Source organism: Mesorhizobium sp. PUT5 (assembly GCF_052216645.1).
Classification (GTDB): Bacteria; Pseudomonadota; Alphaproteobacteria; order Rhizobiales; family Rhizobiaceae; genus Mesorhizobium.
In genome coordinates this window covers 3,400,012-3,512,154 of the sequence record NZ_JBQOSO010000003.1, presented here as the reverse complement: position 1 = coordinate 3,512,154, position 112,143 = coordinate 3,400,012, and the positions used below count along the sequence as shown (strand labels likewise).

General features: G+C 65.6%; 105 protein-coding genes and 3 pseudogenes (1 of these 108 only partly in view). 55 read left to right on the top strand and 53 right to left on the bottom strand.

Translation table 11 applies throughout. From position 1 onward, the window contains the following. Nucleotides 1-3 precede the first annotated feature (3 nt). The 5 genes from ACTDI4_RS18725 (at nt 4) to ACTDI4_RS18705 (ending at nt 5,752) form a co-directional block, all read left to right on the top strand. On the top strand, nt 4-1,200 hold the full coding sequence (locus ACTDI4_RS18725) for an acyl-CoA dehydrogenase (RefSeq protein WP_442842578.1): 1,197 nt from the start codon (nt 4-6) through the stop codon (nt 1,198-1,200). A 173-nt stretch (nt 1,201-1,373) separates the two neighbouring features. Next, complete coding sequence (locus ACTDI4_RS18720; protein ID WP_442842577.1) at nt 1,374-1,748, top strand: YciI family protein; 375 nt, start codon at nt 1,374-1,376, stop codon at nt 1,746-1,748. Beyond that, the gene (locus ACTDI4_RS18715; RefSeq protein ID WP_442842576.1) at nt 1,745-3,019 is read left to right on the top strand and encodes an RNA polymerase sigma factor; all 1,275 of its coding nucleotides are present in this window, start codon (nt 1,745-1,747) and stop codon (nt 3,017-3,019) included. Before ACTDI4_RS18720 ends, ACTDI4_RS18715 begins: the two co-directional genes overlap by 4 nt. Before the next feature lie 187 nt (nt 3,020-3,206). Further along, on the top strand, nt 3,207-4,721 hold the full coding sequence (gene amaB / locus ACTDI4_RS18710; RefSeq protein WP_442842575.1) for an L-piperidine-6-carboxylate dehydrogenase: 1,515 nt from the start codon (nt 3,207-3,209) through the stop codon (nt 4,719-4,721). A gap of 116 nt (nt 4,722-4,837) precedes the next feature. Next, entirely contained in the window at nt 4,838-5,752 is a 915-nt protein-coding gene (locus ACTDI4_RS18705; protein WP_442842574.1) for an SMP-30/gluconolactonase/LRE family protein, read from the top strand. A gap of 2 nt (nt 5,753-5,754) precedes the next feature. Here the strand turns inward: ACTDI4_RS18705 and ACTDI4_RS18700 are convergent, their stop codons facing one another. The 4 genes from ACTDI4_RS18700 to ACTDI4_RS18685 form a co-directional block, all read right to left on the bottom strand. Then, nucleotides 5,755-6,387, bottom strand: a complete 633-nt coding sequence (locus ACTDI4_RS18700; RefSeq protein ID WP_442842573.1) for a helix-turn-helix domain-containing protein — start codon at nt 6,385-6,387, stop codon at nt 5,755-5,757. Between the two features lie 93 nt (nt 6,388-6,480). Next, nucleotides 6,481-6,837 (bottom strand): hypothetical protein, encoded by a 357-nt coding sequence (locus ACTDI4_RS18695; RefSeq protein ID WP_442842572.1) that lies wholly within the window; start codon nt 6,835-6,837, stop codon nt 6,481-6,483. Between the two features lie 104 nt (nt 6,838-6,941). Continuing rightward, nucleotides 6,942-7,565: a response regulator FixJ gene (gene fixJ, locus ACTDI4_RS18690; protein WP_442842571.1), complete on the bottom strand. Its 624-nt coding sequence runs from the start codon at nt 7,563-7,565 to the stop codon at nt 6,942-6,944. After that, complete coding sequence (locus ACTDI4_RS18685; RefSeq protein ID WP_442842570.1) at nt 7,552-9,084, bottom strand: PAS domain-containing sensor histidine kinase; 1,533 nt, start codon at nt 9,082-9,084, stop codon at nt 7,552-7,554. The genes fixJ and ACTDI4_RS18685 overlap by 14 nt, the downstream gene beginning before the upstream one ends. Before the next feature lie 308 nt (nt 9,085-9,392). Here ACTDI4_RS18685 and ACTDI4_RS18680 point away from each other — a divergent pair, with 308 nt between their 5' ends. From ACTDI4_RS18680 to ACTDI4_RS18670, 3 genes are all read left to right on the top strand, one after another. Then, complete coding sequence (locus tag ACTDI4_RS18680; protein WP_442842569.1) at nt 9,393-10,760, top strand: hypothetical protein; 1,368 nt, start codon at nt 9,393-9,395, stop codon at nt 10,758-10,760. Between the two features lie 24 nt (nt 10,761-10,784). Continuing rightward, complete coding sequence (locus ACTDI4_RS18675; RefSeq protein WP_442842568.1) at nt 10,785-11,303, top strand: DUF2249 domain-containing protein; 519 nt, start codon at nt 10,785-10,787, stop codon at nt 11,301-11,303. 105 nt (nt 11,304-11,408) lie between these two features. Continuing rightward, nucleotides 11,409-11,675: a DUF1858 domain-containing protein gene (locus ACTDI4_RS18670; RefSeq protein WP_442842567.1), complete on the top strand. Its 267-nt coding sequence runs from the start codon at nt 11,409-11,411 to the stop codon at nt 11,673-11,675. Here the strand turns inward: ACTDI4_RS18670 and ACTDI4_RS18665 are convergent. The 5 genes from ACTDI4_RS18665 to ACTDI4_RS18645 form a co-directional block, all read right to left on the bottom strand. Further along, a complete protein-coding gene (locus ACTDI4_RS18665; RefSeq protein WP_442842566.1) occupies nt 11,641-12,345 on the bottom strand; it encodes a Crp/Fnr family transcriptional regulator in 705 nt (234 codons plus the stop codon). The two genes, ACTDI4_RS18670 and ACTDI4_RS18665, sit on opposite strands and share 35 nt — an antisense overlap. A 134-nt stretch (nt 12,346-12,479) precedes the next feature. Then, entirely contained in the window at nt 12,480-14,207 is a 1,728-nt protein-coding gene (locus ACTDI4_RS18660) for a SulP family inorganic anion transporter (RefSeq protein WP_442842565.1), read from the bottom strand. A 63-nt stretch (nt 14,208-14,270) separates the two neighbouring features. Next, complete coding sequence (locus ACTDI4_RS18655; RefSeq protein ID WP_442842564.1) at nt 14,271-14,540, bottom strand: helix-turn-helix domain-containing protein; 270 nt, start codon at nt 14,538-14,540, stop codon at nt 14,271-14,273. Between the two features lie 112 nt (nt 14,541-14,652). Next, nucleotides 14,653-16,005 (bottom strand): oxygen-independent coproporphyrinogen III oxidase, encoded by a 1,353-nt coding sequence (gene hemN / locus ACTDI4_RS18650; RefSeq protein WP_442842563.1) that lies wholly within the window; start codon nt 16,003-16,005, stop codon nt 14,653-14,655. Between the two features lie 78 nt (nt 16,006-16,083). Beyond that, nucleotides 16,084-17,094: a GlxA family transcriptional regulator gene (locus ACTDI4_RS18645; RefSeq protein ID WP_442842562.1), complete on the bottom strand. Its 1,011-nt coding sequence runs from the start codon at nt 17,092-17,094 to the stop codon at nt 16,084-16,086. 117 nt (nt 17,095-17,211) lie between these two features. Here ACTDI4_RS18645 and ACTDI4_RS18640 point away from each other — a divergent pair, with 117 nt between their 5' ends. The 4 genes from ACTDI4_RS18640 (at nt 17,212) to ACTDI4_RS18625 (ending at nt 22,405) form a co-directional block, all read left to right on the top strand. Then, on the top strand, nt 17,212-18,465 hold the full coding sequence (locus tag ACTDI4_RS18640) for a sarcosine oxidase subunit beta family protein (protein WP_442842561.1): 1,254 nt from the start codon (nt 17,212-17,214) through the stop codon (nt 18,463-18,465). Between the two features lie 71 nt (nt 18,466-18,536). After that, nucleotides 18,537-18,839 carry a sarcosine oxidase subunit delta gene (locus ACTDI4_RS18635; protein WP_442842560.1) on the top strand — a complete coding sequence of 101 codons (303 nt, stop codon included), beginning with the start codon at nt 18,537-18,539 and terminating at the stop codon, nt 18,837-18,839. Continuing rightward, nucleotides 18,836-21,835 carry a sarcosine oxidase subunit alpha gene (locus ACTDI4_RS18630; protein ID WP_442842559.1) on the top strand — a complete coding sequence of 1,000 codons (3,000 nt, stop codon included), beginning with the start codon at nt 18,836-18,838 and terminating at the stop codon, nt 21,833-21,835. The genes ACTDI4_RS18635 and ACTDI4_RS18630 overlap by 4 nt, the downstream gene beginning before the upstream one ends. A gap of 9 nt (nt 21,836-21,844) precedes the next feature. Further along, a complete protein-coding gene (locus ACTDI4_RS18625; RefSeq protein WP_442842558.1) occupies nt 21,845-22,405 on the top strand; it encodes a sarcosine oxidase subunit gamma in 561 nt (186 codons plus the stop codon). Nucleotides 22,406-22,424: 19 nt separating this feature from the next. Here ACTDI4_RS18625 and ACTDI4_RS18620 read toward each other — a convergent pair whose 3' ends face one another. Further along, nucleotides 22,425-23,324, bottom strand: coding sequence for a LysR family transcriptional regulator (locus ACTDI4_RS18620; protein ID WP_442842557.1), 900 nt, complete (start codon nt 23,322-23,324; stop codon nt 22,425-22,427). A gap of 176 nt (nt 23,325-23,500) precedes the next feature. Here ACTDI4_RS18620 and ACTDI4_RS18615 point away from each other — a divergent pair, with 176 nt between their 5' ends. Genes ACTDI4_RS18615 through ACTDI4_RS18605 form a run of 3 tightly spaced genes read left to right on the top strand, consistent with a single transcriptional unit; the run spans nt 23,501 to nt 28,167 of the window. Continuing rightward, on the top strand, nt 23,501-24,223 hold the full coding sequence (locus ACTDI4_RS18615) for an isochorismatase family protein (RefSeq protein ID WP_442842556.1): 723 nt from the start codon (nt 23,501-23,503) through the stop codon (nt 24,221-24,223). A gap of 52 nt (nt 24,224-24,275) precedes the next feature. After that, nucleotides 24,276-26,357 carry a hydantoinase/oxoprolinase family protein gene (locus ACTDI4_RS18610; protein WP_442842555.1) on the top strand — a complete coding sequence of 694 codons (2,082 nt, stop codon included), beginning with the start codon at nt 24,276-24,278 and terminating at the stop codon, nt 26,355-26,357. 16 nt (nt 26,358-26,373) lie between these two features. Further along, entirely contained in the window at nt 26,374-28,167 is a 1,794-nt protein-coding gene (locus ACTDI4_RS18605; RefSeq protein WP_442842554.1) for a hydantoinase B/oxoprolinase family protein, read from the top strand. 30 nt (nt 28,168-28,197) lie between these two features. Here ACTDI4_RS18605 and ACTDI4_RS18600 read toward each other — a convergent pair whose 3' ends face one another. After that, complete coding sequence (locus tag ACTDI4_RS18600; RefSeq protein WP_442842553.1) at nt 28,198-29,259, bottom strand: ornithine cyclodeaminase; 1,062 nt, start codon at nt 29,257-29,259, stop codon at nt 28,198-28,200. 1 nt (nt 29,260) lies between these two features. Next, nucleotides 29,261-30,181 (bottom strand): arginase, encoded by a 921-nt coding sequence (gene rocF / locus ACTDI4_RS18595; RefSeq protein ID WP_442842552.1) that lies wholly within the window; start codon nt 30,179-30,181, stop codon nt 29,261-29,263. Nucleotides 30,182-30,308: 127 nt separating this feature from the next. On the opposite strand from rocF, the gene ACTDI4_RS18590 reads away from it, so the two are divergent. After that, a complete protein-coding gene (locus tag ACTDI4_RS18590; protein WP_442842551.1) occupies nt 30,309-30,746 on the top strand; it encodes an Lrp/AsnC family transcriptional regulator in 438 nt (145 codons plus the stop codon). On the opposite strand, the gene mnhG is transcribed toward ACTDI4_RS18590, so the two are convergent. The 6 genes from mnhG to ACTDI4_RS18560 are packed head-to-tail and all read right to left on the bottom strand — an operon-like array spanning nt 30,743 to nt 36,770. Beyond that, nucleotides 30,743-31,114 carry a monovalent cation/H(+) antiporter subunit G gene (gene mnhG, locus ACTDI4_RS18585; RefSeq protein ID WP_442842550.1) on the bottom strand — a complete coding sequence of 124 codons (372 nt, stop codon included), beginning with the start codon at nt 31,112-31,114 and terminating at the stop codon, nt 30,743-30,745. The two genes, ACTDI4_RS18590 and mnhG, sit on opposite strands and share 4 nt — an antisense overlap. Next, nucleotides 31,111-31,392 (bottom strand): K+/H+ antiporter subunit F, encoded by a 282-nt coding sequence (locus ACTDI4_RS18580; protein WP_442842549.1) that lies wholly within the window; start codon nt 31,390-31,392, stop codon nt 31,111-31,113. Before ACTDI4_RS18580 ends, mnhG begins: the two co-directional genes overlap by 4 nt. After that, nucleotides 31,389-31,871 carry a Na+/H+ antiporter subunit E gene (locus ACTDI4_RS18575; protein ID WP_442843400.1) on the bottom strand — a complete coding sequence of 161 codons (483 nt, stop codon included), beginning with the start codon at nt 31,869-31,871 and terminating at the stop codon, nt 31,389-31,391. Before ACTDI4_RS18575 ends, ACTDI4_RS18580 begins: the two co-directional genes overlap by 4 nt. Continuing rightward, entirely contained in the window at nt 31,871-33,514 is a 1,644-nt protein-coding gene (locus ACTDI4_RS18570) for a monovalent cation/H+ antiporter subunit D (RefSeq protein WP_442842548.1), read from the bottom strand. The genes ACTDI4_RS18575 and ACTDI4_RS18570 overlap by 1 nt, the downstream gene beginning before the upstream one ends. Beyond that, nucleotides 33,514-33,852 (bottom strand): Na+/H+ antiporter subunit C, encoded by a 339-nt coding sequence (locus tag ACTDI4_RS18565; protein WP_442842547.1) that lies wholly within the window; start codon nt 33,850-33,852, stop codon nt 33,514-33,516. The genes ACTDI4_RS18570 and ACTDI4_RS18565 overlap by 1 nt, the downstream gene beginning before the upstream one ends. Beyond that, complete coding sequence (locus ACTDI4_RS18560; RefSeq protein ID WP_442842546.1) at nt 33,852-36,770, bottom strand: monovalent cation/H+ antiporter subunit A; 2,919 nt, start codon at nt 36,768-36,770, stop codon at nt 33,852-33,854. Before ACTDI4_RS18560 ends, ACTDI4_RS18565 begins: the two co-directional genes overlap by 1 nt. 93 nt (nt 36,771-36,863) lie before the next feature. On the opposite strand from ACTDI4_RS18560, the gene ACTDI4_RS18555 reads away from it, so the two are divergent. Continuing rightward, nucleotides 36,864-37,115 carry a helix-turn-helix domain-containing protein gene (locus tag ACTDI4_RS18555; RefSeq protein WP_442842545.1) on the top strand — a complete coding sequence of 84 codons (252 nt, stop codon included), beginning with the start codon at nt 36,864-36,866 and terminating at the stop codon, nt 37,113-37,115. A gap of 23 nt (nt 37,116-37,138) precedes the next feature. Here the strand turns inward: ACTDI4_RS18555 and ACTDI4_RS18550 are convergent, their stop codons facing one another. The 3 genes from ACTDI4_RS18550 to ACTDI4_RS18540 are packed head-to-tail and all read right to left on the bottom strand — an operon-like array spanning nt 37,139 to nt 41,981. Beyond that, a complete protein-coding gene (locus tag ACTDI4_RS18550) occupies nt 37,139-38,695 on the bottom strand; it encodes a SpoVR family protein (RefSeq protein WP_442842544.1) in 1,557 nt (518 codons plus the stop codon). Between the two features lie 3 nt (nt 38,696-38,698). Continuing rightward, entirely contained in the window at nt 38,699-40,012 is a 1,314-nt protein-coding gene (locus tag ACTDI4_RS18545) for a YeaH/YhbH family protein (RefSeq protein WP_442842543.1), read from the bottom strand. A 19-nt stretch (nt 40,013-40,031) separates the two neighbouring features. Then, nucleotides 40,032-41,981, bottom strand: a complete 1,950-nt coding sequence (locus ACTDI4_RS18540) for a PrkA family serine protein kinase (RefSeq protein ID WP_442842542.1) — start codon at nt 41,979-41,981, stop codon at nt 40,032-40,034. Nucleotides 41,982-42,264: 283 nt separating this feature from the next. On the opposite strand from ACTDI4_RS18540, the gene ACTDI4_RS18535 reads away from it, so the two are divergent. From ACTDI4_RS18535 to ACTDI4_RS18505, 7 genes are all read left to right on the top strand, one after another. After that, nucleotides 42,265-43,290, top strand: a complete 1,026-nt coding sequence (locus ACTDI4_RS18535; RefSeq protein WP_442842541.1) for a LacI family DNA-binding transcriptional regulator — start codon at nt 42,265-42,267, stop codon at nt 43,288-43,290. Nucleotides 43,291-43,384: 94 nt separating this feature from the next. Continuing rightward, nucleotides 43,385-44,695 carry a xylose isomerase gene (gene xylA, locus ACTDI4_RS18530; RefSeq protein ID WP_442842540.1) on the top strand — a complete coding sequence of 437 codons (1,311 nt, stop codon included), beginning with the start codon at nt 43,385-43,387 and terminating at the stop codon, nt 44,693-44,695. Nucleotides 44,696-44,754: 59 nt separating this feature from the next. Further along, nucleotides 44,755-45,816, top strand: coding sequence for a sugar phosphate isomerase/epimerase family protein (locus ACTDI4_RS18525; protein WP_442842539.1), 1,062 nt, complete (start codon nt 44,755-44,757; stop codon nt 45,814-45,816). A 3-nt stretch (nt 45,817-45,819) separates the two neighbouring features. After that, nucleotides 45,820-46,995, top strand: coding sequence for a Gfo/Idh/MocA family protein (locus ACTDI4_RS18520; RefSeq protein WP_442842538.1), 1,176 nt, complete (start codon nt 45,820-45,822; stop codon nt 46,993-46,995). Continuing rightward, nucleotides 46,992-48,527, top strand: a complete 1,536-nt coding sequence (locus ACTDI4_RS18515; protein WP_442842537.1) for a sugar ABC transporter ATP-binding protein — start codon at nt 46,992-46,994, stop codon at nt 48,525-48,527. The genes ACTDI4_RS18520 and ACTDI4_RS18515 overlap by 4 nt, the downstream gene beginning before the upstream one ends. Nucleotides 48,528-48,536: 9 nt before the next feature. After that, complete coding sequence (locus tag ACTDI4_RS18510) at nt 48,537-49,538, top strand: ABC transporter permease (protein WP_442842536.1); 1,002 nt, start codon at nt 48,537-48,539, stop codon at nt 49,536-49,538. Between the two features lie 66 nt (nt 49,539-49,604). Then, the gene (locus ACTDI4_RS18505) at nt 49,605-50,552 is read left to right on the top strand and encodes a substrate-binding domain-containing protein (RefSeq protein ID WP_442842535.1); all 948 of its coding nucleotides are present in this window, start codon (nt 49,605-49,607) and stop codon (nt 50,550-50,552) included. A gap of 114 nt (nt 50,553-50,666) precedes the next feature. Here the strand turns inward: ACTDI4_RS18505 and ACTDI4_RS18500 are convergent, their stop codons facing one another. Next, nucleotides 50,667-51,911: an NAD(P)/FAD-dependent oxidoreductase gene (locus tag ACTDI4_RS18500; RefSeq protein ID WP_442842534.1), complete on the bottom strand. Its 1,245-nt coding sequence runs from the start codon at nt 51,909-51,911 to the stop codon at nt 50,667-50,669. A gap of 158 nt (nt 51,912-52,069) precedes the next feature. Then, nucleotides 52,070-52,306 carry a hypothetical protein gene (locus tag ACTDI4_RS18495; protein WP_442842533.1) on the bottom strand — a complete coding sequence of 79 codons (237 nt, stop codon included), beginning with the start codon at nt 52,304-52,306 and terminating at the stop codon, nt 52,070-52,072. Nucleotides 52,307-53,042: 736 nt separating this feature from the next. Here ACTDI4_RS18495 and ACTDI4_RS18490 point away from each other — a divergent pair. Both ACTDI4_RS18490 and ACTDI4_RS18485 read left to right on the top strand, forming a co-directional pair. Continuing rightward, complete coding sequence (locus ACTDI4_RS18490) at nt 53,043-54,554, top strand: UxaA family hydrolase (protein ID WP_442842532.1); 1,512 nt, start codon at nt 53,043-53,045, stop codon at nt 54,552-54,554. Nucleotides 54,555-54,752: 198 nt separating this feature from the next. Then, nucleotides 54,753-55,871: a transporter substrate-binding domain-containing protein gene (locus ACTDI4_RS18485; RefSeq protein WP_442842531.1), complete on the top strand. Its 1,119-nt coding sequence runs from the start codon at nt 54,753-54,755 to the stop codon at nt 55,869-55,871. Between the two features lie 96 nt (nt 55,872-55,967). On the opposite strand, the gene ACTDI4_RS18480 is transcribed toward ACTDI4_RS18485, so the two are convergent. The 10 genes from ACTDI4_RS18480 to hutI all read right to left on the bottom strand — a co-directional run bounded on the left by ACTDI4_RS18480 (nt 55,968) and on the right by hutI (nt 66,563). Next, nucleotides 55,968-56,744, bottom strand: a complete 777-nt coding sequence (locus ACTDI4_RS18480; protein ID WP_442842530.1) for an amino acid ABC transporter ATP-binding protein — start codon at nt 56,742-56,744, stop codon at nt 55,968-55,970. 1 nt (nt 56,745) lies between these two features. Continuing rightward, a complete protein-coding gene (locus ACTDI4_RS18475; RefSeq protein WP_442842529.1) occupies nt 56,746-57,408 on the bottom strand; it encodes an amino acid ABC transporter permease in 663 nt (220 codons plus the stop codon). Beyond that, complete coding sequence (locus ACTDI4_RS18470; RefSeq protein WP_442842528.1) at nt 57,408-58,055, bottom strand: amino acid ABC transporter permease; 648 nt, start codon at nt 58,053-58,055, stop codon at nt 57,408-57,410. Before ACTDI4_RS18470 ends, ACTDI4_RS18475 begins: the two co-directional genes overlap by 1 nt. A gap of 59 nt (nt 58,056-58,114) precedes the next feature. Further along, nucleotides 58,115-58,933, bottom strand: a complete 819-nt coding sequence (locus tag ACTDI4_RS18465) for a transporter substrate-binding domain-containing protein (protein WP_442842527.1) — start codon at nt 58,931-58,933, stop codon at nt 58,115-58,117. Nucleotides 58,934-59,031: 98 nt separating this feature from the next. After that, on the bottom strand, nt 59,032-60,699 hold the full coding sequence (hutU, locus tag ACTDI4_RS18460) for a urocanate hydratase (protein WP_442842526.1): 1,668 nt from the start codon (nt 60,697-60,699) through the stop codon (nt 59,032-59,034). Between the two features lie 13 nt (nt 60,700-60,712). Beyond that, nucleotides 60,713-61,876: an acyl-CoA dehydrogenase family protein gene (locus ACTDI4_RS18455; protein WP_442842525.1), complete on the bottom strand. Its 1,164-nt coding sequence runs from the start codon at nt 61,874-61,876 to the stop codon at nt 60,713-60,715. Continuing rightward, nucleotides 61,873-63,024, bottom strand: coding sequence for a CaiB/BaiF CoA transferase family protein (locus ACTDI4_RS18450; RefSeq protein ID WP_442842524.1), 1,152 nt, complete (start codon nt 63,022-63,024; stop codon nt 61,873-61,875). Before ACTDI4_RS18450 ends, ACTDI4_RS18455 begins: the two co-directional genes overlap by 4 nt. Then, nucleotides 63,021-63,830, bottom strand: coding sequence for an N-formylglutamate deformylase (hutG, locus tag ACTDI4_RS18445; protein ID WP_442842523.1), 810 nt, complete (start codon nt 63,828-63,830; stop codon nt 63,021-63,023). Before hutG ends, ACTDI4_RS18450 begins: the two co-directional genes overlap by 4 nt. Beyond that, nucleotides 63,827-65,368, bottom strand: a complete 1,542-nt coding sequence (gene hutH, locus ACTDI4_RS18440) for a histidine ammonia-lyase (RefSeq protein WP_442842522.1) — start codon at nt 65,366-65,368, stop codon at nt 63,827-63,829. The genes hutG and hutH overlap by 4 nt, the downstream gene beginning before the upstream one ends. Then, complete coding sequence (hutI, locus tag ACTDI4_RS18435; protein WP_442842521.1) at nt 65,361-66,563, bottom strand: imidazolonepropionase; 1,203 nt, start codon at nt 66,561-66,563, stop codon at nt 65,361-65,363. Before hutI ends, hutH begins: the two co-directional genes overlap by 8 nt. A 138-nt stretch (nt 66,564-66,701) precedes the next feature. On the opposite strand from hutI, the gene ACTDI4_RS18430 reads away from it, so the two are divergent. The 4 genes from ACTDI4_RS18430 (at nt 66,702) to ACTDI4_RS18415 (ending at nt 70,618) form a co-directional block, all read left to right on the top strand. Next, a complete protein-coding gene (locus tag ACTDI4_RS18430; RefSeq protein WP_442842520.1) occupies nt 66,702-68,072 on the top strand; it encodes a formimidoylglutamate deiminase in 1,371 nt (456 codons plus the stop codon). Further along, complete coding sequence (locus ACTDI4_RS18425) at nt 68,069-68,827, top strand: GntR family transcriptional regulator (RefSeq protein WP_442842519.1); 759 nt, start codon at nt 68,069-68,071, stop codon at nt 68,825-68,827. The genes ACTDI4_RS18430 and ACTDI4_RS18425 overlap by 4 nt, the downstream gene beginning before the upstream one ends. Nucleotides 68,828-68,939: 112 nt before the next feature. Next, entirely contained in the window at nt 68,940-70,043 is a 1,104-nt protein-coding gene (gene hisC / locus ACTDI4_RS18420; RefSeq protein ID WP_442842518.1) for a histidinol-phosphate transaminase, read from the top strand. 29 nt (nt 70,044-70,072) lie between these two features. Then, entirely contained in the window at nt 70,073-70,618 is a 546-nt protein-coding gene (locus ACTDI4_RS18415; protein ID WP_442842517.1) for a HutD/Ves family protein, read from the top strand. Between the two features lie 11 nt (nt 70,619-70,629). Here ACTDI4_RS18415 and ACTDI4_RS18410 read toward each other — a convergent pair whose 3' ends face one another. The 3 genes from ACTDI4_RS18410 to ACTDI4_RS18400 all read right to left on the bottom strand — a co-directional run bounded on the left by ACTDI4_RS18410 (nt 70,630) and on the right by ACTDI4_RS18400 (nt 73,606). After that, nucleotides 70,630-71,367, bottom strand: a complete 738-nt coding sequence (locus ACTDI4_RS18410) for a UTRA domain-containing protein (RefSeq protein WP_442842516.1) — start codon at nt 71,365-71,367, stop codon at nt 70,630-70,632. A gap of 172 nt (nt 71,368-71,539) precedes the next feature. After that, nucleotides 71,540-73,153 carry a GMC family oxidoreductase gene (locus ACTDI4_RS18405; RefSeq protein ID WP_442842515.1) on the bottom strand — a complete coding sequence of 538 codons (1,614 nt, stop codon included), beginning with the start codon at nt 73,151-73,153 and terminating at the stop codon, nt 71,540-71,542. Nucleotides 73,154-73,156: 3 nt separating this feature from the next. After that, a complete protein-coding gene (locus ACTDI4_RS18400) occupies nt 73,157-73,606 on the bottom strand; it encodes a sugar dehydrogenase complex small subunit (protein WP_442842514.1) in 450 nt (149 codons plus the stop codon). 220 nt (nt 73,607-73,826) lie between these two features. On the opposite strand from ACTDI4_RS18400, the gene ACTDI4_RS18395 reads away from it, so the two are divergent. The 5 genes from ACTDI4_RS18395 to ACTDI4_RS18375 all read left to right on the top strand — a co-directional run bounded on the left by ACTDI4_RS18395 (nt 73,827) and on the right by ACTDI4_RS18375 (nt 78,403). After that, nucleotides 73,827-74,738, top strand: a complete 912-nt coding sequence (locus ACTDI4_RS18395) for a DMT family transporter (RefSeq protein WP_442842513.1) — start codon at nt 73,827-73,829, stop codon at nt 74,736-74,738. 215 nt (nt 74,739-74,953) lie between these two features. Next, the gene (locus tag ACTDI4_RS18390) at nt 74,954-75,886 is read left to right on the top strand and encodes a metal ABC transporter substrate-binding protein (RefSeq protein ID WP_442842512.1); all 933 of its coding nucleotides are present in this window, start codon (nt 74,954-74,956) and stop codon (nt 75,884-75,886) included. Beyond that, nucleotides 75,883-76,701: a manganese/iron ABC transporter ATP-binding protein gene (locus ACTDI4_RS18385; protein ID WP_442842511.1), complete on the top strand. Its 819-nt coding sequence runs from the start codon at nt 75,883-75,885 to the stop codon at nt 76,699-76,701. Before ACTDI4_RS18390 ends, ACTDI4_RS18385 begins: the two co-directional genes overlap by 4 nt. Then, nucleotides 76,698-77,558, top strand: coding sequence for an iron/manganese ABC transporter permease subunit SitC (gene sitC / locus ACTDI4_RS18380; protein WP_442842510.1), 861 nt, complete (start codon nt 76,698-76,700; stop codon nt 77,556-77,558). The genes ACTDI4_RS18385 and sitC overlap by 4 nt, the downstream gene beginning before the upstream one ends. Beyond that, on the top strand, nt 77,555-78,403 hold the full coding sequence (locus ACTDI4_RS18375) for a metal ABC transporter permease (protein ID WP_442842509.1): 849 nt from the start codon (nt 77,555-77,557) through the stop codon (nt 78,401-78,403). The genes sitC and ACTDI4_RS18375 overlap by 4 nt, the downstream gene beginning before the upstream one ends. A gap of 12 nt (nt 78,404-78,415) precedes the next feature. Here the strand turns inward: ACTDI4_RS18375 and ACTDI4_RS18370 are convergent, their stop codons facing one another. Continuing rightward, entirely contained in the window at nt 78,416-78,922 is a 507-nt protein-coding gene (locus ACTDI4_RS18370) for a Fur family transcriptional regulator (protein WP_442842508.1), read from the bottom strand. 253 nt (nt 78,923-79,175) lie between these two features. Here ACTDI4_RS18370 and ACTDI4_RS18365 point away from each other — a divergent pair, with 253 nt between their 5' ends. Further along, on the top strand, nt 79,176-79,640 hold the full coding sequence (locus ACTDI4_RS18365; protein ID WP_442843399.1) for a MucR family transcriptional regulator: 465 nt from the start codon (nt 79,176-79,178) through the stop codon (nt 79,638-79,640). A gap of 84 nt (nt 79,641-79,724) precedes the next feature. Here ACTDI4_RS18365 and ACTDI4_RS18360 read toward each other — a convergent pair whose 3' ends face one another. Continuing rightward, the gene (locus ACTDI4_RS18360; protein ID WP_442842507.1) at nt 79,725-80,168 is read right to left on the bottom strand and encodes an SRPBCC family protein; all 444 of its coding nucleotides are present in this window, start codon (nt 80,166-80,168) and stop codon (nt 79,725-79,727) included. A 94-nt stretch (nt 80,169-80,262) separates the two neighbouring features. Between ACTDI4_RS18360 and ACTDI4_RS18355 the strand changes: the two genes are divergently transcribed. Beyond that, nucleotides 80,263-80,625 carry a hypothetical protein gene (locus ACTDI4_RS18355; protein ID WP_442842506.1) on the top strand — a complete coding sequence of 121 codons (363 nt, stop codon included), beginning with the start codon at nt 80,263-80,265 and terminating at the stop codon, nt 80,623-80,625. 146 nt (nt 80,626-80,771) lie between these two features. On the opposite strand, the gene ACTDI4_RS18350 is transcribed toward ACTDI4_RS18355, so the two are convergent. Then, nucleotides 80,772-82,091 (bottom strand): aspartate aminotransferase family protein, encoded by a 1,320-nt coding sequence (locus ACTDI4_RS18350; RefSeq protein ID WP_442842505.1) that lies wholly within the window; start codon nt 82,089-82,091, stop codon nt 80,772-80,774. Nucleotides 82,092-82,159: 68 nt separating this feature from the next. Continuing rightward, complete coding sequence (locus ACTDI4_RS18345; RefSeq protein ID WP_442842504.1) at nt 82,160-82,933, bottom strand: GntR family transcriptional regulator; 774 nt, start codon at nt 82,931-82,933, stop codon at nt 82,160-82,162. Between the two features lie 389 nt (nt 82,934-83,322). On the opposite strand from ACTDI4_RS18345, the gene ACTDI4_RS18340 reads away from it, so the two are divergent. The 5 genes from ACTDI4_RS18340 to ACTDI4_RS18320 all read left to right on the top strand — a co-directional run bounded on the left by ACTDI4_RS18340 (nt 83,323) and on the right by ACTDI4_RS18320 (nt 88,393). After that, nucleotides 83,323-84,291, top strand: coding sequence for an amino acid ABC transporter substrate-binding protein (locus ACTDI4_RS18340; RefSeq protein ID WP_442843398.1), 969 nt, complete (start codon nt 83,323-83,325; stop codon nt 84,289-84,291). A gap of 136 nt (nt 84,292-84,427) precedes the next feature. Further along, nucleotides 84,428-85,519: an amino acid ABC transporter permease gene (locus ACTDI4_RS18335; protein WP_442842503.1), complete on the top strand. Its 1,092-nt coding sequence runs from the start codon at nt 84,428-84,430 to the stop codon at nt 85,517-85,519. Further along, entirely contained in the window at nt 85,519-86,613 is a 1,095-nt protein-coding gene (locus tag ACTDI4_RS18330; RefSeq protein ID WP_442842502.1) for an amino acid ABC transporter permease, read from the top strand. Before ACTDI4_RS18335 ends, ACTDI4_RS18330 begins: the two co-directional genes overlap by 1 nt. Further along, a complete protein-coding gene (locus tag ACTDI4_RS18325) occupies nt 86,610-87,383 on the top strand; it encodes an amino acid ABC transporter ATP-binding protein (protein WP_442842501.1) in 774 nt (257 codons plus the stop codon). Before ACTDI4_RS18330 ends, ACTDI4_RS18325 begins: the two co-directional genes overlap by 4 nt. A 77-nt stretch (nt 87,384-87,460) precedes the next feature. Next, nucleotides 87,461-88,393, top strand: a complete 933-nt coding sequence (locus tag ACTDI4_RS18320; protein ID WP_442842500.1) for a 3-keto-5-aminohexanoate cleavage protein — start codon at nt 87,461-87,463, stop codon at nt 88,391-88,393. Between the two features lie 432 nt (nt 88,394-88,825). On the opposite strand, the gene ACTDI4_RS18315 is transcribed toward ACTDI4_RS18320, so the two are convergent. From ACTDI4_RS18315 to ACTDI4_RS18300, 4 genes are all read right to left on the bottom strand, one after another. Further along, on the bottom strand, nt 88,826-89,773 hold the full coding sequence (locus ACTDI4_RS18315; protein WP_442842499.1) for an ABC transporter permease: 948 nt from the start codon (nt 89,771-89,773) through the stop codon (nt 88,826-88,828). A gap of 99 nt (nt 89,774-89,872) precedes the next feature. Beyond that, nucleotides 89,873-90,871, bottom strand: a complete 999-nt coding sequence (locus ACTDI4_RS18310; RefSeq protein WP_442842498.1) for an ABC transporter substrate-binding protein — start codon at nt 90,869-90,871, stop codon at nt 89,873-89,875. Between the two features lie 36 nt (nt 90,872-90,907). Next, nucleotides 90,908-91,633 carry an ATP-binding cassette domain-containing protein gene (locus tag ACTDI4_RS18305; RefSeq protein ID WP_442843397.1) on the bottom strand — a complete coding sequence of 242 codons (726 nt, stop codon included), beginning with the start codon at nt 91,631-91,633 and terminating at the stop codon, nt 90,908-90,910. A 424-nt stretch (nt 91,634-92,057) separates the two neighbouring features. Further along, nucleotides 92,058-93,101: a linear amide C-N hydrolase gene (locus tag ACTDI4_RS18300; RefSeq protein ID WP_442843396.1), complete on the bottom strand. Its 1,044-nt coding sequence runs from the start codon at nt 93,099-93,101 to the stop codon at nt 92,058-92,060. 119 nt (nt 93,102-93,220) lie between these two features. On the opposite strand from ACTDI4_RS18300, the gene ACTDI4_RS18295 reads away from it, so the two are divergent. The 3 genes from ACTDI4_RS18295 to ACTDI4_RS18285 all read left to right on the top strand — a co-directional run bounded on the left by ACTDI4_RS18295 (nt 93,221) and on the right by ACTDI4_RS18285 (nt 99,169). Further along, a complete protein-coding gene (locus ACTDI4_RS18295) occupies nt 93,221-94,708 on the top strand; it encodes an amidohydrolase family protein (RefSeq protein ID WP_442842497.1) in 1,488 nt (495 codons plus the stop codon). A gap of 11 nt (nt 94,709-94,719) precedes the next feature. After that, on the top strand, nt 94,720-95,568 hold the full coding sequence (locus tag ACTDI4_RS18290) for a hypothetical protein (protein WP_442842496.1): 849 nt from the start codon (nt 94,720-94,722) through the stop codon (nt 95,566-95,568). A 760-nt stretch (nt 95,569-96,328) separates the two neighbouring features. Continuing rightward, nucleotides 96,329-99,169, top strand: a complete 2,841-nt coding sequence (locus ACTDI4_RS18285) for a hypothetical protein (protein ID WP_442842495.1) — start codon at nt 96,329-96,331, stop codon at nt 99,167-99,169. On the opposite strand, the gene ACTDI4_RS18280 is transcribed toward ACTDI4_RS18285, so the two are convergent. Beyond that, nucleotides 99,144-99,515, bottom strand: coding sequence for a hypothetical protein (locus ACTDI4_RS18280; protein WP_442842494.1), 372 nt, complete (start codon nt 99,513-99,515; stop codon nt 99,144-99,146). The two genes, ACTDI4_RS18285 and ACTDI4_RS18280, sit on opposite strands and share 26 nt — an antisense overlap. Nucleotides 99,516-99,711: 196 nt before the next feature. Between ACTDI4_RS18280 and ACTDI4_RS18275 the strand changes: the two genes are divergently transcribed. Next, the gene (locus ACTDI4_RS18275; protein ID WP_442843395.1) at nt 99,712-100,797 is read left to right on the top strand and encodes a branched-chain amino acid aminotransferase; all 1,086 of its coding nucleotides are present in this window, start codon (nt 99,712-99,714) and stop codon (nt 100,795-100,797) included. Here the strand turns inward: ACTDI4_RS18275 and ACTDI4_RS18270 are convergent. Then, nucleotides 100,682-101,383 (bottom strand): NUDIX hydrolase, encoded by a 702-nt coding sequence (locus ACTDI4_RS18270; RefSeq protein ID WP_442842493.1) that lies wholly within the window; start codon nt 101,381-101,383, stop codon nt 100,682-100,684. The two genes, ACTDI4_RS18275 and ACTDI4_RS18270, sit on opposite strands and share 116 nt — an antisense overlap. On the opposite strand from ACTDI4_RS18270, the pseudogene istA reads away from it, so the two are divergent. Further along, a pseudogene (gene istA, locus ACTDI4_RS18265) lies at nt 101,330-102,091 on the top strand (IS21 family transposase); the annotation flags it as partial. The gene ACTDI4_RS18270 and the pseudogene istA overlap by 54 nt on opposite strands. A 99-nt stretch (nt 102,092-102,190) precedes the next feature. Here istA and ACTDI4_RS18260 read toward each other — a convergent pair. Next, a complete protein-coding gene (locus tag ACTDI4_RS18260; protein WP_442841068.1) occupies nt 102,191-103,420 on the bottom strand; it encodes an IS110 family transposase in 1,230 nt (409 codons plus the stop codon). Nucleotides 103,421-103,631: 211 nt separating this feature from the next. Here ACTDI4_RS18260 and ACTDI4_RS18255 point away from each other — a divergent pair. Further along, a pseudogene (locus ACTDI4_RS18255) lies at nt 103,632-104,456 on the top strand (Mu transposase domain-containing protein); the annotation flags it as partial. Between the two features lie 11 nt (nt 104,457-104,467). After that, nucleotides 104,468-105,205: an IS21-like element helper ATPase IstB gene (istB, locus tag ACTDI4_RS18250; RefSeq protein ID WP_442841067.1), complete on the top strand. Its 738-nt coding sequence runs from the start codon at nt 104,468-104,470 to the stop codon at nt 105,203-105,205. Nucleotides 105,206-105,255: 50 nt separating this feature from the next. Here the strand turns inward: istB and ACTDI4_RS18245 are convergent, their stop codons facing one another. The 3 genes and pseudogenes from ACTDI4_RS18245 to ACTDI4_RS18235 form a co-directional block, all read right to left on the bottom strand. Further along, nucleotides 105,256-105,780, bottom strand: coding sequence for an IS5 family transposase (locus ACTDI4_RS18245; protein WP_442843266.1), 525 nt, complete (start codon nt 105,778-105,780; stop codon nt 105,256-105,258). A 38-nt stretch (nt 105,781-105,818) separates the two neighbouring features. Beyond that, nucleotides 105,819-106,025: pseudogene (locus ACTDI4_RS18240) on the bottom strand (transposase); the annotation flags it as partial. Between the two features lie 210 nt (nt 106,026-106,235). Next, entirely contained in the window at nt 106,236-106,775 is a 540-nt protein-coding gene (locus ACTDI4_RS18235; protein ID WP_442842492.1) for a hypothetical protein, read from the bottom strand. A gap of 282 nt (nt 106,776-107,057) precedes the next feature. Here ACTDI4_RS18235 and ACTDI4_RS18230 point away from each other — a divergent pair, with 282 nt between their 5' ends. Then, entirely contained in the window at nt 107,058-107,258 is a 201-nt protein-coding gene (locus tag ACTDI4_RS18230) for a tyrosine-type recombinase/integrase (protein ID WP_442842491.1), read from the top strand. Between the two features lie 504 nt (nt 107,259-107,762). On the opposite strand, the gene ACTDI4_RS18225 is transcribed toward ACTDI4_RS18230, so the two are convergent. Then, nucleotides 107,763-108,242 carry a DUF2127 domain-containing protein gene (locus ACTDI4_RS18225; RefSeq protein WP_442842490.1) on the bottom strand — a complete coding sequence of 160 codons (480 nt, stop codon included), beginning with the start codon at nt 108,240-108,242 and terminating at the stop codon, nt 107,763-107,765. Nucleotides 108,243-108,286: 44 nt separating this feature from the next. On the opposite strand from ACTDI4_RS18225, the gene ACTDI4_RS18220 reads away from it, so the two are divergent. Further along, nucleotides 108,287-108,829: a phosphatase PAP2 family protein gene (locus tag ACTDI4_RS18220; protein ID WP_442842489.1), complete on the top strand. Its 543-nt coding sequence runs from the start codon at nt 108,287-108,289 to the stop codon at nt 108,827-108,829. Between the two features lie 25 nt (nt 108,830-108,854). Here the strand turns inward: ACTDI4_RS18220 and ACTDI4_RS18215 are convergent, their stop codons facing one another. Continuing rightward, the gene (locus ACTDI4_RS18215) at nt 108,855-109,070 is read right to left on the bottom strand and encodes a hypothetical protein (protein WP_442842488.1); all 216 of its coding nucleotides are present in this window, start codon (nt 109,068-109,070) and stop codon (nt 108,855-108,857) included. After that, on the bottom strand, nt 109,067-109,816 hold the full coding sequence (locus tag ACTDI4_RS18210; RefSeq protein WP_442843394.1) for a COG4280 domain-containing protein: 750 nt from the start codon (nt 109,814-109,816) through the stop codon (nt 109,067-109,069). Before ACTDI4_RS18210 ends, ACTDI4_RS18215 begins: the two co-directional genes overlap by 4 nt. A 234-nt stretch (nt 109,817-110,050) precedes the next feature. On the opposite strand from ACTDI4_RS18210, the gene ACTDI4_RS18205 reads away from it, so the two are divergent. From ACTDI4_RS18205 to ACTDI4_RS18190, 4 genes are all read left to right on the top strand, one after another. Continuing rightward, nucleotides 110,051-110,308, top strand: a complete 258-nt coding sequence (locus tag ACTDI4_RS18205) for a hypothetical protein (RefSeq protein ID WP_442842487.1) — start codon at nt 110,051-110,053, stop codon at nt 110,306-110,308. Nucleotides 110,309-110,370: 62 nt separating this feature from the next. Beyond that, the gene (locus tag ACTDI4_RS18200) at nt 110,371-111,141 is read left to right on the top strand and encodes a COG4705 family protein (RefSeq protein WP_442842486.1); all 771 of its coding nucleotides are present in this window, start codon (nt 110,371-110,373) and stop codon (nt 111,139-111,141) included. Nucleotides 111,142-111,218: 77 nt separating this feature from the next. Next, entirely contained in the window at nt 111,219-111,896 is a 678-nt protein-coding gene (locus ACTDI4_RS18195) for a winged helix-turn-helix domain-containing protein (RefSeq protein WP_442842485.1), read from the top strand. Then, nucleotides 111,883-112,143: the beginning of a sensor histidine kinase gene (locus tag ACTDI4_RS18190; RefSeq protein WP_442842484.1), read on the top strand. It continues 1,119 nt past the right edge of the window; 261 of the gene's 1,380 nt are visible here — the first part of the coding sequence; it begins with the start codon at nt 111,883-111,885; its stop codon lies off the right edge, out of view. The genes ACTDI4_RS18195 and ACTDI4_RS18190 overlap by 14 nt, the downstream gene beginning before the upstream one ends.

Sequence of the window (112,143 nt, the reverse complement as noted above, 5' to 3'; positions counted from 1 at the left end):
CCAATGGCCAGCGACAAGAACGCCTTTGTGTGGGACGATCCCTTCCTGCTAGAAGACCAGCTTTCGGAAGACGAGCGCATGGTGCGCGACGGGGCGGCGGCGTTCGCCGCCGACAAGCTCGCCCCTCGCATCGAGGCGGCCTATGCGCACGAGACGACCGATCCTGCCATCTTCCGCGAGATGGGCGAGGCCGGCCTGCTGGGCGTCACCGTGCCGGAGGAATATGGCGGGCTCGGCGCCAACTACGTCACCTACGGGCTGGTGGCGCGCGAGGTGGAGCGCATCGATTCCGGCTATCGCTCCATGATGAGCGTGCAGTCTTCGCTGGTCATGTATCCGATCCACGCCTACGGCTCGGAAGAGCAGCGCAGGAAATACCTGCCGAAGCTGGCCTCCGGCGAGTGGATCGGCTGCTTCGGCCTGACCGAGCCGGATGCGGGTTCCGACCCGGGCGGCATGAAGACGCGCGCCGAGAAGACCGCCGGCGGCTACCGTATTTCCGGCTCCAAGATGTGGATCTCCAACGCGCCGATCGCCGACGTGTTCGTGGTGTGGGCGAAGGTGAAGGGCGAGGATGGCAAGGACGTCATCCGCGGCTTCGTCCTCGACAAGGGCATGAAGGGGCTTTCGGCCCCCAAGATCGAAGGCAAGCTCAGCCTGCGTGCCTCCATCACCGGCGAGATCGTCATGGACGGCGTCGAGGTGGGCGAAGAGGCGCTGCTGCCGAACGCCCGGGGCCTGGGAGGTCCGTTCGGCTGCCTCAACCGCGCCCGCTATGGCATTTCCTGGGGCGCGATGGGCGCGGCCGAGGATTGCTGGCACCGGGCGCGGCAATACGGGCTCGACCGCAAGCAGTTCGACAAGCCGCTCGCCGGCACGCAACTCTACCAGAAGAAGCTCGCCGACATGCAGACGGAGATCGCGTTGGGCCTGCAGGGCTCCTTGCGCGTCGGCCGGCTGATGGACGAGGGCAAGATGGCGCCGGAGATGATCTCCATCGTCAAGCGCAACAATTGCGGCAAGGCGCTCGACATCGCGCGCCAGGCCCGAGACATGCATGGCGGCAACGGCATCCAGATCGGCTACCACGTCATGCGCCATGCGCAGAACCTGGAGACGGTCAACACCTACGAGGGCACGCATGACGTGCACGCCCTCATCCTCGGCCGCGCCCAGACGGGTCTGCAGGCGTTTTTCTGAGGCTCCGGCTTCAGCCCCTCGCCGGCCTGGAGGCTGGTGAGGGCGCTTCGCCCGATTCCGGCGGAGCTGCCGGGGCGCGCCGGCTCGCGTACCCCGCATCGGCGTAAAATTCATCGACGCAGCGTCGGGAACGGCATTACTGTCTCGTCCTTTATGAAACGGAAGGACGAACCATGCTCTATGCCATTCTCTGCTACGCCTCCGAAGACGTGGTCTGTTCCTGGAGCAAGGAGCAGGACGACGAAGTCATGGCCAAGCTGGCCGCCGTCCAGGAAAAATATGCCAGGGCCGGCAAGCTCGGGCCGGTGGCCCGGCTGCTGCCGACCACGGCGGCGACGACGCTGCGCAAGGTCAAGGGCGAGCCCGTCGTCATCGACGGGCCCTTCGCCGAGACCAAGGAGCAGTTTCTCGGCTTCTACACGGTCGATTGCGACAGTCTCGACGAGGCGGTCGATTTCGCGCGCGAGCTTTCCGAGGTCAATCCGAGCGGCGGCTCCTACGAGATCCGGCCCATCAGCATCCTCAACAGGGTCGCGGCGACGATATGACCGACGCCGCCTGGATCAGCGCAGCCATCGGCGCGGCCCGCCCACAGGCGATGGCGGCGTTGCTGCGCTATTTCCGCGACCTCGACATGGCGCAGGAAGCGTTCCAGGAGGCATGCCTGCGGGCGCTGAAGGCGTGGCCGAAGAACGGGCCGCCGCGCGATCCTGCCGCCTGGCTGATCTTCGTGGGGCGCAACAGCGGCATCGACCAGTTGCGCAAGCGGGCCAGGCAGGCGCCGATGCCGGAAGAGGACCAGGTCTCCGACCTCGGCGACGTCGAGGCGGATGCCGTCGAACGCCTGGACGGCGCGCATTATCGTGACGACATCCTGCGGCTTCTGTTCATCTGCTGCCATTCCGACCTGCCGCAAACGCAGCAGATCGCGCTGGCGTTGCGCATCGTCTCGGGCCTTTCGGTCAAGCAGATCGCGCGCGCCTTCCTGGTTAGCGAAGCCGCGATGGAGCAGCGCATCACCCGCGCCAAGGCGCGCATCGCCGATGCCGGGGTGCCGTTCGAGACGCCGGGGGCGGTGGACCGGGCGGAGCGGCTGGCGGCGGTGGCCGCCATGATCTATCTCGTCTTCAACGAAGGCTATTCGCCGGGCGGCGGCGAGGCCGCGGCGCGCGCGCAGCTTGCCGACGAGGCGATCCGTCTGATCCGGCTGCTCCTGCGTCTGTTTCCGGCGGAGCCCGAGATCATGGGTTTGGCGGCGCTGATGCTGCTTCAGCATGCGCGCGCACCGGCGCGCTTCGCCGCCGACGGCGCCATCGTGCTGCTGGAAGACCAGGACCGCAGCCTGTGGCGCAGCGACATGATCGACGAGGGGCTGGCACTGGTGGACAAGGCCCTGCGCCATGGCAAACCTGGCCCCTATCAGGTGCAGGCGGCGATTGCCGCTCTGCATGCGCGCGCCCGGCAGCCCGAGGACACGGACTGGCAGGAGATCGATCTGCTCTACGGCCTGCTCGAACAGATGCAGCCTTCGCCCGTGGTGACGCTGAACCGCGCCGTGGCGGTGGCCAAGCTGCGCGGGCCGGAAGCCGCACTTGCCATGATCGAGCCGCTGGAAGAGCGGCTGTCCGGCTATTTCCATTTCCATGGCCTGCGGGGCGGCCTGCTGATGCGGATGGGCCGCAACGAGGAGGCCCGCGTCGCCTTCGACCGGGCGATCGCGCTGGCGAACACGCCGGCGGAAGCGGCCCATATCCGCATGCACATCGACCGGCTGGTGCGCGAGAGCGCCGGCACAGTTCCGGCCCCCGCCACGGGCTGAGCGCATCCGCAATGCCTATATGAGGCTGGGTTCCGCATGAGACTGGATCAAGGCATCCACCCTTGCCTTGGACCATGCCGGGGTGGCGCAGCGGACGCGAAACGGATAATGGCACAGCCTGACGGCACCGGCAGCGAACCCTGCCGCGATCATGGCGCAAAGCCTGACAGTCCGAGAGGAGATGACGATGACGATAGCGAATGAGACGGCGGACCTGCTTGCCAGGCTGGGCGTTGCGAAAGACGCTCTTTCGGGCGGCGATCTTGCGGTGCATACACCGGTGACGGGCGAGCAGATCGCGGCGTTGCGGCAGATTTCGCCCGAGGGTGCCGCCAGGGCGATCGAGGCCGCGCATGCGGCGTTCGCCAGGTGGCGGCTGGTTCCGGGCCCCCGGCGGGGCGAACTGGTGCGACTTCTGGGCGAGGAACTGCGCGCCCACAAGCAAGAACTCGGCCGGCTGGTGTCCATCGAGGTGGGGAAAATCCCGTCCGAGGGGCTGGGCGAAGTGCAGGAGATGATCGACATCTGCGACTTCGCCGTCGGTCTTTCGCGACAGCTCTACGGCCTGACCATCGCCACCGAGCGCCCCGGCCACCGCATGATGGAAACCTGGCATCCGCTCGGCGTGGTCGGCGTCATCTCGGCCTTCAATTTTCCGGTGGCGGTGTGGTCGTGGAATGCGGCGCTGGCGCTGGTGTGCGGTGACGCGGTTGTGTGGAAGCCCTCCGAAAAGACGCCGCTGACGGCGCTGGCCTGCGAGGCGATCTTCGCCCGCGCGGTGAAGCGCTTCGGCGCGGATGCGCCGGACGGGCTGCTCAAGGTGCTGGTCGGCGACCGCGCCGTCGGCGAGGTGCTGGTCGACCACCCGAAAGTGCCGCTGGTCTCGGCCACGGGATCGACGCGCATGGGACGCGAGGTCGGCCCGCGGCTGGCCAGGCGCTTCGCCCGCGCCGTGCTGGAGCTGGGCGGCAACAATGCCGGCATCGTCTGCCCCTCGGCCGACCTCGACATGGCGCTGCGCGCGATCGCCTTCGGCGCGATGGGCACGGCCGGCCAGCGCTGCACGACGCTGCGCCGTCTCTTCGTGCACGAGAGCGTCTACGACAAGCTGGTGCCGCGGCTGAAGAAGGCTTACGAGAGCGTGTCGGTGGGCAATCCGCTGGAGACGTCCTCGCTGGTCGGGCCGCTGATCGACAAGGCTGCCTTCGACCACATGCAGAAGGCGCTTGCCGAAGCCAGGGCCCAGGGCGGCCAGGTTACGGGCGGCGCCCGCGTCGAGAACGGCCGTGCGGATGCCTATTACGCGCATCCGGCGCTGGTGGAGATGCCCAGGCAGGTCGCGCCGGTGACGGAGGAGACCTTCGCGCCGATCCTCTACGTGATGAAATATTCCGACTTCGACGAAGCGCTGGCGTTGCACAATGCGGTGGGGGCCGGCCTGTCGTCGTCGATCTTCACGCGCGACATCCGGGAATCCGAGCGCTTCCTGGGCGCCGACGGTTCGGACTGCGGCATCGCCAACGTCAATATCGGCACCTCGGGCGCCGAGATCGGCGGCGCATTCGGCGGCGAGAAGGAGACCGGCGGCGGCCGCGAGTCCGGCTCCGACGCCTGGAAGGCCTATATGCGCCGCGCCACCAACACCATCAACTATTCGAACGCGCTGCCGCTGGCGCAAGGCGTGTCCTTCGACATCGAGTGACGAATTTCCGCATAAGTAGGACAAATGGGGCGCGGCTTCGGCCGCGCCCCTTGCTTTTGACGCCATGGTGATCTTGTCTGCCATATGCGAATTGCAACGCATGACGGGAGGAAACCATGCCTGCGCAGGACTACGAGGTTCTTGATCCGCGCTTTGCGCGGCTGTTCAACGGTTCGGCCCATGTGGAGAAGCTGTTCACCGGTTGCCGATGGGCGGAAGGGCCGGCGTGGTTTCCCGCGGGCCGCTACCTGATATGGTCCGACAACCCCAACAATCGCATGATGCGGTATGACGAGACCGACGGCTCGGTCAGCGTGTTCCGCGAGCCTTCCAACAATTCGAACGGCAATACGGTGGATCGCCAGGGCCGGCTGGTCACCTGCGAGCACCAGGCGCGGCGCGTCAGCCGCACCGAGCACGACGGAACCATCGTCACCATTGCCGACCGCTGGCAGGGCAAGCGCTTGAATTCGCCCAACGACGTGGTGGTGAAGTCGGACGGTTCGATCTGGTTTACCGATCCGACCTACGGCATCGACACGGACTACGAAGGCGACAAGGCCGAGAGCGAGATCGGCGCCTCCTATGTCTACCGCGTCGATCCGGCGACCGGGGCGATCGAGGCCGTCGTCACCGACATGGTCAAGCCGAACGGGCTCGCCTTCTCGCCGGACGAGACGAAGCTCTATGTGGTCGATACCGGCCGCACCCACGGCGCGGAGAATCCGGCGCATATGCGCGTTTTCGACGTGGGCGAAGGAGGGAAACTGCGCGGCGGCGAGGTGTTCGCGGACTGTACGGCGGGCCTGTTCGACGGCTTCCGGCTGGACGATGCGGGGCGCATCTGGACCAGTGCCGCCGACGGCATCCATTGCTACGATCCGGACGGGACCCTGATCGGCAAGGTCAAGGTGCCGGAGGTGGTGGCCAACTGCGTGTTCGGCGGCATCAAGCGCAATGTGCTCTATATATGCGGCACCACCTCGCTGTACGCCGTGCGGCTGATGATCAACGGCGCCAGGACGTTCTGACCTCAGGCCAGCAGGTCGTGCAAGACCTGCAGCTTCACGATCTCGACGCGGCGCAGGCTGGGCAGGCGGATCACGCCTTCCTGCTTCAGCCGGGTGAAGATGCGCGAGACGGTTTCTATGGTCAGGCCGAGATAGTCGGCTATGTCGTTGCGCGACATGGGCAGTTCCACCTGCCGCAGGCCGCCCTGCCGTTCGGCCATGTCGGCCAGGAACGCCGAAACGCGCTCCAGCGCATTCTGGCGGCCGAGCACGAGAAGATGCTCCTGAGCCCGCACCAGGCTTTTCAGGGCCATGGGCAGCAGGTCGGCTGCGCCGGGCGCGGTGCGCAGCACGCGGATGCCGGTGGCGACGATCGCTTCCGCGAAGAAGTGGTGGGTGTCGCCGGCCTCGAAGCCGAAGGTCTCGCCGGCAAGATGGAAGGCGGAGATCTGGCGGCGCCCGTCGGCCAGCAGCCTGTAGATCCGCACCGCTCCGAACTCGACCCTGTAGAGGGAATTGCACGTCTCGCCCTGGGCGTAGATCTCGGCGCCTGCGGCGAACAGGGTGGGCAGGCTCCTTTGCGCCGACTGCGAGGCGAGGGCGTTGCCCTGCGGGTGCAGGGGCATGAAGGCGCGGGGGGATTCGAGGAGTGTCATTGCGGTCTCCGAAAGATCGGTTGCCGCAGACATCGCGCAAAGGCGCGGTTTCGGAAATTCGGATATGTCCCTAGGGGTCGCCCCTAGGGGAAACTACGTATGATTAACCACGGCCATGGCGCGGCGCACGGCATCGGTGAGCGGCGCGCCGAGGAAGGGCATGGTCAGCGCCGTGGTGAGCGGCAGGTCCGGTACGGTGCGGACCCGGTCCTGCAGCAGGATGAGTGGCTTGCCGAACAGCCGGATGGCGGCAGCCATCGCCTTCCAGTCGGTGACGGCGCTGTCGTCCACGACCGCACAGGCGGCCCGGCCCGCTCGCGGCGAGGCGAAGGCGGCCTCGATCTGCCGATGCGATTCGACGGTGAATCCGTCCGTCTCCAGCGCAAATTCGAGCGAGCGCCGAAAATCCATATCGGGGGCGACGACGAGTATCAGCGCGGCTGCGGTCAAACGGACTCCTCCTGACATCCGCCGGGGAAGCGGGACGGAGGCCACTCTTCGGCCAGGGGAGCAACCGGCGCATTGCGCCAGATCAACTCGCCCGGCCGATGGGATCAGGAAACCGCAAGTTCGGCGGCGAGCGTCATGCGCACCAGTTCCGGCAGGCTGCGGGCCTGCATCTTGGCCATCACGCTGGCGCGGTGGACCTCGACCGTACGCGGGCTGATGTCGAGGTCGTAGGCGATGGACTTGTTGGGCAGGCCTGCCACCACGGCGGCAAGCACCTGCCGCTCGCGCTCGGTGAGCAGGGCGTGCCGGGCGCGGATGGCGGCGGCGTCGTCTTTTTCGGGCGCATCGCTGATGCGCTCTGCCGCGCGCCGGATGGCCTCGATCAGCACTTCGTCCTGAAACGGCTTCTCGATGAAGTCCAGCGCGCCGGCCTTCATGGCCGCCACCGCCATCGGCACATCGCCATGGCCGCTGATGACGACCGCCGGCACCATTGCGTCGGCGGCGCGCAGTTTCTCCAGCAGTTCCACCCCGCTCATGTCCGGCATCCTGAGATCCGTCACCAGGCAGGCCCTGCCGAAGCCCCGCGCGGTGGCCACGGCGAGGAAATCCGTCGCCGAATTGTGAACGCGCGCGGCGAAGCCCGCCATCGTAAGCAGGAAGGCGAGCGACTTGCGCACAGGCTCCTCGTCGTCGACGATGTGCACGACATAGTCACCGGTCTGCATGTGTTACCTCTTCTGCTTCGTCGGTCGGCGCGGCCAGCAAGGTGAAGCGGAACGTCGCGCCGCCATCGGCATTGCGGCGCGCGGTCAGTTCGCCGCCATGCGCCTCCAGGATGCGCTTGGAAATGGACAGGCCGATGCCCATGCCGCCCGGCTTGCTGGTCACGAAGGGCTGGAACAGCCGCGCCTCGATCTCCTCGGAAATGCCGGGTCCCGTGTCGGACACCTCCACGACTACCGTCCCGGGGCCATCCGGGGCGGTGCGTACCACCAATTCGCGCCGCTCGCTGTCGCGCATGGCTTCCATGGCGTTGCGCATCAGGTTGATGAGCACCTGCTGGATCTGTACACGGTCGGCGGTGACCAGCTCCGCTCCCGGCTCGAAGTCGAAGACTGAGCGGATGCCGCGCTCGCGCGAGCCCATCAGCGCCAGCGCGCCGGCCTCCTCCACCAGCTTGCGGATGTCCTGCGGCGTCTTCTCGGTCTCGCCGCGGGTGACGAATTCGCGCAGGTGCCGGATGATCTCGCCGGCGCGCAGCGACTGACGGGCCGTTTCTTCCAGCGCCTCGCGCATGCGCGAGGCCAGCGCCTCGTCCATCTGGCCCAGCAGCCGCACGCAGCCCTGCGTGTAGTTGGCGATGGCCGCGAGCGGCTGGTTCAACTCGTGCGCCAGGGTGGAGGCCATCTCGCCCAGTTCGTTGAGCCTGGCCAGCCGCGCCAGCTCGGCCTGCACCTCCTGGAGGCGGGCGGCCGATTCCTCGCGCTCGGTCAGGTCGCGGATGAAGCCGGCGAAGAAGGTGCCCCCGTTCGTCTTGATCTCGCCGACGGCGAGCTTCATGGGAAAGGTCGAGCCGTCCTTGCGCCGGCCGACCACAACCCGGTCTATGCCGATGATGCGCTTCTCGCCGGTGGTCAGGTAACGCTGGATGTAGCCGTCATGCTCGCCGCGATAGGGCTCGGGCATCAGCACCTTGACGTTGCGGCCAAGCACTTCCTGCTCCGTATAGCCGAATTGGCGGATGGCTGCCCTGTTGAAGGAGGTGATGGCGCCGTTCCTGTCGATGACGACCGTGGCGTCTGGGGCGGTGTCGAAAAGGGTGCGAAGATGCGTCTCGTGGGCTGTCAGCGCCGCTTCGGCCTTGTCGATGGCGCGCCTTGCCCGATGCAGCATCTCGCCCATCCACACGATGAGGATGCCCGCGAGCAGGTAGACGGCGAGTTCGATGACGTTTTGCCATAGGTCTCCGCGAAAGCTGCTGAGATAGATCACGCCCGGCAGCGAGACGGTGAGGGCGGTGAGGCCGGGGCCGACGCCGCCGGCAATCGAAGCCACCAGGATCGGCGGTACGAAAAGGATGAGCAGGGCGCGCTCGCCGAGGATATCGTGAAGCGAAAGCCGCAGCAGGAAGGCGGCTGCGATGGTGACGAGGGCGAAAGCATAGCCCGCCGCGCCTTCGAAGTGGCGGGAAAACACCGCCCGGAGAAAGCGGCCCTTCAGGCCGGTTAGATGTCTGGCAGGCATCGGGTCTGGACCTGTCAAGGGCGTCGGCCGGTCGTGCCCGGCGAGAGCGCAGCCGAAAAATGCGCATTGCCGGAGGCATAGCAAACGGCCGTCTCCGCGAAAAGCGTATTGCGCCCAATCGAAGCCGACGGCGACATAATGCCACTAAAACATAGATTGACAATGTATCTTTAAGGCCTATTTTCGGACGCGCAGGCCGGTTGCCGGCAGGGCATCGAAGGCAGTTCGATGGGCACTTCCATGAGCGTTCCGCATTCTCCGGTATTGCGCCGGACCACCGCTGCGAAGACCGCACCGGGTTTCCTGCCATGATGGGCACCGCGCTGTCGCGCTGGACAATGGCCTATTTCGCCGCTGCGCTCCTCTTCCTGATCGGGGCGCAGGTACTGATGGTGGCCGGCTACGGCTATCCGGCTGTTCCGGCCGAGGCGCCGGAGACGCTGGTCGTCGTGCACATGATGACCATCGGCTGGCTCAGCCTTCTGCTGTGCGGCGCGCTGTTTCAGTTCGTGCCCGTGCTGGTGGCAAAGCCCTTGCGCGCCGAAGGGTTGGTGCTGCCCGCGTTCCTTTGCCTGCTGGCCGGGCTGGGGTGCCTGCTTGCCGGCTTCCTGGAACTGTCCGGCGCCTTTGAAAGCGGCATCCCGCTTCTTGTCCTTGCCGGGCTGCTGCTGCCGGCCGGCTTCCTGCTGACGGCATGGGTGCTGTTTGCCACCTTGTGGAGCGTGCGGCCGGCGCAACTGCCGCTGCCGGCCCGCTTTGCGGCGACGGGCATCGTCTGCGCGCTGCTCACCGCCGTTTTGGGGGCGCTGTTTGCCTTCCTGCTGTCGGGCCGGCTGCCGGCGCTGGCGCAGGTGGATTTCCGCTCCCAGGCGCTGCCGGTGCACATGGCCGTCGGGCTCGGCGGCTGGCTGAGCTTCACCGCCATCGGCGTCAGTTACCGTCTGCTGCCGATGTTCATGCTCGCGCCCGACAAGGAGCGCGCCAGCGGGCGAACGGTGTGGTGGAGCGGTGCCGTGGCCCTGCTGCTCATTGCACTTGCCGTGCCGCTGGCTTCCTTGCTGGAGAAGCTGGGCTTCGCCGGCCCCAGCCTGCCCGTGGCGCTGGCCGTGCTGCTCGGGTTGGTGTCGCTCGTCTTCTACGGCGTCGACCTCGTCTTCTTCTACCGCAACCGCAAGCGGCGCCACATCGAACTGAACAGCCGCTCGGCCATCGGCGCCTTCGTGTCTCTGTGCCTGTCGGCGCTGCTGCTGCTGGCGCTGCTGGCCACGGGCACGCTGGCCGACCATGTCGGCGCGCTGGTCTATCTGGTCGGCTTCGGCTGGCTGACCGGGCTCGGCCTGTCGCAGCTCTACAAGATCGTGCCGTTCCTCACCTGGCTGGAATGCTACGGTCCGGTGATGGGCCGCAAGCCGACGCCGCGCGTGCAGGACCTTGTGGTGGAAGGCCGCGACCGCGTCTGGTTCGCCCTTTATTTCCTGGCCGTGCTGGTCGGCACCGGTGCATTGCTGGTGCGGGCGCCGGGCCTGTTCCGGGTCGCGGCGGCGGCGACGCTGCTGGCGACGCTGGCCATCGTGGCGGAGCTTGTGCTGGCGCGGCGGCTCCACAATGTGGCGCCCGCTCAGCGCCTGCCCGACGGTGCCGCGCGGCCGCGCCTGTTCCTGCCGGCGCTTCGCTGACCAAATACAGAACTGGAGATGCCAATGTCCGTTCCCCATTACGATCTCGACGTCAGGCCGATCCTGCGCGAGGGCGGCGAGCCGTTCAGCGCCATCATGGAGGCGGTGGCCGCGCTCGCGCCGGGCCAGAGCCTGCGGCTGTTGGCCACTTTCAAGCCGATCCCGCTGTTTCAGGTGATGGGCCAGCGTGGCTTCGAGCCTTCCGCGCGCGAGATCGGCAATGGCGACTGGGAGGTGATCTTCACGCCCGTTGCCGCCGCGCCGGCGGCGGAGCCGGAGAGGGCCGGGCAGGCCGCCGCGGCTGGCGGCGAGGATACCTGGCCGGAGCCCGTCGTGGAGCTCGACAATCGCGAACTGGAGCCGCCGGAGCCGCTGGTGCGCACGCTGGAGGGCGTGGAAGCGCTGGAGCCCGGCCAGACGCTGGCCGCGCTGCTGCCGCGCGAGCCTGTGTTCCTGTTCGAGGAACTGGAGGCCCGCGGCCATGGCTGGCGCGGCGAGTTCGAGCCGGAAGGGCACTACCGGGTGGTGATCCGGCGCGGCTGAACCCGCACCGAGGCACGGCGTAACGATCGCCAGTTTGCCAATGCGCAAGGAAGTCGCGCGGCCGGGCGCCTAGCATGGCCGATCTTCCCAAGACGGGCAGCGACCATGGATTGCAGCGAGCCTCCGTTCAGCGACGACGCCACGATGGACGAAATCATGCGCAGGTGGCCGGCGACCATCCGCGTCATCCTGCAGAACGGAATGCTGTGCGTCGGTTGCCCGATTGCGCCGTTCCACAAGATTTCCGACGCCGCGCGCGAGCATGGTCTGGCCGAAGACGAGTTGCGGCGAGAGCTGCAGGCGGTCGCCGCCACCTCTCCCGAAAGGCGCGCGCCGCCTACCCCTTTGGAACTCGCCCTTCGGCAAGCATGAGCAGCCGGTGCGGCTCCACCACCGTCACCTTCTGGCGGCCGCTCTTGACCAGCCCCTTCTCCTCCCAGGCGGTGAGCAGGCGGCTCACCGTATGCAGGGTCGTGCCCGTCATCTCGGCGATGTCCTGGCGCGAGATCGGAAAATCGATGAGCAGGCCCTCCTCGGTCTGCCGGCCGGTCTGCTTGACCAGCTTGAGCAGGGCGTGAGCGACCCGCTGGTCCACCTGCTCGGTCGACATCTCGACCACGCGGGTGTGGGCGTCCTGAAGGCGGGTGCCCACGGTCTTGTAGGTGTTGGCGCCGAAATTCGGGAAGGCGGCGGCCAACTCCGGCCACAGATGGCCGGGCCAGGCCAGCACCACGCAATCCACGGCGGCGATCGCGCTGGCCGGGTAGGTGGTGCGGCCGAGCGCGTGGGCAATGCCCATCAGTTCGCCCGGGCTGATGTAGCGCACGATCACCTCCTGCCCGTCGGGCGTGGCCTTGACCACGCGGACATGGCCGTCCAGCAGCAGGAAGAAGGAATGGGCGTCCTGCTCCTGTTCGAACACAGGCTGGTCCCGGGTGATGCGCAGCGAGCGGGCCTGGCCGATCATACGGTCCAGTTCGTCCGGGGTCAGGCCCTGGAATGGCGGCAAGCCGGCAATCAACGAGCGGTCAAGGCGGCTCAAGTCAATGCTCCATGGCTGGATTCCCGCATCCCGCGGGTGCGGCGGAAATGGTGCTGGACGCCACCATGTCACAGGGCAAGCGCCTGCGGCAAGCCGTCCGCCTGCGGCATAGGATCGTCCTCACGCGTCCTGTCCTATTGCGGAAGCGGGCTCACGGGCCCGGCCTCGTCCGCCTTTTCGTGCGCGGCCGCCACGGCCTCGGCGAGCCGGGCGCGAAAGCGCACCAGCGGCGGCTTCACGCCATGCACCAGGAGCACGCGACGGATCGCCCGGTCGGCGCCGGAGATATAGACCTCCGCGCCCTTGCGGCGGGCCTTGCGCGCGAAGCTCTCGATGGTGACCGCGCCTGTCGAATCAAGCACCGGCACCGCCGAGAAGTCGACCACATAGGCCTTCGGCCGCTCGCCGATGCGCTCCAGCGCGTCGGCCACGCTTGCGGCTGCGCCGAAGAAGAAAGCGCCGGAAATCCGGTAGACCACCACGTCCGGGTCGGTGGCCAGCGCCACGTCGTAGGCCTTGCGCGGCTCGCCGTTGGCGGCGTCGGCCTTGTCCTCCTCCACCAGCGGTCGCGCATGCTCGATCTCGACCGCCTGCGCCATGCGGTGCAGGAACAGGAGTGCGCCGACGACGAAGCCGGCCACTATGCCCTCCGTCAGGTCCCGGAACACCACCAGCAGGAAGGTCACCAGCAGCACCAGCGCATCGCCGCGCGAGGCGCGCAGCAGGGTGGCGAACTGGTGCCTTTCGGCCATGTTCCAGGCAACCACCGCCAGCACCCCGGCAAGTGCGGCCAGGGGGATGTAGGCTGCCAGCGGTGCGGCCACCAGCATGAAGGCCAGCAGGAAAACCGAATGCAGCATGCCCGAAACCGGCCCGCGTGCGCCGGAGCGCACATTGGTGGCGGTGCGGGCGATGTTGCCGGTCACGCAGAAGCCGCCGAACAGCGGTGTGACGACGTTGGCAACGCCTTGCGCCACCAGTTCGCAATTGGAGCGATGGCGGCGGCCGCTCATGGAATCGGCGACGACGGCCGACAGCAGGCTCTCGATGCAGCCCAGCAGCGCGAAGGAGAGCGCCGCAGGCAGCACCTCCACCACCTTGGCGGTGGAGAAAGCCGGCAATTGCGGCAGCGGCAGGGTCTGCGGGATGCCGCCGAAGCGGGTGCCGATGGTCTCGACCGGCAGGCCGGCGAGCGCGGCCGCCACCGAGGCCGCGGCCACGGCGATGATGAAGGCCGGCCAATGCGGCCGGTAGCGGCGCACCAGCACGATGATGGCGATCGTGGCAAGGGTGGTGCCGATGGCGGCCGGGCTCGCGGTGGGCAGCGCACCGGCGATGGCCTGCAGCTTGGGCAGCAGCGGTCCCGGCTCGTGCTCGAGCGTCAGACCGAGCAGTTCCTTGATCTGGCTGGCGAAGATGATGATGGCGATGCCGGAGGTGAAGCCGACCGTGACCGGATAGGGGATGTATTTGATGAAGGTGCCGAGCCGCAGCAGGCCGATGGCCAGCAGGATGAGACCCGACAGCATGGTGGCGATGAGCAGGCCGTCCACCCCGTGCTGGGCCACCGTGGCCGATACCAGCACGATGAAGGCGCCTGCCGGGCCGCCGATCTGGAAGCGGCTGCCGCCGAGCGCCGAGACGATGAAGCCGCCGACGATGGACGTGTAGAGGCCGCGGTCGGGCGTGACTCCGGAGGCGATGGCAATGGCCATGGACAGCGGCAGGGCGACGATGGCGACGGTGAGCCCGGAAATGGCGTCGGCCCTCAGGTCCTTCAGGCGGTAGCCTTCCTTCAGGACGGTGGCGAGCTTGGGCGTGAAGAGATCGAGGAAACTAGGCTGGACGGTGGTGGTTGCCATGGCGGTGGTTCGCTTGCTGCACGGCACCGGCCCAGGGCGGGCGCCGTGCGTCCGGGAGAGGGTTCAGGAGGCGTCGTAGCCCGGAGGCGGCTGCTTGAGGCGCACGCCCCGCCCGCCACCAGTGCTGACGGCATTGTCGCCGATCAGCTCGATGCCGGCGCGGTCCAGCGCCTCGACCACCCGGGTGAGCGAATCGATCATGCCGCGTACGGTGCCGTTGCTGGCCTCCATGCGCTGGACGGTCGGGACGGACACGCCGGCCAGTTCGGCCAAGCGCCGCTGGTCGATCCCGAGCAGGGCCCGGGCGGCGCGCATCTGGGCTGAGGTGATCAAAAGCCGACTCCAGTTTCAGACTGGAGTTCTCCTATATTACTTCGCTAGGCTGATGTCCAGGATATCAGTATAGATATCTCATGTCGGCATCCGAAATCCCGGCCGCGCGACTTCACGCGACCTTGCTGTGCGTTCGTGGCGACTCTTCCACATAGGCGTCGAAGGCTGCGGCGGCGACGCGGACGAGGAAGCGATGGTCGCCGCGCACACAGATGAGCCCGCCGTCGTTCTCCAGCACGCCGTCGCGCTCCAGCATGGCCAGCCTGGCATTGCCGGCCAGCAGGCGGCCGGCATCGAGACCGTGGCGGGCGCAGATGGCGGGCACGTCGGCCTCGAAATCGCACATCAGCCGTTCGATCACGGCGGCGCGCGCGCGGTCTTCCCGGCTGAGCCTGTAGCCCCTGGCGGTGGCCAGCCGCCCGGAGGCGATGTGGCGCCCGTAGAGGCCGATCGCCACTTCGTTCTGGACATAGCCCTGCCAGGTGCGGCCGATGGACGAGGCGCCGAAGCCGATCAGCGTCTCGCAGCCGTCGGTGGTGTAGCCCTGGAAATTGCGCCGCAGCGTGCCGGCCGCCTGGGCGGTGGCGAGGTCGTCGCCTGGCAAGGCGAAATGGTCGAGCCCGATCTGCCGGTAGCCGGCGTCCGTCAGTGCCTCGGCTATCGCCAGCGCCTGCTCCCTGCGCGCCGCGCTTCCCGGCAGCGCCGCCTCGTCGATCAGGCGCTGGTGCTTCTTGAAGGTGGGAACATGGGCGTAGCCGAATACGGCGAAGCGATCGGGCCGCATGGCCACCGCCGCCGCCACGGTGTCGACGCAGGAGCGCACGGTCTGGTTGGGAAGCCCGTAGATCAGGTCGAAATTGATGCGTTCCACGCCGAATCGGCGCAGGTGATGCACCGTCTCGGCGGTGCATTCCTCGCTCTGAATGCGGTTGATCGCCTTCTGCACTTGCGGATCGAAGCTCTGCACGCCGAGGCTGGCGCGGGCGACGCCCGCTCCGGCCAGTGCCGCAGCCATGCCGGCGGTGAGCGTGCGCGGATCGATCTCCACGGCCATTTCGGCGCTGCCGGTGAAGTCGAAGCGCTCGCGCAGCAGGCCGGAGAGCGCCACGAACTCCTCCGGCTTGACGATGGTCGGCGTGCCGCCGCCGAAATGCACCTTCTCCACGGCAAGCCGCTCGGGCGCGCAAGCGGAAACGAGGCCGATCTCCTCGCGCAGCACGCCGAGATAGTCGGTGATCGGCTGGTCGCGGCCGGTGATGGTGGTGTGGCAGCCGCAATACCAGCACATGGAGCGGCAGAAGGGCAGGTGCAGATAGAGCGAGACCGGCTCGTCATGCGGCAGGCCGGCAAGCCAGTCGGCATAGGCGACGGGGCCGATGGCGGAGGAAAAGCGCGGTGCCGTGGGGTAGCTGGTGTAGCGGGGCAGGCGTGCCTCGCCGTATTTCTGCAGGATGGAGGCGTGCAAGGGATTACCTGGCTGGCATGGCGATATCTGCGCCACCCTAGCCTGCGTTTTTCCGCGCTTCTTTGCGATGCGTCAATTTCAGGCGCCTTGACCCGACCTAGCGCGATAGGCCGCAGGCGTGGTGCCGCGGCCTGTCCGGAAGGCGCGGATGAAGTGCGAGGAATCGCAATAGCCGCATTCCAGGGCGATGGTGGTGACCGGCTTGTCGGAATGGTCGAGCAGATATTCGGCGTGGCGCAGTCGGATCAGCTTGTAGGCGTCTGCGGGCGAGCGCCCGACGCGGGTCTGGAAGCGCCGCTCCAGCCGGCGCCGGTTGGTGCCGATGCGCTCGGCCACCGCCTCGATGGCCAGCGGAGTGCCGATGTGCTGCTGCATGGCGAGCAGCGCGCGCCGCACCAGGGGGTCGTCGCTGCGCAGGTCGAGCGGGATGCCAGGCTGCGGCGTCTCGGCTGTCTCGGCCTCGTCGATGATCATGATGTGCAGGCTCTTCTGCGCCTGCGCCGGCCCCACATGCCGGTCCACCAGGAAGGCGGCCAGATGCGCCGAGCTGACCCCGCCCGAGCAGGTCAGCCGGTCGCGATCCACCACGAAGATCTGGTCGGCCACCGGCTCCATGCCTTCGAAGCGCTCGAGGAAGTCGTCGCGGTGGAACCAGCTTACGCAGCAGCGGTAGCCGTTCATCAGTCCGGCGCGGTGCAGGATGAAGGCGCCCGTGCACACGCCCACCAGCGGGATGCCGAGGGCCGCGGCGCGGTGCAGGAAACGCACATAGTCGGGATGCAGATTCTCGATCTCGTCGATGAGCCCGCCGACCACCACGATGTAGTCGAAGCGCCCGGGGTCGCCCAGCCGCTCCTCCGGCTGCACGGAAACGCCCGAACTCGACAGGATGGGCTCCATCGTGGCCGAAAGCACGCGCCAGCCGCAGGAAATGGGCCGGCTGCGGTCGCCTTCGTCGGCCGAAAGCCGCAGCACGTCGACGAAGTTGGCGAAGGCGCACAGGGTGAAGCGCCGGGCCAGCACGAAGCCCACCTTGAGCCTTGGCTTGGGGCCGGTGCGGGGCGGTGTCGGCTTGACGGGTCCGGCCATGGCGGGGTTCTCTATGGAGGTGTCGCAGACATGATATTAGACTGACGCATCCATCCTGTCCAAGGCGGCCGATGCGGCTCACAATCCTGCCACGCTCAACGTGTGGGAGGCCGGCGCGTGACCCGCTTTTCGTTTTCATCGCTGCTCGCCAATGCCGTGACGGGCAACAAGAACTGGCAGCCGCAATGGCCTGATGCCGAGCCCAAGGCCGAATATGACGTGGTCATCGTCGGCGCCGGCGGCCATGGGCTGGGCGCGGCCTACTACCTGGCCAAGGAGCACGGCATCACCAATGTCGCGGTAATCGAGAAGGGCTGGCTCGGCGGCGGCAACACCGGCCGCAACACCACCATCATCCGCTCCAACTACCTCTACGACGAGTCGGCCGGCATCTACGAACATGCCATGAAGCTGTGGGAGGGGCTCAGCCAGGAGCTGAACTACAACGTCATGTTCTCGCAGCGCGGCGTCATGATGCTGGCGCACAACGTGCATGACGTGCAGAGCTTCAAGCGCCACATCCACTCCAACCGGCTGAACGGCGTCGACAACGAATGGCTGTCGCCGGAGCAGGCCAAGGAATTCTGCCCGCCGCTCAACATCGCGGCCAACGCCAGATATCCGGTGATGGGGGCGGCCTTGCAGCGGCGCGGCGGCGTGGCCCGGCACGATGCGGTGGCCTGGGGCTATGCGCGGGGCGCTGCCGCCCGCGGCGTCGACATCATCCAGAACTGCCCGGTTACGGCGATCCGCCGCGACGCTTCCGGCAAGGTCACGGGTGTCGAGACGGCGAAGGGCTTTATCCGGGCGAAGAAGGTCGGCGTCGTGGCGGCCGGCAACACTTCGGTGGTGATGGACACCGCCGGCGTGCGCCTGCCGCTGGAAAGCTTCCCGCTGCAGGCGCTGGTGTCGGAGCCGGTCAAGCCGGTGTTCCCCTGCGTGGTCATGTCGAACACGGTGCACGCCTATATCTCGCAGTCCGACAAGGGCGAACTGGTCATCGGTTCGGGCACCGACCAGTACGTTTCCTACAGCCAGCGCGGCGGCCTGCCGCTCATCGAGCACACGGTGGCGGCGATCTGCGAGGTGTTCCCGATCTTCACCCGCATGCGCATGCTGCGCAAATGGGGCGGCGTGGTCGACGTCACGCCGGACCGTTCCGCGATCATCGGCAAGACGCCGGTTCAGGGGCTCTACGTCAATTGCGGCTGGGGCACGGGCGGCTTCAAGGCCACGCCCGGCTCGGCCCATGTCTTTGCCCACACCATCGCCCGCGACGAGCCGCATCCGATCAACGCGCCCTTCACCCTGGAGCGCTTCACCACCGGGCGGCTGATCGACGAGGCGGCGGCCGCCGCCGTCGCGCACTGATTTTGTTGGAGCACGATCCTGTCCGAAAACCGGTTCCCGCTTTTCGGGATCATGCTCTGAGGGAGACAAAAATGCTGCTGATCCGCTGTCCCTATTGCGAGGCCGAGCGCCCGGAACTTGAATTCACCTATGCCGGCGAGGCGCATATCGCGCGCCCCGCCGATCCGTCCAAGCTGACCGACGAGGAGTGGAAGAACCACCTCTTCATCCGCTCCAATCCGCGCGGCACGCATTTCGAGCGCTGGCGCCACCAGCATGGTTGCGGCCGCTTCTTCAACGCCGTGCGCGACACCGTCAGCGACAAATTCGTGATGACCTACAAGGCCGGGCTGCCCCGCCCCGGCGATGCCGAACTCGAGGAAGCCCGGTCATGACCAGCCACCGCATCTCCGGCAAGGGCCGCATCGACCGCAACAAGACGGTGCGCTTCAGCTTCAACGGCGAAACCCACACTGGCCTTGAGGGCGACACGCTGGCCTCGGCGTTGCTGGCCAATGGCGTGCATCTGGTCGGCCGCTCGTTCAAGTACCATCGCCCGCGCGGCATCCTCTCGGCGGGCTCGGAGGAGCCGAACGCACTGGTCGGCACCAGCCGCGGGCCGGGCCGTTTCGAGCCCAACACGCGCGCCACGGTGCTGGAACTCTTCGACGGGCTTTCCGCCACCAGCCAGAACCATTTTCCGTCGCTGAAGCGCGATATCGGCGCCGTCAACGACGCGCTCTACATGCTGTTTTCGGCCGGCTTCTACTACAAGACCTTCATGTGGCCGAAGAGCTTCTGGAACAAGGTCTACGAGCCGTTCATCCGGGGTGCCGCCGGCCTCGGCAAGTCGCCGGCCGAGCCGGACCCGGACACCTATGCCAGCCGCTTCGCCCATTGCGACGTGCTTGTCGTCGGCGCAGGCCCGGCGGGTCTTGCCGCTGCGCTCGAAGCCGGGCGCAGCGGCGCCAAGGTCATCCTCGTGGACGAACAGGCCGAGCCCGGCGGCTCGCTGCTGTCGGAAACGGATGCCGGCATCGACGGCCGCTCCGGCTGGGAATGGCTGAAGGAGGCAACGAGCGAACTCGCGACGCTGCCGAACGTGACCGTGCTGCCGCGCACCACGGCGATCGGCTATTACCACCAGAATCTCGTCGGCCTGTGCCAGCGGCTTACCGACCATCTCTCCAATCCTCCCAAGGGCGCGCCGCGCGAGCGCATGTGGAAGGTGCGCGCAAGGCAGGTCGTGCTGGCGCAGGGCTCGATCGAAAAGCCGCTGGTGTTCGACGGCAACGACCGTCCGGGCGTCATGCTGGCCGGCGCCGCGCGCAGCTATCTCAACCGCTATGGCGTCAAGGTGGGCAACCGGCCGGCGGTCGTCACGTCGCATGACAGCGCCTGGCTCGCTGCCTTCGACCTCGCCGAAGCCGGCGTCAAGGTGGCGGCGATCGTCGATGTCAGGCCCGAGGTGGCCGACCATCTGCGGCAGCGAGCCGCGAAGCTCGGCATCGAGGTGCTGGCCGGCTGGACCGTCACCGGCACCAGCGGGCGCCTGCGCGTCGCCTCGCTGCGCGCCAATCCGATACGGGGCGGCGGGCGCGTCGGTGCCGCGCGCATAATCGCCTGCGACGCGCTGCTAATGAGCGGCGGCTGGACGCCGAGCCTGCACCTGTTCTCGCACACCAGGGGCAAGCTCGACTGGAACGAGGACGGCCAGATGTTCCTGCCGGGGCAAGCCGAAGAGGCATGCCGCTGCGTCGGTGCCGGCAATGGCGGTTTCGGCCTCGCCGCAGCCCTTGCCGAGGGTGCGCAGGCAGGCGCCGCGGCAGCCGTCGATGCCGGCTTCACCGCGAAGACGGCCAGCTACAGGGTCGAGGGCGAGGTGCCGCTTGCCGGCGTCAGCAACCGCGAGCTGCCGACCGACCGCAACCCTTCCAGGGCCAAGGCCTTTGTCGACTTCCAGAACGACGTCACCGCCAAGGACATCCGCCTTGCCGTGCGCGAGGGCTTCAAGTCGATCGAGCACATCAAGCGCTACACCACCACCGGCATGGCGACGGACCAGGGCAAGACCTCCAACATCAACGGCCTGGCCATAGCCTCGGATGCGGTGAAGCGGCCGGCGCCGGCGGTCGGGCTCACCACCTTCCGCCCGCCCTACACGCCGACCACCTTCGGCGCGTTTGCCGGCTACAATCGCGGCGAGCTGTTCGAGGTGACGCGAAAGACGCCGATGGACGCATGGGCCGAGGAGAACGGCGCCGTGTTCGAGCCGGTGTCGCTGTGGCGGCGTGCCTGGTATTTCCCGAAGCCCGGCGAGACCATGCATGAGGCGGTGGTGCGCGAGTGCAGGGCGGTGCGGGAATCGCTGGGCATGTTCGATGCCTCCACGCTGGGCAAGATCGAGATTGTCGGGCCCGATGCGGCGGAGTTCCTCAACCGCATGTATACCAACCCGTGGTCGAAGCTGGCACCCGGCCGCTGCCGCTACGGCGTGCTGCTCGGCGAGGACGGTTTCGTGCGCGACGACGGCGTGATCGGCCGGCTCACCAGCGACCGCTTCCACGTCACCACCACCACCGGCGGGGCGGCGCGCGTGCTGGCCATGATGGAGGACTATCTCCAGACCGAATGGCCGGGCCTGAAGGTGTGGCTCACCTCCACCACCGAGCAATGGGCCGTGGTCGCGCTCAACGGACCGAATGCGCGCAAGCTGCTGGAACCGCTGGTCGAGGGCATCGATCTTTCGGAAGAGGCCTTTCCGCACATGTCGGTGGCGCTGGGGCGCATTTGCGGGGTGCCGACGCGGCTGTTCCGCATGAGCTTCAGCGGCGAGCGCGGCTATGAGATCAACGTGCCGGCACGCTACGGCCGCGCGGTATGGGAAAAGCTCTACGAAGCCGGCCGGCAATACGGCATCGTGCCCTACGGCACCGAAGCCATGCACGTGCTGCGCGCCGAGAAGGGCTACATCATCGTCGGCCAGGACACCGACGGCACGCAGACCCCGGACGATGCCGGGCTCGCCTGGGCCATCGGAAAGGCCAAGCCCGACTTCGTCGGCAAGCGCTCGCTCACCCGGCCGGACATGCTGAAGGCCGACCGCAAGCAGCTTGTCGGATTGCTGACGGCGGACCCGAACACGGTGCTGGAGGAGGGCGCGCAGATCGTGCTCGACCCCAACCAGGCCGTGCCGATGAAGATGGTCGGCCACGTCACCTCGTCCTATTGGAGCGCTACGCTCGGCCGCTCCATCGCGCTTGCGGTGATCGAGGGCGGCAGGGCGCGGGAGGGGCAGACCATCCATGTGCCCATGCCGGGCCGCGTCCATCAGGCCAGGATCGTCGGTACCGTGTTCTACGATCCCGACAACACGCGTCTCAGCGCGTAGGAGCCGACCATGCTGCATGAACATCATCCGCTGAAGGGCCGCCAGATCGCCGCCGCCCCGGCCGTGCCGCTCGCCATCCGCGCAGCGGCGGACAGCGCCCGCTTCAGCCTGCGGATCGGCCTGGCCGATGTCGACAGGGCGTCGCTGGCGTTCGGCCTGGCGCTTCCGGCAAGGATCGGCGAGGTCTCCGTCTCCGGGGAAAAGCGGGCGGCCTGCCTGGGGCCGGACGAATGGTACCTGATGGCCCCGCCGGCCGAGCAGGAAGCCATCGAGCGCGCCTTCGCCGATCTTTATGCCACGGCGATCCACAGCCTCGTCGATATCGGCCATCGCGAGGTCGGTATCGAGGTGGAAGGGCCGCAGGCCGTCACCGCACTGCAATCGGCCATTGCCTTCGATGTCGGGGCGATGGCTGCGCCCGGTGGCTGCCGTACGCTCTTCGACAGGGCCCAGATCGTGCTGCTGCGCGAAGCCGAGCATCGCTTCCGCATCGAGGTCTGGCAGTCCTTCGCCGACCATGTGTGGGGCCTTCTCCAGGCTGCCAGCCGCGAGATCGAGCTCGAAATCTAGGGCTCCTCCGGCTTCGCGCTCAGCCGCGGGCCGGCAGGTTCTTGGCCACCTCCACGAAATGGCGCACTGCCCTGGCCCGGTTGGTGCGCTTCCACACCAGCACCGTCTGGACGCGGAAGTCGGGATGCATGAGGGGCCGCACCTCGACGTTGCGGCCGAGGAAGCCGATCAGGCTTTCGGGATAGACGGTGACGCCGAGGCCGGCCGTGACCAGGCCGAGCAGGGCCAGCGTGTTCGACGCCTCCAGCTTGATGTTGAGCGGCACGCCCTCGCTGGAGAACATCTCGTTGAGGCGCCAACGATAGGCCTCCCACTCGATCATGTCGCCGAGGATCAGCTCCTCCTCGGCAAGATCGGCGGGGCGCACCTCCTGCAGCCGCGTCAGGCGATGGTTGCGCGGCGTCACCACATAGAGCGGGTCCGAGGTCAGCAGCAGACTGTGGAAGTCGCTGTGGTCGAATGGCCCGATCATGTAGCCGATGTCGACCTCGTCATGCGCCAGCGCCAGCTTCTGCCCCTGGGTGCGGATGTAGCGCAGGCTGACGTCGATGTGGGGATGCAGCCGCCGGTAGCGCGACACGGCATAAGGCATCAGTTCGGTGGCGGCGAAGGCCATGTAGGCCAGGCGCAGCGTGCCGGTCTTTCCCTCGGCCACCAGCCTCGCCGCCCTTACCGAGTGGGAGTAGGTCTGCAGCAGCCGCACGTTGTCCTCGTAGAAGGCGCGGCCGGCGGGCGTCAGCGACACTTCCCGCGTGGTGCGCTCGAACAGGGTGAAGCCCAGCATGTGCTCCAGCTTCTGGATGCGCCGCGTCAGCGCCGACTGGTCCAGGTGCAGCCGCTCGGCGCTGCGCCGGAAGTTCAGCTCTTCCGCCACGACGATGAAGGATTGCGTCAGTTCCAGGCCCGCCTCGGTGTCCATGCGTCTGCGTCCGCCTCCCATTGATGCATGTCGTGCAAGAATAATTGGCGAAAGATCATTTCAGCTCAAGCCGGGTCGGCGGCATTTTTGCGTGCAGATCGCCGCGGCAGCGCGCTGCCCGGTCATCGGCAGGCAAACGGGCCGCCGGATTTCCACGGCCGAGCAGAGGAAGCGCCATGAGCGACATCGACAACAAGGAACTCGACCGCATGCTGCAGCAGGCGTTCGCGGCATCGACGAAGATCTATCAGGAGCGCGGCTTCCAGCGCCGCGTCGGCTTCGGCAAGCGGCCGGCGCTGGTCAGCGTCGACCTCGCCAATGCCTGGACGCGGCCGGGCAACCCGTTCACCTGCGACCAGGAGGCGATGGACAATGAGATCATCCCCGGCATGCAGCGGCTGCTGGCCGCCTGCCGCGCCAACGGCCACCCGGTGATCCACGTCACCACCGCCTATGAGATCACCGACCGCAACGCCGCCTTCACCGACATGGGGCTGTGGCACTGCAAGATCCCGGTCGACGTGGTCGACCTGAAGAATAAGGAGCTGTGGGCGATCGATTCCCGCATCGCCCCGGTCGAGGGCGAATACACGCTGCTGAAGAAGCGCGCCTCCTCCTTCCACGGCACCGGCCTGGCCGGCCTCCTGCGCGCCGCCGGCGTCGACACCATCCTGGTCACCGGCGTCACCGCCACGGCCTGCGTGCGCACCACCATCTGCGACGGCCTGGCCGACGGCTTCCGCACCATCGCCGTGCGCGAGTGCATCGGCGACCGCGTGCCCGGCGCCGTCGCCTGGAACCTCTACGACATCGACGCCAAGTTCGCCGACGTCCACAGCGTCGACGAATGCGTCGACTATCTCAACACCGTCAATTCAACCAGGTTGGCAGCGGAATGAACGAGCGGCGCGTCCTTCGGGACGCGCCTTTTTCTTGTCGGGAGGAGCACACATGGCACGCATTGGCGTGGACGTCGGCGGAACCAACACGGATCTCGTGCTCGAATGCGCCAAGGGCGTATTCTACCACAAGGTTCCGACCACCCTGAAGAACCAGTCGATCGGCGTCGTGGACGGCGTGAAGGGCATTTGCAGCCTGGCCGGCATCGACACGGCCGAGGTCGAGGTGATCGTGCACGGCACGACCACGGCCACCAACATCACCATCGAACATAACGGTTCCGAGACCGGGATGCTGACGACGCGCGGCTTCCGCGACATCCTGCATATCGGCCGGCACAAGCGGCCCTACAATTTCTCGCTGCACTTCATGGTGCCGTGGCAGAGCCAGCCGCTGGTCAAGCGCCGCAACCGGATCGCCGTGAGCGAGCGCATCCTGCCGCCGCACGGCGAGGTGGAGCACGCCCTCGACGAGGACGAGGTTCGCGAGGCCGCCCGCCTGTTCAAGCGGCGCGGCGTCAACTCGGTGGTCATCGGCTTCATGTTCGCCTTCCTCAACGACGCGCATGAGCGCCGCGCCAAGGAGATCGTGCTGGAGGAGATGCCGGAAGCCTATGTGACGCTGTCGAGCGAGGTCGCCAACGTCATGCGCGAATACGAGCGCTTCTCCACCGCCGCGATGAACTGCTATGTCGGGCCGAAGACCGCCTTCTACCTGCGCGATCTGGAAGCCAAGCTGCGCGAGGCGGGGCTGTCGTCCAAGCTGCGCATCATGCAGTCGAACGGCGGCGTCTCCACGGTCGAGGCCTGCGCGGCGCGCCCGGTGCGCATCCTTATGTCCGGCCCGGCCGGCGGCGTCATCGGCGGTGCTTCCGAGGGCGAGATGGCGGGCGTGAAGAACATCATCACCGTCGACATCGGCGGCACCTCCGCAGACATCAGCACCATCCCCGACGGGCGGGTCAAGATCATGAACCCGCGCGACACCTACGTGTCCGGCCATCCCGTGCTGACGCCGATGATCGACCTCGTCACCATTGGCGCGGGCGGCGGCTCCGTCGCCTTCATCGACGAAGCGGGAGCCTTCAATGTCGGGCCGCGCTCGGCGGGCTCCGAGCCGGGACCGGCCTGCTACGGCCGCGGCGGCACCGAACCCACCGTGACCGACGCCCAGATCGTGCTTGGCCGCCTCGATCCCGACCACGCGCTGGGCGGCGATCTCAGGCTCGACCCGGAGCTTTCCCACAAGGCGATCGAGGAGAAGATCGCCAAGCCGCTCGGCCTGTCGGTGAAGGACGCCGCGCTCGGCATCATCAAGATCATCAACAACAACATGGCGCTCGCCATCCGCTCCAACTCGGTGGCGCGCGGCGTCGATCCGCGCCAGTTCTCGATCCTGCCCTTCGGCGGGGCGGGCCCGCTGCACGGGGTGGCGCTGGCCGAGGCGATCTCGGCCAAGGACGTGATCGTGCCGGTGGCGCCGGGCATCACCGCCGCGGTCGGCCTGCTGAAGACCGATCTGCAATATGAGGACACCGAGGCCGTCATCGTGGAACTCAACGCCGCCACCGAAGCGCAGATCGAGCGCATCAACCGTGCGGCCGAAGCCCTGCGCGACCGCGTGATCGGCCAGCTCGACGACGACGGCATCGCCCGCGAACTGCAGTCGATCGAGGTGGTGGCGGAATGCCGCTACCACGGCCAGGGCTTCGAGCTGCGCGCCGCCATGCCCGACGGCCCGGTCACGCTGGCCAACAAGTCGGTCATCTCGTCCAGCTTTCATGACCAGCACCAGCTCGACTACGGCTACAGCTACCGCGACCAGGAGGTGGAACTGATCACCCTGCGGGCGATCGGGCGCGCCTCGGTCGAGCGCCTCAACGTGCCGAAGATCCGCCAGACGGACGGCTCCGGCATCGACCGCGCGCTGATGTTCGTCAGGACCACCACCTTCGACGACGGGCGCACGCTGGAGACGCCGCGCTACGACCGCTCGAAGCTCCATGCGGGCGACAAGGTGCCGGGGCCGGCGATCCTGATCCAGCACGATTCCACCACGCTGGTGCCGCCGGACTACGTGGCCGAAACGCTGGAATACGGCAACACGCGGGTTCACCGCGCAGGCGTGGCGTGAACAGGGAGGAAGTCAGATGAACAGCATGGCAAAGGCGGTGGCGGTGCAGGAAGCGCCGGCCGAGATTGACCCCATCACGCTGCAGGTGATCCGCGGCTCCTTCGAAACCATAGCCGAGGAGATGGCTCATGTGCTGTATCGCATGTCGTTCTCCTCCATCATCCGGGAATCGGAGGATCTCGGCGCGGGCCTGTTCGACGTGAACTTCAGCACGTTGTGCGAATCCGAATCGACGCCGATGCATATCGGCTCGATCCCCGGCTATCTGCGCGGCATCCAGGAAACGCTGGAGGACGGCGAATGGTATGAAGGCGACGTCGTCGTCCACAACCACCCCTACCACGGGTCGAGCCACACGCCCGACCTCGCCATCGTGGTGCCGGTGTTCTTCCACGGGCGGCTGGTGGGTTTTGCCGGCAACACGGCCCACCATGTCGACATCGGCGCGGCAACTCCCGGCCTCATCATCGACGTGCCCGACGTGTTCGCCGAAGGCATGCTGTTTGCCGGCACCAAGCTCTACCGCAAGGGCGAGCCGAACCGGGCGATGTGGAACTTCATCCGCAACAACAGCCGCGCCGCGCAGCAGCTCGTCAGCGACATCGAGGCGCAGGTCGCCTCCGCCCGGCTGGGTGCCAGGCGCTTCGTGGAACTGATCGAGAAATTCGGCGAGGGGACCGTCTTCCAGGCGGCCAACCAGCTCATGGACTATGCCGAGCGCATGATGCGCCAGCGCATCCGCGCCATTCCCGACGGCGAGTATTCGGCCGAGGGCTGGCTGGACGACGACGGCCGCAACCGCGAGCAGCGGCTGAAGGTCAAGGTCACCGTGCGGGTGCGCGGCGACGAGCTGGACGTGGACCTCACCGGCTCGGCCGACCAGACGCCGACGGCCTACAACGTGCCCTTCGAAGGCTCGACCAAGGTGGCGGCCTATGCCGCCTTCCGCAAGCTGCTGCTCGACGCCTACACGTCGGACATGCGGGTGCCTTCCAACGAAGGCTCGTTCAGGCCGATCAACGTGATCGCGCCGCTGGGCTCGATCTTCAACCCGAAGGCGCCGGCCTCGGCGGAAGCCCGCTTCACCCAGTGCAACCGCATGATCGACCTGATCATCCGCGCTCTGGCGCCGGTGATGCCGGAGACGATCATCGCCGGCAGCTCGGCGTCCATCTCGTTCGCCGCCTATTCGGGCGTGCGGCCGAGCGGCGACTACTGGGTGTTCCTGGAAGTCAACGAGGGGGCCTATGGCGGCCGGCCGCGTTCGGACGGCCCCGACAGCATCGACAACCTCATGGCCAACACCCGCAACAACCCGCTCGAAGATCTGGCCATGCACATCCCCATGATCTGCGACCGCTACGAGCTGCGCGACGACGTGCCGCCCGGCGCCGGCGAGTTCCGGGGCGGGCTCGGCGTGGTCAAGGCCCAGCGCGTGCTGACGCCGGGCTTCATCACGCATGAATCCGAGCGTCACAAGGAGGCGCCCTGGGGCGTGTTCGGCGGTACCGAAGGCGCCGTCGGCAAGTGCCTGGTCTACAATTCCGAACATCCGGACCAGGTGCGCGAGATGCATTCCAAGTTCTCGGGCCTTGCCGTCGGCGCCAACGACGTGATGGCCTATTACAGCCCGAACGGCGGCGGCTACGGCTCGCCGCTCAAGCGCTCTCCGCAAAAGGTGCTGGAGGACGTGCTGGACGGCTTCTATTCGGGCGAGCATGCGCGGCAGGTGTATGGCGTGGCCGTCAACCTCAAGGACGAGACCGTCGATATCCAGGAGACGTCGCGGCTGAGAGCCGCCAGGCTCTGAGGCCGGCAGGTTCGATGCCGGCGCCCGCCGTCAGGCTGCGGGCGCCAGCTTCTTCTGGTGGCGCAGCAGCATGCCGAACAGGTCGCGCGGCTCGTCTGGATCGGCGAGCAGGTCGAGCTTCTCGTAGAGGCCGGTGGCCGGCAGCCGGTCGCGCACGTAGCGCAGCGCCGAAAAGTCCTCCACGGCGAAGCCGACGGAATCGAAGAGCGTGATCTGGCCGGCATGGCGCCGGCCGGCAGCGGCGCCCGTCATCACCTGCCACAGCTCCGTGACGGGATGCCCCGGTTCAAGCTGCTGGATCTCACCCTCGATGCGCGTCTGCGGCGGGTATTCCACGAAGATGTCGGAGCGCATGAGGATGTCGCGGTGCAGCTCGGTCTTGCCGGGGCAGTCGCCGCCCACGGCGTTGATGTGGACGCCGGTGCCTACCATGTTGTCGGTCAGGATCGTGGCATATTGCTTGTCGGCGGTGACGGTGGTGATGATGTCGGCACCCTCGACGGCTGCCTGCGTGGAGGCGCAGATCTCGATGTCGAAGCCTTTGCCGGCCAGGTTTTGCGCGCATCTGCGGCTAGCCGCGGCGTCGATGTCGTAGAGGCGCAGCTTCTCGATGCCCAGCACGGCCCGGAAAGCGAGCGCCTGGAATTCCGACTGCGCGCCGTTGCCGATGATGGCCATGCAGGCCGCGCCCTTGGGTGCCAGATATTTCGCGGCGAGCGCCGAGGTGGCGGCGGTGCGCAGCGCGGTCAGGATGGTCATCTCCGTAAGCAGCATCGGATAGCCGTTGCCGACATCGGCCAGCACGCCGAAGGCTGTGACGGTCTGCAATCCCTGGCGCATGTTCTTGGGGTGGCCGTTGACGTATTTGAAGCCGTAGAGCGTGCCGTCGCTGGTCGGCATCAGCTCGATCACGCCGTCACGGCTGTGCGAGGCGACGCGCGGCGTCTTGTCGAAGCTTTCCCAGCGCTTGAAATCCTCCTCGATATAGGCGGCCAATTCGGTGAGGAAGCGCTCCACGCCGATCTTCAGCACCAGCGTCATCATGTTGTCGACGCTGACGAAGGGAACGATGTTGAGGTCGGGTGCGGTCATGTCAGTAGCTCTGGGTGGGGCGGTCCATCACGCGCCGGCCCATCAGGCTGGCCGTGAGGTCCACCATCAGGGTTGCGGTGCGTCCGCGCTCGTCGAGGAAGGGGTTCAGTTCCACAAGGTCGAGGCTGGCGACGAGGCCGCTGTCGCACAGCATCTCCATCACCAGATGCGCCTCGCGGAAGGTTGCGCCGCCGGGCACGGTGGTGCCCACGGCCGGGGCGATGGCGGGGTCGAGGAAATCCACGTCGAGGCTGACATGCAGCAGCCCGTCGGCGGCGGCCACGCGGCCGAGGAAGGCGCGCAGCAGCGGCGCCATGCCGTGCTCGTCTATGGCGCGCATGTCGTGCACCGTCACGCCGGCCTGCGCGAGCGCCGCACGCTCGGCCGGGTCGACGCTGCGCAGGCCGAGGGTGCAGATGCGCTTCGGGTCGACGGCCGCCGACAGCTCGGGAAAATAGCCGCGGAAGCCGGGCAGGCCGGCGGCGTAGGCCAGCGGCACGCCGTGCAGATTGCCGGAGCGGGTGGTGTCGAGCGTATGGAAATCGGGATGGGCGTCGAGCCACAGCACGAAGAGCGGCCGCCGCCTTTCGGCCGCTCGCCGCGCCACGCCGGACAAGGTGCCGGCCGAGATGCTGTGGTCGCCGCCCAGGAAGATCGGCATGGCCTCCGCGCTCGCCGCGTAGGCGGCCTCGGACAGCGCTTCGGTCCAGGCCGCGATGTCCGGCAGCGCCTTGATAGCCGGGTTGGGATGCGCGGCCGGCCTCAGCGGCCTGGGCGCGGCCGTGCCGAGATCCTCCACCTCGTGGCCGAGTTCCGCCAGCGCTTCCGCCAGCCCGGCCACACGCAATGCGCTCGGTCCCATCTCGCAGCCCTTGCGGCCGCTGCCGTCCTGAACCGGCGCTCCCAATATCCTGCAACGCATGTCGCCATTCCCGCTCGAGTTGCCGGCATTGAAGGCGAAATGCGTGGCAGGGTGAACAGGGTGAGTTGGCAAAAATATCGATATGCCTTATCGAAATGAAGCAATCCTGTTATCGAAGTGAAAAGCCATGGACGATCTGGACGAAAGGCTGATCACGCTGCTGCGCCATGACGGACGGCGCAGCATCTCCGACCTGGCGGCCGATCTCGGCGTCTCGCGGGCCACTGCGCGGGCGCGCCTGGCGAAGCTGGAGCGCTCCGGCGACATACTCGGCTATACGGTGATCCTGCGTGCCGACGCCGTCGACCAGAAGGTGCGCGGCATCATGATGATCGAGATCGAGGGCCACGCGGCCGACCGCGTGATGAGGGCTCTGGGCGGGCTTCCGGAGGTGTCGGCGATCCACACCACCAATGGCCGCTGGGACCTGGTGGCCGAACTCGGCACGGCGACGCTGGCGGATTTCGATGCGGTGCTGCGTCGCATCCGGCTGATTGCCGGCATCACCAACAGCGAGACCAGCCTGCTTCTGGCCACGCCGCGCAGCACGCGGGCGAAGCTTTAGCTTTTGGGATCAGCATCCATGGCAGCCTGCCGGTCCAGTTCGGCCTGGCGCTCCTCGGCGCGGTCGCGATAGAGCGCGGCGCGCGCCAGAAGCATCAGCGTCACCGGCGTGGTGACGGTGACGAAGGCGGTGATGAGCAATTCGTGCAGAACCGGGCGCGACTGCTGCACGGAGAAGAAGATCATGGAGGCGATCAGGATGCCGCCGGCGCCCCAGGTGGTGCCCAGCGTTGGTGCGTGCACGCGCTCGTAGAAGGTCTTCAGCCGCACCAGCCCGATGGAGCCGATCAGCGCCAGGCCGGAGCCGGCCAAGAGGAAGAAGGCGGTGGCGAGCGCCGCCCAGACGGGCAGGTCGGCGACCGGGCTCATTCGATCACCTCGCCGCGCATGAGGAATTTCGCAAGTGCCGCGGTGGAGACGAAGCCGAGCAGGGCAATGACGAGCGCCATCTCGAAATAGAGCGCGGCGCCGGTGCGGATGCCGAAGACCAGCAGCAGCAGCATGCCGTTCACATAGAGCGCGTCGAAGGCCAGCACCCGGTCCTGAGCGCGCGGGCCGCGCATCATGCGCCAGACATTGCATCCCATGGCGGCGAGCAGGAATATCTGCGCCACACCGACGGCCCACACCAGCACGATGCCGCTCATTCGAATATCTCCCTCAGCAGGGCCTCGTAGCGCTTGATGTGGTCGATCCACGCCTGCTCGTCGACCAGGTCCAGCACATGGATCTTCAGCCAGCTTCCGGCCGAATTGTATTCGATCCAGGCGGTGCCGGGCGTAGCGGTGATGATGCAGGCCAGCACCGCCAGGCCGGTGCGGTCGCGCAGGTCGAGCGGAATCCGCACCAGGCCAGGCCGGCCGCCGTTGCGTCGTCCGCGCAGGATGACGATGGAGACGGCGATGTTGGAAGCCAGGATGTCGACCATGACATGCCAGAACAGCAGGGGAATCTTGTCCCAGCGCCGCAGATGCGGCTTGGCGGGCTGGAGCGGCTTCATGGCCCATGACGCCAGCAGCGCGATCACGGCGCCCAGCACCAGATGGTCGGCCGAGAAGCCGTTGAGCAGCAGCCACATGACCAGCAGCGAGGCGGCGAGCAGCGGGTAGGGCAGCAGGCGCGACATCATCGTGCGGCCTCCCCGGCAGGCGCGGGAGGCGGCGGCACCGGCTGGGTCGACAGCACGTCGCGTATATAGGTGCCGGGCGCGTGCAGGCCGCGCGCGGTGTCGTCCATGTAGCGCATGGCGGCACCGCCTTCGACCGTCAGCACCAGGCTCAGGAACAGGAGGAAGCCCACAGGCACGATCTCGATGACCAGCACGCGCGGCACCGTCTGCTCCACCGGCGCCCAGAAGGTGCGGATGCCGGCGCGCGTCATGGCGATCAGCGCCGAAAGGCCGGACAGGAGCAGCATGGCCACCAGCACCCAGACGATGCCGGGAATGGCGCCGGCCTGCGTCCCGGAGCCGATCATGGTGGAGAGCAGGGCGAACTTGGCGACGAAGCCGGACAGCGGCGGCAGGCCGGCCAGCAGCAGTCCGCAGGCGACGAAGCAGGCCGATAGCACGGCGAGCGTGGCTGGTATGGCCACGCCCACCTCCTCGCCGGCTTCTTCCTCGTCCATCTCGTCGCCATAGGCTTCCATGGTCACGGCCAGGATGTCGGCGGCCGGATCCTGGCCGCGCTCGACCAGTTCGATCAGCAGGAAGAGGGCTGCCGTCGTCAGTGTGGAACTGACGAGGTAGTAGAGCGCGCTGGCGGTGACGGACGCGTTGGCGAGCCCGGCGGCGGCGAGAAGCGTGCCGGAGGTGACCAGGATGCTGTAGCCGGCGATGCGGCCCATGGCCTGCGAGGCGACGACGCCGATGGCGCCGAAGGCGAGCGTGACCATGCCCCCGGCCAGCAGCCAGGGATCGCCGAAGCCGGCGCTCTCGCCGGCGCCCGGGCCGAACAGCAGCAGCGACAGGCGCAGCAGCACGTAGAAGCCCACCTTGGTCAGGATGACGAAGACGGCGGCGACCGGGGCGGCGGCGGCGGTGTAGGCCGGAGGCAGCCAGAAGCTCAGCGGCCACATGCCGGCCTTGACCATGAAGGCGATGCCCAGCACCGCCGCACCTGCCTGCAGCAGCACCTTGTCCGAACCGGTGAGCGTCGGGATCTTCGTGGCCAGGTCGGCCATGTTCAGCGTGCCGGTGACGCCGTAGATCAGGCTCACCCCGATGAGGAACAGCGACGCGGCGGCCAGGTTCACGACGATATAGTGCAGGCCGGCGCGCACGCGCAGCGGGCTGGAAGCGTGCAGCACCAGCCCGTAGGAGGCCGCCAGCAGCACCTCGAAGAAGACGAACAGGTTGAACAGGTCGCCGGTCAGGAAGGCGCCGTTCAATCCCATCAGCAACAGTTGGAACAGCGTGTGGAAATGCGGCCCGGCACGGTCCCACCGCGCCAGCGAGAAGACCAGCGCGGAGAGCGCCAGCACGGAAGTCAGCGCCACCATCAGCGCCGCCAGCCGGTCGAGCACCAGCACGATGCCGAAAGGCGCCGGCCAGTTGCCGAGAAGATAGGTGCGGGCGGCGGCCACGCCGTCCCCGCCGGTCGCGTCGGCCAGCCACAGCAGCGCCACGGCGACCGCGGTCAGTGCCAGCGTGGAGACGACGTTGACCATCGCCTTCAGCACATGGCGCCGCTCGTCGAACAGCAGCAGCAGCGCGCCGGTGGCCAGCGGCAGCACGATCGGCAGGATGATGAGATGGTCGGCAAGGCGCATCAGCGGGTCTCCTTGCCGTCGACATGGTCGGAGCCGGTCAGGCCGCGCGAAGCCAGCATCACCACCAGGAACAGCGCGGTGGTGGCGAAGCCGATGACGATGGCCGTCAGCACCAGCGCCTGCGGGATCGGGTCGGTGTAGTCGGCGGGATTGGTCGCGCCGAGGCCGGTCACCGGGGCGGCGTTGATGCGCAGCCGGCCCATGGAGAAGATGAACAGATTGACCCCGTAGGAGATGAGGGAAAGGCCGATGATGACCTGATAGGTGCGCGGCCGCAGCAGGAGCCAGACGCCCGAGCCGACGAAGACGCCGATGCCGATGGCGAGGATCAGTTCCATTACGCCGCCTCCGTGTCCTGGGTGGCGGCGGCCCTGGATGCGCGCAGGCGCCGGATGGACTGGTGCGCGAGCGCGATCAGCATCAGCACCGTCGCCCCCACCACGAGGGCGAAGACGCCGAGGTCGAACAGGGCGGCACTTGCCGCCGGCACCTTGCCCACCAGCGGAAGGTCGACATATTGCGAATGCGACGTCAGGAACGGATAGCCGAACAGCCAGGACCCGGCACCCACGCAAGCTGCGAACAGCAGGCCGGCGCCGATCCAGTTCACCGGCAACACCCTGAGGTGGGTTTCCACCCAGCGCGTGCCCGCCGCCATATATTGCAGGATGAAGGCGGCCGCCATGGCGATGCCGGCCGCAAAGCCGCCGCCCGGCAGGTCGTGGCCGCGCAGGAACAGGAAGGCGGCGAAGACGATGATGACCGGGAACAGCCATTGCATGATGACGGCAGGCACGGCCAGATAGTCGCTCACCGTGTCGCCGGGCGACCTGTCGGGCAATTCCTCCTCGAACCGCCGCTGGATCTGCTGTTGCTCGGGCGACTCGACAGTGTCGGGAGCCGGGCGGAACCGCCGCAGCAGTGCGAAGACGGTGAGCGCCACGATGCCCAGCACGGTGATCTCGCCGAAGGTGTCGAAGCCGCGGAAGTCGACCAGGATGACGTTGACGACGTTGCGCCCGCCGCCCTCGGCATAGCCCTTTTCCACGAAGAAGCCGGCGATGGTGGCCGGCGGCGCGCTGGCCATCACGGAATAGGCAATCAGCGTCACGCCGCCGCCGGCCAGCGTGGCGATGGCGAAATCGCGGAAGCGGCGCAGCTTGGCCGCGGCCGACACGGTCTCGGGCTCGCCGGTGTCGAAGCGCTTGGGCAGCCAGCGCAGGCCGAGCAGGATCAGCACCGTGGTGACGACCTCGACCAGGAGTTGGGTGGCGGCCAGGTCCGGCGCCGAAAGCCACACGAAGGTGATGCAGGTGACCAGCCCGGCGCCGCCGAGCAGGATCAGCGCGGCGAGCCGGTGGAACTTGGCCTGGCGGGCGGCGCCGAGGGCGCAGACGATGCCGATCGCCCAGGCGGCAGCGAAGGCGATGTCCATGCCGGAGCCGGCCTGAGCGGAGGGGCGGAAGCTGCCGTTCCACAGGGGCACGGCGGCGGCGGCGAATGCGACCATGACCAGAAGGCGAAGCTGCGGCTGCAGCCGGCGCGTGCTCAGCAGGCTTTCCAGCGTGCGCGCCCAGCGCCACGACAGGGTCACCATGATGCGGTCGAAGATGCGCTGCCCGTCGATGCGGCGGAAGAAGGGCGCGCCGTCGGCGCAATGCGCCAGATAGTTCTTCAGCAGCAGGAAGAGGACCACGCCGCCGCAGAATGCGATGCAGCTCATCAGCAGCGGGATCGTGAAGCCGTGCCACACCGCCAGGCTGTATTGCGGGGTGGCGGGGCCGAGCACCGAGACCACGGCGGTGTGCAGGAAGGGGCCTATGGTGATGCCGGGCACGATGCCGACCACCAGGCAGGCCAGCACCAGGAGCTGGATCGGAAACCGCATCAGGAAGGGCGGTTCGTGCGGCTCGCGCGGCAGGTCCTGCGGCGGCGGGCCGAAGAACACGCCCTGGATGAAGCGGATGGAGTAGGCGACCGCGAAGGCGCCGGCCAGCACGGCGGCGTAGGGGGCGGCGGTGTCGAGGACGGAGATGGCGTGGGTCTGAATCGCCTCGGCGAAGAACATCTCCTTCGACAGGAAGCCGTTGAGCAGCGGAACGCCGGCCATGGCCGCACTTGCCACCATGGCGAGCGTTGCGGTGATGGGCATGTAGCGGAACAGCCCGCTCAGCCGCCTGATGTCGCGCGTGCCGGTCTCGTGGTCGATGATGCCGGCGGCCATGAACAGCGAGGCCTTGAAGGTGGCATGGTTCATCATGTGGAAGATCGCCGCGACCGCGCCGAGCGGGCTGCCGAGGCTGAGCAACATGGTGATGAGGCCGAGATGGCTGATGGTCGAATAGGCCAGCAGCCCCTTCACGTCCTGCTGGAAAATGGCGAAATAAGCGCCCAGCAGCAGCGACATCATCCCGCAGAAGCCGACGATCCAGAACCATTCGGGCGTGCCGGCCAGAACCGGCCACAGCCGCGCCATCAGGAACACGCCGGCCTTCACCATGGTGGCCGAATGCAGATAGGCCGATACGGGCGTGGGCGCGGCCATGGCGTTGGGCAGCCAGAACTGGAACGGGAACTGGGCGCTCTTGGTCAGCGCGCCCAGAAGGATCAGGATCAGGGCAGGGCGGTAGAGGTCGCTGGAGCGGATCAGGTCGCCGGAGACCAGCACCTTGTCGAGATCGTAGCTGCCGACGATGTGGCCGAGGATGAGCACCCCGCCCAGCAGGCCGAGCCCGCCGATGCCGGTGACGGTCAGCGCCATGCGGGCGCCGTCGCGGGCATTGGCGTTCTGGTGCCAGTAGCCGATCAGCAGGAAGGAGAAGATGCTGGTCAGCTCCCAGAACACCACCAAGAGGATGAGGTTGCCCGACAGCACCACGCCGAGCATGGCGCCCATGAAGGCGAGCAGATAGGAGAAGAAGCGCGGCAGCGGGTCTTCAGGCGACAGGTAGTGACGGGCATAAAGCACGACCAGTATGCCGATCGTGTAGATCAGCATGGTGAACAGCCAGGCGAAACCGTCCATGCGCAGCGTGAAGGAAAGGCCGAGGCTCGGCACCCATTCGAAGGGCGCGCGCAGGACGCCGCCGTCGGCGACCGCGGGGTAGGAGATGGTGGCGAGCGCAAGCCCCAGCGCCGCGGTGAGCCCGGCCAGCCAGGCTTCCGCGTTGCGCGCGTTGGCGGGAAGAAATGCGGTAAGCATGCAGCCGGCAAACGGCAGGACGATCATCAGAACCAGCGATGTTTCGTCCGTCATGTTTCACCGCAATCGCGCTGGTCCATCGGCTCACCCTTGCCGTATCTCACCCATTATGGTTGACTAAGAAGGGATTCGGCAAGGCATGAATTCATGAATCTTCTTCCTGAGCAATGTCGAGCGGCACGCGCCCTGCTCAACTGGTCGCAGGAGCGGCTTGCGGTCTGCGCGGGCGTTTCCCGCAGCACCATCAAGGATTTCGAGTGCCATCGCCATGTGCTGCAGCGAGCCACCGAGAGCCTGCTGGTCAGGGCGCTGGAAGGGGGCGGCGTGCTTCTGCTTCCCGACGGGCACGAAGGACCGGGCGTGCGCCTGCGGCAGGGCGTCGTCGCCGCACGTCGCTGAGGCGCGGCTTCGCCGCCGCGCCGTCATTCGCCCATCTGGGCGGTCGAGCGCTCGTAGATGGTGGCACCCGTCAGCATGTTGACGCCTGCGAGGCTGACTTCGTAGCCCCACAGCCTGCGGATGTGGCGCAGCGTGGCGTCGCGGCTGCGCTCGTCCAGCAATATGCCGTCCTTGACCTTGTGCAGGAGGCGCAGGCGCCGGTCACCGAGCAGGTCCACGTCCACCACCTGGATGTTGGCGCGGGAAGCGCCGATGTCGTAGCTGTCGGCCAGGGCGGTGCGCACCTTCTCGTAGCCGCGCTCGTTATGGATGGGACCGACCTCGTAATGCGCCTCCGCGGCGGCGTCGCCGAGCACGAAGAAGCGCCATTTGCGAATGAGCGCGGGGCTCAGATACTGCCGGATGAAGGATTCGTCGCGGTGGTTGGCCCAGGCGTCCAGCAGGGTGGCGCGCCAGTCGCCGCTGCCGGCGATGTCGGGGAACCAGTCGCGGTCCTCGGGGGTAGGCTCGGTCGCGATGCGCTTGATGTCCTGCATCATGTCGAGGCCGAGCGCGTATGGGTTGATGCCGGAATAGCGCGGGTCGTCGAAGGCCGGCTGGAAGACAACGTTGGAATGGTTGCGCAGGATCTCCAGCATGGCGCCCTCGCCGATGCGGCCGCGGTCGAACAGCGTGTTCATGATGGTGTAGTGCACAAAGGTGGCGCAGCCTTCGTTCATCACCTGCGTCTGGCGCTGGGGGTAGAAATATTGCGCGATGATGCGCACGATCCGCAGGATCTCGCGCTGCCACGGCTCCAGGATCAGGCTGTTCTTCTCCAGGAAATAGAGGATGTTCTCCTCCGGCAGGTTCAGCGTGCGCTTGCGTTCGGCCGCCTTTTCCTCGGCCTCGTCGGGCCGTTCGTCCGCCTTGGCCGGCGGCAGGGTCCGCCACAAATCGTTATAGGTGCGCGCCTCGTAGTCCAGCCGTTCGCGAATGCCCTCGCGCTGCTTTTCCGACGACAGCTTGGGCGGGCGGCGATAGCGGAAGACGCCCTGGTCCATCAGGGCGTGCGCGGCATCGAGCACGGCTTCCACCGCGTCGGTGCCGTGGCGTTCCTCGCAATGGGCGATGTAGCTCTTGGCGAAATCCATGTAGCTGAGGATGGCGCCGGCGTCGGTCCATTGCCGGAACAGATGGTTATTCTTGAAGAAATGGTTGTGGCCGAAGGCGGCGTGCGCCGTCACCAGGGCCTGCAGGGCCATGGTGTTTTCCTCCATCAGGTAGACGATGCAGGGATTGGAGTTGATGACCAGTTCGTAGGCGAGGCCGCGGCCGGCCTTGCGGTACAGCAGCTCCTGATAGAGGAAATGCTTGCCGAATGACCAATGCCGGTACATCAGCGGCAATCCGATGGAGGCGTAGGCGTCCAGCATCTGCTCGGAGGTGATGATCTCTAGCTGCGAGGGATAGACGTCGAGGCCGAGATCCTCCAGCGCCACCTGCTCGATCGCGTCATGGGTCCGCGACAGCGTCGCGAAGTCCCAGTCGGAACCCGAAAACAGGAGGCCGGAGCCGCTTTTGCGTGCGGGCAGGGCCATGGCTCACCTGCCTTTCAGGCCGGCGGCCGGCTGCTTGGTGAAGAGCTGGCGGAACACGGGATAGATGTCGGCGGCGCGCGCGATGCGGGTCATCTGGAAGTTGGGCCACTTGTCCTCGACGGTGCTGTAGGCGCGCCACAGCGAGGTGCCGTTTTCCGTCGAGCCGAAGATGTGGCTTTCACGCTCGTCGATGATCTCGACATAGGCGAAATACTGGCACAGCGGCATGATGGCCTCGTTGAGCAGCGAGATGCAGTGCTGCGAATCGGTGACGAAATTGTCGCCGTCCGAGGCCTGGGCGGCGTAGATGTTCCAGTCGCTGGCCGGATAGCGCGCGTCGATGACGCGGCGCATCTCCTCCAGGGCGGTGGACACGACGGTGCCGCCGCTCTGGGTGCTGTAGAAGAAGGTTTCCTCATCCACCTCCTGCGCCTCGTGTGTATGGCGGATGAAGACGATCTCGGTGCGGTCGTAGCGGCGCTTCAGGAACAGGTGCAGCAACACGAAGAAGCGCTTGGCCAGGTCCTTCTCGCGCTCGCCCATCGAGCCGGAAACGTCCATGAGGCAGAACATCACCGCCTTGGCGTTCGGCACCGGCTGCGCCTCGAAGCGGTTGAAGCGGATGTCGACGGGATCGACATAGGCGATCACCCGGCGCCGGCGCTCCAGCCGCTCGAGTTCCGCGGTGAGCGCCGCGATCCTCGCCCGCACCGCCTCGTTCTGCCGGCCGGCCGCCAGCTCTTCCAGCTCTTGGCGGATCGCTTCCAGGTCCCGGGTCCGGGGACGCTTCAGCGCGATGCGGCGGCCATGGCTGTTGCGCATGGTGCGCCCGACATTGATGTTGGTGGGCGAGCCGGTGGCGGCGAAGCCCGCCCGCCGCGGCTTGAAGGCCAGCACCTCCTTGAGGTTGAGCTTGACCATGTCGGGAAGTTCCAGGTCCTCGAAGAACAGGTCCAGCACCTCCTCGCGCGACAGCATGAAGCGGAAATCGTCCTCGGAGTCGCGCCGCGAGGGCCTGGAGCCGGAGGCGCTGCCCTGGCCCGGCTTGGGAATGCGGTCGCCGGGCACGAACTCCCGGTTGCCGGGCAGCACGTGACGGCGGCGCCCGCTGTCGCCGGCCTCCTCGAAGCGCGGCTCGTCCGTTCCACGGGCGGGCATGGAGACGCTGTGCTCGGCATCCACGTCGGAAATCTTTCCGCTGCGGATGCGCTCGCGGATGCTGCGCTTCAGCTCCTCGCGCGCACGGCGCAGGAACCGCTGCCGGTTGCCGAGGCTCTTGTCCTTCGGATTCAGCCGTCGGTCGATGAAGATCGGCATCAAAGCCCCCGCAGCGGCCTCAGCCGGCCTTGTTCACCCGCATGTACCAATCCACCAGCCGGCGGACCTGGCGCTCGGTGTATCCGCGCTCGGCCATGCGCTGCACAAACTCGGTGTGGCGCTTTTCGGTCACGCTGTCCTGCTTGGAGCCGAAGCTGATGACGGGAAGCAGGTCCTCCACCTGGCCGAACATGCGCTTCTCGATGACCTCGCGCAGCTTCTCGTAGCTGGTCCAGGACGGGTTGCGGCCGTTGTTGCGGGCACGCGCCCGCAAGGTGAACTTGACTACCTCGTTGCGGAAGTCCTTCGGATTGGCGATGCCTGCCGGCTTCTCGATCTGCGACAGCTCGTTGTCGAGGATCTCGCGGTTGAGGATCTGGCCGGTATCGGGGTCCTTGTAGTCCTGGTCCTCGATCCAGGCGTCCGCATAGGCGATATATCGGTCGAATAGGTTCTGGCCGTATTCGGAGTAGGATTCCAGATAGGCCTTCTGGATCTCGTGGCCGATGAACTCGGCATAGCGGGTCGCCAGTTCCGACTTCACGAAATCGAGATAGGCGGCTTCCGTATCCTTCGGGAACTGCTCGCGCTTGATGGCCTGCTCCAGCACATACATCAAATGCACCGGGTCGGCCGCGACCTCCTTGGTGTCGTAGTTGAAGGTCTGCGACAGGATCTTGAAGGCAAAGCGGGTGGACACGCCGGTCATGCCCTCGTTGACGCCGGCGGCATCGCGATATTCCTGTACGGACTTGGCCTTGGGGTCGATCTCCTTCAGGTTCTCGCCGTCATAGACGCGCATCTTGGTGTAGAGCGGGGAATTGTCGTGCTCGGCGAGCCGCGTCGAGACGGTGAAGCGGCTCAATATGTCGAGCACCTCCGGCGCGCAGGGGCTGTCGGCCAGTTCGCTCTCGCGCAGCAGCTTTTCATAGATCTGCCGCTCCTCGGTCACCCGCAGGCAGTAGGGCACCTTGACCACCAGGATGCGGTCGAGGAAGGCCTCGTTGTTCTTGTTGTTCTTGAACTGCAGCCATTCCGACTCGTTGGAATGGGCCACGATGATGCCCTGGTAGGGGAAGGCGCCGAAATTCTCGGTGCCGTTGTAGCTGCCTTCCTGCGTGGCGGTGAGCAGCGGGTGCAACACCTTGATCGGCGCCTTGAACATCTCCACGAATTCCAGCAGACCCTGCGTGGTGCGGTTCAGGCCGCCGCTGTAGGAATAGGCGTCGGGGTCCGACTGGGAAAAATTCTCCAACTGGCGGATGTCGACCTTGCCTACCAGGGAGGAGACGTCCTGGTTGTTCTCGTCGCCGGGCTCGGTCTTGGCGATGCAGATCTGGCGCAGCCGCGACGGCATCAGCTTCACGACGGAGAATTTGGAGATGTCGCCGGCAAGCTCGTCCAGCCGCTTGGCGGCCCAGGGCGAGATCAGGCCGTTCAGACGGCGGCGCGCGATGCCGTATTTGTCCTCGAGCAGGTCCGCCATGCGCTCGGGGTCGAACAGACCCAGCGGCGATTCGAAGACCGGGCTGATCTGGTCGCCGACCTTGAGCGTATAGACGGGGTGCGTCTCCATCAGGTTCTTCAGCCGCTCGGCCAGCGAGGATTTGCCGCCACCCACCGGCCCCAGCAGGTAGAGGATCTGCTTGCGCTCCTCCAGCCCCTGCGAGGCATAGCGGAAATAGCCGGCGATACGCTCGATCGTGTCCTCCATGCCGTAGAAATCGGAGAAGGAGGGGTAGAGCTTGATCGTCTTGTTGGCGAAGATGCGGCCCAGCCGCTCGTCCTTGCTGGTGTCGACCAGCTTCGGCTCGCCGATCGCCGCCACCATGCGCTCCGGCGCGGAGGCGTACATCGACTTGTCTTCGCGGCAGGCCAGGAGATATTGCTGGAGGCTCATCTCCTCCTGGGCAGCGTTCTTGTAGATCTTCGAGAAGAGGTCGAAGACGTCGGAATTATTCCCCTGCATGGCAACCTCGCAGCGGGGCGCATCCTGTTGCCCGGTGCCCCGTACGCTTACAACCGTTCCGGCGCCCCATAGGTTCCCATGATAACGCACGGATCTGCTGCGGCAAAACGGCACCGGGCACAATGCACCGGCAAATGTGCCGGAAGCCGTTCAACAATGGAAACAAGGGCCCGGCCGGGGCGGGAAGAATATAGCGTTCAGGGAGGGTGCGGAGCGAGGCCAACAATTCTGATTTACGTACCTCAAAAATTGCGCTAGGAACCTCGGCGGGAGGAACTGCCAGGTGCGTCCAACGGTTCGCGACGTGGCCGAAGCGGCCGGCGTCAGCCTTGCTACGGTCGACAGGGTGCTCAACCGCCGCGCCGGCGTGCGGGAGGCGACGATCGCGCGCGTCGAGGCGGCGGTGGCGCGGCTGGGCTTCGTGCGCGACCTGGCGGCTGCGAACCTTGCCAAGCAGCGCAGCTACCGTTTCGTCTTTCTCATCCCCAGCGGTCCGAACACCTTCATGCGCGCGCTGGAGCAGCAGGCGGTCGAGGCCGGGCGCCGCGCCGCGCTCGACCGCGTCGAGATCGAGGTGGTGCCGGTGCCTCCCTTCGACGGCGCAGCCCTTGCAAGGGCGCTCGATGCGCTCGACACGCGCGCCGTCTCGGGCGTCGCCCTGGTCGCCACCGACTCCGCCGAGGTGCGGGAGGCGCTGACGCGCCTGCATCAGGCCGGGATTCCCGCCGTGACGCTGGTCTCCGACGTGCCGGCCTTCCGTCGCAGCCACTATGTCGGCATCGACAATGTCGCCGCCGGCCGCACCGCCGCCAGCCTGATCGGGCGCTTCGCCGGGGGCCGGCGCGGCAGGATCGCGCTGATTGCCGGCTCCATGCTGGTGCGCGACCATGTCGAGCGGCGCATGGGCTTCGACCAGGTCATCCGTTCGGAATTTCCCCATCTGGACTGCCTGCCGGTGCTGGAGGGCCGGGACGACGCCGAAACCACCGGCCGGGTGCTGGCGGCCTGCCTGGCGGAAGAGCCGGACGTGATCGGCCTCTACAACATCGGTGCCGGCAATCGCGGCATCATCGATGTGCTTTCCCGCAAGCCTGCCTATCGGAACCTCGTGGTGGTGGCGCATGAACTGACCCCGCATGCCCGCACGGCGCTGCGGGAAGGTTTGTTCGATGCCGTCATCGCGCAGGATGCCGGCCACGAGGCGCGCAGCGCCATCCGCATCCTCAAGGCGCTCATCGACGGCACGCCGGTTGTGGAGGGGCAGGAGCATATCCGCATCGAGATTTATCTGAGGGACAATCTGCCGTGATCGGGCTACTCTGCCGCTTGAGGTACGCAAATCCGGGTGGCAGGGTGGTCCTTCCGGCAGCCGGATCATTCATGCAAGCAACGGACACCTTCTCATGAGCACGGGCTTCTTCGGCGATATCGGCAAGATCAGGTACGAAGGTCCGGATTCGACCAATCCGCTCGCCTACCGCTTCTACGACAAGGACGAGGTGGTCGCCGGCAAGCGGCTGGAGGACCACCTGCGATTCGCCGTCGCCTATTGGCACTCCTTCGCCTGGCCGGGGGGCGACCCGTTCGGCGGCCAGACCTTCGAGCGGCCGTGGTTCGGCGAGGAGATGGACAAGGCCAGGCTCAAGGCCGACGTCGCCTTCGAGATGTTTTCGCTGCTGGGCGTGCCCTTCTACTGCTTCCACGACGCCGACGTGCGGCCCGAGGGCGGCAATTTCGCCGAAAGCGCTGCCCGGCTGGACGCGATCGCCGACATTTTCGAGGCCAAGCAGGCCGAAACCGGCGTCAAGCTTTTGTGGGGCACGGCCAACATGTTCTCGCATCGCCGCTTCATGGCCGGCGCGGCCACCAATCCCGACCCGGACGTGTTCTACTACGCGGCCGCGACCGTGAAGAAGTGCATGGACGTGACCATGCGTCTCGGCGGCCAGAACTATGTGCTGTGGGGCGGGCGCGAGGGCTATGAGACGCTGCTCAACACGGACCTGAAGCGCGAGCGCCAGCAGGCTGGCCGCTTTCTGTCCATGGTCGTCGACTACAAGAAGAAGACGGGCTTCAAGGGCACGATCCTGATCGAGCCGAAGCCGCAGGAGCCGACCAAGCACCAGTATGACTACGACGTCGCCACCGTCTACGGCTTCCTCAAGGAGTTCGGGCTGGAAAACGAGGTCAAGCTCAACATCGAGCAGGGCCACGCGATCCTGGCCGGCCACACCTTCGAGCACGAACTGGCGCTGGCAAATGCGCTCGGCATCTTCGGCTCCATCGACATGAACCGCAACGACTACCAGTCGGGCTGGGACACCGACCAGTTCCCCAACAACGTGCCGGAAATGGCGCTTGCCTATTACGAGGTGTTGCGGGCCGGCGGCTTCACCACCGGCGGCACCAATTTCGACGCCAAACTGCGGCGCCAGTCGCTCGATCCGCAGGACCTTCTGATCGCCCATATCGGGGCCATGGATTGTTGTGCGCGGGGGCTGAAGGCGGCGGCGAAGATGGTCGAGGACAAGGCTTTGTCCGCTCCGCTGGAGGAACGCTACGCCGGCTGGAACGACGCCTATGCGAAGAAGACGCTGGCCGGCGGCCATTCGCTGGAGGAAATCGCCGAGCGGGTGGTGAAGGACGGCATCGAGCCGCGGCCGCGCTCCGGCCGCCAGGAATATCTCGAAAACATCGTCAATCGCTATGTTTGAGCGCCGCCGACCCCGGATGCGGGTCGGAATTTGCGCGGTCTGGAACTGGGAGGAGATACATGAAGACCATCAAGGGCCCCGCCATCTTCCTGGCGCAGTTCGCGGGCGATGCCGCTCCCTTCAACTCGTTCGACGCCATCTGCGAATGGGCGGCCTCGCTGGGCTACAAGGGCGTGCAGATCCCGACCTGGGACGGGCGCCTGTTCGACCTGAAGAAGGCTTCCGACTCCAAGGACTATGCCGACGAGGTGAAGGGCGTGGCCGCCGGCCACGGACTGGAGATCACCGAGCTGTCAACGCATCTGCAGGGCCAGCTCGTGGCCGTGCATCCGGCCTATGACGCGGCCTTCGACGGCTTCGCGGCGCCGGAGGTGCGCGGCAACCCGGCCGCCCGCACCGAATGGGCGAAGGACCAGGTCAAGCGCGCCATCCGCGCCTCCAGGCATCTGGGCCTCAAGGCGCATGCCACCTTCTCCGGCGCGCTCGCGTGGCCTTATGTCTATCCCTGGCCGCAGCGGCCGGCGGGCCTGGTGGAGACGGCCTTCGACGAGCTGGCCGCCCGCTGGACGCCGCTGCTCGACTATGCCGACGAGCACGGCGTCGACATCTGCTACGAGATCCATCCGGGCGAGGACCTGCATGACGGCGCCAGCTACGAGATGTTCCTGGAACGGGTGAAGAACCACGCCCGCGCCAACCTGCTCTACGATCCCTCGCACTTCGTGCTGCAGCAACTCGACTATCTCGACTACATCGACATCTACCACGAGCGCATCAAGGCCTTCCACGTCAAGGACGCCGAGTTCAACCCCACGGGCCGGCAGGGCGTTTACGGCGGTTTCCAGAGCTGGGTGGACCGTGCCGGCCGCTTCCGCTCGCTGGGCGACGGTCAGGTTGATTTCGGCTCGATTTTCTCCAAGCTGACGGCCTATGATTTCGATAGCTGGGCGGTGCTGGAGTGGGAATGCGCGCTCAAGCACCCGGAAGACGGCGCGCGCGAAGGGGCCGAGTTCATTCAGCACCACATCATCCGCGTCACCGAAAAGGCCTTCGACGATTTCGCCGGAGCCGGCACGGACGATGCCGCCAACCGCAAGATGCTCGGCCTGAACAGGAGCTGACCCATGACGATCGAAGGCAGCAGGCGGGAGCAGGGCGCGGGGCGCATCCGGCTCGGCATGGTGGGCGGCGGGCAGGGCGCCTTCATCGGCGCGGTGCACCGCATCGCCGCGCGCATCGACGACCAGTTCGAGCTGGTGGCGGGCGCGCTCTCGTCGGACCCGGCACGCGCCAAGGCTTCCGCCGCCGAGATCGGCATCGCGCCGGACCGCTCCTATGGGTCCTATGAGGAAATGGCCAGGGCCGAGGCCGCGCGGCCGGACGGGATCGAGGCTGTCTCCATCGTCACGCCCAACAATGTGCACGCGCCGGCCGCCACCGCGTTCCTCAACGCCGGCATCCATGTCATCTGCGACAAGCCGATGACGACGACCGTGGCCGAAGCGCAGGGCCTCGTGGATCTGGTAAGGAAGACCGGCAAGGTTTTTGTCCTCACCCACAACTACACCGGCTACCCGATGATAAGGCAGGCGCGCGCCATGGTCGCCGCCGGCGAACTGGGCGAGATCCGCCTCGTGCAGGCCGAATATCCGCAGGACTGGCTGACCGAGCGCGCCGAGCTTTCCGGCTCCAAGCAGGCGGAATGGCGCACCGATCCCAAGCGCTCCGGCGCAGGCGGCGCCATCGGCGACATCGGCACCCATGCCTACAACCTCGCCGCCTTCGTCAGCGGGCTGGAGACGGACGAGTTGCTGGCGCAGCTTTCCACCTTCGCGCCCGGCCGGCTGCTGGACGACGACGTGCAGATCCTGCTCCGGTACAAGGGCGGCGCCCGCGGCATGCTGTGGGCCAGCCAGGTGGCCGTGGGCAACGAGAACGGCTTGAAGCTGCGCGTCTACGGCACCAGGGGCGGGCTGGAATGGACGCAGGCCGACCCGAACTATCTGTGGTTCACCCGGTTCGGCGAGCCCAAGCAGTTGCTGACCCGGGCGGGCGCCGGCGCCTGGCCGCAGGCGGCACGCGTCACCCGTGTGCCGGGCGGCCATCCGGAAGGCTATCTGGAAGGCTTTGCCACCATCTACGCGGAAGCGGCCCGCGCCATCCGCGCCGCGCGCGACGGCGGCAAGCCGGATGCGGAGGTCGTCTATCCCACGGTCGAGGACGGGCTGGCAGGCATGCGCTTCATCGAGGCAGCCGTCGCTTCCTCCAGGGCCGGCAATGCATGGACGAAGGTTGGATGAGCGCGTCCTCCGCTCCGATACCCGCGACCGCCGGCGCGCCGCTGCTCGAAGCGGTCGGGCTGTCGATGTCCTTCGGCCCGGTCGAGGTGCTGAAGGAGGTCAGCCTGGACGTGCGGGCAGGCGAGGTGCATGCCATCATCGGCGAGAACGGGGCGGGCAAGTCCACGCTGATGAAGCTGCTTGCCGGCCATTTGCAGCCGAGCAAGGGCGAATTGCGCATCGACGGCGAGACGGTGACGCTGAGCGGGCCGGTCGACGCCGAGCGGCGCGGCATCGTTCTGGTGCATCAGGAGATATTGCTGGCGCCGGACCTCACCGTCGCGCAAAACGTCTATCTCGGGCGCGAGCTGGGCAAGGGCATGGTCATGGACGACCGCGCCATGAACGAGGGCGCGCGCCGCGCCGTGCGCGACCTTGGCGCCGACATCGATCCGAACGCCGTGGTGGGGCGCCTTTCCATCGCCCAGCGCCAGCTCGTGCAGATCGCGCGCGTGCTCCTGGTGCCGCACCGGGTCGTCATCTTCGACGAGCCGACGGCCTCGCTGACGCCCATCGAGACCGAGGCGCTGCTGAAGGTCATCGCCGACATCCGCGCCCGGGGCGCGGCGGTGCTCTACATCTCGCACCGCTTGCCGGAGGTGAAGGAGATCGCCGACCGGGTGACGGTTCTGCGCGACGGACGGCTCGTCACCACCAGGCAGGCGTCGGAGCTGGAGCCGGTCGACATGGCCAAGCTCATGGTCGGGCGCGACGTGGCCAAGCTCTATCCCGACCACCAGGCGGCTTCTGCGCGCGAGACCGTGCTCGAGGTGGAGGATTTTTCCGTGCCCGGCTTCGCCCAGCACGCGTCGTTCAGGCTCGGCAAGGGCGAGATTCTCGGTTTCGCCGGGCTCGTCGGCGCCGGCCGCACCGAATTGATGGAAGGCATCGTCGGCCTGCGCCCCGGCCGCGGCACGGTGCGGCAGAACGGGCAGCCGGTGCATTTCGCCAATGTGGACGGCAGCCTGAAGGCCGGCATCGTCTATCTGAGCGAGGACCGCAAGGGAAAAGGCCTGCTGCTGGCCAAGGACCTGCGCACCAATCTCACGCTGGCCTCGCTCGCCCGCTTCGTGCGCGGCCTGCAGATCGACCGCGCCAGGGAAACGGCCGCGCTCGACAAGGCGATTGCCGAGTTCGATATCCGTACCGGCCGCAAGGACCTGCTGGCCGGCCAGCTTTCCGGCGGCAACCAGCAGAAGCTGCTCCTGGCCAAGATGATGATGCTCGACCCGCGCATCGTCATCATCGACGAGCCGACGCGGGGCATCGACATCGGCACCAAGGAACAGATCTACAAGTTCATCGCCCAACTCGCCGAAGAGGGCCGTTCGATCATCGTCGTCTCCTCCGAGATGCCGGAGCTGATCGGCATCTGCGACCGCATCGTGGTGATGCGGGCGGGCAGCGTCGTCGGCGAGGTGACGGGCGACGACATGACCGAAGACAGGATCGTCGTCCTGGCAACAGGCGTCAAAACGCAAGAGGCCGCATAGAGAAAGATCATGACCGACCTCGCAGCAGACAAACCTAGATCGCAGGCCTCCTGGCGCAATGTCGACCTGACGGCGGTGGCGCCCTTCGTGGCGCTGGCGCTGCTGCTGGTGCTGGGCGCCTTCGCCAATCCGAACTTCTTCTCCGTCGACAACCTGCTCAACGTGCTGACGCGCAGCGCCTTCATCGCCATCATCGCGGTCGGCGCCACCTTCGTCATCTCGGCGGGCGGGCTCGACCTCTCGGTCGGCTCCATGGTGGCCTTCGTGGCCAGCCTCACCATCATGTTCCTGAACAGCGGAACCTTCGCCGGTCCCGGCACCATGCTGGTGGCGGCGATCGTTCTGGCCCTGCTGCTGGGCGCTGCCTGCGGGCTGGCCAACGGGCTGATAACCACCTTGGGCAAGATAGAGCCCTTCATCGCCACGCTGGGCACGATGGGCATCTTCCGCGGCCTGACCACCTGGCTGTCGCAGGGAGGGGCGATCACCCTGCGCTCGTCGGAAATCCAGTCGCTCTACCGCCCGGCCTATTTCGGCTCCGTGCTGGGCGTGCCCGTGCCCATCATCGTCATCCTGGCCACCGCGGCGCTCGGCGCCTTCGTGCTCTACCGCACGCGCTACGGCCGCCATGTGCTGGCCGTCGGCTCAAACGAGGACGTGGCGCGCTATTCCGGCATTCCGGTCGCCCGCGTGCGCACCGTCACCTATGTCATCCAGGGCCTGTGCGTGGCCGTGGCCTGCCTGCTCTACATTCCGCGGCTCGGCTCCACCTCGGCCACCACCGGCCTGATGTGGGAGCTGCAGGCGATCACCGCCGTCGTCGTCGGCGGCACTGCGCTGCGCGGCGGAGTGGGGCGCATATGGGGCACGATCTGCGGCGCCTTCATCCTGGAGATCGTCGGCAACATCATGCTTCTTTCGAATTTCGTCAGCGAGTACCTGATCGGCGCGATCCAGGGGGCGATCATCATCATCGCCATGCTGGTGCAGAGATCGCTGGCAAGGAGATAGAGAATCGGCCGGGCCAGCGGGGCACCCGGCTTTATCCATCAGACCCTGTAACTATTGGAGGAGAGTATGCGCAAACGACTACTGGGTGTTGCCGCCGTTGCCATGGCGGCCTTGATGAGCGTGTCGCACGCCGAAGACAACAAGACCATCGGCGTCTCGATCCCCGCCGCCGACCACGGCTGGACGGCGGGCGTGGTCTTCCATGCCGAGCGCGTGGCCAAGCTGCTGGAAGCCGAGCATCCCGGCCTGAAGGTCATCGTCAAGACCTCGCCGGACGCGGCCAGCCAGGCCAACGCCGTGCAGGACCTCGCCACGCAGGGCATCGATGCACTGGTCATCCTGCCGTCGGACCCGGACCCGCTGGTCAACGCCATCAAGGAAGTGAAGGACAAGGGCAAGTTCGTCGCGCTGGTCGACCGCGCGCCGTCCAACAACGACAATTCGGTGCGTGACCTCTATGTCGCCGGCAACAATCCGGCGCTCGGCGAGGTGGCCGGCAAGTACATCGCCGAGAAGACCCCCGACGCCGAGGTCGTGGTCATCCGCGGCCTGCCGATCCCGATCGACCAGCAGCGCCAGGACGGCTTCGACAAGGGCATCGCCGGCTCGAACGTCAAGATCCTCGACCGCCAGTTCGGCAACTGGAACCGCGACGACGCCTTCAAGGTCATGCAGGACTACCTGACCAAATACCCGAAGATCGACGTGGTGTGGTGCCAGGACGACGACATGGCCGTGGGCGTGCTCCAGGCCATCGAGCAGGCCAAGCGCACCGACATCCAGTACGTCATCGCCGGCGCCGGCTCCAAGGACATGATCAAGAAGGTCATGGACGGCGACAAGATGATCCCGGTCGACGTGCTCTACCCGCCGGCGATGGTGGGTACGGCCCTCGAGCTGACCGCCGCCGCGCTCTATGATCATGTGCCCGTGCACGGCAGCTACATCCTGGACGCCACGCTGGTGACCAAGGACAACGCCAAGGACTTCTACTTCCCCGACTCGCCGTTCTGAGCCGGAACAACGATACCGTCGTCATCATGGAGGGGCGCTTCGGCGCCCCTTTTTCGTCGGCGCCCTTCCTGCCGGGCAGATGCGGCAAGCGGGAGGATGAGGGCCGAACCGCAGTCAGAAACGGTCCGCCCTGTAGGGCGCGGAGTCGATGGCGGGTGCTTCCCCGGTCAGCATCTCGGCCAGCAGCCGGCCGCTCGCAGGCCCCAGGGTGAAGCCGTGATGAGCATGGCCGAAGTTGAACCACAGGCCGGGGTGGCGGCCGGCCGGCCCGATCACCGGCTTCATGTCGGGCAGGCAGGGCCGCACCCCCATCCACGGCGTGTCCTGCACCCGCTCGCCCAGCGGGAACAGGGTGCGGGCGATGGCCTCTGCCCTGTCGACCTGCACGGGGCTCGGCGCGGCGTCGCGCGGCGCCATCTCGACGCCGGTTGTCATGCGGATACCGTCCAGCATCGGCGACAGCACGAAGCCGCCATATGCGCTCACCATGGGGCGGCCGAGGGAGGCGTTGCCGGCCGGGCGGAAATGCATGTGGTAGCCGCGCTTGACCGCCAGCGGAAAGCGGTAGCCGAGCGGAGCGGCACAATCCGTGGACCAGGCTCCAAGGGCGATCACGGCATGCTTTGCGCGGACCTCGCCTTCCCCGGAAGGCAGGCCCCAGCCGGCGCCGGACGGCTTGAGAGCGCGCGCATCGGCCCGGACGAACCGGCCGCCGCGCCGCAGGAATAGCTCCGCATAGGCCTTGGTCACCGCGCCGGGGCTGGAGACGCTGAGCGGGTCGCGCCAGTGCACCGCACCGGCGATGGAGGGGCTGAGCGAAGGCTCCAGTTCGCGCAGGCGCGCGGCGTCCAGCACGTCGTGGTCGAGCCGGTACTGCTTGAGCTGCGCGGCTCCCCGCGCCGATGCCGCCAGGTCCTGCGGGCGGCGGCATATCTCCAGCCATCCGCTTTCGCGGGCGAGGTGCGTTGCGCCCGCCTCCATCAGCAGTGGCCGATGCTCGCTGACGCTGCGCTCGATCAATGGCAGCATGTCGCGCGCGGCCTCGGCCAGGCGCTGCGGCGCGGAGTTGCGCCAGTACTGGAACAGCCAGGGAGCGACGCGCGGCAGGAACCGCCAGTCGTAGCGTACGTCCGAAGAGCGGTTGAGCGCGATGCGCAGAATGGTCAGGACATTGCGCGGAAACGCGTAAGGGATGACGCTGGAACGCTCGATGAGCCCGGCATTGCCGTGGCTGGTCTCCTCGCCGGGGTCCCTGCGGTCGACGAGCACGACCGAACGTCCCCGTGCCTGAAGATGAAGGGCCGTGGACACGCCCACGATGCCCGCACCGAGAACGGCGACGTCACTGTCAATGGCCAAGGTCGGTTTCCTGGAGCAAGAGAAGTTGCCGCAAGCCCGAACGCGCCCGAAGGAGCGCGAACCGTACTGCGCCGGCACCATAGTTCATCGGCCCCACGGGAGGAAGGGCCCGAAGCGCGGAACGCGGAGCGGCGCAACAGTGAGCCGCCTGCGCGGCGTCAGGCCGCAATCGGCATCGGCTTGCCGGCGCCGAGCGCTGCGGCGCGCTCTGCGGCAATGACCATCCAGTCGCGATAGAGGCCCTGATCCTCGCGGGAATAGGGCGCGCGGCGCTTGATGTCTTCAAAGCTCTCGCCGGGGTGGCTCCTGTCGAAATCCTGCCGGACGAGCGATTCCAGGAAGGCCCGCTCGGATTCGCCGGCGGGGTGGATGAAGTCGTGCGTGCTGCTCAACATGACGGTCTCCTTTCGAAGGTGGTTCGCGCAGGGTCGGGCCCGGGTCTTTCCTGGCGTTCGTCCTGCTCCAGGGCCCAAAGCGCGCAGGCCGGGCATTGATCGGCGCAGTTGCCCACGGCGGCGAGGACCAGTGCGAGCCGTTCGCGCCGGGACAGGCAGGCGGGCGGTGCGACGTCGCAGCCGCAAGGCGTCGTCGCGCGACAGAAATGCGCGGCGATCGCGGCAAGAAAGGACCGTCCACCGGCCATCCGGATACGAGCCTCCATAAAGATGCATGTATAATGTATCTTTTTACATGCGATTGCAATGGCAAGGCGCCCGCTGCGACGATGAGCGCAGCCGGCGGTTCGGAATGCAAAGGCCGCAGGGCCGGAGGAAGGGATCGATAGGGTTCGGACGCGCCGGCGTGGCTCCATGCGCCGGTTTGGCCTGGCACAAGCCGCGGGATTGAATTGCGCTCGGTCGGGGCCATATCAGGGGTGTCGGATGTTCCCTCCCATTGCGTCCGACATGTTCCCCCCTCTGAAGGTTCCGACCTTCGCACCTGGCCGGGCCTGCGCCCGGCCTTTTTCTTATGCGCCTGTTTTCCGGGGCGTTTGTTTTCCGGGGCGTTGAGGAGGTCGTCGCCGGCGCGAGCGGCTGCGGCTTGACCGGGCCGCCGCTGTTATATTAGTATTCCTTATCTGCGCGGCCCGGACTTTGCCGGCCTCGCTCCTTCCAGCCATCCACGGACAGCATGACCCGCTACATCAGACTTACCAGCGCCGACAACATCGTCGTGGCGATCGATCCCATCAATTCCGGCGACCGGGCGGAAAACGTCGTGGCCAGCCAGCGCGTTCCGCGCGGCCACAAGATGGCTGTCGAACCCATCGCCAAGGAGGCCTCCGTCATCAAATACGGCCAGGTCATCGGCTTTGCGCGGGAAGACATCGCTCCCGGGCAGTGGGTGCATGAGCACAACGTCTATATGCATGCCTTCGACCGCAACTACCGCTTCGGCACTGATGCCCGGCCCACCAGCTTCGTCCCGGCCGAGAGGCGGCGCACCTTCCAGGGTTTCAGGCGCGCCAACGGCAAGTATGGAACGCGCAATTTCGTCGCCGTGCTCACCTCCGTGAATTGCTCGGCCAGCGCCGCTCGCTTCATCGTGGAAGAAATCAACCGTTCCGGTGTCCTGGCCGACTATCCGAATGTCGACGGCGTCATCTCGCTGGTGCACGGCACCGGCTGCGGCATCGATTCCCATGGCGAGGCCTACGAGCTTTTGAAGCGCACGCAATGGGGCTACGCCACCAACCCGAATGTCGGTGGGGTGCTGATGGTGGGGCTGGGTTGCGAGGGCTTCCAGATTCCGCGCTGGATGCAGTCCTACGGCATAACGGAGAACGAAACCTTCCGCACGCTCACCATCCAGGAGGTCGGCGGCACGCGCAAGACCGTGGAGGCGGGCGTGAAGGCCATCGTGGAGATGCTGCCGGCGGTCAATCGGGCCGTGCGTAGCGAGGCGCCGGCTTCGGAGCTGATGCTGGCGCTGCAATGCGGCGGGTCCGACGGCTATTCCGGCATCACCGCCAATCCGGCGCTGGGCGTGGCGGCCGACCTGCTGGTGGCCGAGGGCGGCACGGCGATCCTGTCGGAGACGCCGGAAATCTACGGCGCCGAGCATCTTTTGATGCTGCGCGCCGAGAGCCCGGAGATCGGCGAGAAACTGGCCGAGCGTATCCTCTGGTGGGAGGAATACACCGCGCGCCACAATATGGAGATGAACAACAACCCCTCTCCCGGCAACAAGGCCGGCGGCCTCACCACCATATTGGAGAAGTCGCTCGGCGCCGCCGCCAAGGGCGGTTCCACCAATCTCACCGGCGTGTTCAACTATGCCGAGCCGGTCACCGCCAGCGGCCTGGTCTTCATGGACACGCCCGGCTACGACCCGGTTTCGGCGACCGGGCAGGTGGCGGGCGGCGCCAACATCCTGTGTTTCACCACCGGCCGCGGCTCGGCCTTCGGCTGCAAGCCCACGCCTTCGATCAAGATCGCGTCCAACTCGCTGATCTACGAGAAGATGACGGAGGACATGGACCTCAACTGCGGCGACGTCCTCGACGGGGCCTTGCTGGCCGACAAGGGCGCGGAAATCTTCGACAAGATCCTCGCAGTCGCCTCCGGCGAACGCACCAAGTCGGAACTGCTGGGCTATGGCGACAGCGAATTCGTGCCCTGGCCGGTCGGCGCCACAATGTAGCGGCGGGCGCCGCCGGCGGCGCCCGCCGGGCAGGGAGGCCAGCCCGGCGGCCCTGACGATCGCCATCGGTGGATTTCTGCCCGCCGGTCAAGACAATCGTAACGATTGTTTGGAAACGTCCGTTCCATTTGCCAGTGGCGGTGTTTCCAGATGCGTTGTGGTGACGGTTTTTCTTTGCTCCGGATTTGGCTTTGCGCAATGACGCGCGCAAGGCCGCTGCACGCGCTTGCCGTCATCGCGATTGGTCCGATCCTGCTGGCCGTCGCGGCAATGCTATCGGCGGCCGGGCCCGCCCGCGCGCAGGAACAGAGCCTGCCACCGCAAGTCGTCAGCGTCGGCGTATATGTCAGCCCGCCCTTCGTCATGGGCGAGGAAGGCAGCTATTCCGGCATGGCGATCGAATTGTGGGAGCGGGTTGCCGCACGCTTGCACGTGGTGTCCGACTACAAGAAGTTCGACAACTACACCGATCTGGTCAAGGCCGTCGCCGACGGCACGGTGCAGGCGGCGGTCACCAATCTCAGCGTCACGGCCAAGCGGGCGGAGATGGTGGATTTCACCTATCCATGGTTCGACGACGGACTGCGGATAATGGTGGATTCCACCCCAAAATCGAGCCTGTCGGAGATCGTGGACGATCTCAGCGATGCCGGGCACCTGATGAATTACGCCTGGCTAGCCCTTTCTCTGCTCCTGGCGACGACGCTGCTTACCCTCTTCGACCGGCGGTTCGATTCCGGCTTCCCGAAGCGGTGGCGCGACGGTCTGGCGGAGAGCCTTTTCCATGTCGTTTCGATTGCGACGACGGGGCGCTCCGTGCGCAAGAACCTGCTTGGATGGTTCGGCCGCGTCTGGCAGGCCGGCTGGATGGTGTGCGGCATCGCGATTGTCGCCTATGTCACCTCCTCGATCACCAGCGTGATGACGGTTGCCCAGATCACCAATGAAATCAACAGCGCCGGCGACCTGCACGGCAGGACGGTCGGTGTGCGGCGCGGCAGCGTGTCCGAGGAATACATGCAGGCGACCCTGGTCGACACCAAGCCGTTCAATCAGCTCAAGGAGGCAGTGGACGCCCTCTTCGCCGACGAGATCGCGGCGATCGCGGGCGACAGCAGCGTCCTGGAATACTACGCCCACTCGCATCCCGACCTGAAGCTGGATGTCGTCGGCAGCGCCTTCCGCCCCAGCAAATACGGGTTCGCCTTCTCGCCCGGCAGCCCGCTTGCAAAGCCCGCGTCGATGGCCGTCATCGCGATGCAGGACAGCGGAGAGATCGAAAAGATGCGCGCAAGGTATTTCGGCACGCATCCCTGATCCGTCGCCCGTCCCGGCAGTCGTCACTCCGTCACTATGCGGCCGCGGCAGTTCCCCGCAGGGCGGGTCGCCGCAGACCGCATCACCGCGCTGGGATCAGAAGCTGTTGCGCTCGTGATAGGTGCGCAGGAACGCCTGGATGCGCGGGTCCTCGGGATGGTGCAGGATTCCGCTCGGGGCGTCCACGGCCACCAGTTCGCCCTTTTCCATGAAGGCAACCTGGTCCGCGACATGGGCGGCGAAGCCCATCTCGTGGGTGACGACCACCATGGTCATGCCCTCGGAGGCGAGCGTCTTCATGACGCTCAGCACCTCGCCCACCAGTTCGGGGTCGAGCGCCGAGGTCGGCTCGTCGAAAAGCATCAGCCGCGGCTCCATGGCGATGGCGCGGGCGATGGCGACGCGCTGCTGCTGGCCGCCCGACAGGCGCGCGGGATGGTTGGCCATCTTGTCGGCGAGCCCGACCTTCTTCAGCGCCTCTGCGGCGCGGGCCTCGGCCTCGGACTTCGACAGGCCGCGCACGCGGATCAGCCCCTCGGCCACGTTCTGCAGCGCGGTCATGTGCGGCCACAGGTTGAACTGCTGGAACACCATGCCGATGGAACGGCGCATCTCGCGCAGCTTGCGGCCCGACATCTTGCGCCCGCCGGGGCTGACATAGCCGATCAGTTGCCCGTCGATGGTGATCTCGCCGGAATCATATTCCTCGAGGAAGTTGATGCAGCGCAGGAGCGTGGACTTGCCCGAGCCCGAAGGCCCGATCAGACAGGTGACCTTGCCCGGCACGATGGAGAGATCCACGTCCTTCAGCGCCTGGAAGGGACCGTAGAATTTGTTGACCTTGCGGATCTCGACGGATGACGCAGCAAGCATCTTACGTCCTTTCGACCAGGTGTTTCGTGATGCGCGTCTCCAGCAGTCGGCCGAAGCGCGAGATGGTTTCGACCAGCCCCCAGAAGAACAGCGCCAGCACGAGATTCGCCTCGAGGTAGCGGAACGTCTCGGTCGACATGCGCTGCACTGAATACATCAGTTCCGGCACGGTGATGATCGACAGGATCACCGTCTCCTTGGTCAGGATGATCGAGAAGTTGACCAGCGCCGGCAGCGCCGAGACGAGACCGAGCGGCAGCAGGATGCGGCGCACGATGGTCGGCTCCGACATGCCGATCGCGCGGGCCGCTTCGAGCTGGCCCAGCGACACCGCGTTGAAGCCCGAGCGGAAGATTTCCGCGAAATACGGGCTGCCGTAGACGGTCAGTCCAAGCAAGCCTGCCGGCAGCGCGTCCAGCCTGAGCCCGAGCAGCGGGCCGCCGTAATAGAGCACGAAGAGCTGCACGAGGAAGGGTGTGCCGCGGATGATCTCGATATAGGCCTGGATCAGCCAGCGCAGATGGCGCGGCCCGTAGCGCTGCGCCAGCGCGATGACCAGCCCCAGCGCCATGCCGAAGATGGTGCCCAGGACCCAGCACAGGACCGTGAGTCCGAAGCCGTTCAGCAGGATCGGCCAGTATTGCAGCAGGATGCTCAGGTCCATTACACGGCCATCCTGTGCTCGAGATAGCGCCCCAGCGCGGCGAGGAAGAGGTTGATGACCAGGTAAATGCAGGCCGCCGCGAGATAGACCTCGAGCGGGCGGAAGGTGGTGGCCGCCTGCGCCTGGCTGGCGCGGGTCACTTCCAGAATGCCGACCACCGAGACGAGCGACGACGCCTTGACCAGCAGGATCATCTCGTTGACCAGCGCCGGCAGCGAGATCTTCACCGCCTGCGGCAGGATGATCCGGATCCAGATGTCGCGCGGGCCCATGCCGATGGCGGTGGCGGCTTCGGCCTGTCCCGGGGGCAGGGCGATGATGGCGCCGCGCCAGATTTCGGAAACATAGGCGCTGGAGCAGATGCCGACCGTGAGCACGGCCGCGACCAGTGCCGGCACGTTGATGCCGATCACCGGTAAAAGATAATAGCAAAGCAGGAGCTGCACGAGCAGCGGAACGCCGCGCAGGAAACTGACCCAGAGCGCTGCGAACCGGCGCAGCCAGGCCATGCGCGACAGGGCGGCGGCGCACACCAGTGCGCCGATCACCAGCCCGAGCGCAATGCCCAGTCCTGAAATCAGCAGCGTGTAGCGCGCCGCCCAGAAGAGCGGCTCGAAGCTGTTGAAAAAGGTGGAGATCGAAAACATCGCCGCTCCGTATTGGCGGGGCGCGCGCGGGCGGGATCACTCCCGCCCGCGGCGTGTCATCACTTGGTGGGAACTTCGCGGGGAAGCTCGGTGTAGGTGCCCAGCCACTTCTCCTGGATAGCCTTGACGCGGCCGTCGTCGGTCATCTTGAGCACGGCGTCGTTGACGGCCTTGACGAAGCTTTCGCTGTCGGCGTCCTTGCGCGCCACCCAGGCAAAATAGGTCGGCTGGCCGAAGGAGGCCGGCTCGAACAGCGCGAAGGTCTCGGGACGGTTCTTGACTAGATAGGTCAGGTTCGGCAGCGAGCCGGCGACGGCGTCCAGGCGGCCGGCGGCGAGGTCGGCATAGGCCTCGTCGGTGGTGCCGTATTCCTTGACGTTCACGCCACCCAGCGTCTCACCGTAGGCCTGCAACTGCTTGAACTGCGCCGTGCCCTGCTGGACGCCGACGGTCTTGCCCTTGATGTCCTCGGGCTTTTTCAGGGAGTCGTTGCCGGCCGCACGCACGAGCGAGACGGTGGCGTCGGCGATCGGCAGGGTGAATGCGTAGCGCTCGAGACGCTCGGGCGTGATGGTGACCGGGGCGATGACGATGTCGAACTTCTTCACCTCGAGGCCGGGCAGTTCCGCGGTCCAGGGAATGTCCTGATAGACCGGCTCGACGCCGATTTCCTTGGAGACCTCGTCGAACAGGTCCTTCGTCATGCCTTCGTAGGTGCCGTTGTTGAGCATGTCGAACGGCGCATAGTGCATGTCGGTCGCGGTGACGATCTTGCCGGCGGCCTTGATGTCGGAAAGCTGGTCGGCCATGGCGGGCACGGCCAGGCCCAGTGCGGCCAGGCCGAACAGGGCGGATTTCAACGTTCTGGAAAATGTCATTTCGTTCTCCCTAGTGAACTGATTAGCGATAGCGCTGGACACATTAGCTAATAAGCATTTTGACGCGCGCCGCCAGTGACCAGCGGCGCGCAGAGGCATCACAGAATGCCGGGCAGGTTCAGGCCATGCTCGCGCGCGCAATCGATCGCGATCTGGTAGCCCGCATCGGCGTGGCGCATGACGCCGGTCGCCGGATCGTTCCACAGCACGCGGGCAAGGCGCGCATCGGCATCTTCCGTGCCGTCGCAGCAGATCACCATGCCCGAGTGTTGCGAGAAGCCCATGCCGACGCCGCCGCCATGGTGCAGCGACACCCAGGTGGCGCCGGAGGCGGTGTTGAGCAGGGCGTTCAGCAGCGGCCAGTCGGAAACGGCGTCCGAGCCGTCCTGCATGGCCTCGGTCTCGCGGTTGGGCGAGGCGACCGAACCGGAATCGAGATGGTCGCGGCCGATCACGATCGGCGCCTTCAGCTCGCCGTTGCGCACCATCTCGTTGAAGGCGAGCCCCAGCCGGTGCCGGTCGCCGAGGCCGACCCAGCAGATGCGCGCCGGCAGGCCCTGGAAGGAGATGCGCTCGCGCGCCATGTCCAGCCAGTTGTGCAGGTGGGCGTTGTCGGGGATCAGTTCCTTCACCTTGGCGTCGGTCTTGTAGATGTCCTCCGGATCGCCCGAAAGGGCTGCCCAGCGGAACGGCCCGATGCCGCGGCAGAACAGCGGGCGGATATAGGCTGGCACGAAGCCCGGGAAGGCGAAAGCGTTCTCCAGGCCCTCCTCCAGCGCCATCTGGCGGATGTTGTTGCCGTAGTCGACGGTCGGGATGCCCTTCTCGTGGAAGGCGACCATGGCCTCGACCTGTACCTTCATCGAGGCGCGGGCGGCGCGGTCCACCGCCTTGGGGTCGCTCTCCTGCTTCGCGCGCCATTCGGCGACGCTCCAGCCGAGCGGCAGGTAGCCGTGCACGGGATCGTGCGCCGAGGTCTGGTCGGTGACGATGTCGGGGCGGACGCCGCGCTTGACCAGTTCGGGGAAGACTTCAGCCGCGTTGCCGATCAGCGCCACGGACTTCGCTTCGCCGGCCTTGGTCCAGCGATCGATCATCTCCAGCGCCTCGTCGAGCGAATGGGTCTTTTCGTCGACATAGCGGGTGCGCAGGCGGAAGTCGGCGCGGGTCTCGTCGCATTCCACGGCAAGGCAGGATGCGCCGGCCATCACGGCCGCCAGCGGCTGGGCGCCGCCCATGCCGCCGAGGCCGCCGGTGAGGATCCACTTGCCCTTGAGGTTGCCGCCATAATGCTGGCGGCCGGCCTCCACGAAGGTCTCGTAGGTGCCCTGAACGATGCCCTGCGAGCCGATATAGATCCACGAGCCCGCGGTCATCTGGCCGTACATGGCCAGGCCCTTCTTGTCGAGTTCGTTGAAGTGATCCCAATTGGCCCAGTGCGGCACGAGATTCGAATTCGCGATCAGCACGCGCGGCGCGTCCTTGTGGGTCTTGAAGACGCCGACCGGCTTGCCCGACTGCACCAGCAACGTCTGGTCTGCCTCCAGCTTCTTCAGGCTGTCGACGATCAGGTCGAAGTCCTTCCAGGTGCGGGCGGCGCGGCCGATGCCGCCATAGACCACCAGCTCGTGCGGGTTTTCGGCGACGTCGGGATGCAGGTTGTTCATCAGCATCCGCATGGGCGCTTCGGTCAGCCAGCTTTTCGCGGTGATCTCGGTGCCGGTCGGGGGAAAGATGTCGCGTGTGTTATGTCTTGGATTGCTCACGGTTCGCCTCCTGTCAGGCCAGCATATTGCCGGAAATGATGATGCGTTGGATTTCGCTGGACCCCTCGTAGATGCGCATGATGCGCAGATCCCGGTTGATCCGCTCGACGGGGAAATCGCGGGTGTAGCCGTAGCCGCCATGCAGTTGCAGGGCTGTGTCGGCGATCCTGCCCGCGGCCTCCGAGGCGCCGAGCTTGGCCATGGACGAGGCCAGCGAGAAGCGTCCGCCATGGCGATGCGCGAGGTCGCGCTGGCGTGCGGCCTCCTGCGACAGAAGCAGCGCGGAGTGGAAGGCGACGCCCATGTCGGCGATCATCCAGCGGATGCCCTGCCGCTCCGACAGCGCGATGCCGCCGATGACGCGGTCCTTGGCATAGGCGATCGCCGCATTCATCGCCGCGCCGGCTAGGCCGAGGCACTGCGCGGCAACCTCGATGCGGCCATTGTCGAGAACCTGCATGGCGGTGCGGAAACCCTTGCCTTCCTCGCCCAGCAGCGCGCTTTCGGGAAGCTCGCAGTCCAGGTTCAGTGTGAAGACATGACCGCCTTTCAGGCCCATGGTCTTTTCCGGCGGCCCGGCCTCGAAGCCGGGTGTGCCCTTCGGCAGGATAAAGGCCGAGATGCCGCGATGCGCCTTTTCGGGGTCGGTCACCGCATAGACCACGATGAAGTCCGCCACGCCGCCGTTCGAGATGAAGCACTTGGTGCCCTTCAGGTGCCAGCCGCTTTCCGTGCGCCGCGCCCGCGTCTTCATGTCGGCGGGGTCGGAGCCGGCGGTGGGCTCGGTGAGCGCGAAGGCGGCGAGTGCCTCGCCGGTGGCGGCCTTCGGCAGCCATTCCTGCTTCTGCGCCTCGGTGCCGCCGATCAGGATGGAATCGGTCGCCAGATAATGCGCCGTCAGCGCCGAGGCGGTGGAGCCGCAGGCTCCCGCGACGATGGACACGGCGCGCAGCAGCGCCGGCGCGGAAATGCCGCTGCCGCCATAGGCCTCCGGGAGGTTGGCGCCCATCATGCCCGCTTCGCCCAGCGTGGCGAGCTGTTCATGCACGAAGCGCGAGGTCTCGTCGGTCTCGGCCGCCAGCGGTGCGATCTTGTCCCCGCAGAGCCGCTCCAGCACCTCGCAGAACATGCGCTCCTCGTCGGAGAGCATGTGCCAGGGATCGTTGATCTGCGTCATGCGCGGTTCTCCAGTCCGAATTGCTCCAGTACCGCCTCGATGTCGCCGCCGAGGCGCGGTGCCGCCGTCGCGGCCACCGGCTTGGCGCCGTCGAAGCGAACCGGCTGGCCGATCACCGGCGCCTGGCCGAGAACGGGATGCGCGAGCCGGCTCACCAGCCCGCGTGCGGCGGCATGCTCGTTGTCGGCGGCCTGCGCTATGTCCCAGATCGGCGCGGTCGGAAGGCCCTGCGCGGCCAGCGCGCCCACGGCCTCCTCGGTGGTCAGCCGGCCCGACCATTCCTCGATCAGCGCGCGCAGCGCCGGTTCGTGTTCGGTGCGGCTGCTGTCGCTGGCAAAGCGCGGATCGTCCACGATCTCCGGCCTGCCGATGAGGCTGGCCAGGCGCACGAACTGGCCGCTGTTCAGCACCGCGATCACCACCTGCCCGTCGCTTGTGGCAAAACAGCCGAAGGGGGTGGAGAGCGGATGGCGGTTGCCGACCCGGCCCGGCAGCACGCCATCATAGAAATACTGGGCATGGCTGGTGGTCAGCATGGAAAACAGCGCGTCATACATGGCGACGTCCAAAGTCGCGCCCTGGCCGGTCGCGTTGCGCTGGACGAGCGCGGCCATGATCGACCAGCTTGCGAACAGGCCGGCGACAAGGTCGGCAATGCTTTCGCCGACTTTCAGCGGCGCGCCGCCGTCCTCGCCGGTCGCGGCCATCAGCCCGGACATGGCCTGCACCACCAGATCGTAGGCCGGCAGGTCCTTGAAGGGGCCTTCCTGCCCGAAGCCGGAAATGGAGCAATAGATCAGCCGAGGATTGGCCTTGCGCAGCGCCTCGGCGCCGAGGCCCAGCCGCGCTACGACGCCGGGGCGGAAATTCTCCACCACCACGTCCACGCGGGCAGCAAGAGCCTGCGCCAATTCCAGGTCGGCCGGCTTCTTCAGGTCCAGCGCGATGCTCTTCTTGCCGCGATTGTTCAGCGTGAACAGGGCGCTCTCGCCGTCTTTGAACGGGCCGATATGGCGGTAGTCGTCGCCGGCCGGCGGCTCCAGCTTGATGATCTCGGCGCCGAGATCGGCCAGCAGCGCCGTGCAGTACGGCCCCGCCAGCACGCGCGACAGGTCCAGCACCTTGATGCCGGCAAGGGGTCCGCTCATGGCTTCAGTTCCGGTGCGAGGGCGGCGAGCCGTTCCAGGATCGCGGCGAGCGTGATGCGCAGCGCGGCGGCCTTGGCCTCGTCATAGGCAAAGGGCGGGGCCTCGCTCGCCAGATGTGTGGACTGCGCCAACTCCATCTGAATCGCGTGGACGCCGTCCTGCGGCCGGCCGTAGTGGCGCGTGGTCCAGCCGCCCTTGAAGCGGCCGTTCAGCACATGGGTGCGGCCGCTGGCCGCGCAGATGTCGAAGGTGGCGGTCTCGATGCGGGCGTCGCAAGTCGCGCCATTGTTGGTGCCGATGTTGAAGTCGGGGAGCACGCCCTCGAACAGGAACGGAATATGCGAGCGGATGGAATGGCAATCGTAGAGGATCGCTACGCCGTGCCTGGCCTTCACGCGCTCGATCTCGGCGGCGAGGGCTGCATGGTAGGGTGCGTGGAAGTTCGCCTTGCGCTCGGCGATCTCGGCCTCCGTCGGCTCCTCGGTCCAGATCGGCTCGCCCTCGAAATCGGTCACCGGCACCAGGCCCGTGGTGTTCTGGCCGGGGTAGAGGCTGGCATCGTCCGGGCCGCGGTTGGCGTCGATGACATAGCGGTGGAACGTCGCCCGAACCGTCGTCACATTTGGCAGCAGCCCGTCATAAAGGCGTTCGATGTGCCAGTCGGTGTCGGCGAGGATGCGGCCGCGCGTATTGAGCCTGGCCAGGATCGCCTCGGGCAGATGGGTGCCGGTGTGCGGCAGGCCGAGGATCAGCGGGCCGTCGCCCCGAACGACTTCGACCGGATTGGCGACTTCGACCGGGTTCATGGCCGGACCTCTGCCAGCATGCCCTTCGGCAGGGCTTCGAGCAGCGCGCCGGAGCGGACCAGGGAAGCGGCCTCGGCCAGGTCGGGGGCCATGTAGCGGTCCTGATCCAGCGCCGTGACCGACTTGCGCAGCCGCGCGACCACCGCCTGAAGCGGGGCGGAGGTCTTCAGCGGCCCGCGGAATTCCACGCCGGCGGCGGCGCACAACACTTCGATGCCGACGATATGGGCGAGGTTGGCGTTCATGCGCTTCAGGCGGCGCGCGCCATGGGCGGCCATGGAGACGTGGTCTTCCTGGTTCGCCGAAGTCGGGGTGGAGTCGGTCGAGCAGGGCGTGGCGAGATGCTTGTTCTCGCTCATCAGCGCGGCGGACGTGACCTCGGCGATCATCAGGCCGCTGTTGAGGCCGGGGTCGGGCGTCAGGAAGGGCGGCAGGTCGTGGCTCAGCGCCGGGTCGACCATCAGCGCGATGCGGCGCTGCGAGATAGCCCCTATCTCCGCAATCGCCAGCGCGATCTGGTCGGCGGCGAAGGCCACGGGCTCGGCATGGAAATTGCCGCCCGAGACGATCTGTCCGGCTTCGATCAGCACCAGCGGATTGTCGGTGGCGGCATTGGCCTCGATCTCCAGCGTGCGGCCCGCCTGGGTCAGAAGGTCGATGCAGGCGCCGGTGACCTGCGGCTGGCAGCGGATGCAATAGGGGTCCTGCACGCGGGCGTCGCCGACGCGATGGCTTTCGCGGATCTCGGAGCCGTCCATCAGCTCGCGGATGACGCGGGCGGCGAGGATCTGGCCGCGATGGCCGCGCAACTGGTGGATTTCGTCGAGGAACGGCGCGGTCGAGCCCATGATGGCGTCGGTCGAAAGAGAGGACGACACCAGCGCGTTGCGCGCCGCGCGGAATGCCTCGAACAGGCCAACGAGCGCGAAGGCGGTCGAGACCTGCGTGCCGTTAATGAGGGCAAGCCCTTCCTTGGCGGCCAGCACCACCGGCTTCAGGCCGGCGGCGGCAAGGGCCTCGGCGCTGGCCATTTCGCGGCCCTGATAGGTGGCGCGGCCTTCGCCCAGCATGGCGGCGGCCATATGCGCCAGCGGGGCGAGGTCGCCCGAGGCGCCGACCGACCCCTGCGAGGGGATCACCGGCAGCACGCCCTTGGCCAGCATGTCCTCGATCAGCCTGACCACCTCGGGCCGGGTACCGGAGGCACCGCGGCCGAGCGACAGGAGCTTGAGCGCCATGATCAGGCGCACGGTCTCTTCCTCGACATTCTCGCCCACGCCGCAGCAATGCGACAGGATCAGGTTGCGCTGCAGGGTGGCGGTGTCCTCGGCCTTGATCTTGATGGAGGCGAGCTTGCCGAAGCCGGTGTTGACGCCATAGACCGGCACGTCGCCATTGGCTGCGGCCTCGATCCTGGCGGCGGAATTGGCGATGCCCGCGCGCGCGCTTTCGGCCAGCCGCACGGCGAGCCCCTCGCGCCAGATGCGCTCCAGTTCGGCCAGGGTGACTTGGCCGGGCGTCAGGACGAGTTCAGACATGTTGGCCTCCGAAGATGCGGGCGTGGAGAGGATTGAAGCCGATGCGGTAGGAAAGCTCGGCCGGGTGCGCGATGTCCCAGATCGCCAGATCGGCGCGGGCGCCGGGGGCGATGACGCCACGATCCGCCAGGCCGAGCGCGCGGGCCGCGTTGCGGGTCACGCCGCGCAGGCATTCGGCCGGCGTCATGCGGAACAGCGTCGCGCCCATGTTCATGGTCAGCAGCAGCGATGTGAGCGGCGAGGTGCCGGGATTGGAATCGGTCGCCAGCGCGATCGGCACGCCGGCATCCCGCAGCGCCTGGAGCGGCGGATATTGCGTTTCCCGCAGCGTATAGAAGGCGCCGGGCAGCAGCACGGCCACGGTGCCGGCCTTCGCCATGGCGGCGATGCCGTCCGCGCCCAGATATTCCAGATGATCGGCCGAAAGCGCGCCGTGCTCGGCGGCCATGGCCGCGCCGTGCAGGTCCGAAAGCTGCTCCGCATGCAGCTTGACCGGGAGGGCGAGCTTCCTGGCGTGCGCGAAGATGCGCGCCATTTCCTCGACCGAGAAGGCGATGCCTTCGCAGAAGCCGTCAACCGCGTCGATCAGCCCTTCTGCATGGCCCTGGTCCATGCCGGCGATGACGACCCGGTCGATATAGCCGGCGCGGTCGTCCTTGAATTCCGGCGGCAGCGCATGGGCGGCGAGCCAGGTGGTGACGACATGCACCGGGCGAAGTTCGCCGATGCGACGCGCGACGCGCAACATCTTCAGTTCGGAAGCGATATCGAGCCCGTAGCCGGATTTGATCTCCAGCGTGGTGACGCCTTCGGCAAGCAGCGTGTCGACGCGCGGCAGCGCCAGCGAAAGCAGCTCTTCCTCGCTTGCCTCGCGGGTGTTGCGGACGCTGGACAGAATGCCGCCGCCGGCGCGCGCGATCTCCTCGTAGCCCGCGCCCTCCAGCCGCATCTCGAATTCGCGGGCGCGATCGCCGCCATAGACGATGTGGGTGTGGCAATCGATCAGGCCGGGCGTGACCAGCCGTCCCTCCAGGTTGCGGGAAGGGGCATTGCCGTAGGAGGCAGGCAGGTCCGCATCGGCGCCCAGCCAGGCGATCCTGTCACCCTCGATTGCGATCGAAGCGCGCTCGACGAGCCGGTAGCCCGTCGATCCGTCGTCCATGATCGCGACTGTGGCGTTGCTGAGAACCTGCATCCGGCACGCTCCTGACTGACCTGTCATTTTCTAGGTCTAAACATAATCCCGCGTCTATGTCTAAACTTATTTTTGTGCTATGTCTAAACTTATGTGGGCAACGCCGCCCCGCGCCGAGCCGGCAAAAAGGAGATCGCCATGACAACACTTTGGGCGCAACACGCACTGTTGCCGGAAGGCTGGGCGGAAAACGTCCTTGTCGAGCTGGGCGCGGATGGTCGGATCGCGAAGGTCGAGCCCGGTGCCGGCGCGGGTCCGGGCGCCGAGCGGGTCGGCCTGCTGCTGCCTGCCATGGCGAACCTGCATTCCCATGCCTTCCAGCGCGCCATGGCCGGCCTCTCGGAGGCGCGGGGCCCGCAGCCCCGCGACACGTTCTGGACATGGCGCCAGATCATGTACCGTTTCCTCGACCATCTGACGCCGGATGACGCCGAGGCGATCGCGGCGCTGGTGCAGATGGAGATGCTGGAGGCCGGCTACGCCACCAATGTCGAGTTCCACTATCTGCACCACCGGCCCGGCGGGGCATTCTACGACAATATTGCCGAGATGTCCGAACGGATCGCCGCGGCTGCCGCCCGCACCGGCATCGGGCTGACGCTCCTGCCGGTGCATTATCAGTTCGGTGGCCTCGATCAGCGTCCGCTCGGCCCCGGCCAGCAGCGCTTCGGCACCACGCCGGATCAATTCGTGTCCCTGCTCGACGCCGCCGAGGCGGCGCTGCGCCGCCTGCCGGCCGATGCAGGGATCGGCGTTGCGCCGCATTCGCTGCGCGCGGTCAGTGCGGAGGCACTGACGCTCTGCGAAAACCTGCGTCCTGCACGGCCGCTGCATATGCATCTGGCCGAGCAGATTCCGGAGGTCGAGGAAGTGCAGGCCGCGCGCGGCCGTCGTCCCGTCGAATGGCTCCTGGACAATCACAATCCCGACCGGCGCTGGACGCTGATCCACCTCACCCACATGACCGAGGACGAAACCCGCCGCCTGGCGGCGACCGGTGCCGTTGCCGGCCTGTGCCCGATCACCGAATCGAGCCTCGGCGACGGCATATTCAACGGCACGATCTGGAAGGACGCGGGCGGTCGGCTCGGCTTCGGCTCCGACAGCAACATCCGCATCTCGCTGGTCGAGGAGCTGCGCACGCTGGAATACAGCCAGCGCCTGCGCGACACCGGGCGCGCCATCCTGGCCGAGCCGGGGCGTTCCACCGGCCGGGTGCTCTACGAGGCCGGGCTCGACGGCGGCGCCACCGCGGCGGGGCGCGACACGGGCGGCATTGCTGAAGGCTTGTGGGCCGATCTGTGCGCCGTTTCGCTGGACAATCCGGTGCTCTTCGGCCGCAAGGGCGACGAATTGCTCGACAGCCTCGTATTTGCCGGCGGCGACGGGCTGGTGCGCGACGTCTGGGCGGCGGGCCGCCATGTCGTGCGCGACGGGCGGCATCTTGACCACGAGCGGATCACCGCCGATTACCTGGCCTGTATCAGCAGACTGCAGGAGCGGATGTGACCGACAAGCAGGCCGGTCCCACCTCGCCCAAGGCGCAGAACATCGCCAACGAGGTGCGGCGCCGCATCGTGGAGCGCGAATGGCGCCAGGGCGACCGTATTCCGGACGAAGCCGACCTAGCGATCGAGTTCGACGCAGCGCGGGCGACCGTCAACAAGGCGCTGCAGCTTCTGGCCGACGAAGGCCTGCTGGACCGCCGCCGCCGGGCCGGCACGCGCGTGGCGGTCGATCCGGTCCGCAAGGCGACCTTCACCATCTCCATCATCCGCGAGCAGGTCGAGCAGGCCGGCATGGCCTACAGCCACCGCGTGGTGGCGCAGCAGCGCAGCCCGGTGCCGGCGGAGGCCGCCGCGCGGCTCGGTCTTCCGGAAGGCGAGGTCCTGGTTCACATGCGGGCCGTGCATTACGGCGACGGCCAGCCCTTCCAGTTCGAGGACCGCTGGATCAACCCGCGCGCCGCGCCGGGGCTGGAAAAGGCCGATTTCTGGCAATTGAACGCCAATGAATGGCTAGTGCGCAATGCCCCCTATCTGCGGGCCGAACTGGCCTTCTCGGCCGAGAACGCCAATCGGCGCGACGCGCGCCTGCTGCAGACCCGGCCGGGGCAGGCGCTGCTGATCATGCACCGCACCACCTGGAACGATCTGGGCCCCATCACCACCGTCAGGGTGGCATTCCAGCCGGGCCATCTCGTCGGTACCGGAAACGGCCAGAGCAAGGGCTACTGGCCCGTTCGACGCAACGACGGCGCCTGAAGCCCGCTGGCGCAGGCGCGGGCGAAACGACGAATCCTCTCCGACCTTCTTTACAAGTATATACATAATACCGTATTCTGCCGCTACATCACCGCCCGAGGAGAACCGCGAAGTGACCACGCATCCATCGCTGCTGCGCCCGGAACTGGCCGGCCTTGCACCCTACAATGCGGGCCTCACGGTCGAGGACGTCGCCCGGCGGCCCGGCGTGACCCGCGTCGCCAAGCTGGGCTCCAACGAGAATCCGCTCGGGCCGGACCCGGCGGTGCGGCAGGCTCTGGAAGCGGCCTTGCAGCGTATCGCCATCTATCCCGATCCTTCCGGCCGCGCGCTGCTGGCCGGGCTGGCATCCAGGCACGGCGTCGCGGCAGACCGGCTGGTGCTGGGCAACGGTTCGGAAGATCTTCTGGCCGTGCTTGCCCGCGCGGTGCTGCGCCCGGGCGACAGGGTGGTCACGCTCTATCCGTCCTTCCCGCTGCACGAGGACTATGCCCGGCTGATGGGGGCGGAAGTCACGCGCATCGGCCTGACGCCGGAGGGCCGTATCGACGTCGAGGCGCTGGTGCGGGCGGTGGCGCAGCCGGTGCGGCTGGTGCTCTTCGCCAACCCGATGAACCCGGCCGGCGTGTGGCTTTCGCCGCAGGAACTGGGTCGGGTGCTGGACGCCGTCCATCCCGAGGCGGTGACCTGTCTGGACGAGGCCTATCATGAATACGCCGAAGGCGAGGGATACGCCTCGGGCGAAGGACGGCTGGCGACGCATGGCCGGCCGCTGCTGATCCTGCGCACCTTCTCGAAGGCATGGGGGCTCGCCGGCCTGCGCGTCGGCTATGGATTGACCAACAGCGCCGAGCTGAAGCGCGGGCTCGATCTGGCGCGCACGCCCTTCAACGTGAACCTCATGGCGCAGGCGGCGGCGGAGGCAGCGCTTGCCCATCCGCAATCGGTGGCCGAGGCGGCGGCGCTGGTGCGGCGCGAACGGCCGCGCATGCAGGCTGCGATCGAGGCGCTGGGCTTGCGCGTGCTGCCGTCGAAGGGCAATTTCCTGTTCTTCGACGCCGCGCGGCCTTCTGTAGCGCTGGCCGAGGCGCTGCTGGACCAGGGCGTGATCGTCAAGCCGTGGAAGCAGCCGGGCTATGAAAGCTGGCTGCGCGTCTCGGTCGGCACCGAGGCGGACAACGACCAGTTTCTGGCAGCACTGGCTGCGTCGCTTTAGAGCCGGCCCATCTTCGGGAGTTCGAAGGCATGACCACAAACGGAATCTTCCGGCGCGCAGACCGGGTATTCCGCCCCTGGAAGAATGGCGGCGGAGAGACGGCCGAGATCGTGGTTTCTCCGCCGGGCGCGGATTTCGACAATTTCGACTGGCGCATCAGCACGGCGATTGTCGCCGCCTCCGGCCCGTTCTCCGCCTTTCCGGGCGTCGACCGGGTGCTGACGGTGCTGGAGGGCGGCGCAATGCGCTTGTCCGTCGGCGGCCGGGAGCAAGATCTCGATGCGGCCGGTGAGCCCTGCTCCTTTGCCGGCGACATTCCTACTGCCGCGCTGTTGCAGGGCGAGGCGCTGCTCGACTTCAACGTGATGGTGCGCCGCCCGCTGCGGGCGCAGGTGGTGCGGGGTCCGCTCGATCCAGGCAACCGGGACACAAGCGAGCGGGCGCGGCTCGCCCTGCTGCTGGAGGACCGGGGCGGGCTTGCGCGGCTCGACCTTGTCGACCTTCGGGTCGCCGCGCCTTCGCTCGTCGCCACGCTTGCCGGAGCTTGCGTGCTGGATGTGCGCATATCCGGCTGAGCCGGCGCGGATCAGCCGGCGGTGCGCGGCTCGAAGCGGGCCAGCAACTCGTGGCGATCGCCAGGATAGGTCTGGCGCGCCAGCGTCACCCACATGCCGGAAATCTCCGTCCGGCGCGTGACCTCCAGGCAGGCGTCGCCGGCCTGCAGGCCCAGATCATGCGCCACCGCGCTGTCGGCGCCGACCGCACGGATGCGGTGCTCGGCCGAGCTCCAGGGGATCTCCTGCAACAGCCATTGGCCCGGCGCGATCGTTAAAAAATCCTGCTGGAGCGCGGCGGGAGCCGCCTCCGGGTTGATGATCCGCTCCTCGCGGCAGAAGGGCTGCGCATCCGCGAAATGCACGCCCAGAAGATGGAGGACCTGTTGCCGGCCCTGCGCGATGCGCGCTTCAGCGATTTCCCCGGGCTCGGCCAGGCGCAGCTTGCGCTCACGCAGCACGAAGCGGTGCGCCTGGCCCAGGGCACCCACCTCGGCTGCGATGTCGGCGATTTCCATCACCGCCGCCTGCGCATGCGGACGGGCGACGAAGGTGCCCAGCTTGCGGCGGCGTACGAGGAAGCCTTCCCGCGTCAGTTGCGTCAGAACCTTGTTCATGGTCATGCGCGACACCCGGTGGGCGTCGGCCAGGTCGGTCTCGAAGGGAATCTGATATCCCGGCGGCCAGCGCTGCGAGACGATGAAGCTGCGGAATTCGCTCAGGAGCTGCTCATGCAGCGTGCGGTTCGCGCGCGGTTTCGTCCCTGCCATCTGCCTTCCCGTTTCCATGCCCGATGCGGCGAACCCGCCGGCGCCGGCAGCCTCCGGCGTTGCGGCGCCTCGGCACGCTCGGCCAGGATGTACCGCCAGGGTATAGGCATTCGCTGCCCGCCTGTCCAAGCTGACGGGAAGGGCGGCGGGCAGGTCCGGGACGGAGCGCCCGTCACCCAAGTTGCCGCTTGATGGCCTGGCTGGCGCGCAGCGAAAGTGCCGCGATCGTCAGGGTCGGGTTGGCGGTGGCCGATGTCGGGAACACGCTCGAGCCGACGATGAAGAGGTTGTGATGGTCGTGGCTTCGGAGATCCTCGTCCACGACCGAGCTTTTCGGGTCCGCTCCCATCTTCGCCGTGCCGATGATGTGGCCGGCACCTTCGGCGGATGGCGAATGGTGGACGCCGGAAGTGCCGAGCTTGTCGAAAATCTCCTGATGCGCCTTCGTCGCTTCGGCCAGACCCGCCTTCACATAGTCGTCGAGCCTGTAGACGATTTTCGGCAGCGGCACGCCGTAGCGGTCCTTTTCCGATTCGTGCAGCATGATGCGGTTTTCCGGATCGGGAAGCTGCTCGATGAGCGAGGCCAGGCGCACATGCCGCGACGTGCCGTCTCGCAGCGCCCTGTCCAGCGCCTGACCGCGCAGGCCCTGCTTCACCAGTTCGGCGGCCGATGTCACCGGCGCGCCGGTCGGCCAGGAATGGCCGTCATTGCCGATCTCGATGCGGAACGCGCCGCGATCGCTGCGGAACGCTCCGTCGCCGAGGTTCTCGATGCCGGAGGTCGACAACGGTCCGCGATATGGCCAGACAGGCTCGTTGGCCGACGCCCAACTGAGCTGGGTGGGGTGGTCCATCAGGTTGCGCCCCACCTGGCCGGACGAGTTGGCGACGCCGTCCGGGGTGCGCTCCGAGACCGAAGCGAGCAGCAGGCGCGGCGTTTCGATGGCGTGCGCGGCGATGACGAACAGCTTGCCGGTGGCGCGGCCAGTGCTGCCGTCGCGGCGCATGAACCGCACGGCCGTCACCGTGCCGTCGGGGCCGGTCTCCACGAAGGTCGCCGTGGTGGCGGCGTGGACCGCCGCGCCCTTCGACCTCGCCCGCTCGAGATGCACGGTCGCGTCGTATTTCGCCTGCACCGGACAGACCGGGATGCAGCTTGCGCTGCCGCAGCAGGAGGGGCGCTCGTCCCGCTCCACCGAGTTGCGGGCCTGCGGCGTCGAGGAGACGTGGTAGGCGGTTCCGGCGAGCTTGCGCGCAAACATCTTGTCGAGATAGGTCTGCGGAATGGCCGGCATGGGGTAGGGGGCCGAGCGCGTCGCCGCCGGCGGGGAACCCGGCTCGCCGGAAACGCCCAGTTCCTGCTCGGCCTCGACGTAGAAAGGCTCGATCTCGTCGTAGCCAACCGGCCAGTCGCTGCCGCGGCCATAGAGGCTGGAAAGCCGGAAATCGTTCGGCGACATGCGGATCGCCGTGCCGAGCCAGTGCCAGGTGGTGCCGCCGACCGCCTTGATATAGGTGCTGCGGAACTTGTCAGGTCCCGTCTGGCGATACCAGTAGTCCGGATTCCAGGCCAGCGGATGGTCGGCTTCCGGCCCGACGGGATAGGCTGATTCCGGCGTCTTTATCAGCGCGCCCTGGAAGCGTTCCACGGCCTGCGACCTGTCCACCTCGTCGCCCGCTTCGAGAATGACGACCTTCACGCCCGCGTCCGCCAGGCGATGGGCGATCAATGCCCCGGCAACGCCCGAGCCGACGATGACGACATCTGCCTCAAGATCGGCCATGGCTCAGTCCTCGCTCGGGGGCAGGGCCCAATAGCCCGTTTCGCCGCCGCACCACCCTTGCGGCTTGGTGTAGTCGAGCGCCCTCCAGATGAGCGCATCGGTATAGGCGACGACTTCCTCGCCCGCCGGGGTCTGCTGCACGCCGGAATACCAGTCGGTGACAATCTGCTGGTCCAGGGTGGGGTCTGCGGCGCCCTGCGCCAGCGCAGCCAGGGCATCCGCCTTTCCGGAGGCCAGCAGGTTGGAGAGGAACGTTTCGGCGATGTCCGTGTCGAGCCCGCCGGCGTCCGTTTCCAGCAGCCTGGCGGAAAGCGCGACGAAATCCGCCACGTTCATCGGGGCCGCTTGCGCAAATTGCGGGCCACACACCAGGGCCAGCGCCGTTCCGCCGCCGAGCGCCAGCAGCTTTCGCCGGCTCAGGTTCATGGGTGCGTCCGTGCCCGGCTCTGTCATGTCGTTGCTACTCCTGCCTTCGCTGCGACCCGGAAAGTCATCGCAGCGATGTGTTTCGTCATCCTTAAGAAATCGCATTTTGCCGATTGCGCGACGGGTCGGACCTTGCGCGTGCATGGAAGATCACCTTCAAATCCAGGTTGAGCGGAAACGTTCCCCGGAATAAGGGGATGCGAGCCGCCGCGCCGGCCGAATCGTCTCTGCAAGGACCCCCATTCCAATGGCCGTCTCGATCGAGGACACTTCCCCCGCAAACCGGGCCCTGTGGCCTGCTTTCGCCGCGCTCGTGGTCGGTGCGGTTGCCATGGGCAGTTCGCCGATCTTCGTGCGGCTTTCCGACGTCGGCCCGTTCGCCAGCGCGTTCTTCCGCGTTTTCCTCGCCTTGCCGATCCTCTATGCCTGGATGCGCGTCGAACAGGCGCGGGGCGGGGCCGACCGGCCGGCAAGGCGCTTTTCTCCGGCGGTGATCGCCACCGGCCTCGCCTTCACCGCGGACCTGATCTTCTGGCACCTGGCCATTCTCAACACCAGCGTGGCCAACTCCACCTTCTTCGCCACGACCGCCCCGATCTGGGTCGGGCTGATAGGCTGGCTGGCGCTCGGCCGCCGCGTCGCGCCGATGACGATCGCGGGCCTGCTTCTGTGCCTTGCCGGGGGCGCCTCGCTGGTCTGGCAATCGCTCGCGCTTTCGCCCGGCCATCTGATCGGCGATCTTTATGCCGCGGCCGCCGGAATGTGCTTCGGCATCTATTTCCTGACGGTGGAGTGGGCGCGCCGCACCGAGGGTGCCGCTGCGATCACTTTCCAGATGAGCCTGATTACCGCAGGCCTGCTCGCCGTCGTCGCGGTCTGCGCGCATCTGTTCTACGGTCAGCGCCTGTTGCCGTCGGATGCTTCCGGCTGGGTGGTGCTGCTATGCCTGGCAGCGATCAGCCATGCTGGCGGCCAGGGCCTGCTCTCCTACGCACTCGGCACGCTGCCCTCGATGTTCTCCTCGCTGGTGATCTTCCTTGAGGCGGTCGCGGCCGCGGCGCTCGCCTGGGTGGTCCTGGGCGAGGCGGTCACGTCGGTTCAGGTGCTCGGGGGCCTCGCCATCCTGTTCGGCATCTGGCTTGCGCGCCCGCGCGCCTGAGGCCGCCGACGGAAAGCCAACGTCCTTCCCTACAGACACGGCTTTGATGCCTCCACCCTCGATGGCCTCGCCGATCCCATCGAGGCGATGACGGCCGCCGTCGGCGGATCGACGGTTGCAAAGAGGCCGGCAGAGATTCTTGTTGCAAACAATTCGCATTTGCATCAAAGAGCAGATGCAAATGAGATTGAGTTGCAACAAGGAGATGCATAGGCATGCGCGACGTAGCAAGACGGTCGATCCTGGCGGCAACGATGGGGATGGCGCTCGCGGCCGCCCTGTCGATCATGCCGGCGGCGGCCGGGGACGGGACGGGCCCCAAGTTCAAGGCGGTGACTACCTTCACCGTCATCGCCGACATGGCCAGGAACGTCGCCGGCGACGCGGCGGTGGTGGAATCGATCACCAAGCCGGGTGCGGACATCCACATCTATGCGCCGACGCCGGGCGACATCCAGCGGGCACAGGGCGCCAAGCTCATCCTGTGGAACGGGCTCAATCTCGAGCTCTGGTTCGAGAAATTCTTCCAGAGCCTGGAGGATGTGCCCGCCGCCGTCGTCTCGGAAGGCGTGGAGCCGATGGGGATCACGGAAGGTCCCTATGCCGGCAAGCCCAATCCGCATGCCTGGATGTCGCCGAAGAACGCGCTGATCTATGTCGACAACATCCGCGACGCCTTTGTCGAGCACGACCCGGCGAATGCCGCGACATACCGGGCCAATGCGGAAAGCTACAAGCGCGAGATCGAGGCGATGGTCGCGCCGATCCGCGAAAAGCTCGACCGGATTCCCGGGGACAAGCGCTGGCTGGTGTCGAGCGAAGGCGCCTTTTCCTATCTCGCCCGCGATTTCGGCCTGAAGGAGCTTTATCTGTGGCCGATCAATGCCGACCAGCAGGGCACGCCCCAGCAGGTGCGCAAGGTGATCGACGCGGTCAAGGCCGACGGGATTCCCACCGTGTTCAGCGAAAGCACGGTATCCGACAAGCCGGCCCGGCAGGTGGCGCGCGAGACCGGCGCGCATTATGGCGGCGTGCTCTATGTCGACTCGCTCAGCGAGGCGGACGGGCCGGTGCCGACCTATATCGACCTTTTGCGCGTCACCTCCGACACGGTCGAGAAGGGCCTTGCCGGAGGCCTGTCGCAGTGAACGCCGCCGCTCCGCATCCTGCCTGTCCATCGTCGGATGCGGGCATCGCGGTGGTGAACGCCACCGTAACCTACCGCAACGGCCATACGGCGCTTCGCAACGCCAGCTTCGTGGTCCCGACCGGCACGATCACGGCGCTGGTCGGCGTCAACGGCTCCGGCAAATCGACCCTGTTCAAGGCGATCATGGGCTTCGTGCGGCTGGCCGGAGGCAGCATCCGCGTGCTCGGCATGCCGGTTGCCGATGCGCTCGGCAAGAACCTCGTGGCCTATGTGCCGCAAGCGGAGGAGGTCGACTGGAACTTCCCCGTTCTGGTCGAGGACGTGGTCATGATGGGCCGCTACGGCCATATGGGCATGATGCGCATCGCCCGGGCGGCCGACCGTGAGGCCGTTTCGGCCGCACTCGCCCGCGTCGACATGAGCGACTATCGAAAGCGCCAGATCGGCGAGCTTTCCGGCGGCCAGAAGAAGCGCGTCTTCCTGGCGCGCGCGCTGGCGCAGGACAGCCGCGTCATCCTGCTCGACGAGCCGTTCACCGGCGTCGATGTCAAGACGGAAGATGCCATCATCGGCCTGCTGCGCGCGTTGCGGGACGAGGGCCGCGTGATGCTGGTCTCCACCCATAATCTCGGCAGCGTGCCTGAATTCTGCGACCGCACCGTGCTGGTGAAGAACACCGTGCTGGCCCACGGGCCGACGGAGGAGACCTTCACCCAGGCCAATCTGGAAAGGGCCTTCGGCGGCGTGCTGCGCCATTTCGTGCTTGGCGAAAACGGCTTCATGCAGCAGGAACTGCGGGAGGCCGGCGAATGATCGGGCTGCTTTCCGAGCCGTTCACCTACCAGTACATGCTGAACGCCATGTGGGTGTCGGCGCTGGTTGGCGGCGTGTGCGCCTTCCTGTCCTGCTACCTGATGCTGAAGGGCTGGTCGCTGATCGGCGACGCGCTTTCGCATTCGATCGTGCCGGGCGTGGCGGGCGCCTACATGCTGGGCCTGCCCTTCTCCATCGGCGCCTTCTTCTCGGGCGGACTGGCGGCGGCGGCGATGCTGTTCCTCAACCAGCGCACCAGGCTGAAGGAAGATGCCATCATCGGGCTGATCTTCTCATTCTTCTTCGGGCTGGGCCTGTTCATGGTGTCGCTGTCGCCCACCTCGGTGAACATCCAGACCATCGTACTGGGCAACGTCCTGGCAATCACGCCGCAGGACACGCTGCAACTCGCCGTCATCGGCTTCGTGTCGCTGGCCATCCTTCTGGTGAAGTGGAAGGACCTGATGGTCACCTTCTTCGACGAGAGCCACGCGCGCAGCATCGGCCTCAACCCGGCAGCGCTCAAAGTCATGTTCTTCACGCTGCTTTCGGCCTCGACGGTTGCCGCGCTCCAGACGGTCGGGGCCTTCCTCGTCATCTGCATGGTGGTCACGCCGGGCGCCACGGCCTATCTGCTGACCGACCGTTTCCCGCGCCTGCTATCGATCGCCGTCGTCATCGGTGCCGTCACCAGTTTCGCCGGCGCCTATGCCAGCTATTTCCTCGATGGCGCCACCGGCGGCATCATCGTCGTGCTGCAGACGCTGGCCTTCCTCGCCGCCTTCTTCCTCGCGCCCAAGCACGGCCTGCTGGCGGCGCGCCGCCGCGCCGCGCAGGCATTGGAGTCCGCGCCATGAGCCTCGCTGAAACCCTGCTTGCGCCGTTCCAGTTCGGCTTCATGGTCAATGCGCTCATCATCTCGGTGCTGGTCGCGGTTCCCACCGCGCTGCTCTCCTGCTTCCTCGTGCTCAAGGGCTGGTCGCTGATGGGCGACGCCATCAGCCACGCCGTCTTTCCCGGCGTCGTGCTCGCCTACATCATCGGCATTCCCTATGCGGTCGGGGCCTTCGCCGCCGGCATGGTGTGCGCCGTCGCCACCGGCTTCCTGAAGGAAAACAGCCGCATCAAGCAGGACACGGTGATGGGCATCGTCTTTTCCGGCATGTTCGGCCTCGGCCTCGTGCTTTACGTCAAGATCCAGTCCGACGTGCATCTGGATCACATCCTGTTCGGCGACATGCTGGGCATCGGCCTTCGCGACATTGCCGAGACCGCAGCGATCGCGGCCGTCACGGCCGGCATACTCGGCCTCAAATGGCGGGATTTCCTGCTGTACGCCTTCGATCCGGCGCAGGCGCGGGCGGTCGGGCTACGGGTCGATCTGCTGCATTACGGGCTGCTTTGCCTGATCTCTCTGACCATCGTCGGTGCGCTGAAGGCGGTAGGCATCATCCTGGCCATCGCCATGCTGATCGCGCCGGGCGCCATCGCCTTCCTGCTGACGAGGAGGTTCAGTGCCATGCTGGCCGTGTCGGTCGTGGTCGCCGTCGCCGCTTCCTTCCTCGGCGTCTACCTGTCCTTCTTCATCGACAGCGCGCCGGCGCCCACGATCGTGCTGCTGCTGGCGGCGGCCTTCGCCGTCGCCTTTCTCGTGGCGACGAGACGGGCCGCGCGAACGGAAGCGGGGTGCGCCGGTGGCTGACCGCGGCCTGCCTCACGCCCCCGAGCGGTCGCGGCCCTTTTGCTTCTTCAAGGGGCGCACATAGATCTCGAGCTTATGGCTGACGATGGCGAAGCCGTGCCGGCGGGCGATCTCTTCCTGCAGCCGCTCGATCTCCTGCGACTGGAATTCGATGACGTCGCCCGTTTCCACGTTGATCAGATGGTCGTGATGCTCGCGCGGCGCGGCTTCGTAGCGCGCCCGGCCGTCACCGAAGGTGTGGCGCTCCAGCACGCCCTTGTCGCGCAGGAGATTGACGGTGCGATAGACGGTCGCGAGCGAAATCGTCGGCTCTATCGCGGTCACGCGGCGATGCAGCTCGACCGCATCGGGATGATCGCTCGAATCGAACAGAACCTGCATGATGATGCGGCGGGGGCTGGTGAGCCTCAGCCCGAACTCCTTGCAAAGGGCTGCAATGCTGCGTTCCAATCTGGCGATACTCCAGCTATCCTCCGGCACCTGCTGAAGCTCGGCACGCAGGCTTCGGGAAAGCTGCATTCCTATCCTACCTGCGTCGCATGTGCAAAAGGACGTTGCGCCGCGTGCCGGCCGGCCCCGACCGACCCCGGGGTGGCGTGCCGGCGCGGCCGATGTGGCGCGCGACGGCATCCGGCTGGTGCCAGGGGCGCCGGCCAAAACTTCCTGCGCCGGCGGCAGAAGAGGCGTGTACATGGCCAAGTCAATCTTGCCGGCCGCCGAAATAAATTCTATCAGGCCCGCGGGGCCGGCTTTTCAATTCTGGAAAATCACGATGAACGATCACGAAAACAAGAACGAAACACTTTTGGAACTGACGGCGGACGTGGTTTCTGCCTATGTGTCCAACAATCCTGTCCCCGCTGGAGAATTGGCGTCTCTTATAGCCAGCGTCAATGCCGCGCTCGCGCAACTGGGGAGTGTAGCCGAAGCCGAAGCCCCTTCGCAGGCCCCTGCCGTCAATCCGAAGCGTTCCGTACACGGCGACTACATCGTTTGCCTGGAGGACGGGCAAAAGTTCAAGTCGCTCAAGCGGCACCTCGCTTCGCATCACGGCCTCTCGCCCGAAGAGTATCGCGCCAAGTGGGGGCTGCCGGCCGATTATCCAATGGCGGCGCCAAACTATGCCGCGGCGCGTTCGGAACTGGCCAAAAAGATGGGCCTCGGCCGCAAGCCCGCCACTCAGCAGGAGCCCGAGGCCCCTCCCGCAAAGCGCGGCCGCAAGCCGAAAGCGGCGTGAGACTGCAATACGCACCCGCCCGGTTCCGGCCGCGCGGGTGCCCGCCTTCGGCCGGAGCCGTTCTTTCCCGCGGCGCCCGCTGCCCTATTGATTGATCTCGGGCTCGACGAGCCTTGCGAGGTTTCGCAGCGACTCCTGCCAGCCGAGATAACAGGCTTCGGGCGGGATCAAATCCGGAATACCGGCCTGTTCGATTTCGATCTCCGTGCCGACCGAGACCTTCGTCAAGGCCACGGTAACCTGCATCTGGCCCGGAAGGTTGGGATCGTCGAATTTGTCCGTATAGCGCAGCCGTTTTCCAGGCACGAGTTCGACATACTCTCCGCCGAACGCGTGGCTGTTGCCGGTTGTGAAGTTCCGGAAGGACATCCTGAACGTGCCGCCGGCTTTCGGCTCCAGATGGTGCACGGTGCAGGCAAAGCCGTTGGGCGGAAGCCATTTGGCGAGCGCGTCAGCCTCGATGAAGGCACGATAGACTTTCTCCGGGCTGGTTGCCAGAACGCGATGCAGGCGGATCGTATTGGGCATGTCGCTTGTCCTTTCGACTGACGGAACCGGATTCCGGCCCTTGCGCGGGATGGTGCCTCACAAAAGCCGATCCTTGCTTTGAGGACGAGTGAGCATGCGCCATTCCTACACCCGGGTCATCGCTTTCCCATCTTCCAGGCCGAAAAATGCCCGTCCGATCCTTTTGGCTTTCGCAGGATCCGGCGCCGGATCCGCCGAACGCTTGAGGGCGGGCCGGCCCGGTGGTTGTGCGCGACACATAAAAATGAGAGGGTTGGCGATGTTTCGCAATCCGAAAAGCCCGCGTGAGCGCGCCGCGCGCGCCCTGTGCCGTTTCCAGGTGTTGCCCGAAAACACCATGCACGACGGCAAGCCGATGTGGATGAGCTACCTGGAAGAGGTGGACACCGTGCTTGCGGCGGCGTTGACGGCGGAAGAATGGGAGAGGATCAGGGCGGAAGGGCCGGCGGAGAGATGATGGAGTGACGCCCGGGGGGCCAAGGCAGGAATGAAGCAGCCCGCCCGGTTTCGCCTGGCGGGCTTTTTGTCGGGCCGGCTTCGTATAGCTGGACATGCCGCGGCCAGGGTGGCTCCAGCGGTTCCGGAGCCACCTTGGCGGCCGTGTCAGGCTGCGGACGAGAGCAGCGCCTTATGAACGGTGGCGAACTCTTCCACGGCGGCGACGAACTGATCGGCGTGTTCGTCGGTGACGACCAGCGACAGGTTGATCATGCCGCGGCGCGCGCAGTAGAAGCCCTTCTCCAGCATGTCGAAGAAGAAAAGATCGCGGATTTCCGGGCGGCCGAGCCTGGTATCCTCCACGCTCTCGACCTTGGCGTCGGTCGGGTGAACGTTCATCATGGAGCCGCGCCCGGTGAAGCTGATCGCCAGGCCGCGTTCGGCGAACAGGGCATTCAGCCGTTTGCGCAGCTTCTCCCCGCGCCCGTTGAGTTCCGCGACAGCCTGAGGCGTGTAGATCCGGGTCATGGCCGCGAGACCGGCAGACATGGTCAGCACGTTGTTGTTGAACGTGCCGGCATGGGGCATGGAATCGGGCTGGCGCGGATCCAGATGCCGCATGATCCTTTCCGTGCCGCCGAAGGCGCCGAAGCTCATGCCGCCCCCGACATATTTGCCGAGCGTAGTCATATCGGGGGTTATTCCCACTTCCCCCTGAAGACCTCCGACGCCGAGGCGCGAGGTCATGACCTCGTCGAATATCAAGGTGATGCCATGTTGCGCGGTAACCTCGCGAAGCATGGTCAGGAACTCCTCGGAAGCGGGGATGCAGCCGGCACCGCCCTGCATGGGTTCGAGAATAACCACGCCGAGGGCCGGGGCGTTGTCCTCGATCAATTGCCTTGTGCCGTCGACGTCGTTGTAGCGGCCCAGAATGAAGTCGAACGGGGCGTTGATCCTGTTGTGGCCGCTATGGAAGGTGAACACGCCGCCATGGTAGCCGCCGTTGAAAGCCAGCACCTTGCGCCGCTTGCTGATGGCGAGCGCGGTGCTGATCGCCATCAGATTGGCTTCCGTGCCCGAATTGGTGAAGCGGATCAGGTCGATCGACTTGAAACGGCGGCACAAGGTTTCCGCGAATTCGGCTTCGACGAGGCCGTGCCCGCCGAAATTGACCCCGTTGTCCAGCGCATGATTCAGCGCCTCGCGGATGACGGGGTGGGAATGCCCGTAGAGACCGGCGGTGAACTCGCCGAGCAGGTCGAGATATTCGTGGCCGTCCACATCCCAGATATTGGGCCCTTCGCCGCGCGCGATGGCGAGCGGGAAGGGGGCGTAAAACAGGCTTGTGCGGGTGTTGCCGCCCGGCATCGAGCGCGCCGCCTTTTCATGGGCCTCCGCGCTCTTAGGGTTTCGCTTCAGGAAGCGGGATTTGGCTTCCTGAAGCGCGGTGTCGATTTGGATGTTGCTGGTATTAGCGGACATTGTGCTGCCTGTTCTGCATGGTGCGAGCGGGGATCGTCTTGTTTTTGGGTTAGATTATCTATCAATAATTATTTAAACATCTTGTCTTCAATGACATAGTTCATTGCAGATTCGATATCTTCATGGACGGCCAGCTTGGCGGCCTGCCCGTCCCGCCGTTGAACGGCCTCCAGGATGCGCGCGTGGATCTCGTTGCCGCGCCAGTTCGACGTGCGCTGGTGCAGGATATGCAGGAAAGGCCCGGTCCGAACCCAAAGGGATTCGATTATGTTGGTCAGGGTCTGGGATCGGGCGGATTCATAGATCGTGAAATGGAAGTTGCGGTTGATGGCCAGATAGCGCCCCGCATATTCGTCCGTATAAGGCTTCTCCGACAATTGGCACATGTCCCGATGCATGAGGGTCAGATCGGCTATCGCCTCGTCCGAGATGATGGGCACCCCGGCTTCGGTGGCGGACGACTCGATCAGAAGCCGGGCCCTGATCAGATCGCGATAGCGCTCCGCGTCGAGCAGCGGCACGCGCAGGCGGCGGTTTTCCAGCAGTTCGAGCGCCCCGATCTCCACGAGCCTGCTGACGGCCTCGCGCACCGGCATTGTGCTGGTGCCGAGCGCGACGGCCACGGAACGCAGGGAAAAGCGCTGGCCGGGCGCGAAGGCGCCTGAGGATATGGCCTTGTAGAGCGAGTTGTAGATCTGGTCCTGAAGGGACAGACGCGTCACGCTGGCAAGCCCGGCCAGGACGGATGGAACTTCCCGGAACTGCAAGGCCGCGAGCGTCGACTCCCCAGAGCCTGTCATTGCCCCTTCCTCGGCGGTATCCCGCGTCAGCTTCGGCGCCACGTGTGACATCCTCTCGATTGCTAATTGGATAATGTGATCACATGTTACATCTTTCTTTGTTTTATGGCAATCTGCAAAATTGGCATCCTAGATTTACAAAAAGCTCATATAAATCAGTATGATATTGAGAAAAACATGAAAGTTTTCCCGTCTTCGTGACCAAAATGACAAGCCATATTGTATTCGATAAATATTTGTGATTTTTAATATCGTGCTCCGAAATCGGTTGGGGGCTCCCTTTCAGGAGGCAGTCCTGCAAGGATCGGCGATGGGCCGGGCCTCTGTGCCCCGGCAGGTCAAGACAGCGGGAGGCGTAGGTGAGATTGCGTAAGAAGCAGAATCGGAATGGCTGGCTTGTGGGCCTTCTTGGCGGGGCGGCCGTCCTGGCGATGGGCCATGGCGCTTCGGCGGATATGCTGGAGGATGTCCAGAAGGCTGGCGAGCTGAAGTGCGGTGTTTCCGATCAACTGGCGGGCTTCTCGTTCCTGGACGACAAGGGTGCCTGGACCGGGTTCGATGTCGACTATTGCCATGCGTTCGCGGCCGCGATTTCCGGAAAGCCGGATGCGGTCAAGATCATTCCCTTGGCGTTCAATCAGTCGTTCACTGCGCTGCAGTCGGGCGAGGTGGACGTTCTTTCGCGCAGCGTGACTTATACGCTCTCGCGCGACACGCAGCTCAAGCTGGATTTCATTCCGCCGAATTTCTACACCGGCCAGAGCTTCATGGCGCATGCCGAGCTCGGGGCGAAGAGCGTAACGGATCTGGACGGTGCGTCCGTCTGCGTCCTGGCGGGCAGCGTGACCGAGCGCTATGTCGCCGACTATTTCCGCGCCCGCAATATGAAGTTCACGCCGGTCGCGGTCGAACAGGAGTCGCAGGTGCCCTCCGTCTACGAGAGCGGCCGCTGCGATGTCATGACCCATGAGACCCCCTCGCTGGCGATCGCGCGCCGGGGCTTCAAGGATCCCGATGCCCATGTGATCCTGCCGGAAGTGATTGCCAAGTCGTACGAGGCGCCGCTCTACCGCGAAGGCGATGCCCGTTGGGGCGACGTCATTCGCTGGACGCATTTTGCCCTGGTAACGGCCGAGGAACTGGGCGTCACCCGCGACAATGTCGAGGAAAGCCTGAAGTCGGATGATCCGGTCGTGCGCACGTTCCTCGGAGTGGACGGCGATCTGGGCGAGAAGATGGGGCTTGCAAACGACTGGGTGGTGAACGTCATCAAGGCTGTCGGCAATTATGGCGAGATCTATGATCGCCATCTGGGTGACGGTTCTGTGCTCAAGATCCCGCGCGGAATGAACGACCTCTACGAACGCGGCGGGCTGCTGTTCGCGCCGTCCTGGCGTTGATCCTGGCCGAGGGCGCGCCGGGCAGACCCCCGGCGCACCCCCACAGTGGGAACCTGCGTTGACGACTTTCGATGACTATCAAGCGCCTCCTTTCTGGAGGCGCCCCTTTTTCAGGCGATGGGCGGCGCAACTGGCCGTGATCCTGTGCCTCTTGGCGGCGCTTGCCTTCTTCATCGGCAACGCCTCGGCCAACCTGGCGAAGACCTCAACATCTCTCGGTTTCGGCTTCATCTGGAGCCGTGCCTCCTTCGAACTCGGAGAGGGCATCACCGGTTTCGTCGCGGGCGACAGCGTGCTCGCGGCATTCTGGGCCGGCGTGGTCAATACGCTTCTGGTCTCGTTGGCCAGCATCGTTGCGGCCACCGTGCTGGGGATCGCGGTAGGGGTGCTGCGCCTGTCCGCCAATCCGCTCTCGCGCTTCATCACGTCCGGCTATATCGAATTCATGCGCAACATTCCGCTGATCCTCCAGATGCTGTTCTGGTATGCGGTGATCACGCGCTCGCTGCCGACGCCGCGCAAGGCGCTGGGCCCGGTCGAGGGCTTCTATTTTACCAACCGCGGCGTGTATTTCCCCACCATGAACCTGCCGCCGGCTGCATTCTGGGCGCTTGTGGCGCTGGCGGCGTTGCTGCTTGCGGCAGTGGTGGCCCGCGCGACGGGCGATGTCACGGACAGACGGCAGACAGGCTGGCGCGCGCTTGGCGATTTTCGCGCCATGGGCGGGATCGTCGTCCTCATGCTGGCCGTGCTGGGCACATGCGGCACGCTTGAGGTTCCGGCGATCTCCGGCCTGAACTTCAGGGGCGGGGCCTTGATAACCCCCGAATTCACGGCCGTATTCCTGGGGCTCTCGATCTATTCGGCCGCCTTCATTGCGGAAAACGTGCGCAGCGGCATCCTGGGTGTCTCCGCCGGCCAGAAGGAAGCGGCCGCCTCGCTCGGTCTGCGCGATGGCCAGACGATGCGCCTGGTCGTCCTTCCGCAAGCACTGAAAATCTCGGTGCCTCCCATCGCGAGCCAATATCTCGACATCGTCAAGAACAGTTCGCTGGCCGTGGCGATCGCCTATCCCGAGATCATGCGGGTGGCGACGGTGGTCATCAGCGAGGTCGGGCGGTCCATCGAGGTCATCGCGATCGTCATGGCGGTCTACCTTTCGATCAGCCTCGCAATCTCCGCCCTCATGAATGCCTACAACAAGGCGAACATTGCCAAGGGAAGCTGATGTCTCCTGCAGGGTATGAAGCAACGGGCGCCCGCCACCGCCTGCTGGCAATCCTTAAGCCGGCTTTCGGCACGCCGGTGAATGCCGCCCTGACGGTCGCCATCATGTGGCTGCTGGTGACGGCGATCCCCGCCCTTCTGCGCTGGGGCATTGCCGATGCGGTGTGGGCCACCGACGACCCGAAGAAATGCATCCAGCAGGACGGTGCGTGCTGGGCGTTCATCGGAGCCAAGCTGCGCCTGATCATTTTCGGGCGCTATCCCTATGACGAGCAGTGGCGTCCGCTGCTGGCCATGGTCATCGTGCTGGCCGCCCTGGCGCTGAGCGCCGACTGGCGCCAATGGCGCCGCAGGGGCTGGGGCCGGTTCCTGATCGGCCTCTGGGCGGCGGCGATCGCGGCGGCCGGCATCTTGATGGCCGGCGGCGTCGCCGGCCTGGATCGCGTGGAGATCGACCGCTGGAGCGGCCTGCCGCTTACGGTCATGCTGTCCGTCTTCGGCATCTTTCTCGCGCTGGTCCTGTCGGTGCTGCTCGCGCTCGGCCGCCAATCAGAACTGCCGGTCATCCGCTGGCTCTCGATCGCCTATATCGAGCTGATCAGGGGCGTGCCGCTGATCAGCATCCTGTTCATGGCGGCGCTGATGCTGCCGATCATCCTGCCGAGCGGCTTCGAAATCTCCAAGATCCTGCGCGCCCAGGCGGCATTCGTCATGTTCTTTGCCGCCTACATGGCCGAGGTGCTGCGCGGCGGGCTGCAGGCGATCCCCAGAGGCCAGTACGAGGCGGCCGAAGCCATCGGCCTGACCTATCGGGAGGCCACGTTCAAGGTGATCCTGCCGCAGGTCTTCCGCCTGACGATCCCCTCGCTGGTCAATGTGTTCATCGCCGCGTTCAAGGACACCTCGCTCGTCGTCATCATCAGCATGCACGATCTCATGGGCACCACGAATGCCGCCATCAGCGATCCGGCCTGGTCCGGCGTCTATATCGAGGCCTACGCGTTCACCGCCATGATCTACTTCTTCTTCTGCGGCGGCATTTCCTGGTACAGCCAGAAGCTGGAACGCCACCTCAAGACGGGGCGGCGGCCATGACCCATGCAAGTCCGCCATCCGGCACGGAAGCGAAAGCCTCCGTTCGTTTCCAGCGCGTTTCGAAGCGATTTGGCAACTTCGAAGTGCTGAAGGACATCGACCTGTCCATTCGGCCCGGCGAGCGCATCATCGTTTTCGGCCCTTCCGGTTCCGGAAAATCCACGCTCATCCGCTGCGTGAACGGCCTGGAAGACTATCAGGCAGGCGTCATCACCGTGGAGGGCGTGCCTGTCAGCCGCGATCTGGGAACCGTGCCCCTGATCCGCCGCAAGGTCGGCATGGTGTTCCAGCACTTCAATCTCTTCCCCCACATGACCGCCCTGGAAAACTGCATGCTCGGCCCGGTGGCGCGCTCGGTCCCCGAGAAGGAAGCCCGGCAACGCGCGCTGGAATTCCTGGCGCGGGTGCGGATGACCGATCACGCCGCCAAATTTCCGCACGAGCTTTCCGGCGGGCAGCAGCAGCGCGTGGCGATCGCACGGGCGCTCTGCCTGCAGCCGCAGGTGATGCTCTTCGACGAACCGACCTCGGCGCTCGATCCCGAGATGGTCGGCGAGGTTCTTAACGTGATGAACGAACTGGCCGATACGGGCATCACCATGATCTGCGTGACGCACGAAATGGGCTTCGCGCGCAGGGTCGCCGACCGCATGATCTTCATGGAGGGCGGAAAGATACTCCATGACGAGCCGCCTGAAATCATCTTCGGCAGAAGAGACGAGCGGCGGCTCAACGATTTCTTTGAACACGTGGCCGATCGCGGTCTTTGAGTTCCAATTCACCAGCCTACCGCGCCGGGCAAGGACAGGATGCCGGCGCAACGCCATGTCATGCCAAGGAAAAGCAAATGGATTTGAAGGACAAAGTCATCATCACCTGCGCATTGACGGGGGCTATCCACACGCCGTCTATGTCGCCGCATCTGCCTGTCACGCCGGAGGAAATCACGCGTGAGGCGACTTTGGCGGCCGAGGCCGGCGCGGCCATTCTGCATCTGCATGCACGCGATCCCGAAACAGGCAAGCCGGACCAGAGCGTCGCGGCCTTCGGGCGCTTCCTGGCCGACGTCAAGAACGGGACGGGAGCCGTCGTCAACATCACCACCGGCGGAAGCCCCTTCATGAAGGTCGAGGAGCGCGTGCAGCCGGCCCTGGCCTATGCGCCGGAAGTCGCTTCCCTCAACATGGGCTCGATCAATTTCGGTTTGTTTCCGCTTCTGCAGAAGTACAAGGACTTCAAGCACGACTGGGAGGCGGGCGCCCTCGAGGCGACGCGGGATCTCGTGTTCCGCAACAGCTTCAAGGACATCGAGTACATCCTCGCGAAGTGCTCCGAGAACGGTACGCGCTTCGAGTTCGAGTGCTACGATATCGGCCATCTCTACAATCTCGCTCATTTTGCGGACCGGGGTCTCGTCAAGGCGCCGTTCTTCATCCAGTCGGTGTTCGGCATCCTGGGCGGCATCGGAACGCACCAGGAAGATGTCGTGCACATGCGGCGCACGGCCGACCGCCTGTTCGGCGACAATTATGTCTGGTCGGTGCTCGGCGCCGGCGCCAGCCAGTTGCGCATCGCGGCCATGTCGGCATCGATGGGCGGACATATCCGCGTGGGGCTGGAGGATTCCCTGTGGGCGGGCAGGGGGCGTTTGGCCACGTCGAGCGCGGAGCAGGTGCGCATGGCGCGCAGCATCGTCGAAGGTCTGGGAAAGACCGTGGCCACCCCGGCGGAAGCGCGCGAAATTCTGCGCCTCAAGGGGGCCGACAAGGTCGCGTTCTAGGTCGCCATGCGCCGAGGCGGTGCGTGATATCGATCATCCCTCGCTCCGCCATCGCCCGCGCCTCGTAGCCTTGGTGCCAACTCCGCCGGCATAACCCGGACGGGTGGTGCCGGTCGGATATCAGGTCTGAACGGCGGGGCTGGAGTCCATGCCGGCGTGTTCGTCGGCGCCCGGCAAGTCTGGCAGATCAACCAGGCCGAAAATATCGACGGTCTTGCGGATGGCCAGAGTGCCGGCTTCCGCGGGGCGGCGTTGCGGTTAGCAGCACCGTTTCCTACGAAGCGGGCGCCCCCGAGGCTTCCATAGTTCTGGATAAGGCCGCTCCGGGCGCCGCCATAGCGACCGACGGTGCGGACCTGACGACGGGGACGTCGTGTTCGTGGCGCATGGTGCCCGCAAGGTCACGACGGTGGATGCGGCGCCCGGACAGGCTCACAATCCAATGCGCCGGCGCTTTTGTATGTTGTCGATGTAGACCACGACGGCGATCAGCACGCCCTCGACGACCATTTCCCAAAATGGGTCCACGCCGAGCAGGTTTGCACCGTTTCCTATCGTGGTGAACAGCAAGGCGCCGATCAGGCACCCCAGGATCGTGCCGCGCCCGCCGAAGAGGCTTCCCCCGCCGACCACCACTGCGGCGATCGCCTCCAACTCGTAGCCGGTTGCTGCCGTCGGGGTCCCCATGGACAGCCTGGAGACCAGGAGCATGCCGCCGGTCGCAGCGAAGACCGACGACAAACTGTAGGCGGCAAGCGTGACGACGGTGACGTTGATGCCGACGCGCCGTGCGGACTCGATATTGCTGCCGATGGCATACATATAGCGGCCCAGGCGCGTGTAGCGCAGCATGATATGCGAGCCCAGGCCGATCACGATCATGATGATGAACAGCATCGGCACGCGGAGAACGGAAGCGTTGGCGACCTCCGAGACCGGATCGGGAATGCCGGCGATGGTCATGCCCCCCGACAGGAGAAGGGCGAGGCCGCGAAACGCCTGCAGACCGGCAAGCGTGACGATGAAGGGCGGAATTCCCAGCCGGTCGGTGGCCAGCGCATTCGCGGCGCCGATTACGAAGCCGAGGAGCAGTGCGAGGAGCGTGGCGGCAACGATCGGCATGCCGCCGGAAAGCATCATCGCAAAGGCGATGCCCGTCAGGCCGGCGACCGACCCGACCGAGAGGTCGATGCCCGCCAGGATGATGGTGAACAACTCCCCGAACGCCACGATGGCGGCGATCGAGACCTGACGCAGGATGTTGGTGATATTGTCCGATGTCCAGAAATAGGGAGAGAGGACGGCCAAGGCCGCCCAGGTCACCAGCACCAGCCCGGCGACATAGGTTTCGACGGGCAGGTGACGGCGCAGGCCGGCCAAGGATAGCGACAACCCTGTTGCGATGCGAGACGACACTATGGCACCTCTCAAACCGAGGCGGTCGGACGGCGGTCCACGAGAGGTGGATCGCCGCAGGCTCTACATCCCCAGGAACGGCGCGAGCTTATATTTGGACGGGTCGAGCAGGCCGGCCATGGCAGGGCTGTCGATGTTGGCCTTGGTCACGACATGCACGCCGGAATCGACATATTTGGGCAGCACCACGCCATGCGCGGCCTCAAGCGCGTACCACACGCCGGCATAGCCCATCATATAGGGATCCTGCACGATCAAGCCGTCGATGACCCCCTTGTTCAGGAAGCTCAATTCCTGGGAGGAGGTATCGAACGACACCAGGCACACCTTGCTGGCCTTGCCCTTCTCGTTCAGCGCCGTGCCGGCGCCGTCGCCTTCCAGTTCGTTGTCGGCGAAGATGCCGACGATATTCGGATTTTTGGTGAGGATATCCTCCGAATCCGACAGGGACTTGCTGGCGTCGTTGTTGCCGACGCGATGGTCGACGATCTTCATGTCGGGATATTTCTTCAATTCATCGACAAAGCCCTTGTCGCGGTCGTTCAGCGACTGGGCGCCGGCAAGCGCCGTCAGATAGGCAACGCTGCCTGCGGCTTTCCCGGTCCTCGCCTTGACGCAACCGGCGATTTCGTCGGCGGCCTTCTGCCCTCCGGTTACATTGTTGGTCGCAAGAAAGGTCACGTATTTGTCGGTCTGCGCGGAAGAGTCGATCATGATGACCGGAATGCCCGCCGCGGTCGCTTTTTCGATCGGTTCGGCCAGGGCTACCGCATTCGTCGCTGCGATGACGATGGCGGTCGGATGCTTGGCGATGGCATTCTCGGTGATGGAGACTTCCTGCGCGACATCGGTTTCAGCCGGGGCACCGAGCGTGTCGATCTTGACGCCCAGCGCCTTGGCCGCGGCGCGGGCACCGTCGAAGACCGTCGCCCAGTACTGGGATGTCGATGCCTTGACGATCACCTCGATGCGCGCATTGGAGAAGTCGGCGGCTTGTGCGCCAAAGGAGGCGGAGCCCAGGCCCGCAAGGGCGGCCACGCTCAACAACAGTTGCCTTTTCATGATGTTCTCCTTCGGGCCGACCGGATCCAAAGTTCTTCATTGGACGAAGCCGGTCATGTACTTGATGAGCTCCTCCTGGCTGGTTTCTCCGGCATTGGCCGTATACACGACCCGGCCGCGAAACATGACCGCGATGCGATCGGCCACCTGGAGGATTTCAATGAGGTTGTGGCCGATATAGATGACCCCCACGCCCTCCGAGGCGAGCCTGCGCGACAGGGCGATGACGTGCTCGCGTTCCATGACCGCGAGCGCCGCCGTCGGCTCATCCAGGATCACCACCTTGGCTTTCCAGTAGAGCGCCCGCGCGATCGCAACGGCCTGCCGCTGCCCGCCGGACAGCCCCAGCACAGTACCGGTCCTCGACGGGATCCGGCTTTCTATGCGAGCCAGCAACGCGTCGGTTTCGCTGCGGATCCTAGCCTCGTCGACGAAGGGAACGAGGCCGAACAAGCGCCAGACCGGCTCGCGACCGAGGAAGATATTGGCGCCGACCGACAGTTCGTCAGCGAGCGCCAGATCCTGATACACGGTCTCGATGCCGATCCTGAGGCCATCGCGCGGATTGTCGATCGCGACCGGCCTGCCATTGAGCAAAATCTCCCCGGAATCCGGCTTATAGACGCCGGAAATATGTTTGATCAGGGTGGATTTGCCTGCACCGTTGTCTCCCACGACGGCCAGAACTTCGCCGGCTTGCAAGCTCAGGTCGACGCCGCGAAGCGCCTCGACCGGCCCGAAGCTCTTGGTCAATCCCTTCACTTCGAGCAAGGGCGGCAACCTTTCCTCCACTGGGCATGGCTCCGGCTTTCGACTGGCGGGCGTCTTGGCATCGGCCGCGCTGAACACGAGCCGGCAAAGGCGGCGCCGATAATACGGCGGCGCCCCAGGTCAAGGGCCCCAGGTCAGGGCTCGGCGGTCCAAACCGGGCAGGCGGCGTCTTGTCGAATCCCGCCCATTGCCCAAAAACGAGCTATACTTTGGCGCCGTACTTTCAAGGGGCGCTAACGGGATGTTGAAGAGGCGTCCGTTTGGCCTTGAAGTGCGGTCTTTGCGGGGCCATCATCGAGCGAATTCGACAGGGCCTGAAGCTCGCCGCAGAGGTACGGCTGCGCGTCCTTCCCGACTGCAGCCAACGACCAAAAGGGCGAGCGAAGAATTCAGCGAGCGGGCAATGCTCCTGCGCTCATATGCCGAGGAACTTGAACGGCGGGGCCTCCTTGAACTGATCGTTGGCCATGCCCGAATAGATGTGGGTTTGATTTGGACCGAGGTCGAGCTTCAGCACCTTTCCGGTCTTTTCGGAGAAATCCAGCTTGGTCAGGTCGACCCAGAAGATGTTCGGAGTGAGTACCGACTCGAAGAAATAGAGCTTGCGCTTCTGGTCGGACACGGTGCGCCAGCGCGTCGAGGAGATGTTGGGTTGGTCCGGCGTGGTGATGCCGAACGGAACGGAGACGTTGCGGATCACGCTGAAGGCGCTGGCGATCGCTTCGACCGGGTCTTCGCTTTTCGGGATGGCGTTCACATAGAAGGCTGCACGGGCGAAGCGGTCGGAGGCACGGTTCGTGCCCGGCAGCATGACGGTGCCGCCGATCTGCTTCCAGTATTCGTTCAGCGCCAGTTGCTTCTCGAAGGTCGGAGAATTGGTCATCACCTGATAGTCGCGGCTGTGATGAATGACCTGCTTGCCGTCGATATATTCGATGATGGCGCTATCGCCGCCGGCGTCCGATAGCGAGAGGTGCAGGGTGGCCAGCCGTTCCTCGCCCGGCACGTTGTCGGTCACGATCGTGAAAGGTTCCTTGGCCAGGGCATCGACTGCTTCCTGAACGGTGGCGAAATTGTCGAGCACGTATTGCGCCCATGCGGCAAGCGTCAGGCCTGGCGTCTTGCCGTCGTATTCCGGATAGGAGGACTCCACCAGCCACAACACGTTGGCGACCAGCCCGGCCTCGTTCATTCCGTCCGTGGTCGAGATGTCATAGCCCGTCGCGATGACGCTGCCATATTTCGAGGTCCAGTGAACCGAATTCGGACCGGCCTCTCCGGATCTCTTCATGCCGCGCGGAAACGCCCACAGGTTGGTGCCGACATCGAGCTTCCAGTCCATCGAGCGCGCGGTGATCACCTCGCCGTCCACTCCATGATAGACAAAACGCGTGCAAGCCTCGGCGAACGAAGACGTCAGCATGCTCGCGGATATGAGCAGGGCACCGAGGGTGTGCATTTTGAGGGTCACGTTCTGTCCTCCGTTCGACGACTTTCTGATTGTCTAACAGGCGGTCATTGTCAGCATAATTTAAGATAGGTCAACGAGTTGATTGATTTTTGACCGGCTGGCATAAGGTGTTCTGCGAGCGGAAACGGAGGTATATCTTGCTGTTTCGATTTGGTCATAGGTATCAGCACTTGAGCCATGGTTTGACCTGTGCCTGCCATAGCTCGCAGGCCAAACAAATTTTCGCGCGTATCGACCGAGGCCTCTCGCGCCGCTCCGTTCTGAAGGGGGTGGCCGCCAGTCTTGCCGCTCCTGCCTTGGGCATCGTCAGCCCGGCTTTTGCGCAAACTCCGAACAGGCCGATCCTGCTTACGAACGTGACCATCTTCGATGGCACCAGCGCCAAGCTCGTCGAAGGGCAGGGGGTTCTGGTCGAGGGCAAGCTCATCAAGGCTCTGGTGGCCTCGGCTGATGCGGTTGCCGACGCGGAGGTGATCGACTGCGGCGGGCGGACCCTCATGCCCGGCATGATCGATGCGCACTGGCATTCGATCCTCGCCGGCATCCCGCAAATGGTGGCCATGACCGCCGATATCCCTTACGTCCATCTGGTCGCGGCGCAGGAAGCCGAACGCACGGTGCTGCGCGGCTTCACGACCGTGCGTGACGTCGGCGGCCCGTCCTTCGCCCTGAAGCGCGCCATCGACGAGGGACGCATCGCCGGGCCGCGCATCTACCCTTCCGGCGCGATGATTTCACAGACGTCGGGCCATGGCGACTTCCGCATGCGCACCGACCTGCCGCGTACGCCGCAAAGCAACCTCAACGTGAGCGAGGAGGCGGGCATCGCGGCAATAGCGGACGGTGAAGCCGAGGTGCTGCGCCGGGTGCGCGAGCAACTCATGCTCGGCGCCAGCCAGATCAAGATCATGGGTGGCGGCGGCGTGGCCTCGCCCTATGATCCGATAGACGCGCTGCAATATACCGAAGCCGAGATGAAGGCCGCGGTGGCCGCGGCGACGGACTGGGGCACATATGTGTGCATCCATGCCTATACCTCCGCCGCCGTTCAGCGGGCGATTGCGAGCGGCGTGAAATCCATCGAGCATGGCCAGCTTGCCGACGACGAAACTGCCAAGCGCATCGCCGATGCGGGGGCCTGGTGGAGCATCCAGCCGTTTCTGGCCGACGAGGATGCCAACACCTATGCTTTGCCGGAGCAGCGCGCGCAGCAGCAGATGATCGCCGAAGGCACCGCACGCGCAGTCGAACTGGGGCGCAAGCACAAGATCAATATGGCCCTCGGTACCGACATATTGTTCAACCCGAAGGGAACGGCGACGCAGGGCAAGCAGCTCGCCAAGTTCGCGCGGTGGTATGATAATGTCGACGTTTTGCGGCTGCTGACCAGCGGCAACGCCGAACTTGCAGGCCTTTCCGGACAACGCGATCCCTATCCGGGAAAGCTTGGGCTGATCGAAGCCGGCGCCTATGCGGACATGCTCGTGATGGATGGTAATCCGCTTGAGGATATTTCTCTGATCGCCGATCCGGAGCGCACGATGAAGCTCATCATGAAGGACGGGCGCATCCACAAGAACACGCTTTCAGCCTAAGGGGCAACTCGATGCAAAAGTATGTGACTTTCGTTGCCGCGATGCTGTGCGGTGTCCAGGGCGCCTATGCCGCCGACGTCGTGCCTGACCGGTACGAAGAGCCGGTGCCGGTCGCGGCCGAGCGTCCGGGCTGGGCGGTGCAGATTACGCCCTACATGTGGGCGGCCGGCCTTGACGGGCACATATCGCCATTCCGGCGGGGCCCGACGATCGGTGTCGAGAAGTCGTTTTCCGACGTGCTGGACGATCTCAATTTCGGCGGTTTCGTCAATGTTTGGGGACGCTACGACCGCTTCGTCTTCTCGGGCGATATGATGTATGTCAACACAACGGACAGCCACGGCACTGGCCCGCTGTCTGCGATGCAGATTCCGGGTCTGGGCGTCGCGATACCACCGGGCGCAAATGTCGATGCAAGGGTCGATACGAAACAGTTCATGGCCACCTTGCAAGGTGGCTATCGTATCGCCGATACGCCGCAGTTCACGCTCGATGCCCTCGCGGGCGCGCGCTTCTGGCACATCTCGAACGATGTGACGGTGACCGCAAGCCATCCTTTCATCGGCGAGGTGTCCGCCACTCATGGTGAAAGCTTTGGATGGGTTGATCCTGTGGTGGGACTCCGTGCCTTCATTCCTTTGACGGAAAGGCTGTCGGTGCAGGCGCAGGCCGACATCGGCGGTTTTGGTGCCGGATCCGACCTCACATGGTCAGCGCTCGCGACTGTCAACTACACCCTCAACGATCACTTCTCGGCCTCGGTCGGCTACAAGGTGCTCGATGTCGACTATGACCATGGCGGCCATGTCTACGACACCCGCTTGAGCGGTCCCGTTCTTGGCATGACCTATCGATTTTAATAGACGTGCCGGGTGGCAGGACCGCAGCGTCACGGTCTTGCCTCACCACCCTGCCTGCCCAGGTCTCAGATCGTCCTTGATCCGCTCCACGCTGACCTCAGCGTAGCGCTTGTCGCTCACGGCGATCGAGGTCCGGTGTTGCGGGTAAGGTCGTGCTCCGAGACATCCTGCACGATCAGCGAGAAGATGTAGCGAGCAGATGTGTTGGTGGCGCAGCGAATGGCTGGTGCGCCGCAGCGCTCGGATTTCCGGCATCTCCAATTGGGCGACATAGCCCCACTTGACCGCCAGCCGGAATGAAGTGCGCAGAATGATGAGTTCGCCGCGCTGGCGGCTTCGCGGTCGCTCCCTCTTACACCCGCCGTTAATTCAAAATTAGAGACCCGTTCGATAATCATAGGTCGAGTCCTCTGCTGTGAACACCATATTGCGGTGCGTCGCGGGCAGGACTCGGTGCGCTCCGCCTCGGCGGGAGGCGCGCATAAGCAGGCGTAGGAAACAGGGCCTAGGCGCCCTGTCTGCATGATGCGTTTCCGACGCTCGGCCCCCGCGAGGGGGGCATGGTCGATCCAACCTTTTCTGTGCCCGCAAGGGCATCCGAATGGCCGCTTCCGGCAACGGGAGTCGGCCGGGCGGTCAAGTTCGTCGCCGGACTCGCACCCAGCAGTCCGGTGAAGAGATTTGAAAGTCGTTCTCGGAAGCTGACGGACAAGGCGTGGCATCTGAAAATGTGACCGAGTAGCGCTAGAGGTAGCTCATCATGACTTCGATCATTTCTTCCATGAGCCTGAATCAGATCAAATCGCTGTCGCCGACTATCATCGGCACCCTCGGCGAAGATGACTTGAAGGCGTTCAACACGGGCCAGATCAAGGCTCTGAACGCCAACCAGATCAGCGCTTTCGACACGGCGCATTTTAACGCCTTCGACGACGAGCAACTGGGCGCCATCTCGACGGCCGCCGTCAAGGGCCTGACCGTTGATCAGTTGAAGGCGATCGACAGTGCCAAGATTGCCAGCTTCTCTTCGTCTCAGGTAGCGGCGATGAGCGCGAAGCAGATGGACGCGTTCGACGCAGACCAGATCGAGGCGCTGACGGTGGATCAGGTCAAGGTCATGACCGCTGCGCAGTGGGCCACCATCGACGCGACCGAGATCACGAAGTTCTCGACCGACGAGATCGCGGCGATCAGCGTCAAGGCCATCTCGGCCCTGTCTGACGACGCGATTGCGGCCCTGACCACCGATCAGGTCGGCGCGCTCACGACGAGCCAGCTGGCGGCGATGAAGACGAACCAGATCAAGGCCCTGACCACCGACCAGATCGCTGCCCTGGATACCACCCAGATCAAGGCCCTCAGCACCAGCCAGATCAAGGTCCTGACCAACGATCAGGTCGGCGCGCTGACGGCCGATCAGATCGGCGAACTGAGCGTGGCGCAGGTCAAGGCGCTGAGCGCCGCCCAGATCGGCCAGTTCGACAAGGAGCAACTCGCCGCCCTGTCGACCACCCACATCGCGGCGCTGAGCGCTGTGCAGGTCGCCGGCATCGACGCCGCCGCGCTGGAGGACCTCAGCAGCGATCAGGTCAAGGCGATCAGCACCAAGGCAATTGCCGGGCTCACCGACCTGGCGATCAAGGGGCTGGGCGACAAGGTGGCCGATCTGACGGCCGCCCAGTTCGGAGTTCTCAAGACTACGCAGATCAAGGCTCTGGACCCCGAGCAGATCGAGAAGTTGGGGGCGGATCAACTGGGGGCCCTGACGCCGACGCAGGCCAAGGCGCTGACCGAAGATCAGGTCAAGGCGCTCAAGCCCGATCAGATTGCGCTGCTGAGCACCAAGGTTATCGCCGGCATGAACTTCGAGCAGTTCGGCTGGATGGACGCAGACCAGATCGAGGCTCTGACCGAAGATCAGGTCAAGGCCCTGTCGGCCACGCAGATCGGTGCCATCGGCGACAATGTCGCCAAGTTCTCGGCCGAAGAGATCGCGGCGATCAGCGTCAAGGCCATCGCGTCGCTGTCTGACGACGCGATTGCGGCCCTGACCACCGACCAGGTCGGCGCGCTGACGGCTGGCCAACTGGCGGCGATGAAGACGAACCAGATCAAGGCCCTGACCACCGACCAGATCGCTGCCCTGGATACCACCCAGATCAAGGCCCTCAGCACCAGCCAGATCAAGGTCCTGACCAACGACCAGGTCGGCGCGCTGACGGCCGACCAGGTCGGCGCGCTGAGCATGGCGCAGGTCAAGGCGCTGAGCGCCGCCCAGATCGGCCAGTTCGACAAGGAGCAACTCGCCGCCCTGTCGACCACCCACATTGCGGCGCTGAGCGCTGTGCAGGTCGCCGGCATCGACGCCGCCGCGCTGGAGGACCTCAGCAGCGATCAGGTCAAGGCGATCAGCACCAAGGCAATTGCCGGGCTCACCGACCTGGCGATCAAGGGGCTGGGCGACAAGGTGGCCGATCTGACGGCCGCCCAGTTCGGAGTTCTCAATGCGACGCAGATCAAGGCTCTGGAACCCGAGCAGATCGAGAAGCTGGGGGCGGATCAACTGGGGGCCCTGACGTCGACGCAGGCCAAGGCGCTGACCCAGACGCAGGTCGAGGCGCTCAAGCCCGATCAGATTGCGCTGCTGAGCACCAAGGTTATCGCCGGCATGAACTTCGAGCAGTTCGGCTGGATGGACGCAGACCAGATCGAGGCTCTGACCGAAGATCAGGTCAAGGCCCTGTCGGCCACGCAGATCGGTGCCATCGGCGACAATGTCGCCAAGTTCTCGGCCGAAGAGATCGCGGCGATCAGCGTCAAGGCCATCGCGTCGCTGTCTGACGACGCGATTGCGGCCCTGACCACCGACCAGGTCGGCGCGCTGACGGCTGGCCAACTGGCGGCGATGAAGACGAACCAGATCAAGGCCCTGACCACCGACCAGATCGCTGCCCTGGATGGCACCCAGGTCAAGGCCCTGAGCGCCAGCCAGATCAAGGCCATGACGGACGATCAGGTCGCGGCGTTGACGACCGATCAGGTCGGCGCGCTGAGCGTGGCGCAGGTCAAGGTGTTGAGCGAGACTCAGGTCAAGGCGCTCACCACCGACCAGATCGCTGCCCTGGATGTGACCCACATCAAGGCCCTGAGCACCAACCAGGTCAAGGCTCTGACCGACGAACAGGTCGGCGCGCTGACGACCGAGCAGGTTGCCGAGCTGAGCGTGGCGCAGGTCAAGGTGATGTCCGAGACGCAGATCAAGGCGCTCACCACCGATCAGATCGCGGCGTTGAGCGACAAGGTGGTCGCCGGCATGAACTTCGAGCAGTTCAGTTGGATGGACGCCGATCAGATCGAGGCGCTGACCGAAAGCCAGGTCAAGGCCCTGTCGGCCACGCAGATCGGTGCCATCGGTGACAATGTCGATCAGTTCTCGACCGACGAGATCGCGGCGATCAACCTCAAGGCTCTTTCCGGATTGACCACTTCGGCGATCGGCAAGCTCGGTGAAGAGCAGCTCGACGCGTTCACCGAAACGCAGATCCAGGCGCTCAGCACCGCGCAGATCGCGGCGGTTATCGCGGCTTATCAAGAGTTCTGATGATAATGGGCGGCGCGGCTCCGGCCGCGCCGCCTGACCCGTCCACTGCGCGTATCCCGCCGTGCTCCTCGCAGGAAGATAGGGGCACGCAGCTGCCGCGCTCGTCCATTTCGTAGCCGTCGCGATCCTGGGATCCAGAAGCACGGACGGCATCAATGCCCGCCATGGCAGCACCGACAGATAGGTTCTGTCCTGCACTCAGCCATCGATCTCGTGGCATACCCAAAATGGCTCCGAGCGGGGCGTCTTCAGCCGCTGGATCGGCGTAGAAGCCGGTCGCGAATAACAGAGCGAGATCGGCGATGGACGAAATGTCGTCGGTGTCGTTCTTGTCGGCGCGCAGCATCGGCTTCCCTATGTTGGCAGCGGTAAGCACGCGCCATTGCAGGCGAAGGGCGAGCGAAGAGCGAGCATACCGGCAAGAAGTGGCCGATTTCCGCCGCGGTGTGCCTGTGACCTGGGTCCATCTGGTTGTTGCGAAGGCACCGTGCTGTAGACTATGCGAAGCCCACAGTTTCGACATATCTAGGAAAGCCCATTCGATGACAGACACGTCTTCCATAAAACGCCTTCCCCACCCTTCGCCGACCTCGGCCGAGGCCCGAGCGGCGCTGATGCGCAATCCGGGGTTCGGAAAGGTCTTCAGCGACCACATGGTGACGATGACATGGAATGTCGAGCGGGGCTGGCATGACGGCGCGGTCAAGGCCCGGACGCCCTTCGCCATCGATCCGGCCTCGGCGGTCCTGCACTATGCCCAGGAAATCTTTGAAGGCATGAAGGCTTACAAAACCAAGGACGGCATAGCCCTGTTCCGGCCGGAACAGAACGCGCGCCGCTTGGTGCAGTCGGCCGAGCGCATGGCGATGCCGCCCGTTCCGGAGGATCTTTTCCTGGAAGCGGTCGAAGCTCTGGTGCGGGTCGACGCGGACTGGGTTCCGGATGGAGAAGGAAGCCTTTATCTGCGCCCGTTCATGTTTGCCAGCGAGGCCTTTCTTGGCGTCCGCCCGGCAACCGAATACATCTTCTGCGTCATCGCTTCACCGGTCGGCGCCTATTTCAAGGGCGGCTTCAAGGCGGTCACCGTCTGGGTTTCCGATGACTACACCCGCGCCGCTCCCGGCGGCACCGGCGCGGCCAAATGCGGCGGCAACTACGCCGCCAGCCTGATCGCGCAGGCCGAGGCCAGCCGAAACGGCTGCGACCAAGTGGTTTTTCTCGACGCCGCCGAACACCGCTGGGTCGAGGAACTTGGCGGCATGAACGTGTGCTTCGTCATGGAAGACGGCAGCCTTGTCACACCCCCGCTTGGCGGAACCATCCTTCCTGGCATCACCCGCGCTTCCATCCTGACGCTGGCTCGCGAAGCCGGGCTGCGCGTCGAGGAGAGGCCCTATTCGTTCGACGAGTGGAAGGCGGATGCTGAAAGCGGCAGGTTGCGTGAGGCCTTCGCTTGCGGCACCGCCGCCGTGGTCGCCGGCATCGGCACAGTGCGCTTCAACGGCGGGTCGTTCACCATCGGCAACAGCGGCGACGGCCCGGTGACGGCACGGCTGCGCAGCGAGCTTGTCGGCATCCAGCGCGGCACTGTCGCCGACAAGCACGGCTGGGTGCGCCTGGTCGCATGAATTGGTAGCGTTCCGCGGAGCGCCGGATGGTGAAGCGCCTTTGCGGCCAAAGGGCCGGCAAAGGCGGGCTGCACAGCGGCAATGGCATGGGATGGCTGGCGCGCTGGGCAGCACAAGCTCTCCGGCGCTTCGTCCAGAAGCACAGAAGCATCAAGGAACGCGGCCAAGCCGGAAACTGTGCCGCACAGCGCGGCCGAGAGAACACGCGTCGGAACTGCCCCAATTCCCTGACGATCCGGATGGTCAAGCCTGTTTCCTCCCGGGCTTCCCGTATCGTAGCCTGCTGCAGGGTTTCACCCGGCCCCACGCAGCCTCCGGCCAGCGTCCAGCATCCTTGATTGCAAATTCCGAGGGATGTCGCCCCCCGATCCCGAAATGATGCCGCCCCCTCGTTCCGAGAAATAGTCGCCCCCTGATTCCGAGATGAAGCCGCCCCCTTGGATGCGGCGTTTGGGCCGGGCGCTCTGCTGGTGAAAGTTCCTTCTTTGGCTTGTCCGAGGGAAGGAACGAGATGCCGGCGGAGAGATTGGCGATGCGGCGTGTCCGCGAGATTTTGCGATACCGATTTGAGGAAGGCCTTGGCCACAAGGCGATCTCGTACCGGGTGGGCGCTGCACCTTCGACGGTGCGCGAGACGCTCCGGCGCGCTGCGACTGCCGGATTGACCTGGCCGCTTGGCGAGGAGGTCACGGACACGGTTCTGGAGGCGGCGCTCTATAAGGCATCCGGAAAGAAGACAGGACACCGCCGTAGCGTCGAGCCGGACTGGGCCGAGATCCATCGCGAGCTGAAGCGCAAGCATGTGACGCTGCAGATCCTGTGGGACGAATACATCGCGCTCCATCCCGACGGCTACCGCTATAGCCGTTTTTGTGACCTCTACAGGGGGTGGGCGGCAAACCTGCCGGTAACGATGCGGCAGAACCATGCCGCCGGCGAGAAGCTGTTCGTCGACTATGCCGGCGACACGGTGATGGTGGTCATAGATCGGCTGACGGGCAAAATGCGTGCTGCGCATCTGTTCGTGGCGGTGCTCGGCGCATCGAGCCTGTCCTATGCCGAGGCGCGCTGGAGCGAGACGCTGCCGGACTGGATCGGCTGCCACGTCAATGCGCTGGAGAGCTTCGGCGGCGCGCCGGCTCTGTTCATTCCCGACAATGCCAAGGTGGCGGTGATCAAGGCCTGCCGTTACGATCCGCAGGTCAACCGCACCTATGCCGGGATGGCGGCGCATTACGGCAGTTCGGTGCTGCCGACCCGACCGCGCCGTCCCCGAGACACGGATGAGATCGAATAGCCCTTTTGACGGAATCTGTGATATTTTCTTCAGGCCCACGGGCGACCACGTGGTGAACGGCAGGGCATGAGGTTCAAGCCCTGCGGCGCAGCCTGATCATTGTCGCTCCTCATTTGTGGCGTCCGTGGGTTTTGAGCGGGGCCCTCTTTGTCGCCATCCGGCCGTCATTCGCCGATATGCGCCTTCGGCCTGCTGAGCGCGGTTGCGCTCCTCCCGGCGACGTTGCGTGATGTTGTAGTCGTAGCCGGCGCCTTTCTGGCCGCGTCGCGGCGGATGTCCGGCGCGCAGTTCGAGGTCGCGAAGTTTCTTGGCGTGTAGCGAGGGGCGGACCCAGCTGTAATCTTCACCTCTCGTCAGCAGATGCCAGATGATCACCGCCAGCTTGCGGGCGACCGCAACTGCGGCAATGTGATTGCCGCGTTTGCCCCGCACGCGCTCGTAGAAAGCGTGTAGCGGCCCGGGGCTTCGAACGGTCTGCCAGGCCGCCTCGACCAGTAGATGGCGGGCATTTGCGCGTCCGCGTTTGGTGATCCGACCATAATGGGCCGGTCCCTCACCGGATTGATGGACGCTTGGATTGAGACCTATATAGGCGACCAGCTTGTCGGGGTTGTCAAAACGTTCGATTTTGCCGATCGCCGCCATCAATCCGACAGCAACCACCATGTCGATGCCCGGGATCGTCATCAATCGTGTCACGTTCGGATCGGACAAGGCGGCGCGTGCAATGTCACGCTCCACTCCCTTGAGTGCATCGGACTGGCGGTCGTATTCCTCGACGTGCCGTTCAATGGCCTCCCGCTCGTCGTCCGGTAGATACTGGGCCCGCAGCCAGATCCGCCCCTTGCCGCCGAAGAGATCGGCAAATGGGCAGGGTGGAATCAGGTTCGCGTGCAGGATCGACTGGACGATCGATTTTAGACGGGTCCGTTGCCGGACAAGTTGCGTTCGGCGCGTCACCTGACGTCGGCGAGCCAAGGTTGCGCCATCGGGAATCCAGACCTCGGGCAGGAAACCTGCGGCATAGAGTTGCGCCAGGACGCGCGCGTCGATCGCGTCGGTCTTGATCTTCGCCTTGGCGATCAGATGGACCTGCAACGGATTTGCCACGGCCACCCTTGCCACGCGCGGAGCGAGGATCTCCACAACCGCGGTCGCATTGCCGGTCGCTTCCACCACGACATGATCCGACGGCAGAAGTGTTCTGGCAAAGTCTTCCAGATGCTCCCGCGTCATGCCGATCCGGCCAAGTCGCTTGATTTCTCCATCTTCAAGGGCCACCGCTTCGGCGAAGACGCGGTGGATATCCATGCCGATGATGCGCATATCTACCCCTTTCGCTATGTCATCCCTCTTCTCAGGAGCTGGCGGGCTACACGGCAACTACGGATCCGCGCTCGCAGCGCATTCGGGTAAGCCGCAGGGGCGACCATATAAAGGCTCGGGCTCGCAGCCCATGTCTTTCGCTCGGCCTGCCCGCACTCGCGTGCTCCCGACGCCCCACATCCCGAATGGTCTCACCATAGCGCCTGCCACCGAAGTGCGGCAAAGATATCGAGGCGTCAGCGCGATCATGCCAGATAAGGCAAAGGTCGAGGCGGCGGTGCGCATTGTCGAGCGCTGGCTTCTGGGTCGGCTACGCCATCGCGTCTTTTACAGTCTGGCCGAGGTCAATGCGGCGATCGGCGATCTGCTCGTCGATCTGAATGATCGCCGGGTGCTGCGCCGTGTCGGGCGCACGCGGCGGCAATTGTTCGAGCAGATCGACCGCCCGGCACTCCGGCCGCTGCCGGCGGAACGCTATGTCTTCGCCGAATGGCGGATCCGGCGTGCCGGCCTCGACTACCATGTCGAGATCGATCGGCATTATTACTCCGTTCCCTGGCGCTTCGCGCGCGAGCAGATCGAGGCCCGCATCACGGCGAGCACCGTCGAGCTGTTCCGCAAGGGCGAGCGGATCGCCGCCCATATGCGCTCCAGCGGCAATGGCCGGCATACCACCGTCCCCGAGCATATGCCGTCGTCGCACCGCCGCTTCGCCGACTGGACGATCGAGCGGATCAGCCGCGAGGCCTCGGCGATCGGTTCTGACGCGGCGCTCCTGTGCGAGAAGATACTGGCCGACCGGCCGCATCCCGAGCAGGGCTTCCGCGCCTGTCTGGGCATCATCCGCCTGGCCAGGGGCTTTGGCCGGGAAAGGGTCAACGCCGCCTGCGGCCGCGCGCTTGAGATCGGCGCGCGGACCTACGGCTCGGTCCGCTCCATCCTGGACAACCATCTCGACCGGACGACCGCCCCGCGGACGGCGTCGGCCAAGCCCATCGACCACCCCAATATCCGCGGTTCCCGCTATTACCACTGAAGGAGAAAGGCATGCTTGCACATCCCACCCTCGATCGCCTGAACGCCATGGGCTTCACCGGCATGGCCCGGGCATTCGACGAACTCACCGCCAATGCCGAGGCCGAACAGCTCAGCCATATCGAGTGGCTGGGTCTGCTGCTCGACCGGGAATGGAGCTGGCGCTACGATCGCAAGCTCGCGGGCCGCCTGCGCTTTGCAAAGCTGCGTCACCAGGCCGCCCCCGAGGATGTCGACTATCGCAGTGAGCGCGGTCTTGATCGGGCCCTGTTCCTCAAGCTCATCGCCGGCGACTGGATCGATGCCCACGACAATCTGGCGATCTGCGGCCCGGCGGGCGTCGGCAAGAGTTGGCTCGCCTGCGCGCTTGGCCACAAGGCTTGCCGCGACGACCGCTCCGTTCTCTACCAGCGTGTGCCCAGACTGTTCGCATCCCTGGCGCTGGCGCGCGGTGATGGCCGCTACCCACGCCTGCTGCGCAAGCTCGGCAGCGTACAATTGCTGATCCTCGATGATTGGGGCCTTGAACCCCTCGACGATCAGGCCCGTCACGATCTCCTCGAAATCCTCGAAGATCGCTACGGGCGGCGCTCCACCATCATCACCAGCCAGCTACCCGTGTCGGCATGGCACGACGTAATCGGCAACCCGACCTATGCCGACGCCATTCTCGACCGGCTCGTCCACAATGCCCATCGTATCGATCTGACCGGAGAAAGCCTGCGCCGAGACCAGCAGCGAAAGACTTGACACAAGCGCTCGACGAAATGACAACAATCACTGCCAGCATAGCCCGGTCCCTAGGCCGTGTGGACGAATTTGAGCAAGCATAGGCCGGCAGCGAAGCTGACGATCGAGCGGAAATTCCGTGCGGTCTTTTCGCATCGCAGAGCGACGCGCTTGAAGCGCTTGAGCCGCCCGAAGCCTTGCTCGATACGAGCGCGCGCCTTGTAGAGCGTCTTGGCGAAGAAAGCCTGCGGGTTCTTCTCATTGGCCTTGTGCGGGATCACCGGGGCGATGCCGCGAGCCCGCGCGGCGGCGCGATTGGCCTTGCTGGAATAGCCTTTGTCGCCCAGTGCGGCGCGTGGGGTGATGTCCGGCCCTATGTCGAGCAGGGTCTCGAAGCGGGTTGTGTCCGCAACCTGACCGCCGGTTAGATCGAACGCGATGATGTCGCCCGAATTGTCCGCCTTGGCGTGGATTTTGGTCGTGAACCCGCCACGCGAGCGTCCGAGCGCCTGGCCTTGCTGCCCCCCTTTGCGCCGGCCGCCGAGATATGGGCGCGGACAATGGTGGAATCGAACATCTGGATCAAATGGGCCGATGCGCTCATCTCGGCCAGCGTGTCGAAGAAGGCTTCGAACACGCCGGCCTTGCTCAGCCGGTCAAAACGCTTCCACACCGAGTTCCAATGGCCGAAGCGCTCCGGCAGCGCCCGCCAGCGCACATTCTCCACCGTGAAGAAGTGCATCGCTTCCAGAAACAACCGGTCGTCCGCAGCCTTGCGGCCTCGCCGTGGCAGGCAAGCGCGGAAAACCTCCAGCGTGTTCGCCCAATCCGTTTCCGTCATCCTCGTGGACATCGCCGACCTCCAAATCAGTCGGCAACCTATGAATCACACCGGATTCGTCCCCGGAACCCCAAAAACTATACCTGAGTCAATTCGTCCACACAGCCTAGGGGCGAGATCATCTCGGAATCCGGGGGCGAGATCAAATCGGAATGAAGGGGCGGCTTCCTCGGAATCGGCATCCTTGATCTGGAGGTTTTGCGACGGGATTCACGCAGCATCCCCTGCTCGCCGGTCCAAAGCGGCCGCATGAATCGCGGCCAGCAGCGCAAAGGAGGCTGCGGCAAGCATGGTCGTCAGCAGAGCGTCTATGGCTGCGGCTTCGCTGAAGAACAGCCCGGCAACGGAAACGACCAGCGCGCCTCCGCCGATGGACATCGCCGCGGCCAGGCCGGCCGCGGTGCCGGCGAGTTCGCTTCGCACCGACATGGCGCCCATATTTGCCGCCGGCAGGGTTAAACCGTTGCCGATGCCAATGAACATGCAGGGGCCGAAGAACGCCAGCGGATGCGTGATATCCAGCGCAGACAGGAGCAGTCCGACCAGCAACCCGAAACATGTCAGGATGCGCGCGAGCACGAGAACCATGCCTCGGGAGAGCCTCCACGCATAGCGGCCGGCCAGGAAGCTGCCGCAGACGAAGCCGGCTGGGACCAACCCCATGTACAGGCCCAGCAACGCGCCTGGTCCGCCCACGGCCAAAGGCGCTCCGGCCAGGAAGACGTAAAGCGTGCCCATCGAGAAGGCCATGCACAGCGCGTATCCTGTCGCACATGGCCGGCCTGCGCGTCGGCGAAATCGCGGCACTTACCTTGCGTGATGTCATCGACAGCGAGGGCAAGGTGCGCGAGCAGATCAGGCTATCGGCGGCGATGACCAAGGGCGGTTATGCGCGCGTGGTGTTCGTCAGCGACCGGCTGCGCAAGGAAATCGAGCGCTACCGGCAACATGGGAAAAAGTCGGCCGGCCAAGACGCCGCTTCTGATGACGTAGCGCAGGGCCGCGTTCTCGGCCAACACGCTGTGTCAGTTGATGGCCAAGCTCTACCGCGATGCCGGTCTCGACGGTGCGACCTCGCACAGCGGCCGGCGTTGGTTCATCACCAAGCTTGCACATTCGGGCGTCAGCGCCAAAGTCATCATGACGCTGGCCGGCCATCGCAACCTGACCACCACCCAGCGCTACATCGACGTCCGCGACGACATGATGAAGGCGGCGGTCGAACTGCTATGACCAGCCACGCCCAGAAGATGGAACCCTCATCCTTGTCTGGTTTAAGGGCAGCAGTTGGTGGGTTCTGGTCAGGCAGCTTTGAGATAGACATCGGAAGTAGTGGCCATTTCTCCTACCGCTGAGTAGGGGGCCGAAAGCGGCCAGTCCGCGTAAGGTGGGGATGCCGGAAAGCTGTCGCTCAACTACACCGTATAAGAGCACGGCACCACGACAGTTTGAATCTCGCAAGGCACGCCAACCGCAATCAGAGCAGTTCGCAGCCCATCGCAGACATTTCGAGAGCTCTCAGTTTTTCCTGGATGCAAGTTCCGCTTCCTGTCAGTTCGCCTGGACACGGTGACCGCGTCTCTTTGATCTCCGCAGTTCATCAGCCTATCAGGTCATACAAATCCGTATGTTTGCGGCAATTTTTACGCAATCTCGCGTTGCTATGATCGCCGCAAGCAGGTCAGTCGACTTGAAGCTCTGACAGCAGAACCTTTAAGACGGCGGGCCCGACAAGCGCTATGTTCTCGAATGCAGATGGCGCCGTACGATGACATATTCGTGCCAGATCAGGCCCATCACCATTATGTCGAAAACGGTGAGCACGATCAGCCCGAAACCGTGCGTATAGGAAAAGCGGTAGAGCTGATAGACAATGAACAGGCCAAGCACGACAAGAGAAGCCGGATAGGACCACAATTTTCCCTTGAGCAGGCCGGCGACAAGCAGCAGTTTCACCAGGCCATGGCTCAAAAGATAGAACGCGTAGAAATGCTTGGTCTCGACCGAAAAGCCCTGGGCAAGGGCGAGCAGGTGCGTAGCGATGAAGTCGTTCGGATCTTCGATCAGCTCCTCTTGCGTGAGCATGCCGACATATCTGGCTATCGTATCGGTGCCGACCAGCGCAAGGGCAAGGCCACCTGCACATTCGATGGCCGCGTGGGCGCCCTTGAGCAGGACGCTTATCCGAAAGACCTGATGAATGCGCCGCTCATTCATGCCCCTGAAATCCACCAACTGCGCGAAAGGCGCGAACAATACATATGGACCACGCTGCTACACACTGGCTGAATGCGTATGCAGGCAGCCTTCCGCCGCTCGACCTGGTGATGACCGCCATGACATGGCTCGGCGTTCCCGTCATGATCGTGCTGGTTGCCCTGCAATGGTGGCGCCATGCCGACCGTCTCCATGTAAGGCATGCTTGCGTGGCCGCCGGACTATCCTTCCTGCTCGGGCTGGCCGTCAACCAGGTCATTCTTCTCTTCTTGCACAGGATCCGTCCCTATGACGCCGGCATCACCCATCTCATCGTCAGCCCGAGCGCCGACTGGTCCTTCCCGTCAGATCACGCCGCGGCCGCCTTCGCGATCGTCGCGGCCTTTTTTCTCAATGGGCTTCGACGCGCCGGAGCCTGGCTTCTCGTCGGAGCCGTCCTTATCTGCCTTTCCCGGGTCTATGTCGGAACGCATTATGTCAGCGACGTTCTCGGCGGCGCGTTCACCGGGATCATTGCCGCCCTTGCCATATGGATCATCTATCGGGAGGGCACGCGGCTCGACCGTTTTGTAACGCAAATTCTTTAGCGGGCACCCTGCCGGACAGCGCCGCTCACTTGTGCCTGTGCCGTGCTTCGCGCAGCGTCGCCTCGACCAGAATGGCGAGACAGCCGCCCAACAAGACCAGGCCTGCGACCAGCGGGGCAGCGTGTGCCGTGAGCAGCAGTACGGCAACGACTGCGACCAGAACGAGCGTCGCAAGGGTGAGCCGGCCATCGGCGAGGAACATGCCGAGCAGTTCCCTGGTAACGTCTCCGAGTACATTCATCGCAGGGCCTCCCTCCGTGATTGCCGCAGCAGCGAAACGGTCGCAAGCGCGACTGCGAGGAACAGGGCAACGAACACCAGCAGCGCCAAGTCCTGGCCCGGCCAGTCGATGCCGAGTCCTTCCCCGGTCCAGAACACGCCAAAGGCGGAGAGCATGACGCCCACGCCGAATTTCAGGGTGTTTTCCGGCACGCTGGCAAGCGGCTTATGGACGAGGACACCGATGGTGAGAACGGTCGCGCAGGCGACCAGCGCGCCAAGCGCTGCAGGCCAGAGCAGCCCCCGGCCCGCGCCCACCGCGATGACGATGAAGACGACCTCCAGGCCTTCGAGCAGAACCGCCTTGAATGCCGCCATGCCGGCAATCCAACCAAGCGCGTTGTTCCTGTCGTGACCTGCCTTCTCGAATTGCGCCTGTTCGGTTCGAAAGATCGCCTCTTCGTCATGTAGGGCGATGATACCGGCGGCCCGCAGGATGGCCTTGCGCAGCCATCCCATGCCGAACAGAAGCAGAAGAACACCGATCACCAGCTGAAGAAGGTGCAGGGGAACCCGGTCGAGCAGCGGGCCAAGCAGAAGGATCAACAGTCCCAGCACGGCCAGTCCTGCTGCAACTCCAAGAAAGGCCGGCCTCCAGCCACGCATCGTCGCGACAGCCAACACGATGGTGAAGGCCTCCACCACCTCGACCAGCGAGGCCAGGAATGCCGAGCCGATCGCCGGGGCGGCGATACTCCAGGAAACCATGCTCATAGCCGACCCGCCTTGCTGCCTGGAAGCTGCATGACCGGGTTGGCCAATGCGCGCGAACCTCTGCGCTGTCAAGATCGCTGCTGTCCGGATCGGCAGTTCTTACAAAATGGTAAGCTGCCGGACAGGTTCCCGTGAATTCCCTTGGCTATTGCTTTCGGGCCGGACGGCATTCGTCCACCGTATCTGCCATTCGCCCCATCGCCATCTCCCAAGCAAAGGAACTCAATCGTGAAAAAGCTGGCTCTTTTGTTCGCCTTCGGCTCGATCGTAGCCGCTTCCCCGATAGCCAACGCCGTGGCGGCGACGGTCCCTTGCGAGACCGTGCTGAAAGATCTGCGCGCAACCGTGAAAGCGGCAAAGCTCGACGATGCGGCAAAGGCCAAGGTCAACGAACTGGAGAGCAAGGGCATCGAGCGCTGCAACGCCGATGACGACAAGCGCGCCGACGAGTTCTTCAGTCAGGCCATGAAAGTGATGGGCAAATGAGTTCCGCCGATCGCCGCCAATCACAGTCTGCGCGCCATGGCGTCCTGCTGGGCTCAGCGAGCGTGGAAGCGCCAGTCAATCGGGTCCCTGCCGTCGACATTCCCTTCTGGCTGATCAAGCTGATGGCGGTGACGATGGGCGAAACGGCCGCCGACTATCTCGCCGTCAATCTCGGCCTCGGACTGACGATGACGTCGCTTATCATGACCGGCATCCTCGTCATGGCGCTGGCTCTGCAGTTCGCTCAAAGGCGCTACGTGCCGTGGGCCTACTGGCTGGCGGTCGTGCTCATCAGCATCGTCGGCACTCTGGTCACGGATAATCTGGTTGACAATTTCGGCGTCCGACTGGAGACGACCACGATCTTCTTCAGTGTCGCGCTGATGGCGACATTCGCCGTCTGGTACGCGAGCGAACGCACCCTTTCGATCCACACGATCTTCACCACCCGCCGCGAGATCTTCTACTGGCTGGCGATCCTGTTTACCTTTTCGCTCGGAACCGCCGCCGGCGACCTGCTCGCCGAAACCTTCTCCATGGGCTATCTCGCCACCGGGCTGCTCTTCGGCGGCGTGATTGCCATGATCGCCTTTGCCTACTACGCGCTCGGCCTCAACGGCATACTGGCCTTCTGGCTCGCCTACATACTGACACGGCCGCTCGGCGCATCTTTCGGCGACCTGCTCGCGCAGCCCGTAGAATATGGCGGTCTGGGCTTCGGCACCATCTACACCAGCCTGATCTTCCTCGGCTGCATCGTGGCGATCGTCATTTACATGTCGGTATCAAGCACCAGGCGGGAGGACGAGGAACTGGCCGTGGACGCGGAATAGCACTGTCGCGCTCCTGGCGCTTGCCTCTTTCCTCCCGAATGGTAGCGTCAAGCCGGCGAAGCAGGACGGACGCCTCCATGCGACTTCTCATCGTCGAGGACGACCGCAAGACGGCCGACTACATCGTGAAGGGCCTGAGCGAAGCCGGGCATGCCTGCGATTGCCTGGCAGACGGCCGCGATGGCCTGTTCGCGGCCACGCGGGAGAGCTATGACGTGATCGTGGCCGACCGCATGATCCCGGGCCTCGACGGCCTTTCCATGGTCAAGGCGATCCGCGCCGCAGGCGTGCGGACCCCGATCCTTTTCCTGACATCCGTGGGCGGCGTCGACGACCGTGTCGAAGGCCTGGAAGTCGGCGGCGACGACTATCTGGTCAAGCCATTCGCCTTTTCGGAACTGTCGGCGCGTATTGGCGCGCTTGGCCGCCGGCCGCCGGCGCAGGACCAGAGGACGACCCTCAAGGTCGCCGATCTGGAGATGGATCTGCTTGCCCGCCGGGTGACCCGACAAGGGCAGATGATTGAGCTTCAGCCGCGCGAATTCAGGCTGCTCGAGGTGCTGATGCAGGCGGAGGGCCGGGTCATGACCCGGACCATGCTTCTGGAGCGCGTCTGGGATTTCCATTTCGACCCCAAGACCAGCGTCGTCGAAACCCACATCAGCCGCTTGCGGACCAAGATCGACAAGCCGTTTTCGACACAACTTCTCCACACCGTCCGCAGCACGGGCTACTGCCTGCATGCGCCGGCTTGATCTTCTGCGCAGCACGCCGTTCAGGCTTGCCCTGACCTTCGCGTTCCTGTTCGTGCTCGCCTTCGTGCTTTCGGGGCTCGTCGTCTACCAGTCGATGCGGGCCGATCTTTCCGACCGCCTGAGGAAGACGGCCGCGGAAACCTTCTCGGTCGTGGCCGCCACCTATGCCGGAAACGATCTGGAGGACCTGATCGCGACGGTGGACAGCCACTCCCGGCTGTCCTCGCCGAAAGAGCAGCTTTATTCG

Coding starts and splice junctions, on each gene's coding strand:
- ACTDI4_RS18725 (WP_442842578.1), top strand. CDS start 4: ATGGCCAGCGACAAGAACGCCTTTGTGTGGGACGATCCCTTCCTGCTA.
- ACTDI4_RS18720 (WP_442842577.1), top strand. CDS start 1,374: ATGCTCTATGCCATTCTCTGCTACGCCTCCGAAGACGTGGTCTGTTCC.
- ACTDI4_RS18715 (WP_442842576.1), top strand. CDS start 1,745: ATGACCGACGCCGCCTGGATCAGCGCAGCCATCGGCGCGGCCCGCCCA.
- amaB (WP_442842575.1), top strand. CDS start 3,207: ATGACGATAGCGAATGAGACGGCGGACCTGCTTGCCAGGCTGGGCGTT.
- ACTDI4_RS18705 (WP_442842574.1), top strand. CDS start 4,838: ATGCCTGCGCAGGACTACGAGGTTCTTGATCCGCGCTTTGCGCGGCTG.
- ACTDI4_RS18700 (WP_442842573.1), bottom strand. CDS start 6,387: ATGACACTCCTCGAATCCCCCCGCGCCTTCATGCCCCTGCACCCGCAG.
- fixJ (WP_442842571.1), bottom strand. CDS start 7,565: ATGCAGACCGGTGACTATGTCGTGCACATCGTCGACGACGAGGAGCCT.
- ACTDI4_RS18685 (WP_442842570.1), bottom strand. CDS start 9,084: ATGCCTGCCAGACATCTAACCGGCCTGAAGGGCCGCTTTCTCCGGGCG.
- ACTDI4_RS18680 (WP_442842569.1), top strand. CDS start 9,393: ATGATGGGCACCGCGCTGTCGCGCTGGACAATGGCCTATTTCGCCGCT.
- ACTDI4_RS18675 (WP_442842568.1), top strand. CDS start 10,785: ATGTCCGTTCCCCATTACGATCTCGACGTCAGGCCGATCCTGCGCGAG.
- ACTDI4_RS18670 (WP_442842567.1), top strand. CDS start 11,409: ATGGATTGCAGCGAGCCTCCGTTCAGCGACGACGCCACGATGGACGAA.
- ACTDI4_RS18660 (WP_442842565.1), bottom strand. CDS start 14,207: ATGGCAACCACCACCGTCCAGCCTAGTTTCCTCGATCTCTTCACGCCC.
- ACTDI4_RS18645 (WP_442842562.1), bottom strand. CDS start 17,094: ATGGCCGGACCCGTCAAGCCGACACCGCCCCGCACCGGCCCCAAGCCA.
- ACTDI4_RS18635 (WP_442842560.1), top strand. CDS start 18,537: ATGCTGCTGATCCGCTGTCCCTATTGCGAGGCCGAGCGCCCGGAACTT.
- ACTDI4_RS18630 (WP_442842559.1), top strand. CDS start 18,836: ATGACCAGCCACCGCATCTCCGGCAAGGGCCGCATCGACCGCAACAAG.
- ACTDI4_RS18625 (WP_442842558.1), top strand. CDS start 21,845: ATGCTGCATGAACATCATCCGCTGAAGGGCCGCCAGATCGCCGCCGCC.
- ACTDI4_RS18620 (WP_442842557.1), bottom strand. CDS start 23,324: ATGGACACCGAGGCGGGCCTGGAACTGACGCAATCCTTCATCGTCGTG.
- ACTDI4_RS18615 (WP_442842556.1), top strand. CDS start 23,501: ATGAGCGACATCGACAACAAGGAACTCGACCGCATGCTGCAGCAGGCG.
- ACTDI4_RS18610 (WP_442842555.1), top strand. CDS start 24,276: ATGGCACGCATTGGCGTGGACGTCGGCGGAACCAACACGGATCTCGTG.
- ACTDI4_RS18605 (WP_442842554.1), top strand. CDS start 26,374: ATGAACAGCATGGCAAAGGCGGTGGCGGTGCAGGAAGCGCCGGCCGAG.
- ACTDI4_RS18600 (WP_442842553.1), bottom strand. CDS start 29,259: ATGACCGCACCCGACCTCAACATCGTTCCCTTCGTCAGCGTCGACAAC.
- rocF (WP_442842552.1), bottom strand. CDS start 30,181: ATGCGTTGCAGGATATTGGGAGCGCCGGTTCAGGACGGCAGCGGCCGC.
- ACTDI4_RS18590 (WP_442842551.1), top strand. CDS start 30,309: ATGGACGATCTGGACGAAAGGCTGATCACGCTGCTGCGCCATGACGGA.
- mnhG (WP_442842550.1), bottom strand. CDS start 31,114: ATGAGCCCGGTCGCCGACCTGCCCGTCTGGGCGGCGCTCGCCACCGCC.
- ACTDI4_RS18580 (WP_442842549.1), bottom strand. CDS start 31,392: ATGAGCGGCATCGTGCTGGTGTGGGCCGTCGGTGTGGCGCAGATATTC.
- ACTDI4_RS18575 (WP_442843400.1), bottom strand. CDS start 31,871: ATGTCGCGCCTGCTGCCCTACCCGCTGCTCGCCGCCTCGCTGCTGGTC.
- ACTDI4_RS18570 (WP_442842548.1), bottom strand. CDS start 33,514: ATGCGCCTTGCCGACCATCTCATCATCCTGCCGATCGTGCTGCCGCTG.
- ACTDI4_RS18565 (WP_442842547.1), bottom strand. CDS start 33,852: ATGGAACTGATCCTCGCCATCGGCATCGGCGTCTTCGTCGGCTCGGGC.
- ACTDI4_RS18560 (WP_442842546.1), bottom strand. CDS start 36,770: ATGACGGACGAAACATCGCTGGTTCTGATGATCGTCCTGCCGTTTGCC.
- ACTDI4_RS18555 (WP_442842545.1), top strand. CDS start 36,864: ATGAATCTTCTTCCTGAGCAATGTCGAGCGGCACGCGCCCTGCTCAAC.
- ACTDI4_RS18550 (WP_442842544.1), bottom strand. CDS start 38,695: ATGGCCCTGCCCGCACGCAAAAGCGGCTCCGGCCTCCTGTTTTCGGGT.
- ACTDI4_RS18545 (WP_442842543.1), bottom strand. CDS start 40,012: ATGCCGATCTTCATCGACCGACGGCTGAATCCGAAGGACAAGAGCCTC.
- ACTDI4_RS18540 (WP_442842542.1), bottom strand. CDS start 41,981: ATGCAGGGGAATAATTCCGACGTCTTCGACCTCTTCTCGAAGATCTAC.
- xylA (WP_442842540.1), top strand. CDS start 43,385: ATGAGCACGGGCTTCTTCGGCGATATCGGCAAGATCAGGTACGAAGGT.
- ACTDI4_RS18525 (WP_442842539.1), top strand. CDS start 44,755: ATGAAGACCATCAAGGGCCCCGCCATCTTCCTGGCGCAGTTCGCGGGC.
- ACTDI4_RS18520 (WP_442842538.1), top strand. CDS start 45,820: ATGACGATCGAAGGCAGCAGGCGGGAGCAGGGCGCGGGGCGCATCCGG.
- ACTDI4_RS18515 (WP_442842537.1), top strand. CDS start 46,992: ATGAGCGCGTCCTCCGCTCCGATACCCGCGACCGCCGGCGCGCCGCTG.
- ACTDI4_RS18510 (WP_442842536.1), top strand. CDS start 48,537: ATGACCGACCTCGCAGCAGACAAACCTAGATCGCAGGCCTCCTGGCGC.
- ACTDI4_RS18505 (WP_442842535.1), top strand. CDS start 49,605: ATGCGCAAACGACTACTGGGTGTTGCCGCCGTTGCCATGGCGGCCTTG.
- ACTDI4_RS18495 (WP_442842533.1), bottom strand. CDS start 52,306: ATGTTGAGCAGCACGCACGACTTCATCCACCCCGCCGGCGAATCCGAG.
- ACTDI4_RS18490 (WP_442842532.1), top strand. CDS start 53,043: ATGACCCGCTACATCAGACTTACCAGCGCCGACAACATCGTCGTGGCG.
- ACTDI4_RS18485 (WP_442842531.1), top strand. CDS start 54,753: ATGACGCGCGCAAGGCCGCTGCACGCGCTTGCCGTCATCGCGATTGGT.
- ACTDI4_RS18480 (WP_442842530.1), bottom strand. CDS start 56,744: ATGCTTGCTGCGTCATCCGTCGAGATCCGCAAGGTCAACAAATTCTAC.
- ACTDI4_RS18475 (WP_442842529.1), bottom strand. CDS start 57,408: ATGGACCTGAGCATCCTGCTGCAATACTGGCCGATCCTGCTGAACGGC.
- ACTDI4_RS18470 (WP_442842528.1), bottom strand. CDS start 58,055: ATGTTTTCGATCTCCACCTTTTTCAACAGCTTCGAGCCGCTCTTCTGG.
- ACTDI4_RS18465 (WP_442842527.1), bottom strand. CDS start 58,933: ATGACATTTTCCAGAACGTTGAAATCCGCCCTGTTCGGCCTGGCCGCA.
- ACTDI4_RS18455 (WP_442842525.1), bottom strand. CDS start 61,876: ATGACGCAGATCAACGATCCCTGGCACATGCTCTCCGACGAGGAGCGC.
- ACTDI4_RS18450 (WP_442842524.1), bottom strand. CDS start 63,024: ATGAGCGGACCCCTTGCCGGCATCAAGGTGCTGGACCTGTCGCGCGTG.
- hutG (WP_442842523.1), bottom strand. CDS start 63,830: ATGAACCCGGTCGAAGTCGCCAATCCGGTCGAAGTCGTTCGGGGCGAC.
- hutH (WP_442842522.1), bottom strand. CDS start 65,368: ATGTCTGAACTCGTCCTGACGCCCGGCCAAGTCACCCTGGCCGAACTG.
- hutI (WP_442842521.1), bottom strand. CDS start 66,563: ATGCAGGTTCTCAGCAACGCCACAGTCGCGATCATGGACGACGGATCG.
- ACTDI4_RS18430 (WP_442842520.1), top strand. CDS start 66,702: ATGACAACACTTTGGGCGCAACACGCACTGTTGCCGGAAGGCTGGGCG.
- ACTDI4_RS18415 (WP_442842517.1), top strand. CDS start 70,073: ATGACCACAAACGGAATCTTCCGGCGCGCAGACCGGGTATTCCGCCCC.
- ACTDI4_RS18410 (WP_442842516.1), bottom strand. CDS start 71,367: ATGGCAGGGACGAAACCGCGCGCGAACCGCACGCTGCATGAGCAGCTC.
- ACTDI4_RS18405 (WP_442842515.1), bottom strand. CDS start 73,153: ATGGCCGATCTTGAGGCAGATGTCGTCATCGTCGGCTCGGGCGTTGCC.
- ACTDI4_RS18400 (WP_442842514.1), bottom strand. CDS start 73,606: ATGACAGAGCCGGGCACGGACGCACCCATGAACCTGAGCCGGCGAAAG.
- ACTDI4_RS18395 (WP_442842513.1), top strand. CDS start 73,827: ATGGCCGTCTCGATCGAGGACACTTCCCCCGCAAACCGGGCCCTGTGG.
- ACTDI4_RS18390 (WP_442842512.1), top strand. CDS start 74,954: ATGCGCGACGTAGCAAGACGGTCGATCCTGGCGGCAACGATGGGGATG.
- sitC (WP_442842510.1), top strand. CDS start 76,698: ATGATCGGGCTGCTTTCCGAGCCGTTCACCTACCAGTACATGCTGAAC.
- ACTDI4_RS18375 (WP_442842509.1), top strand. CDS start 77,555: ATGAGCCTCGCTGAAACCCTGCTTGCGCCGTTCCAGTTCGGCTTCATG.
- ACTDI4_RS18370 (WP_442842508.1), bottom strand. CDS start 78,922: ATGCAGCTTTCCCGAAGCCTGCGTGCCGAGCTTCAGCAGGTGCCGGAG.
- ACTDI4_RS18365 (WP_442843399.1), top strand. CDS start 79,176: ATGAACGATCACGAAAACAAGAACGAAACACTTTTGGAACTGACGGCG.
- ACTDI4_RS18360 (WP_442842507.1), bottom strand. CDS start 80,168: ATGCCCAATACGATCCGCCTGCATCGCGTTCTGGCAACCAGCCCGGAG.
- ACTDI4_RS18355 (WP_442842506.1), top strand. CDS start 80,263: ATGCGCCATTCCTACACCCGGGTCATCGCTTTCCCATCTTCCAGGCCG.
- ACTDI4_RS18350 (WP_442842505.1), bottom strand. CDS start 82,091: ATGTCCGCTAATACCAGCAACATCCAAATCGACACCGCGCTTCAGGAA.
- ACTDI4_RS18340 (WP_442843398.1), top strand. CDS start 83,323: ATGGGCCATGGCGCTTCGGCGGATATGCTGGAGGATGTCCAGAAGGCT.
- ACTDI4_RS18330 (WP_442842502.1), top strand. CDS start 85,519: ATGTCTCCTGCAGGGTATGAAGCAACGGGCGCCCGCCACCGCCTGCTG.
- ACTDI4_RS18325 (WP_442842501.1), top strand. CDS start 86,610: ATGACCCATGCAAGTCCGCCATCCGGCACGGAAGCGAAAGCCTCCGTT.
- ACTDI4_RS18320 (WP_442842500.1), top strand. CDS start 87,461: ATGGATTTGAAGGACAAAGTCATCATCACCTGCGCATTGACGGGGGCT.
- ACTDI4_RS18310 (WP_442842498.1), bottom strand. CDS start 90,871: ATGAAAAGGCAACTGTTGTTGAGCGTGGCCGCCCTTGCGGGCCTGGGC.
- ACTDI4_RS18300 (WP_442843396.1), bottom strand. CDS start 93,101: ATGCACACCCTCGGTGCCCTGCTCATATCCGCGAGCATGCTGACGTCT.
- ACTDI4_RS18290 (WP_442842496.1), top strand. CDS start 94,720: ATGCAAAAGTATGTGACTTTCGTTGCCGCGATGCTGTGCGGTGTCCAG.
- ACTDI4_RS18285 (WP_442842495.1), top strand. CDS start 96,329: ATGACTTCGATCATTTCTTCCATGAGCCTGAATCAGATCAAATCGCTG.
- ACTDI4_RS18280 (WP_442842494.1), bottom strand. CDS start 99,515: ATGCTGCGCGCCGACAAGAACGACACCGACGACATTTCGTCCATCGCC.
- ACTDI4_RS18275 (WP_442843395.1), top strand. CDS start 99,712: ATGACAGACACGTCTTCCATAAAACGCCTTCCCCACCCTTCGCCGACC.
- ACTDI4_RS18260 (WP_442841068.1), bottom strand. CDS start 103,420: ATGCGCATCATCGGCATGGATATCCACCGCGTCTTCGCCGAAGCGGTG.
- istB (WP_442841067.1), top strand. CDS start 104,468: ATGCTTGCACATCCCACCCTCGATCGCCTGAACGCCATGGGCTTCACC.
- ACTDI4_RS18235 (WP_442842492.1), bottom strand. CDS start 106,775: ATGGCCTTCTCGATGGGCACGCTTTACGTCTTCCTGGCCGGAGCGCCT.
- ACTDI4_RS18230 (WP_442842491.1), top strand. CDS start 107,058: ATGGCCAAGCTCTACCGCGATGCCGGTCTCGACGGTGCGACCTCGCAC.
- ACTDI4_RS18225 (WP_442842490.1), bottom strand. CDS start 108,242: ATGAATGAGCGGCGCATTCATCAGGTCTTTCGGATAAGCGTCCTGCTC.
- ACTDI4_RS18220 (WP_442842489.1), top strand. CDS start 108,287: ATGGACCACGCTGCTACACACTGGCTGAATGCGTATGCAGGCAGCCTT.
- ACTDI4_RS18215 (WP_442842488.1), bottom strand. CDS start 109,070: ATGAATGTACTCGGAGACGTTACCAGGGAACTGCTCGGCATGTTCCTC.
- ACTDI4_RS18210 (WP_442843394.1), bottom strand. CDS start 109,816: ATGGTTTCCTGGAGTATCGCCGCCCCGGCGATCGGCTCGGCATTCCTG.
- ACTDI4_RS18195 (WP_442842485.1), top strand. CDS start 111,219: ATGCGACTTCTCATCGTCGAGGACGACCGCAAGACGGCCGACTACATC.